A 99,194-nucleotide genomic window follows, 5' to 3' on the forward strand; every position below is an offset into this window, starting at 1 on the left:
TTTCGATCGGCGAGGACGGATCATCCAGAAGCGTCGTGAACATGCCGTCCGGCCGCTGATAGACTTTCAGGGAGCGCACTTGGCTGACGAGGACGTTCGAGAGGTAACGCCGATCCTTCTCACTGAGCGTCGGCACGAGATCGAAGAGCTCGGGAATGGCAACAGTGATCCAGGCGTTGCCGCGCGCCCAGAAGGCACTGGCGAAGTTGTGCCGGCCGTTGAAGGTCCAGCCGTGATACCAGAGCCCGGTCACGGGATCGGAGAGATAGCGGGTGTGGATGACGAACTGATAGACGGCCTCGTCGACCCAGTCGTTGCGCTCGCAGAGCACGCCGGCGCGCGCGAGGAAGAGGCAGGCCATGAACAGCGTGTCGTCCCACAATTCGCCGTCGTTGAGGCGTTCCTTGACGACGTGCTGGAAGCCGCCCTCCTCGGTCTTCGGCAATTCCATGATCAGCCAGTCGGCCCAGTCCTCGACGAGGGCGCGGAAATCGGGGCGGACGACATGCTCGACGAGGATTGCGAGCGGCAGCATCGGCGCCGTGCTGTTGATCTGGCGCGGCGGAAGGCCGCGTTCGATCTGTGCGCTGTACCAGGCGACGAGCTCCTCCAGCGCCTTATGGTCATTGGCGGAAATCGCGCGGCGCAGAAATCCATAAAGGCCAACGCCGACTTCCCAATCCCATTCGTCGAACTGGATGCCGGAGGCGGCATCGTCCGTCACGAGACCTTCCTTGATGCCCCGGAGCCGGCTGAAAGCCGTCGCCACGCGATCGATCGTCGTCAGGAGGGCGGCGTTGTCGACAGATGCTGTGTTCATGCTGAAGAACCTATGTTTTAGCAGTAGAACGGCCCGTCAGCGCCGGCTTGGCAAGCGGCGCTGTCGTGGGTGAGGATCGGGTGCGGCTGATCATGCGTGAACGCCCGGGGCTGACCGGCGATCGAAAAACCCTCCGCATAGGATAGAGCGATCGCCGGACCGCACGGCGGCGTCAGGGAAAGACGCCGAAGGGTCGGATCGAAGGACACCGCCGTCTGGCACAGGCGCTCGATGAAGCCCTTGAAAGCATCGTCATTGCCGGATGCGACGATGGCCGCCCAGCCGCAGAGCGATCCATGCGAGCGCGCCTCGCGGCCGGCGGTCGGCCCGTCGGTGATCAGCTCCAGGCCGTTCGAGGCCCAGAGGGCGGCAAATCCCCTGCCCGACCGGGCGATCAGCCATTTGTCCTCGACGATCAGATCGTCGAGACCGTCGCGGCCGATATAGGCGTGCGTCCAGGCATGCCGCGCATCACCCGTGTCCTCGATCAAAAGGGCGACGTTGCGATGCTGGGCGACACGCGGCAGGATGCCGTTGCCGGCCCAATAGGACGGTCGTTGGTTGCCCCACGGGTCGTCTTCGCCGGGATGGTTGACCCAGAGCCTCGCCATCGGATGGCCCGCTAGCCGGATATCGAGAACGTGCTGCTGATGCCCCTTCCGGCCGGTCTTGTGATCGACGACAGTCGAAAGCTGTGCGGCCTCGTTCTTGAAGAGCACGAGCTTGCCGCTCTCGAGCCCCTGGCTGTAGCGCGCCTCGACGCTTCTTCCGCGCGAAAGCGAAGCAAGCTCGGCGAGATCGGCCGGAGGCTCATAATCGCCGGCGCAGAACATGGTCAGCGCCGCGACGCCGTTGTTGAGCCAGCCCGTGCCGAAGGCGACCTGGGCGAAGGGCGCAAGCTCGGTCAGCGGGCCGGCGCGCAGTTCCTTGTCATAGGCGCGCCCCTGCGACCCCGCCGGAACGCCGGCAAGCGTATGAAGGGCGATCATGCGGAAGATGAGATCGATCTGGCCGCGAGCGCGGCCGGCGATCCCGCTCTCCGCCCAGCGCTCCAGTGCCAGCAGGCCGATGAAATCGATCGGGTAATAGGCGGCCGAGTTCCACTCCGCCAGGCCATGCGCTTCGACGCTGTCGAACCAGCGCCCGAGGCGCTCGGTGGCGAGCGCCGCCTGCTGACGGCCCGTGCGCCCCGAGGCCGAGAACATTTCGTCGGGCAGGAGAAGTCCGGCCAGAAGCTGGCTGGTATGGAAGCAGAGCACATGGTTCTCGCTCCAGAACCACATCGCGTCGTTGCCCGGCTCGTCGACCCAGTAGCGGTAGGAGAGAACGGAATGGCGGATGCGCTCGACCATCGCCTTGGGCATCCGGTCGCCATAGGCGCCAAGCAGCCACAAGAGCGGCACCATGATGAAATCCGAGCAATCCTCACGCTGATCGATGGAGGCGAGCGTCGCATCGACGATGCGGTCGAAGCTTTCCTGGTCGCCGTAGCCGGTTTCCATCATGGCGATCAGGCGGCCGGCGCGGTTGGCGCCGAAGCGGGCGCTGTATTCCAGCGCCTGCCGCTTGCGGGCGGCAAGCGACGCCTCTGCCGGCAATGGCGAGATGCTGCTCATGAAGGCGGCATCGATGACGCGGGTGACCGAGCCCGTCCCGGAGCCGATCGTCATATGGATGCCGTGATAACCGTCGGCAATGGCGCAGACATCGTCGGCCGTCAGCCGGTTCTGGCCGGCGTGCAGGGTCAGCTTCGCATGGGCGAGAACCGGCCGCTCGTGACCATGGCCGACCACCTTGAGCTCCACCGGCAGGTCGCGCTCGGGCGCCGTATCGAAGATGATCTCCAGCGGCTCTTTGACGAAGACGTCGCGGGCCGGGCGCACGCCGCGCGAAAGCGCTTCCAGCTCCCGCACCTCGTCCTGATCCAGCGATACTGGCAGCAGCACGCAGAGCGGCTCCTCGTCCAGCATTTCGAGCTCGAAGAACCAAGTCGTGTCGCGCTCGGCAAGATCTTCGGTATGGACGAGAATCTCGTTGTCGCCCGCCTCGAGCTGCAGCCTTATCTCGGTTGCGCTCTCGATGTTACGCTTGAAAGGTTCGAAGCGCACCGCCTCCTGCCCGTTGACCCATATGCGAACGCCGCCGCAGGTCTTGAGCGCGAGATTGAGCGTGCGGGGCGCCTCCGTCCTGAAGGTGCCCTTCAGCCATTTCCTGACATGCGTCGGCACATGCCAGAAGCTGGTGAATTCGACGCGGCGGTTGGAGCCGGGAAGATTGAGGCTCTCGGTCTGCCAGGATGTGTCGGGCATAAGCTCGCGGCCGACCATGGTGGACCAGAAGGCCTTGCGGCACGGCAGGTCGCCGACATCGACAAAACCGTTGATGAAACGATAGTCGACGCGGTCTTCGGCGGGCGCGGGCTCGCCGGGAAAATAGCGCGCGATGAGGGCGGACACGGCCCACGCTGTTATCGTCTGCCTCTGGCCCACGCCATAGGCTGGCGCCATGTCGTCCGGCTGCTTGATGCTTTCCGTTTTCACAGATCGCCTCCTCCGCAATCCAATGAAAATATTTTCATCAGGTTATTTGGTGCGTGATTTTTGAAAATTGCTCAAGAACGCCGCTATTGCTGCAGGAAATAGCTTGACGAGATGAATGTCAAGTATATGAAATTGACTTATCGATGGCCAAGGCCGCGATTGATGAAAATGTTTTCATGGGAGGATGAAAATGAAAAACTATCTATCAGGGGCTTTCGCACTGGCGTTGACGACTGTTTCCCTCGCTTGGTCCAGCACTGCCATGGCGGAAACCAAGACGATCACCTTCTTATTCACCGACGACGATCAGGCTTACGTCGAGCGGATGGAAGCCCTGAGCAAGGAATTCGAAACGGCGCATCCCGACATCAAGGTCAACTTCGTCTCATCGGGCTATGATGCGGTCGCCAAGCAGTTGCCGGTACAACTTGCCGTCGGCGAGGGTCCCGACATCGCCAAGATCACCGATTGGCAGCTGGCGCCCTATTACCTCGACATGCGCCCGCTGATGAAGGATCCGGATGGCTTCGCCAAGCTGCACGGCGACAGCCTGAACACGCTTCGCTTCCCCGGCGTCAACGATCCGAACTCGATCAACGGCTATGTTGCGTCACAGACCTTCAACCTGCCCTTCGTCAACAAGACGCTCTTCGAGCAGGCCAAGGAACCGCTTCCCCAGCCGACCGCTACACTAAGGGACATTGTCGAAGCCTCCGCGCGCGTCGCCAAGGCCACGGGTGCGCAGATCCCCTTCACGATGGACCGCTCGGGCCATCGCTTCTCGGGCGCTGCCTTCTCCTACGGCTCGAACTACGTCAAGGACGGCAAGTTCTCGTTCCCCGACGATGCTGCCAAGCGCTACATCACCGACCTCTACAACTGGACGAAGGACGGCTCATTCCCCAAGGAAATGTGGGGTGCGGCCGGCGGAACCCAGTACAAGAACATGGGTGACGAGTTCGTCAACGGCAATGTCGTGACCTATCTTGCTGGCAACTGGATGGTCAATCCGTTCCAGAAGAAGATCGCCGACGCTTTCGACTGGACGGCGATCAGCGCGCCGTGCGGCGATGCCGGCTGCTATGCAATGCCGGGCGGCACCGCGATCGTCGGCTTCAAGCGCACCAAATATCCCGAAGCCGTGGCCGCGTTCATCGAGTTCCTCGGCTCTGAAAAGATCCAGCGTGAAATCGCCGAAAATTACGTCATCCTGACCGGCGCCGACATCAAGGATCCGCAATACAAGCTCGAGAGCAAGAACGCCAAGGAAGCCATGGCCGTCTTCCTTGCGGCCCGCGACAGTGCGCCGCAGGCCGCCCGCGACCTGGAACGCCTCAAGGGATCCGGGGCCATTTATCAGCTTATCGTCCAGCGGATGAGCCAGCTGATCGTCGGCGAGCTTTCCCTCGACGACACCTTCAAGGCCATGAGCGCCGACGTCGACAAGATCAACGGAGCGCTTGCCGCCAACAAGTAATCGGCCGCGCCTGTCTCCCACAGATTGCGCGCTGCATCAGCCACGGCCTCGCAGCGGGCCGTGGCTGATCGTTTTTGACCCCTTTCTCACAGATCCGTTTCCGAGGATCGGCGGCAGCGTTATTTCAACTGCCGTCAACCCGGCTCCTCGCCGCCTTCGCTTCCTTCCAGCTTCTGGAGAAGCGCCTTCATGACCCGATGGGTGATTTCGATGTCGGTGATTTCGAGGCCCTCCGCGAGGCCGCTTGCCCATGGGGCCTGGAGGCGCATAGCGGCGTTGAAGGTCTCGCGGCCCTTCTCCGTCAGCACCACGAGTTGGGCGCGCCGGTGATGCGGATTGGCCGCGAAGGCGACAAGGCCCTCCTTCTCCAGATCGTTGACGATGCGCTGCACATTCTGGCGGTTCGCGCCCATGTCACGCGCGAGCCAAGCGACCGGCTGAGGGCGCGCCGACGCGCCGACCGTGCCGAGAACCTGCCAGCGCGCACTCGTCAGCCCAAGGCCGGCAACCAGCCTGTCGCCCGACGTCAGCATACGGTTGTTCAGCCGGAACAGGTCGAGAATGAGAATGGTCAATGCGGATCCAGCAGCTGTTCGCTCAGGTTTACCCATTTGTCACCATGCAATATATTTGACATCATAATGTCAATATCATATGTCTCGTTTATGTCGAATTGACATCACGCAACCATACAGAATGGAGTGTACCATGTCACGCATTCGCCCGATGGACCCTGCCTTCCCGATCGAGCGCCAGATCGACATCGATGCGTTCCCGGTCGTACTCGTCAACCTGTTCACGCTCGACAAGGCCGATGAAAAGGCATTCCTCGAAAACTGGCAGGACGACGCAACCTTCATGAAGAAGCAGCCGGGCTTCATCTCCACCCAGCTGCATCGCGCATTGGGCGAGAACCCGACCTATCTCAATTACGCCGTCTGGGAATCGAACGAACATTTCCGCGAGGCCTTCACCCATCCCGAGTTCCGGGCCAAGATTTCGGCCTATCCCTCCTCGGCGATCGCCTCGCCGCACCTCTTTCAGAAGGTTGCGGTGCCAGGCATCTGCGTGGCTTAGCCGAAAGAGCCAGGAATTCGGGCCCGTGAAGGAAGGTAGACGCGGCTCCCGCCGGCTTGCCGGCGGGAGCGGTTGGATGTTTGCATCAGCAGGACATCAGGACGCCAATGCGTAGTATCGCTGCTCCGACCCCCTGCCGCTGCCGGTCTTGAAGCGGCGCAGCAGTTCGGCGAGGCTTTCGGTTTCCTGGGTCAGGCTCTGGGCGGCGGCCGTGGTCTGTTCGACCATCGCGGCGTTCTGCTGTGTCACCTTGTCCATCTGGTCGCCGGCGGCCGAGACTTCGCGCAGACTCGTCGCCTGCTCGCGGGCGGCAACCGCGATTTCAGCAACGGTCTCATTCATCGAAGAGACCTGCTCGACGATCTGCTCCAAGGAGACGCCGGATTCGCCGACCAGCTCGACACCCGTCTTGACCTGCGCCGAGGAGGTGGAGATCAGTTCCTTGATCTCCCTTGCCGCATTGGCCGAGCGCTGGGCAAGCTCGCGGACTTCCTGGGCGACGACGGCAAAGCCCTTGCCGGCTTCACCGGCTCGAGCCGCTTCGACACCGGCATTCAGTGCAAGCAGGTTGGTCTGGAAGGCGATCTCATCGATGACGCTGATGATGTTGCCGATCTTCGACGACGAATTCTGGATTTCCGTCATTGCGGCGATGGCGCGGGAGACGATCTCGCCGCCCTTTTCCGCATTGGTGCGGGCCGTCGCCACGACAGCCTGGGCGCGGCTTGCACCCTCGGCCGTCCCGTTGACGCCCCGCGTCACGTCGCCAAGCGCCGCGACGGTTTCTTCCAGCGACGCAGCCTGCTGCTCGGTGCGGCGGGCAAGATCGTTCGAGGCGGTGGAGATTTCCGCAAGGCCGGAGCGGATCGTCGTAACCGCGCTGATGACGGAATCGACCGCCTCCTCGAGGCTTGCGACCGAATTGTTGAAGTGATCGCGGATTCTGACGTAGCGGGCGTCCACTTCGCCGACGCGGACGGATAGGTCGCCTTTCGAGAGCGCGTCGAGACCAAGCGAAATCTGTCGGAAGGCATGTTCCATCACCTGCGCGTCGGAAAGCCGCTCGGCCTCCTGGCGCAGCCGCTCTTCTTCGGCCGCCAGGCGGGCGCGCTCGGCATTGGCCTCGGCGATCAGCTTGGCGCGACCCGTTTCCTGGAACACCTTCAGCGAACGCGCCATGGCGCCCAGTTCATGGCGGTGCTCGACGCCTGTGATGACGATAACGTCGTCGCCGCGGGCGAGCTGTTCCATGGATTGCGCCATGCCCCGGACAGCCGAGGAAATCAGCCGGCCGACGAAATAGGAGAGCACGAGGCCGATGACGATCAGCAGGCCGCTGATGACGAGCGTCGTGCTGGTCGCCGAGGCAACCGTTGCTTCGACCGAGCCATCAAGGTTCTTCTGCGCGCCGGTCACCGTCGCCTGCAGATCCTTGAATTCGCCTGCGATCTTCGGCGCCAAAACGTTGAGCTGCGTCTGGCGGATATTGCCGGAGGCCTGCAGCACCTCCTTCATGTCGCCGAGGCGCGCGGTGTAATTCTGCATGAGCTGGCCGGCGCCCATCAGGCGTTTCTTCTGCAGCTCGTTCTTGGCAGCCTTGGCAGCGGCGTCGTTCAACGCCACTGCCTGGGCAAGTGCTGCCTGCGCCGTGTCATAGGCGGCGAAGTCATCGGAGTGAACGAAGCGCTCGGAGAAATAGAGACTGCGGTTCAGGGCCTCCAGCGTTTCCGCTGTCATGTGCAGCAGGGCAACGTCGGTCTGGCGCCAGGCGCTGCGCATGACGTCGTTGAGCGCGATGCTGGTCCAGGGGCCGAATTCGGTGACCTTGGAGATCAGCAGGTCGCGCCGGGCCTGAAGGGTGACAATCTGTTCGAAGGCCTTTTCGTAGGCAGCGATATCCTGGCGGATCATCGCAAGGCCGGACTGCAGCTCCTTGTTGCCGGCAAAACGCGGGTCATCCGCCTCGAAGGCCTTCACGCCGGCGCGGAAACCATCGACGACGGCCTGCGTCGGCGTCGAGCGGAAGGCTTCGGCCGACAACTGGATCTCGTGCAGCTGGTCGCTGTAATCCGAGATGGCGAGGCTCTGGCCTGCCGTGGCGCGATAGGAGGCGAAGATGGCGGCAAGCCCGTTCATGCCGGAGATCGCGCTGACCGTGAGCAGGCTCATCAGCAGGATCAAAGGCACGAAGCCCGCCGTGATCTGCGCGCGAATGCCGAATTTATTCCAGAAATGCAACATTATAGGCCTCTTATGCTCACTGGCTCTTCGGCAGGTATTTGGAAAGGTTCTCAGACGTCACGAGTTCAAAGGGAACGTTGTTTTCGCGCGACACCTTCTCCTTGTTGACGAGCTTCACGGCAGCGTCGACTGCGGCCGCGCCCTGCCCGACGGCGCTCTGGAGAATGGTGACGTCGAGATCGCCGGCCACCATTGCGGCAAGCGCATCGTCGGTCGCGTCGACGCCGGCGACGACGACATCTTTCATCGGCATGCCGGCCTTCTTCATGGCGCGGATCGCGCCGAGCGCCATCTCGTCATTGTTGGCGATAACGGCGTCGAACTTGACGCCGGCCGCAAGCCACTCCTGCATCTGCTGGTCGGCATAATCGCGCGACCAGTAGGCGGCCTGCCGCTCGACGATCTCCAGGCCCTTGCATTCCGGCGTGGCGATGACATCCGATATATCCTGGGTGCGGGCGCGGGCGGCCGCGTGGAAAGGCTCGCCCATCAATACGACGACGCGGCCCTTACCCTTGAGCAGCGCGCAAACCTGCTTCGTCTCCAGCGTCCCCGATTCCTTTTCGTTGGAGGCGACCACGACCTGATTTTCAGGAAGATCGAGCAGGTTGGAAGGAACGTTGTTGATGTAAACAAGCGGAATGCCCGCATCCGCCGCCATCTTGGTCATCTGCGGCCCGAGATCGCCATCCGAAACCGCCAGGATGATGGCGTCGACCTTGTCGGCGATGAGCTTCTGGACCTGCTTCTTCTGCAGCTCGTTGTCGCCCTTGGCGTTCTCGGTAACCAGCTTGAGGCCGGAGACCATCTGCCCGTGCGTGACGACGCCATTGAGAAGCGCTGTCCTGAATTTGTCGAGATCGGACATCGAAACGCCGATCGTCTGAGCATTGGCAACAGAGACCGACATCGCCAAGGCGATGGATACAAGCGTGGCCGTTTTCATAAATTCCCCTGCGCAATTCGGATAGAAGCGCGTTATTTCAAATTTTGGTTAAATTTTACTTTTCGCGCCGGAGCTGGAAGTATCGGCGGGGGACTTGATGCCGTGGCGGCAGCCCCTTCTTCGGCTCCGGTCACGTGGACTTGAGAGGCGCTGCGGCAAATTCGGAACTGATGCCTCAAGTCTTTGTTTCATTGACGTTATCTTCCGCCGAATCCGGAGCCGACGCTGATGCCCTTGTAGATTACTCTCTGCAGCACGATGGCGAGGATTACCCCAGGCACCATGGAGATGGTGGCGCCCGCCATAATGTAGTTCCAGGCGGTGCCCTGCTGCGTCTGGAACAAGGTGAGCCCGAGCGGCAACGTGGCCTTTTCGAGCCCACTGGTGGCGATCAGCGGCCAGAGGAAACTCTTCCACTGCGCGATGAAGGTAAAGAGCGACAGCAGGCCGATCGCCGGCATGGCGAGCGGAACGATGACCCTGACCAGGATGCGCAGGCGCGAAGCCCCGTCCATCATCGCCGCCTCATCGAGGTCCTTGGGAATGCCGAGAATGAACTGCCGCAGCAAGAAGGTGCCGAAAGAGGAGAATGCGACCGGCAGGATCATGCCGTGATAGGTGTTGATCCAGCCGAGCTTGCTGACCAGAAGGAAGAGCGGGATGACCAGCATCACCTGCGGGATCATCAGCGTGCTGAGATAGGTGAGCAGCAGCCCTTCACGGCCGGGGAACCTCAGGCGGGCGAAAGCGTAGGCCGACAGGCAGGAGACCACGATGACGATCACGGTCACGCCGCAGGCAACGACGAAGGAGTTCAGCAGGAAGGTGCCGAAGGGCAACGACACCAGCGCCTCGATGAAATTACCCCACTGATATTCCTCGGGCAGGATACGGACCGGCACGGCCAGCACTTCGGTGTTGGAACGCACTGCATTCGACACCATCCAGAAGAAGGGAAAGAGAAAGAGCAGCGCGATCAGCGACAGTCCTGCGTAGCTGACGAAGCTGCCGATCCGCCGCAGGATGCGATGCCGGTTCCGGGACTGGGAATGCGGATACCGCGAGGCCGGGTCAGTCGTCATAATGCACCCATTTGCGCTGCATGTGGAACTGCAGGATGGTGAGCGCCATGATCATGACGAACATCACCCAGGCGAGCGCCGAGGCGTAACCCATCTGGAAATTGGTGAAGCCCTTCTGGTAGATGGCGAAGCCGAGGGTGGCCGTCGCCGAGCCCGGGCCGCCACGCGTCATCGCAAAGATCTCGTCAAAGACCTGCAGCGAGGTGATGGCCGTCATGACCGTGGCGAAGAAGACCGTCGGCGAGATCAGCGGCAGGCGGATGCGCCAGAAGCGCCGCCAGGGACCGGCGCCGTCGATCATCGCCGCTTCGAGATAATGCTTCGGCACCAGGTCGAGCGCGGCGTTGAACATCACGACGTTGTAGCCGACATTGGCCCATAGCGTGACGAGCACGACCGCCTGCATGGCCCAGCTCGAACTCAGCAGGAAGTTCGGCAGGCCGAGGCCGAGCGAACGGATGACGCTGTCGGCGAGCCCGTCCGGCGTGAAGATCAGCAGCCACACCACAGAGGCTGCGATCGTCGGAGTAAAGGTCGGCAGAAAGAAGATCACCCGAAAGATCGCCTTGCCGCGCTTCAGGCTCGATATCCAGACCGCGAGCGTCAGCGAAACGATGATATTCACAGCCAGATACTCGACGGCGAAGAACAGCGTATTGCGCAATATGGTGTAGAGGGCTGGATCGACGGTGAAGAGCTTGATGTAATTCTGCAAGCCGACGAAGGATGGCGTCGAGATCAGCTGCCAGTTGGTGAAGGAGAGCGCCAGCGACGCGGCGATCGGCAGGGCCATGAAGATCATGAAGCCGAGGAAACTCGGCAGCAGGAACAGCATGGCCGTCTGCGTCTCGAGTTTCAAGAAGTGCCTGGGATGACCGGGCTGCAGGGCAATTTCGGCAACGGCGCTTTCCGACATCTCTTCCTCCATGCGCGGCAGCTCCCGCCGCCGCGCTCTAGCACGGCACGCTCTATTGCTGCGCGAGGCTCTGGATGGACTCCATCGTCTGCTTGGCGTCGGCGCTACCGCCGAAGGCGGGCGGGAAATACTGGTTGAAGAGATTTTCCACGGCCGCCCAGTTGTTCGTGATCGCATAGGGCACCGAATGCGCTAGCGAATAATCGAGCGCCTCGCCGCCATTGGTGATGTCCTTGGCCGCCACCTTGTACCAGGAGGATTGCGAGGCCGTACGCGCCGGCAGCGCCCGGCCCTGTTCGGCGAGGTACTGCAGCGCCTCAGGGCTGGTCAGCACCTGGATCGCCTTCCAGGCCGCGTCCTTGTTCTTGCTCGTCCTGGCAATGCCAAAACCGGAGCCCGCAGTGACGGCCGTAAGCTCTCCGTCTGCGCGCGGCAGGGTGGTGGAACCAACCTTGAACTTGACCTTGTCCTTCATGCCGATGATTGACCACGGACCGTCGATATACATGGCGACATTGCCAGAATAGAAGCGGCCCTGGATGACCGTGCCGGCATCGGCACTCGACGGCACCAGCGGCGCGACCTTGTCCTTGGCGGCAAAGCCGATCACCCTCTCGGCAGCGGCAATGGCGCTCCGATTGGTGAGGTCGAGCTCACCGGCATCGTTGACGTATCTATCGCCCCAGGCCGAGGCCAGGACCGAATAGTTCTGCGGGGTGATGCCGAAGCCGTACTTTCCGTCCTTCGTCAGCTTCTTGGCGGCATCGGTAAACTCGGCAAGCGTCCAGCCCGGCTTCGGTAAATGAATACCGGCGGCTTGGAGCGCGTCCTGGTTATAGTAGATGACCCACGGACCGACGTCATAGGGCAGGCCGTAGAGCTGCTTGTCGACGGACATGCCGCCGATGATCGAGGGGGTGAAGGCCCCGACGTCGAATTTGTCGGCCGCGATTCGGTCGTTCAGCGGCTCGAGCAGCGAATAGAAATTCGGCATGCGCAGCGACTGCATGGACACGATGTCGGCGAGCTGCCCCGACGCCGCCAGCACCGGCAGCCGCGTCCAGTAGTCGACCCAGCCCGTCGTCGTCAGCGTCACCTTGATATCGGGATATTTGGCGTTCACCATGTCGGCCAGGTGCTGCCAGCCTTTGGTATCGGCATCGGAGCCGGTCCACATCTGCCAGGTCAGGTTGATCTGCTCGGCCGAGGCGGCTGTGGCAAAGAGGCTGCCGCTAATTGCGGCAAGCAAAAGCGTTTTTTTCAGAACCTTCATGGGTTTCTCCTCCTCCATGACGCAATGAACACGCAAGTGCGATCGACTACGCCTTGAGGACGATCTCGATCACCGGGACGGTAACGTCGGGTCGCCGCACCGGCAGTTCGAGCGTGATCATGCCTTCCGGCACCATCACGCCGATATTGGAATCCACATCCCTGGTGTGGCTGAGCCAGCGCACCTCGCTGGCGTCGTGCAGGAATTGCGCATATGCGATCCTGTCGGCGAGACCTTCGATATGGATGTGGCGGTAAGGCCAGTTGTAGACATGCAGGTAGAGGCGGTTGCCGCGCTGGGTGTAGCGGCAGCCGGCCGGCACCGGAAATTGGGACGGACCGGCTCCGTAGATCGACCGGGCATTGACCGCCATCCAGTTCTGGTAGACCTCGAGTGCGGCGATGGCGCGGGCATCGAACGTGCCGCGGCCGGTCGGGCCGACATTCATCAGCAGGTTGCCGCCGAGCGCGACGGAATCGATGAGCAGCTGGATGATCTGTTCCGGGCTCTTCCAGCTGTCCTCGTCGCGATGATAGCCCCAGGAACCGCTGAAGGTGTGGCAGGCTTCCCAGAGCACGCCCTGACTCGCAAGAGCCGGCGCCACGCGCGGCGTATATTGCTCCGGCGTCGTGATGTCGGGCAGCTTGCCCGACGGCAGATCGAGGCGGTTGTTGACGATAATTTCGGGTTGCAGCTCGCGCACCAGCTCCAGCAGCCGTTCGCTCTCCCAGTCTGCGCGCCCCTTGCCGGGCAGGCCGCGATATTCACGGCGGGGATAGCTGAAATCAAACCAGATGATGTCGATGCGGCCGAAGCCGGTCAGAAGCTCGCGCACCTGTTCGCGCATATAGGCGGCGTAATTGACGATGTTGCGGCCGGCATTCAGCGCCTCGACTTCCGGATGATTGCGCAAGGGGTGGTGGACGTCGATCGGGAAATCGGGATGGTGCCAGTCGAGCAGCGAGTAATAGAAGCCGATCTTCAGTCCCTCGGCGCGGAAGGCCTCGACCAGCGGCGTCAGCAGGTCCCTGCCGCAAGGCGTGTTCGGCGCCTTGTAGTCGGTCACCTTGCTGTCCCAGAGGCAGAAGCCCTCATGATGCTTGGTCGTAACCACGACATATTTCATGCCGGCAAGACGCGCGCGGCGCGCCCATTCCTTCGGATCGTAAAGATCGGGATCGAAATTATCGAAATAGCGCTGGTAATGGTGGTCAGTCAGCTCTTCTCGGTTCTTCAGCCACTCATGCCGCGCTCCGAGGGCATAGAGACCCCAATGGATGAACATGCCAAGACGATCATGGCTGAACCAGGCGTGCTTACCCGCTCCCGACACCGAATTTTCAGGCTGGCGCTCCGAACTCGTCACAGGTTTTCTCCTCCCTGTTTTCCGGCCCCACCTCATGTCGAACCGGTTCGGTGACTGAACATCGTCCTGGATCCAGCGCATGTCAAGCCGAAATTCACAATTCGCAAACTCCGAAAGAGCCGGCTCAGAAGTAGTCATTTCGCCAGGTTCTGTTGCAACGGCGGATAAAATCTGACAAAAGAAAGCTTTAGAACCGGTTCGATAACCATGACGACCATACGAGATGTCGCGCGCCTGGCGGGGGTTTCGATCTCGACCGTCTCGCTCGCGCTCAACAGCCCGAAGCGGGTCGGCGCCGAGACGCTCGACCGCATCCGGCAGGCGATACAATCGACCGGCTACCGCATCGATCCGGTGGCCCAGACGCTGGCGCGCGGGCGCAGTTCGCTGATCGGCTTCGTGTCGGCCAATCTCGGCAACATGTTCTTCGGCGACATCCGCCGCGAGATCGAGCACCAGGCGCTCGACCACGGCTATTTCGTGCTGATCGCCGACTCCTCCGGCAGGGCCGATCTCGAACGGGCGCTCTTGGAGCGGCTGCAGGCGCAGAAGATCGCCGGCATCGCTTTGGCGGCAAACGGGCGCGGCGAGGAATACGCAAGCTTCCTGCGCGAGTTCAAGACGCCGATCGTCATGTTCGACCAGAAGGTGGAGGGCGCCGAACGCGATTTCGTCGGCTCCGACAATCCGCTGACGACGACGATCCTGACCGAGCACCTGCTGCAGCTCGGCCACCGGCGCATTGCCTTCATCTCCGGCCCGAGCGGCCTGCACACCGCCGACGAACGCCTGAAGGGCTTCATGGATACGATGGCGGGCGCCGGCGTCGACGTCGATCCTTCACTCGTGGTCGAGGGCGGCTATACCAGGAGCGGCGGCCACACGCAGGCGATGCGCCTGCTCACCCGCCGCGATCGCCCGACCGCGATCATCGGCGCCAACAACATGATGGGGCTGGCAACCTTGCAAGTGATGCAGGAGATGGGCTTTCGCTGTCCCGACGACGTATCGCTGGCAATGGTCGACGACGTGCCCTGGAGCAACGTCATCACGCCGCGCATCACCATGGTCGTGCAGGATGCGCAGAAGCTCGGGGAACTGGCTGCACAGCGCCTGTTGGCCAGGATCGCAAGCCCCGAGGCCGCCGCCGAGCCGCCGCAGGATTTCATCCTGACGCCGAGATTCGTGCGTGGGGAGTCGACAAAGCGGCTATAAGGCGCTGGCCTAAACTTCCTTGCGAGGCCAGGGAAGAGGCCGATCATCATCGAGGCTATCAGCCCATGCTTGCATCAACCCGTGATCGACAGTCTTGCCCTCGTCCACATCAACCAGTGCTTCAAGAGTCAAACTGCGGCGCTTTCCTGCACAGGCGGAAGCGAAACCTGTTCAGCCGGGATTCTGGTTCCCATCGCAGCTCTCTTATCGACCATCGCAATCATAGCGAATAACTCAGATCATATGCAACGGGGCACCCTACCGCCAAAATCGGCAAGCACCCACAATTGTGCGTCCATTGAAAGATCACAAGATTTGTCATGCATGTGTGATGAATCGTAATTTCGGGATGTCGCGGCCCTGGCCGGCGGGATCGAAGCCGATGCGGGGATCGAGGCGTGGCTATGCAGGGGAAGGATCGCAGCAGGGGCTCGGGGTCTCTGGTCTCACAGGTTGGCGAAAGCCTGCGGCAAGCGATCCTCAGCGGCCAGTACGCCGCCGGCGACAAGCTTCCGAGCGAGCATGAACTGACCGAGACGCACAGCGTCAGCCGGACCGTGGTGCGCGAAGCCGTGGCAGCCCTTCGCTCCGACGGGCTGGTCGAGGTGCGCCAGGGCGCGGGCATCTTCGTGATCAGCCCCGACGCGGCGCTGTCGGGCCGGAAAGTCGACAAGGCCCGCGTCGCCTCCGATCTGGAAGTGCTGGAGATCCGCACACCTGTCGAAATCGAGGCGGCGGGGCTCGCCGCGCTGCGCCGCTCGCCGGCGCAGGAGGAAGCGATCTTCGAATGCCATCGGAAAATCCTCCACTGCATCGAGACCGATCAGTCCATCCGCGAGGCGGATCTGGAACTCCATGTCGCGATCGCCGAGGCGACGAACAATCCGCTGTTCAAGCACTTCCTGGAGTCTCAAGGCTCGGCGATCATCCCGCAATCGAGGGTCGTTCCGGAAACAAGGGCGGCCGAACAGACCGCCTACCGCAAGCTCATTCACCGGGAACATGAAGCGATCATCGTGGCGATCTCCGACAGGGACGATCAGGCGGCCCGCAACGCCATGCGTGAGCATCTGGTCGGCAGCCAGGCCAGGTATCGCAACCTGCTGAAGGATCTGCGAAGTTTTACGAGCTGAGGCTAACGCAGAGCGCTGCAGCAGACATCACCAGACCAACCGCTATCCCGGCTGCCGCGAGCAAATGGCCGATTGCGCAGCCGCGTTATGGTAAGGGACGTGCGCAGCTCATATCGGCGTGATGGATGGACGGGCTGTTAACCTGTCTGCGGCTGAAAGCTAGTTGAAAGCTTCGACGTCTTAGGAAAGGGCAGCATCGTGGAGGAGACACGGGTCAAGGTGACGAGACGACGATGCGGGTAAACCATCAGGAGGAGATATCAATGCGTTCTTCACGCAGCCTTTTTCACACCGTCGCTTTTTCCGCGCTTCTCGCCGCAGCCTCGTTCACGTCAGGCGCCGCCCACGCGGCCGACAAGATCACCATCATGGTCGGCGGCTATGAAAAGCAGATCTATTTGCCGGCCAAGCTGGCTGAATCCCTGGGCTACTTCAAGGACGAAGGTCTCGACGTCGAGCTGCTGAACGAAGCGGCTGGCGTCGATGCCGAAAACCAGCTTCTGGCAGGCGCCGTGCAGGGTGTCGTCGGCTTCTACGACCACTGTGTGGACCTGCAGGCCAAGGGCAAGTTCGTCGAATCCATCGTTCAGTTCAGCCAGGCGCCTGGCGAGGTCGAGATGGTTTCGAGCAAGCACCCCGACATCAAGTCGCCCGCCGACTTCAAGGGCAAGAGCCTCGGCGTCACCGGTCTCGGCTCCTCCACCAACTTCCTCACCCTCTTCATGGCCTCCAAGGCGGGCCTGAAGCCCGGCGACGTCGTCACCATTCCGGTCGGCGCCGGCGGCACCTTCATCGCCGCCATGCAGCAGGATCAGATCCAGGCCGGCATGACGACGGAGCCGACGATCTCGCGCCTGATCAAAACAGGCGAAGCGAGCGTTCTCGTCGACATGCGCACGGTCGAAGCGACCCGCAAGGCACTCGGCGGAACCTACCCGGCTGCCTCGCTCTACATGGAAACTTCGTGGGTCGAGGAACATAAGGACGAGGCACAGAAACTTGCCAACGCCTTCGTCAAAACGCTGAAGTACATCAATACGCATTCCGCCGCCGAGATCGCCGACAAGATGCCGAAGGATTTCTACGTCGGCGACAAGGACGGCTACGTCAAGGCTCTCGACGAGGGCAAGGGCATGTTCACGCCTGACGGCGTGATGCCGGAAGACGGTCCGCAGACCGTGCTTGCCGTGCTCTCGGAGTTCTCCAAGAACGTCAAGGGCAAGCAGATCGACCTTTCCAAGACCTACACGACCGAGTTCGTCAAGAACGTCAAGTGAGGCCGCCGCGCCGCTTCCAGCTCCCGAGCGGAAGCGGCGTCCGTTCGATCACGGGCATCGCGTGCGCGCCCCTAAGCACGCCTCAGGTATCACCATGCAACAGGACAACAATCAGACCCCGGCGATCGAGTTGATCAATGTCAGCCGGCGCTTCGTCTCTCCGACCGGCAAGTCGCTCACTGCCCTGCGCGATTTCAACATGACGGTCGCCCGCGGCGAGTTCGTCGCCGTCGTCGGCCCCACCGGCTGCGGCAAGTCAACGACACTCAACCTCGTGACGGGCATCGCACGCCCGAGTGCCGGCGAAGTCCGCCTGATGGGCGGGCCGATCACCGGCATCGACCCGCGTGTCGGCTTTGCGTTCCAGACCGACGCGCTCTTCCCGTGGAAGAACGTGATCGACAATGTCATGGCCGGCCCGCTGTTTCGCGGCAAGTCGCGCGCCGAGGCGGAACAGAGCGCCCGCGACTGGCTGGCCCGCGTCGGCCTGTCGAAGTTTCTGCACCATTATCCCCATCAGCTTTCCGGCGGCATGCGCAAGCGTGTCTCGCTGGCGCAGACCTTCATCAACGAACCTGAAATCCTGCTGATGGACGAGCCCTTCTCGGCGCTCGACGTGCAGACCCGCACGGTCATGCACGAAGAGTTGCTGAAGCTCTGGGCCGAGCGCAAGGCGTCTGTGGTGTTCGTCACCCACGATCTCGAAGAGGCCGTGGCGCTTGCCGACAAGGTCTATGTGCTGACCGCCGGCCCGGCCACGGTGAAATCGGTCTATCCGATCGACCTTCCCCGCCCCCGCGTCGTATCGGAAATCCGCTACGAGCAGAGCTTCATCGACTACTGCAAGACGATCTGGGAAGACCTGCGCGAAGAGGTCGAGACCAGCTACCGCCGCGCAAGCGAAGCGGCCTGACGGAGGATATCATGGCACACGTCACATTCGAGGCCGGTTCGGCCACTCTGTTTCGCCCGGGCACGTCCGATGCCGAGATCGAAGCCTCCGCGCTGAAGGCGATACGCCGGCGCAACACGCTGGTGCGCTTCTGGCAGATCGCCATCCTGGTCTTCGTGATCGGCATGTGGGAGCTTTCCTCCAACATGAACTGGATCGACCCATTCTTCTATTCCAGCCCGAGCGGCGTCGTTGAGCGGCTTTACGAATGGGCGACCGAAGGCACCACCGAAGGATCGCTCTGGTATAATCTGTGGGTGACGATGGAAGAGGCACTGATCGGCTTCTTTGCGGGCTCGATCACCGGCGTCTTCGTCGGCATCGGCCTCGGTCGCAACCGCTTCCTGTCGGACATTTTCTCCGTCTACATCAAGGCAATCAACTCGATCCCCCGCGTGGTGCTCGCCCCGATCTTCATCATGATCATGGGTCTCGGCCTGCCGTCCAAGGTGGCGCTCGCCTTCATCATGGTGTTCTTCGTCGTCTTCGCCAACGCCTTCCAGGGCGTGCGCGAAGCCGACCGCAACATGATTGCCAATGCCCGCATCCTCGGCGCTTCCGACTGGCAGGTGACGCGCACGGTGGTCATTCCCTCAGCGATGAGCTGGATCTTCGCCAGCCTGCACGTCTCCTTCGGCTTCGCGATCATCGGCGCGATCGTCGGCGAATTCGTCGGCGCCCGTTTCGGCATCGGTCAGTTGATCTCGATTGCAAAGGGCACGTTCGATGCAGCCGGCATGTTCGCGGCCATCCTCCTCGTCATGGTCGTCACGCTTTTTGCCGAATACATCATGACGCTGATCGAGAACCGCCTGGCAAAATGGCGTCCGCAGCAGCACCTCGACACGCAGTAATAAATCCGCCTCCTCCCAAGGCAGATCGAAGCGAAGGCCGGGCTCCATGCCCGGCCTTTGTCAATTTGGAGCGTCGCCGGTTCAAGCGAGCGGAAGCCGCACGGTCACGACGAGACCGCCGCCCTCCGCATCGCTCAGCGAAACCGAACCTCCGGCGCCTTCGACGACCTCCCGAACGATCGCAAGCCCGAGACCGCTCCCTTCGCTTTCGGTTCCCATGATCCGATAGAACCGTTCAAAAACCTGCTCGCGCTCCCCTTCGGGAATCCCCGGCCCATTATCCCAGACGGTGACGACGGCGTGGCCGTTCTCCTTCCCGACGGCGACGGTCACTCGCCCATCGGCTTTGCTATAGCGGATCGCATTGTCGATGAGATTGACCAGCATTTCGCGCAGCATCGTCCCGTCACCCGCCACGATGGCGGAGCGGTCCGCCTCCAGGCCGAGATCGATGTTGCGCTTGAGTGCCTCTTCGGCATAGGCCTCCAGGATCTCGCGGGCAGCCTTGCTGAGATCGGTCGCGTCGCTGCGGGGGCGCCGGCTGCCGGGCTCGGCTCGCGACAAGGTGAGAAGCTGGCTGGCGAGGCGCGAAATCTGCCGTGTGCTGGTGCGCAGCGCTGCAAGCGCCTCGTCGCGGCGGGCCGCATCATCCTCCCGGGATGCCACGCTCGCCTGCGTCGAAATCAGCGCGAGCGGCGTCCTCAACTGATGCGCCGCATTCGATACGAACCGCCGCTGCGCGGCCATCTGGTTCTGGACGCGCTCCATGTAATCGTTGAGCGCATGGACGAGCGGGCGTAATTCGCTCTGGACCATCTCCGGCGGCAGCGGATCGAGGCGGTTGCGCCCGCGCCGCCGCACGGCGTCCCGCAACCTGAGCGCCGGCGCGAGGCCGCGCTGAAGCCCGAGGATGGTCACCAGGCTTGCGACGAAGACAAGCACGAACTGCTTCGAAAAATCCGAAAGCCACAATTGCTGTCGCATCGCGTACTGGCTGTTGTGGGTCACGGCGACGGTCACCGAGATCGTGCCGTCATCGGGAAGACCGACGACGGGATGGTCGAGCATGATGACACGCACATCGGCGCCGTGGAAGGCGCGATCATCGCCCGCCCGCTGGACGGCTGGCCGCGGCAGGTCGGGAAAGCCGCTCACCAGATTGCCCCAGGCGGTGATGACCTGATAGGATACACGGTCGCCAAAGCCGGTATCGAACATCTCGAGCGCGGCCGGCGGCACATCCACCTGAACATTGCCGCCCTCATCGACGCGTACCGCCTCGGCGATGACGCGGGCGGAGGCGAGAAGCGTTCGATCCGTCACCAGCTTTGCCGTCGCGTCGGCCGACCAGAAACTGTCGTAGAGATTGAAGGCGATCGCGCCGAAGAGCGTCAGCAGCACCCAGCAGAGCAATTGCACCCTCAGGCTCTGGCTGAGCCGCGCGATCGTTCCGCCGGCCTTTGTCACGGCGCTATTGGACATGTCTGAGGAGATAGCCGAGCCCGCGCAGCGTCGCGATCTGAACCGAACTGTTTTCGAGCTTCTTGCGCAGCCTGTGGACGTAAATTTCGATGGCGCTGGGATCGGCCTCATCATGGAAACCGAAGACGCTTTCCGACAGGGCGGCTTTCGAGACCGTGGTGCCGAGCTTCATGACGAGCTGTTCGAGAACGGCATATTCCCGCGGCGTCAGTTGCAGCGGTTCGTCTGCGACGAAAAACTGCCGCGTGCCGCCGGAAAAGCGCAGGTTTCCGACGGTGATCTCCGAGGACGCCCGGTGCTGGCCGCGGCGGACGACCGCGCGGATTCTCGCCTCGAGTTCGGCGATTTCGAAAGGCTTGGCGAGATAATCGTCGGCGCCGCTGTCGAGCCCTGCCACACGGCCGTCCAGGCTCGCATTTGCGGTCAGGATGATGACCGGCAGCTTGTTTCCCGATTGCCTCAGCCGCTTCAAAAGCGTCAGTCCGTCAAGCTTGGGCAGCGCAAGATCGAGGATCATCGCTGAATATTCCGCCACCTTGAGCAGATGCTCGGCGTCCTCGCCGTCATAGGCAATATCGATAGTGTACTGCGCCTGCCGCAGGGCTTTGCCCAGCCAGGCCGCCAGTTCCTTGTTGTCCTCCACCACAAGCAGTCTCATCCGTCCCCCTTAGCACGGGCAGAGGGCCTGGCGGAAGCGTGCCTATGGCGTTGTGTCTCGCCCGCCGCTCCCGGCACGAGGCCGCCTTCGGCCGCCATTGGCGCGAACTGTCCGCTATTTGTCCGGCGCGTGCATTTTCCTCTGTCTTCATGTCGTCGAATATGGCTTCATGATTAACCGCCATGGAGCAGAAAATGTCCGGCCATGAAACCATTCTTCTCGTCATAGACGCGCAGGAGTCCTTCCGGCAGCGCGATTATTGGGATGAAGCCCTCGCACCCGCCTATATCGAACGCCAGCAGTCTCTGATCGACGGCGCCGCAGCCCACGGAATACCCGCCATCCAGATCTTTCATGTCGATGGAAGCGGGCCGTTTTCGGAAAGCTCCGGCTTCGTCAAAACGCTCGCCCCGCTCAGGATCGCTCCCGAAGCAACCTTCAGGAAGAGCCGCCATAGTGCGCTCGTCGGTTCCGGGCTCGACGTGTGGCTCACCAAGAATGGTGTTCGTCGCATCATCGTCTCCGGCATCCGCACCGAACAGTGCTGCGAGACCACGACGCGCCACGCCTCGGATCTCGGCTATCAGGTCGACTATGTCGGCGAAGCGACTCTGACCTTCCCGATGACCGACGCGGCGGGGCGCACCTGGAGCGCCGGAGAAATCCGGGGCCGCACGGAACTGGTGCTGTCGGGCCGCTTCGCCCGGATCGCCACGGTCGAACAGGCGCTGGCGGGGCGCGAAGAGCAACTCGCGGCATGACTGGTACAGCGCAGCCCTTCGATATTCCCGTCTACGTCGTCGTGCCGCCGCGCGTGCTGCTGCTCGATGTCGCTGGCCCGATCGAAGTGCTGCGCAAGGCGAACCTCGAACAGACGGCGGTGCGTTTCAGCGTCACCTATATTGGCCCCTCGGCAACGGTCGGCAGCTCGATCGGCCTTGCCGTGACCGGCGTCGCCGCCTTGCCGGAGCGATTGCCCGACCAGGCGCTTGTCGTCATCGCCGGCAGCGCCGACGCGCCGATGGAGAACAACCGTCCGTGGGACGAAGAGGAGCGCGCCGCCCAGGCCGCGATCGTCGCCTGGCTGAAGCGGGCCATTCGTCCAGGGGTTCGGCTGGCCTCGATCTGCTCGGGCGCCTTGCTCGCCGCCGAGGCCGGAATGCTCGACGGCCGCGAATGCACCACCCATCACGGCTGCATGGAGGACCTGGCGAGGCTTGCGCCCACCGCGCGCATCCGGGACAACCGGCTCTATGTCGAGGATGGAGAGCGCCTGACGAGCGCCGGCATCACCGCCGGTATAGACCTCATGCTGCACATTGTTGCCGAAGCGGCGGGACATGCCTGCGCGCTTGCGGTGGCGCGCTATCTCGTCGTCTATCTCAGGCGCGGCGGCTCGGATCCGCAGCTTTCGCCCTGGCTCGAAGGCCGCAACCATATCCATCCGGCCATCCATCGCGCCCAGGACGCAGTCGCTGCCGATCCCTCCCGCGACTGGTCGGTCGCCTCGCTCGCGCGCCTCAGCGGCGCCAGCCCGCGAAACCTCTCGCGGCTGTTCAACGAATATACCGGCATGAGCGTCACGGATTTCGTCAACCGTATGCGCGTGGCGCTCGCCCGCGAGATGCTCGCCGGTTCACGGCTGGATATGGAGGCCGTGGCGATGCGCGCCGGCTTCGGCTCGGCCCGGCAGCTGCGTCGCGCCTGGAACAGACTGCATGACAGCCCGCCGAGCGCGGCGCGGCCCAAGCCGGCCCTCGGCTCATAGCGTAAGAGGAAGGCGGTGCCCGGCCTCGTCTTCGACAGCGACGACGGCAGCCACCTCCGTCCCCCAGATTTCGATCTGCGTCAGCGCCGGGAAGGGCGAACTGTCCTCAGCCTTTACAAGGCCGTGCAGTTCCATCCATTCGATGATGCACGGCTCTATCGCAAAGCGCTGCGCAGCACCCGATTTCACCAGCGGGAATGAAAAGCTCCTGCCGTTCGAGAAGGTGACGCTTGCCTTTTCCCACCAGGAATCATGCGGGAAATCCGCCCGGAGGTAGAAGACGATCTCATCGATCCGCACCGGCCGAGCGCGCCAATTTCAACGCCGACCGATCCGAACAGGCAGAGGGCCGTGCCGTCTGGTACGGCCAGATCGATATCAGCGCTATCGTCGATCTCTCGACTCGCCGAGAGCCGGCCATGCGATGAGCCCTATACCCAACACCAACCTCATCCACGCCAAGACCCTGCTGCCGCAGTTGCACGGCGAAATCGACCCAGGAACTACCGTGCTGGTCACCGCGGCACTGGCTCTGCCGGTTCAGGAGAATTGGGTGCTGGCGCTGGAGAATTCGCCGGCCTGCCCGGATCTTGATGAAGTGGAGCGGCACTTCCGCGAGAAGAGCGTTCGGGTGCCGGCATTCGCTCTGCCGCAGTAGCTTCAAAGCCTGCCTCCGCCGTCTCGCACTCCGGGCCTGAGGCTGTCGAGGCAGGTTGGTTTGCGGTTGACCAAGTTGCAATTCGAAGCCTATCATCGCTCAAGATATCGGCAGGCCGCTGTGGCCCCGCTCGACAATAAACGCAACAGCAGGGGAGGCCGTCATGGCGGTCACAGTCAAAGTCGCTGAAGCAAAGACCCATCTGTCAGAACTACTCGCCAAGGTCGAGGCCGGCGAAGAGGTTATCATCTCCCGCGGCAACAAGCCGGTTGCTCGGCTTTCGCGCATTCGCCGCGAAAACGATATCGCTGCACTGATCGCCGAGATCAAAGCTCAACGTGCCAGCCGTCAATTCACGACGCAGGAAGAAATCCGCGAGTGGCGTGACGAAGGCCGACGTTACTGATGACCTTTGTCCTTGACGCCTCGATCGCCGCAGCGTGGTTTCTCCCTGATGAGCAGCACGATGCTGCCGACCGGCTTATGTCCGATCTCAACACGACGGTTGGATTAGTACCGACCTTGTTCTGGTTCGAAACCCGTAATCTGTTTCTGATGGCGGAGCGACGTGGACGGCTTCGATCCGGCGAAGCGGTGCTGCTGATGACGCAATTGCGGGGCCTGTCCTTGGAGGACGCCGGATCAGGAGGAGACGGATTGATACTTCATCTGGCAAACCGCTATGCACTCACGGCATATGACGCGAGTTATGTTGCCCTTGCGAAAGCGGATGGCCTGCCTCTGGCCACAGCCGATCGAAAGATGGCGGACGCGGCGCGCAACGAAGGCATCACCATCCTCGGGCCACTCGAACGACGTGAAGTCTAACAACGATTAGTCCCCTCTGCGTGATATGCTTCAGCGATCCGCCGCGCCAGCTCCGCCATTTCATTTTCGGGCATCTGCAGAACGCCATGTTCCGCCATCAACGCATGGTATTGCTGCTTCTCAAGAGGTAGACCTGCAGGCAAAGGAACGACATGAAAATGCAAGTGACTATTGGCCTGCCGGCTGCCGAGCGAAAGCACGTAAATTCGTTCAGCATCGAAGACGCTTATCAGCGCACGAGACAAAAGGTGCACCTTCTCCTGCAGTCGAAGATACTCATCGGTCGACATGTCTTGCGCCAAATCCTCCCGATGTTCTCTCGGGCAGGCAAGGCAATAACCGGGCAGTGTCTGATATTTGCTCAGGAAGATAATCGTCTCATCGTCTTCGAAAATACGATGATGAAAACAAGCCGGATCATTCTCGATCAAGCCGCAGATAAAGCATGGCCGCGTCGCAATGTCGCGCACATAGGTCTTGAGATCGAAGGGTTGGCGATCGATCATTCTGAACCTCCATCTCCCAGCGGCGAGCGCTAAACAATGCGACCAACAGCGAAGGCCGCCGCCGCTCGGAGAAGATGCCGTCTGCCTATCCGGCAGCGACACGCAACTGATCTGGCACCTCCGCGCCGATCGGAATCCGAAGCGTAAACGTCGTGCCGTCCCCGCGGCTGCTTGTCACTTCTATCGATCCGCCGTGAAGCTCGATGATCTGCTTGACGAGATTAAGGCCGATGCCAGTGCCGGCAATGCCCGTGGAACTTCTGGCGCGGAAATAACGCTGGAACATCTTCGGGAGGTCATCGGCGTCGATGCCGATGCCTTCGTCGCGGACAGTGATGCAAACGCTGTCCCCTTCCTGCCATCCGGTGACGTGGACGTTCGGCGAATCCGGTGCGTATTTCACGGCGTTCGAGAAGAGATTGCTGAAGACCTGGTCGAGCGCAGGATGATCCCCATAGATGGTCGGAGGAAGCCGATCGAGGTCAAGCAGAAAACGGTGGGTGCGCCGGATGCTCTCCTGGCGGGCGCGGCAGATTTCGATGATTTCCGCGATCGAGCACGGCTTGTGCACGATGGTGATCCTGCCATGGTCCAGCCGCCCGGCAGCAAGAATACTTTCCATCAGTTCGAGCATGCGCGAAACCGAGCTGCGGATCTGATCGGCTTTTTCGCAAAGAAACTCCGGCGTCGCTGCCTCTTTGCGCCGAATGAGCCGTTGCGCCGCGCCGTCGATCACCGCAAGCGGGGTGCGGAATTCATGCGACGCCATCGAGACGAACTGCCGCTGCAATTCGTTGATCTGCTTTTCCTGTTCGAGCATCCGTTCGAGCTCTTCTGTCTGCCGCGCCAGTTCGACCGTGCGGGAGCGCACCATCTCTTCAAGCGTGTCACGGTGCTGCAGCAATGCCTTTTCGGCGCGCTTGGCCTCGGTGACGTCGACGACAGCCATCAGCGATGCCGCCTGGCCCTTGTAGTTCAAGCAGGTGGAATAGACGGTGACCTCGATGGCCGCGCCATCTCCCTTGAGATGGCGGCAAGAGCGGGACGACGCAGGATCCTCGACATCGAAAACGACGGCCTGCGGCGGATTGGATTCCTGCGCCTCGATGTCGGATAGTCGCATCGTCAGGAATTGCTCCAGACGATAGCCGTAGTGATCGATGGCGGCTTGGTTTACGTGGAGAAATCTCAACGTTTCATGATCGTAAACCCACATCGGCATCGGGTTGCCTTCGAACAGCAGCCTGAACGACGCCTCCTGCATCTTGAGATCGGTAATGTCGACACGTATGCCGACGCTGCCGCCTTCGGAGATCTGGCGTTCTTCGATCCGTATCCAGCGGTTTCCGGGTAGGCGTTGCTCGTGTTTGCTGGTGGGCTTTGCATGATGGGCCAGCCTTTCCGCCAGCCATTCCTCTTCGCGTCCGACCGCTTCCGGATATTGGCCGCGCTCGAGGCCTGCACGCAGGCGGTCTTCGAAGCGCATGCCTTTTACGAGCATATCGCCGCTTTCGGCGTAAAGCTGCTCATATCTCTGGTTCCAGAGGACGAAGCGGTCTTCCTCGTCGAATAGGACGAGACCTTCCGGGACGACTTCGAAAGCCGCCAGAAGACGTGAATGCGCTGCCCGCGCCTCCTGCTCGGCGCGTTCTGCCTGGACATGCGCCTTCGCAAGGGCCTTTTCAGCCTGCCAGGCCTGCGTGATATCCTCGTGGGTCGATACCCATCCGCCGTCCGACGTGCGCTGATGATAGCCGCGGATGATCTGGCCCGACTTGAGTTCCTTGATCCAATCCCGAGGCGTATCGCCCCTATTGGTCGCTTCGGCCCAGGCGAGATATTCCGAGGTCGAGGTGGCGGGAACGGCGCCGACCCCCTGTCTCAGGTTGAGGATGTCCTTGAGTGACTGTCCCGGATGGATGACGGAGGGATCAAGTCCGTAGACTTCGGCATAACGGTTGTTTGAAAGCAGCAGCCGGCCGGCCTCGTCGAACAGGCAGACGCCTTGTCCCATGCTGGCAAGTGCCGTATCGAGTTGCTCGTTGCGCCGCTGCAGGCGCGCGTGGACTGCGCCGAGCTCGATATGTCGCTTAATGCGGGCGACGAGCTCCGCGGCGGAGACAAGGTTGGAAACGCAATCCACCGCACCGGCGGCAAGCCCTCCGATCCGGCTCTCCTCGTCCTCCGGCGAGACCAGAATGATGACTGGAATATCACACGTTATAGGCTTTGATTTGAAACGCCGGCAGTCTTCGAGCCCACCTCCCTCCGGCGACAGGGCGTCCAGCAGAATGAGCGCCGGCAGCGGTCGTTTGGCGGCGCATTCGTGAAACTCAGCTCGGTCGAGGTGAACGCGCAGCACGATACCATGTCGCTCGAGGGTGTCGCCGACACCCTGCAGGCCTGCCAACGTGCCATCCATTGCCAAGATTGTGTGCAGTTCGCCGGACACGACCGTTCCCTCGTTCATCCACATGGACGCGACTATAGGTCGTACCGGTTAACACGACCCTCACCTCAGGTCGGCACCAGGGTGCTCCGCTTTCTATGGTTGAAGAATGGTTGCGAGCGAGGCGGAAAATATCCGGTGATGCAAGAGGACGCACGGCAGACATTCTTCGGGACTTTCGCCGGCACCGCCCGAACAGACCTAGCGTTCGTTCCGGATGTCGTGCAGGAGATCCAGACCGCGCTGGTATTTTTCGGTTTTCTTGCCGGCTTGTTCGGCCTGTCGGAGATTGTCTTCAAGGTCCGCCTGTTTGACTGGCAGGGCCAGCGAATTCGATGCGGCGCGTCTGACGAATTCGTCGTCAGGCTCCTCGGGCCGCCGCGTCAAGGCATCCACCGCAGAGATGATCGCCGGCGGGAAGCCTTCCTCCCTTAACCTGTCGAGCGTCCAGCCACTGCCTTTTTCGGCGACGTCGTGAAGATAGGCAACCGTTCGCGCCTCGTCTCCCGACACGAGAAGCGCGACCCGCTGGCAATGCTCAAAGAATGGCCGCCCGGTCTTGTCCACCTGCCCTTCATGCGCCTCTAAGGCGATTTGCATGGCATGGTCGAGATGCTGCATGGCGGTTACGGTCCTTCGGTCCTTCTGATTTTTCGCCGGGAAGGGTTCTCCCCGGTTGTTATCTCGATATCGGGCGTCGTGGAGCCGGCAACACCAAGGTCGGCTCGCGGCGGATCGAGATCACCGCTTTCCCCGGCTCCTTGCAGCAAGGCCGCATCATCTCTGTCGTCTTGATCAAGCAGGTCTTGCAGCGTCTCATGCTCGTCTTCGCCAGCCAGTTCGTCGCAAGCTTGCATCCAGTGACGCAGGTCCGAACCTTCAGGGCGGCCTTCGGCTTCCCAGATTTCATAGGCGCGCCGGCGTATCTGCTCGTGTTTATCTATGGCCATGATCTTCTCCAGTTTCGACCTGACCTCGCTACTCAATTTGGCGCGCGGCGACGAGCCGGGCGGCCATCTTCAAGGCGTGTTGATGGTCGGAAGAAAATCCTCCACCTGTTTGCGCTGATCCTTTGAAAGCGTCTCCACTCGCTCTTTCCAAAAGCGTTCGGCCGCCGGGGGATCCTCATTCCATTGACGAACAGTGGTGATGTTGTCGTCGATCTTGGACCGGCGCCGCCCGCCGAGACTGAGATACTCCCTCGCCAGTTTCAGGCTTGGGGTCTCGGTGCCGCTCTCGCGATCCAACGTCGAACGCACATTGCAGCGGGCGGCTTCCAATGCCGCCTGGCGATCGGCCTCAGCTTGCTGCGTGTCGAAGGAGCGCGCATCGTCGGTTCCACTCTCGGGTGAGATGTTGGTTGGGGAAGTGGTCATGGATCACCTTTCGATGCTGTGATCCAATAACCTCCGCCAGCCGCGAGAGTTCCGCATGCTGGCGATTGATTCGAGCGGGCGGCCAAGCCAAGCCGTCCTGCCGGCAATCAGTGAACGGCCATGCTTACCATGCGATAGGGGTGCACGGCCTCGAACTGCGAGATCATCGCCGTTGCCTGGAGCAACACGCGCTCGGCATTCTCGGGATCGTCCCTGGCGAGTTCGTCGGCATTGACGCGGATCGCTTCGGCCATGTTGTTGGAGAGCACGGCAAATTGCGTATTGCCTTCGACAAGAGCCTCACGCGCCGTATCCTCCAGCGTGCGAGCGATATCGACGAAGATCTCCTCGCGTTCCTCGATACTGAGGTCTTTGATTATATTGGTCTTCTCTTCCATGTCACTCACTCCTAAGACGTGGGACGGTGATCGAGCTCATCGAGCCTCGATCGCCAGAGAGCTAGGAACGCCGACATCCGGATTCAAGCCTTGTGCAGTTTGAACTCGCCTTCGAGACGAGGGGACGACTATCTTCATTATGTCGAACGCAGGAAGGGGGCTTCTGTTCCCGGGAGAGTTGCTAGCAGTCGACAGCAGAGAGTGCTAATTTTTCTCCTGCTCCTCTTGAAATCGAAAAACGCTCGAACCAGATCATTCGCGCAATGCGCGCGACTTGCACCCGTCCGGATCTCATCAATCCGGTCCGGCCAGCACCGACACCGTCGTCATTGTTTGTCTATGGAGGAAGACATGTCGTTCCGACCGCTTCATGACCGCATTCTCGTCCGCCGCGTCGATTCCGAGGAAAAGACCAAGGGCGGCATCATCATTCCCGACACCGCCAGGGAAAAGCCGCAGGAAGGCGAGGTCATCGCCGTCGGTCCCGGCGCACGCGACGATGCCGGCCAAATCCAGGCACTCGACGTCAAGGTCGGCGATCGCATCCTGTTCGGCAAGTGGTCCGGCACGGAGATCAAGATCGATGGCGAAGACCTGCTGATCATGAAGGAAAGCGACGTGATGGGTATCATCGAAGCTCAGAGCGAGCGGAAAGAGGCCGCCTGAGTCCATCAAGTCGGAAGTCAACGCTAAAGCGCGTTGCGATCTCTGAGGGTCGTCCCTCGCGCTTTGGATCTTAATTTCTTCGCATGTCGTTCTCGCAAAACCGCTGTACACTTGGCGACATGCGCTAGCTGCCGATGAAGGAGTGAGGACATGGCTGCTAAAGAAGTCAAATTCAGCGTCGAAGCCCGCGAAAAAATGCTGCGCGGTGTCGACATCCTGGCCAACGCCGTAAAGGTGACACTGGGTCCGAAAGGCCGTAACGTCGTGATCGACAAGTCGTTCGGCGCGCCGCGCATCACCAAGGACGGCGTTTCGGTTGCCAAGGAAATCGAGCTCGAAGACAAGTTCGAAAACATGGGTGCCCAGATGGTCCGCGAAGTCGCTTCGAAGACCAGCGACATCGCCGGCGACGGCACCACGACTGCGACGGTGCTCGCCCAGGCGATCGTCAAGGAGGGCGCCAAGGCCGTGACATCAGGCATGAACCCGATGGACCTGAAACGCGGCATCGATCTCGCCGTCAGCGCTATCGTCGAAGAACTGAAGGCCAACGCCCGCAAGATATCCAACAATGCCGAAATTGCCCAGGTCGGCACCATCTCCGCCAATGGCGATGCGGAAATCGGCCGCTTCCTGGCGGAGGCCGTGCAAAAGGTCGGCAATGACGGCGTCATCACCGTTGAAGAAGCCAAGACCGCCGAAACCGAACTCGAGGTCGTCGAAGGCATGCAGTTCGACCGCGGCTATTTGAGCCCCTATTTCGTCACCAATGCCGACAAGATGCGGGTCGAATTCGAGGATCCCTATATTCTCATTCATGAGAAGAAGCTCTCGAACCTGCAGGCGATGCTGCCGATCCTCGAAGCCGTGGTTCAGTCCGGCAAGCCGCTCCTCATCATCGCTGAAGACGTCGAAGGAGAAGCCCTTGCGACCTTGGTCGTCAACAAGCTGCGCGGCGGCCTGAAGATCGCTGCCGTCAAGGCGCCTGGCTTCGGCGACCGCCGCAAGGCCATGCTTGAGGACATCGCCATCCTGACCGGCGGCACCGTCATCTCCGAAGATCTCGGCATCAAGCTTGAGAATGTGACGCTCAATATGCTCGGCCGGGCAAAGAAGATCACGGTCGAGAAGGAAAACACGACCATCATCGACGGCGTCGGTTCGAAGGAGGAGATTTCAGGCCGCATCGCCCAGATCAAGGCCCAGATTGAAGAAACCACCTCCGACTACGATCGCGAGAAGCTGCAGGAACGTCTTGCCAAGCTCGCCGGCGGTGTTGCCGTCATCCGCGTCGGCGGCTCGACGGAAGTCGAGGTGAAGGAGAAGAAGGATCGCGTCGACGACGCGCTGCATGCAACACGCGCGGCGGTCGAGGAAGGCATCCTGCCCGGTGGCGGTGTGGCGCTGCTGCGCGCTGTCAAGGCACTCGACAATTTGAAGACTGCCAATGACGATCAGCGGGTCGGCGTCGAAATCGTGCGCCGTGCGCTCGAGGCCCCGGCTCGCCAGATCGCCGAAAACGCCGGCGCCGAAGGTTCGGTAGTTGTCGGCAAGCTGCGCGAGAAGAGCGAATTTTCCTATGGCTGGAACGCTCAGACCGGCGAATTCGGCGATCTCTACGCGCAGGGCGTCATCGATCCGGCCAAGGTCGTCCGCACCGCGCTACAGGACGCATCTTCCATCGCCGGCCTGCTGGTGACGACGGAAGCGATGATCGCCGAGAAGCCGAAGAAGGATGCTCCTCCGGCGATGCCCCCCGGCGCCGGTATGGACTTTTAAGACAAGGCCGCAGGCTCGCCTGGACACGCCTGGCGGGCCTTTTCCGAGGGAATGAAGATGGTTCAAACGATCCTAAACCGATCGCAGGTGCCGCTGGACTCCCGCGATCTCGAAACCTGCCAGCGCGTCTTCGACAAGCTCAGCGCCGATTACGCAGTGGCAAGAGACAGCGACGAAGCCGAACGAATGGCGAGCATCATCATCGAGCTCTACCGACAGGGCGTGCGCGATCCCAATCATCTGCAGGCGATGGTCGAGGCGGCTCGCGGTCTCTTCGAGACAAACGGACGCCCACCGGCTGCTCACTGACTGCACGGAACCGTCACGGCGAAGGCTGATATAATGCAGCCTCCGCCGCGCACACGGACAGGGACAGGGACTGGGACTGGGACTGGGACTGGGACTGGGACTGGGACTGGGACTGGGACTGGCGTTGCGCGTTTTATCAGCCGCTGCAAGGAGCCGTGGCACTTGATCCTCACATCGCCCTCGGAAATCGATTCCGATTCTGGGGCTGATGCGCTAGTGACAGAGTTCGAGTGCATTCTGAAGGTTCGCAATGATTCCACGCCTCCAGCCGAAGGTTACCCTCGCCCTCCCCGCCATAGGGTTTTTCCAGCGGCTCGTCGAAGCGGGATTCGAGGGCGACATCGAGACCGGCCCGGCCAGCCGAACCGTATTTTCGACCGACAATTCCATTTACCAGCTTGAGCCGACGGGCATCCTTTTTCCGCGAGGCGTAGAAGACCTGCAGCACCTAGCGTCCGTGCTGGCAGAACCCACGTTCCGCGGAATAAGTATTGCACCGCGCGGCGGCGGCACCGGCACGAACGGGCAATCCCTGACATCTGGCGTGGTGGTGGATTGTTCGCGGCACATGAGGTCCATTCTCGAAATCGATCCCGTCCGCAGGGTCGCGCGCGTGCAGGCGGGCGTCGTCAAGGATCAGTTGAACCAGGCGCTGAAACCTTACGGTCTCTTTTTCGCGCCCGAACTCTCCACCTCCAACCGCGCCACGATCGGCGGCATGATCTCCACCGACGCCTGTGGCCAGGGTTCCTGCCTCTACGGCAAGACCAGCAACCATATTCTCGGATTGCGCATCGTGCTGGTGGACGGCTCCGATTTTTGGTCGCGCCCGCTCGATGCGGAAGCGCTCGATGAGATCGTCGCAGGTAAGGACCGCGTCGGCGAGATCCACAGAACGGTGGAGCGGATCACACGCGAAAAGCGGGACCGGATCACTGAGGTTTTCCCGAAACTCAATCGCTACATGACCGGCTACGACCTCGCCCATGTCAGGCGCGACGACGGATGCTTCGACCTCAACGCCGTTCTCTGCGGATCGGAGGGAACGCTGGCTTTGATCGCCGAAGCCGAACTCAACCTTCTGCCGATCCCCGCTCATGCGGCGCTGATCAATATCCGCTATGGCGATTTCAATACCGCCCTGGAAGACGCCCGCGATCTCGCGGCGCTGAAGGTCGCCTCGGTGGAGACCATCGATGAGAAAGTACTTGGTCTTGCGAGACGCGACATCGTCTGGACCGGCATCGCCCGTTTTTTTCCGGATGAACCGGACGCGGTGACCGATGGCATCAATATCGTCGAAGTCCTCGCCGACGACGAGGAGGAGCTCGAACGCAAGCTCTCGGAAGTGACCGCAGCTCTCGACGCCGGCATAAGCACCCGCCATGCCGGTTACACGATTGCCCGAGGCCATGCTGAGGTCGAGGCGATCTGGTCGATGCGCAAGCGCGCCGTTGGCCTGCTCGGAAATGTGGAGGGGCCGGTCAGGCCTGTCGCCTTCGTCGAGGATACGGCCGTGCCGCCGGAAAATCTGGCGGCCTATATTCGCGAATTCCGCGCCCTTCTCGATGGCGCTGGCCTTTCCTACGGCATGTTCGGCCATGTCGATGCCGGCGTGCTGCACGTGCGGCCAGCCCTTGACCTCACCCGCGACGCTCATGTCCGGCTGGTTCGGGAGATCAGCGACGCCGCGGTGACGCTCACCCGCAAATATGGCGGCGTGCTCTGGGGAGAGCACGGCAAAGGGGTGCGTTCGGAATATGTGCCTGAATTCTTCGGCGATCTTTATCCCTGCCTGCAGGAAATCAAGCGGGCTTTCGATCCGGATAACCGGCTCAATCCGGGCAAGATTGCCACGCCTTCGTCAGAGGCGCTGACAAAGATCGACGATGTCCCGCTGCGGGGAGATACCGACCGTATCATCGGCAACCAGATCCGCTCCGCCTTCGACAATGCCGCCTATTGCAACGGCAATGGCGCCTGTTTCGATTTCGACGAAACGAGCCCGATGTGCCCCTCCTACAAGGCGACGCGCGACCGGCGCTTTTCGCCCAAGGGCCGTGCCGCGCTGATGCGGGAATGGTTGAGGCTGCTTGCCGAAAATGGCATCGATCCCCGCGATGAGGCAACGCGCCTGCGGCGAAGCGCTCCGCTCGCGAGCCTCGCGCGACGCGCCTTCAACTCGCTGAGCCCGGCAAATCGGGACGATTTTTCCCATGAGGTGCGCGCGGCGATGGAGACCTGTCTCGCCTGCAAGGCCTGCGCCGGGCAATGCCCGGTGAAGGTCAGCGTGCCGGCCTTCCGCTCGAAATTCCTGGAACTCTACTACGGACGTTATCTCCGTCCGCTGAAGGACCCGCTGGTCGCGGCGATCGAGACGACCCTGCCGCTCGTCCAGCGCATCCGCCCCGCCTACAACATGGTCGTCGGCACGCGGGTCGGCAGAAGGTTGATGCGTGTGGTGGGGCTGACCTCGCTGCCGCGTCTGCCGCAAATCTCACTGGCAAAGGAAGCCGCCCGCCTCGGCGTGCCGCTTGCGACCGCTCAGACGATCGAAGCGCTGTCGCCGGGTGAAAGGCAGCGGAGCGTGGTCTTCGTCGCCGACAGCTTTACCGCCTATTTCGATCCTGACGTTGCACTCGCCGCAATCGTTCTCGCCAGGAAATCAGGCTTCTCACCCCTTCTCGCGGCCTCCCATGTCAATGGCAAAGCCCTGCATGTGCATGGCTATCTCGGACGCTTCGCCGATGCAGCCCAACGGACAGCAGGCTATCTTCAGCAGCTCGATGATGCCGGAATGACGCTTGTCGGCCTCGATCCGTCGATGACGCTCGCCTTCCGCAGCGAGTATAAAGGAATGCTGAAGGCGGCAGTCCTTCTTCCCCAGGAATGGCTCGCCGCCAATCTCGACCGGCTCGCCGCTTCCCCTTCGGTCGTCAAGGGCAACAGCTTCCGCTTGATGCCTCATTGCACCGAACGCACCAATGCGCCGGCCTCCGTCGCACAATGGCAAAAGATCTTCGAAAGCCTTGGCATTGACCTTCAGGTTGCGCAAACCGGCTGTTGCGGCATGGCCGGCACCTTCGGGCACGAGGCCCGCAACCGCCCGATCTCCGAACGCCTCTACGCGATGAGCTGGAAACCGGAAGTCGATGCGGCCGGCGATACCGATATCCTTATGGCGACAGGATATTCCTGCCGGTCGCAGGTGAAGGAAATTGACGCGAAGCGCATTCCACATCCGTTTCAGGTCATCGCCGGGATCATTTCGGAAACGTCCGAAGTCCCGCAGTTGTAGACGGCAACTTCGCGGAAATGACGACGCAGCATGCAGCCTGTGACAGCGAGATCTCCGGCGGCAATCCGAGCCGCTCGACAAGCTCACGCCACGGCCGCGATCGTGTCGCCGTCATTCGGCAGCAGCCGCGCCACGGCGCTCAAAAGGTCGGTCTGCGATATCAGGCCGAGGATCCGGTGGTCGTCGTCGACAATGATGACGGCATGGGTGCGCCCGTCCGTCAGAACCGGCAGGAGCGACAGAGCCGCATCTGAAGCTCTCGCCGTCGCCGGTTTGGAGATCGCATGGGCAATCGTATCGCCGTCCGCAAACAATTCACGCAAGCCGACAGTGCCGATCAGACGGCCTTCCGGATCCTTCACCGGCAAGGTACGGATATTATGCTTCAAAAGAAGATGCCGCGCGGCGTCCGGCCCAGACGCCTCACCGATGGCGATCACGTCACGCGACATGATATCGGCGCAGCTGATCTTGTCGTTTGATCGGATGGCTGCCTGCAGCTCGACCTGCTGCAGCAGTCGCCCGAGGTCGGCCCGGTCGATATCGAAGGTTTCGTCGAGCGCTTCAAGGGCGGCGTCGACATCCTCCTCGCGAAAGCCCACCCGCACAGCAGATGGCGGATCGATCGTCTGGTGGGTGTTTTCCGCCGGCTTAGGAACGACGTGCGGATAGTTCCGCCTGGAAAGCTTGTGGAACAGCAGCCCGAGCCCGACGAGTATGCAGGAGTTCAAAGCGACCGGCACGAAGGGAAAGACGAATCCCCAGCCGGCAACGACGGGGCCGCCGAGCACGGCGGTCAGTGCCGCAGCCCCTCCCGGCGGATGCAGGCATCGCGTGAACGACATCGCCCCGATGGCCAGCGAAACGCCGACGCCCGTCGCAATGATCGGATCACGAATGAAATACGCGGCAATGATGCCCATCGTGGCGGAAATCGTATTGCCGCCGATGATCGACCAAGGCTGCGCCAACGGGCTTGCCGGCACGGCGAAAAGCAGCACCGCCGACGCCCCCATCGGTGCGACGATCAGCGGAAGATGCGGCCCCTGACCGAACAGATAACCGCTGATGACGCCGGTGAGACCGATGCCCAGCAAGGCGCCGAAACAGGCAATTAATCGTTCTCTTAGCGTTGCGCCGGCCAGAATGGGCGAAAACAAGCGAAAGCGGCGAAAACGGCTCGGCCCCACCTTCGGTGAAACGGGTAACTGCATGCGAAGACCAATGATGAATGAGGATTATCTGGAGGGCGAAGGAAGAGACCCAGGCGCTAGTTCGTTGCCAGCCTGACATCTCTGCCTTTGGTTGCACCAAGCACCTCATGGAAGGCGCTGAAGGCACTGGGGCAATGATCCTTGCGGTAGACCAGCAGGGTCTCGACCGGCCCGAGCTGATGGGTCTGAACGGCGGTCGGCCAGTGCATGAGATCGAGAACGGACCTTGGCATCACACCCGCCGTATTCCCGGTCGCAACGCTCGCCAGGATCGCATGATAGGAACCGTGCTGGCTCGTCGGCAGGTCGCTCGATTTGCGCGCCCAGTCTTCGGCAATCCGGCGATAGGTGCAGCCGGGTTCCAAAGCCGCGAGCGACCCGATACGCATGTCGGCCGCGGATTTGATGGCGGGATGCCCGGACGGCAGCACGATCAACAGATCTTCGACGAAGACCGTCTCCATCTCCAGCGCCTTGAGTTCGGCATCGAACTCCAAATCCTCCTCCCGCATCGCCTTCGGTGGCCGGGCAATCAGCGCGCAATCCAGCACATCGGCCAGAACATCGCGGGCGAGATCGCGAGACGCGCCCATCGTCAGATGCAGCGACACGTCGGGCCACATCTGATTGAATTGCGTCAACGCCGCCGGCAGCCTGCTTGCCGCCGTACTTTCCATCGTGCCGACCCGCAATGTTCCCGATGGAGCAAGAGGCCGCACGGCTTGACGCGCTTCAAGCGCCAGCGCCATCAGCCGGTTGGCATAGGCGAGAAAGGTTTCGCCCTCCCGTGTCAGCGTCATCTTCTTGCCGTCACGGCTGAACAGGCATGCACCAAGGTCCTCCTCCAGTTGCTGGATGCGCGTCGTCACATTCGACGGCACCCGCCCGACCGCCTTGGCGGCCTTGGTAACGCTGCGATCGCTGGCAACGGCGAGGAATATCTCGATTGACGACAGGTCCAATGAAAAATCTCTTTTCCGGAATTAAAGCGAGTCATTGTTCTCTATATAAAAATCATCACCCGAGCTCAAGCGGGTTTAGGCCCAGGCGAAACAACGGAATCGGGGCAGCGCGTGAAGGCTCCCGGCTCGACCTTCTCATTAAAAATGTCCGCGCCATCCGCAGGCCAGACAGCCAAGTGATTGCCGAAAAAAAGATCGAGACGCCGCCGAAATAGCCACGCCAATCGCTGCATCGGCTCGGCTACCGGGCGTTTTACGGCTGGCATGGAGATTGCGTCTCAATGCTGATCTGTAGAACGACCGGCGCCGACCATATGCTGCACCTAGTCCTGACCTGCCTTCTTCTGAGCGTCGCTTCAGGCCTCAGCATGCGGCGTTTTCTTCTGCCGTATTTTTCCGGCGGCGATCTCGCTGAGAAATCCGCTCCCGTGACGGTCGTCGCAAGCGCGGTCTTTCTGGCGGCAGTCGCCTTCACCGTCTCCGACCAAAATCTCTGGGCAAAATCCGTCGTGCTGATGCTCTGCCTTATGCTGGCGGCAATGTTCGACGACGCCCGCCCCAGGCTGACCATCGCCCTTGCTGCCGTTAGCCTGGCCGCCTATCTCGGGCTACGCTCCATTGGCTGAGGCCGTCATGCGCGCCAGCCGCAGTGAGACGATGGCCGAGCAGCTTCGCGCGGCGCCAACAACGATCTTCGTGACAGAATAGTTTCGCAATATAATTCTCTCCTTCTGAATATTTTTCGAAGCGGATCGCTTCAAGAATGGGAGAGGGCGATGAATATCGAGCAGCGAGAGAGGATCTGGTCGGAGTGGTATGCCTGGCATCCTGTCCCGCCAATCGATGACACGGTGTTCTGGCTCGAGACCGTATACCGGCGGGAAACGGCGGAAGGACTGTGGCAATATCGTTCCTTCCGACCCGAAGTCGAACGTATCAAGGCTGCGGACGCCACGCCCATTTATCCCGGCGCTTAATTCCCCGTCAGCCGAGCGCCTGGCTGACCAGCGCATAGGTTTTCGGCCGATGCCCGACATGACCGCCCGGAATTGGAAGCCAAGGGGCGCCCAGCGACATGGTTGTCACGAAGTCAAAGACAGCAAGGCCGCAGCGGGAGAGAAAATCGGCAAATATCCCGACTTTCTCGCGCGTATCGAGGCGCAGGAATAACCCCGCATGCTCGAGCGCATGCGGATGGACGACAGCAATCGCGTCTGCGTCACTGGCGGCCACCACCGGGCCGACGACATGGCCGCGCCCGAACCTTCGGCAAAGCGAGAAGGCCTCGATCCGGCCGGCGCGAACCAACACGATGCCCTTGGAATGTCCCATGAGCCGAGCCAGAAGCGGCGTGCGGTCCGTGCCGAAGGCCACGCGATCCAGTTCTGCGATCGCCTCCAGATCTTCAGCTTCCACAGGCCGTATCGCGGCACCGGGCGGCAACTCCACATCCGGTGGCGCTATCGCTTCACCCTGGCATTGAAAGACGGGCGCTTCACGGACAAAATCCAACGACAAATAAAGGCGTCGCGCCGCCCGCGTCGCGTTCAGCCCAAGATTACGCCCGGCAACCTGGTCGAGCGCGTGGCGCATCAGCCATTGCCCGGCGCCATTGGCCTGCAGGCGCGGCGAAGTGATGACCATACCGATCGTGGCGAACCGTTCATCATAGGGAAACCACATCGCAGAGCCGAGGATGCGGCCGATTTCATCTATGGCCGCGATGCCCTGGCCGGATTCCCGCAGGAACTGCCAGTCTTCACGGCGATGCGGCCAGGCAACGGACATCGACAGCGCATGCAGCTTGTCGAGGTCGACACTGTCGATCCCGGCAATGCGCGTCTCGAAACTGTCGACCAATCTGGATTCGGATGTCAGTGCACTCACTCCCGCCCTCCTCGCGCATGTCCGGCCAATCCATAGGGAAAGCGCCCTCCTGAAACTTCGTTATCCAGATTAGGACGGTTCGTGCGATACAATTCACTGGCGAAGCCCGCGCGAACACAACAATCGTCCAAATCCGAGGCACTTTCGGCAAATAAAGCCGGGGCAGGCCTCTACAGTCATTGACCAGATCCCGAGCGCCGACGGCGCCGTGATGGCCAAAGCCCGGCGGCAATTCGATCCATCCGTGCAGTGAGGAGGCTCATGCAGGCAATTGAAATCCTCGAAAGGCTTGTCGGCTTTTCCTCCATCGTCGGCACACCCAACGGCGAAATCGTCACCTGGATCCGGCAGTACCTGCAAAGTCACGGCATTGCCGCCACCGAGCTTCCCGGCCCTGAGGGGGACCGGTCGAACCTCTTCGTGACGATCGGCCCAAGGGGGAGCCCCGGCTACATCCTCTCCGGCCATATGGATGTCGTTCCCGCCGCCGAGGGCGGGTGGAGCAGCGATCCGTTCCGCCTGCGCGCCGAAAAGGACCGCCTTTACGGTCGCGGAACCACCGACATGAAGGGCTTTCTCGCCGTCATGCTTGCCGCCGCCCCCGCGCTCGCGGCGGCAGGGCTCCGCCGGCCCATCCACCTCGCTTTTTCCTACGATGAGGAGGCAGGCTGCCGCGGTGTCCCGCACATGATCGCGCGCCTGCCTAAGCTCTGCGCACGTCCGCTCGGCGCGATCATCGGCGAGCCGAGCGGCATGCGGGCGATCCGGGCCCACAAGGGCAAGGCAGCCGCTCGGCTGACTGTCATGGGCCGCTCCGGCCATTCCTCGCGCCCGGAACAGGGACTGAATGCCATCCACGCCATGACCGAGGTTTTGGCTTGCGCTAGCGCCGAAGCCGAACGGCTGACGCATGGTCCGTTCGAGCATGTGTTCGAACCGCCCTATTCCTCGCTCCAGGTCGGCACATTGAAGGGCGGCCAGGCGGTCAACATCATTCCCGATAGCTGCGAGGCCGAGTTCGAGGCCAGGGCTATTTCCGGAATCGACCCGGCCACGCTGCTTGCGCCGCTGCGGGCCGTGGCCGAGGCGCTACCGCAACGCGGCTTCCAAGTGGAATGGCGCGAACTCAGCGCCTATCCGGCGCTGTCGCTTGCCGCCGATGCGCCACTTGCGCGCTTGCTTGGCGAACTTACCGGTAGCGAGCCGCTCGCCGCCGTCAGCTACGGCACCGAGGCCGGCCTTTTTCAGCGCGCCGGGATGGATGCGATCATCTGCGGGCCGGGCGATATCGCCCGTGCTCACCGGCCGGACGAATTCATCCTCAAGGGCGAACTCCTGGCCTGCCAGGCGATGATCGAGGCACTCGCCCGACATTGCATCGCCTGACCGTCAGATCAAGGAGCCGATGCAATGACCTTTCTCTTCAATTCCGATGCGAAGCGGGGCGCCGTATTCGCTGAGGCCTTCGCGCGCGACCTTCCCGACATAGACTTCGCCACGGATCCGGCGTCGGTCGAACCGGAGGCGGTGCGCTACCTCATCACCTGGACCGTGCCGGATGATCTCGCGCGCTACCGCAATCTCGAAATCCTGTTTTCGATCGGCGCCGGCATCGATCAGTTCCGCATCGACGCCGTGCCGGCGCAGGTCAAGGTGGTGCGCATGGTCGAGGACGGCATCGTCAGGATGATGCAGGAATATGTGACGCTGGCCGTCCTCGCACTCCATCGCGATCTGCCGGCCTATCTCGACCAGCAGCGGCGCGGGATCTGGCAGCCGATCCCACCCGTTCAGGCCGCGAAACGCCGCGTCGGGGTGCTGGGGCTTGGCATGCTGGGAAGCGCAGTGCTTGAGAGTTTGCGCCCCTTCGGCTTCCCGCTGTCCGGCTGGAGCCGCACCCCGCGCGCGATCGAGGGCGTTCGGTGCCTCAGCGGCGGCAAGTGGCTGGAGACCCTGCTTGCCACCACCGATATTCTGGTCTGCATGCTGCCGCTGACCGAGGAGACGCGCGGCTTCCTGAATGCCGAGCTCTTCGCCAGGCTTCCCGCCGGGGCCGCACTCGTTCATGCCGGCCGCGGCGCCCAGCTCGATCATCAGGCGCTCGTCGGCGCGCTCGACACCGGGCATCTCTCCGGCGCCGTCGTCGACGTTACCGATCCGGAGCCGCTGCCACCGGGCCACGCCTTCTGGAATCATCCGAAAATTCTGCTGACGCCGCATATCGCCAGCGTCACTCAAGCCGAAACCGCGGCGGCCGCCGTGATCGGCAACATCAAACGGCATCAATCCGGCCTCGATCCGATCGGGCTGGTCGATCGCAGCCGCGGCTACTGATCTATCTCGCCACACAAATCTGCACCCCGGAAAGGAAAACAATGTCTTTGCTCAAGACCATCGACGCCAACCCATCCCATCCGCCGCGCGAGTCCGGCCCCCTTCCCGAGCGCCTGATCGCGGGCAATCCCACCTTCAAGACCTGGGCACAGGATGTCGCTCGCGCGGAGACGGTTCATACCGGCATATGGGAGGCGACGCCCGGTGAGACGCGTTCGATCAAGGGCGAGACGTTCGAGTTCTGCCATATTCTGTCCGGTCTGGTCGAACTCACGCCGGAAGGCGGAGAACCGGTGGTCTACAGGGCCGGCGACAGCTTCGTCATGAAGCCGGGCTTTATCGGCGTCTGGAAGACGATCGAGACGGTGCGCAAGATCTACGTGACAGTGACGTGAGCTGGCGGGCGGCTGTCCTCTCTGCGCGGGCAGCGCGGCGCCGGGCGCGGACACCAGCCGTAGATTTGACTGGTGGCGGCGGGGAAAACGCAATTTTTATCCGCCGCAACAATATCGGTCGATGCATGCTGCTCGGTTTCGCAAGCTAGGCTTAAGCAAGCTCATGCCGAGGACACGCAATGACACTCAGCTTCGATCCGAACTCGATCTCACTGCCCGTAGGGCATTTCATCGGCGGCCGGCTGGTTCCGGCCGAAGCCGTCATCGACATGCATCGGCCGTCCGACGGCAGGGCCTATGCCGGCTGTCCGCTTGCCGACGCGGCCCTTGTCGATCAGGCCGTGGAAACGGCAAAGGGTGCATTGAATGAAAGCAATTGGGGCGGTGTGCGCCCGCGCGAGCGCACCAAGGCGCTGCAGCGCTGGGCGGACCTGATCGAAGCCGAGGCAGAGACCCTCGCCAGGCTTGAGGCGCTCTCCTCAACCCGCCCCGTCGGCCAGCTCGTTGCCGGCGACATCGCCGTCACCGCCGAACAGATCCGCTTCTTTGCCGAATTCGCCGACAAGGAAGGCGGCGATCTCGTCCCGACCGACGACGCGAATTTCGGCATGATCATGACGGAACCCTATGGCGTCGTTGGCGCCATCACGCCCTGGAATTTCCCCCTGTCGATGGCCGGGTGGAAGCTCGCTCCGGCGCTGGCCGCGGGCAATGCGGTGGTGTTGAAGCCATCGGAGATGACGCCGTTTTCAACGCTCTACATGGCCGAACTTTCAGTGCGGGCCGGCCTGCCCGCCGGCCTCGTGAATGTCGTGCTCGGCGACGGCCCCACCACCGGAACGGCCGTCACCGGGCATCCGGGGATTTCCAAGGTCAGCTTCACCGGCTCGACTGCGGCCGGTGCGGCGATCATGGCCAATATCGCCCGTACCGGCGTGAAGCCGATGACGCTGGAGCTCGGCGGGAAGAGCCCTCAACTGGTCTTCGCGGATGCCGATCTCGATCTTGCGGCAGGCGCTATCGCCGCCAGCATTTTGTCCAACGCCGGCCAGGCCTGCATATGCGGATCCCGCCTCATCGTCGAGGCGAAGGTGGCGGACGCGCTCGTAGCGGCCCTCATCGCCAGACTGGCGGCAATCCGCCCGGGGGCGACCTGGGAGGAAACGACCGATTATTCGCCCGTTATCTCCGAACGCCAGATCGCCCGCATGGATGGCATCATCCGCGCCGCCATCGACGGCGGCGCGGAGTGCCTTACGGGCGGCGGCCGGCTCGATCGTGAGGGCTATTTCTACGCGCCGACGCTGATTTCGGGCGTGACGGCAACATCGCCCGCGGTTCTCGAGGAAATCTTCGGACCGGTCCTGACCATCCAGACCTTCGAGGATGAGGAGGAGGCGCTGAGGCTGGCCGACCACCCATCCTATGGGCTGGCCGCCGGCCTCTTCACCCGCGATCTCGCGCGCGCCATCCGCCTCACCGGCCGCCTGCAGGCCGGCACCGTCTGGGTCAACCGTTACGGCCGCTCGCGCGACCATATCCTGCCGACCGGCGGCTACAAGCAGTCCGGCATCGGCAAGGATCTCGGCCGCGAAGCCTATCATGCCAACCGCAAGAGCAAGAGCGTGCTCATCAGCCTTTAAGGAGCTGCGATGAAGACCTACAGGATTGCCCTTCTGCCAGGAGACGGCATCGGCCGCGACGTGACCGACGCTGCCTGGGCCGTGCTCGAAAAGACCGCCGGATCGGGCGGATTTTCTCTTGAAGCGACCCGCTACCCCTGGTCCTGCGACTATTATCTCGAAAACGGCAGCATGATGCCCGCCGACGGGATCGAGACGCTGAGCTCTTTCGACGCCATCCTGCTCGGCGCCGTCGGATGGCCACGCAAGGTGCCCGATTCCGTGTCGCTGCATGGGCTCCTGCTGCCCATCCGCAAGGCTTTCGTTCAGTACGCCAATATCCGCCCGCACAGGCTGCTGCCGGGCGTGCAGGGGCCGCTGCGGCACGAGGGCTTCGACATCCTCTGCATCCGCGAAAATACCGAGGGCGAATATTCCGGCGCCGGCGGCCGCGTCCATCAGGGCACGGACAGCGAAGTAGCTGTGGAAACCTCGATCTTCACCCGCAAGGGGATAGAACGCATCCTGCGTTTCGGCTTCGAGCAGGCACGCGCGCGGCGTGGCAAACTCGCTTCGGTGACCAAGTCCAATGCGCAGAAATATTCGATGGTCTTCTGGGACGAGATCACCCACAGGCTCTCTGCGGAATATCCGGATGTCGAGGTGACCAGCTACCACATCGACGCCATGGCCGCCCGCATGGTCATGGCGCCTGAGAGCCTCGATGTCGTGGTCGCATCCAATCTCTTCGGCGACATTCTGACCGACCTTGGGGCCGCCATCCAGGGCGGGCTCGGCTTTGCGGCATCCGCCAACATCAACCCCGATCGCTCGGCGCCGTCCATGTTCGAACCCGTCCATGGCTCCGCGCCGGATATCGCTCATCTGGGAATTGCCAATCCGATAGCCGCCATCTGGTCGGGCGCAATGATGCTGGAACACCTTGGAGAGGCGGCTGCTGCCGCAAGGATAATGGCCGCGATCGAGGCGACGACGGCGCGCGGCATCGGCGCTGTTCCCGGCAAGGACAAGACGGAGACGATCACGACATCGGTGCTTTCGTCGCTCGACTAGAGCATGTCGCACAGGTTGCGCCGCGGTTTGCGCCCGGAATTGTGGAGAGGACGCTTTGATGAAAGAGGACAAGATGAACGGATTGAGGGATGGCAGCCTGCTGCGCCAGCAGGGGCTCATCGACGGAGAATGGTGCGGGGGCGCGGCGGGGCGCACGATCGAGGTCATCGATCCGGCGACCCAGCATGTGCTGGGCAGCGTGCCCGACATGGACGCAGCTGACACGCGGGCCGCGATCATGGCGGCAGAAAAGGCTTTTGGTCCATGGCGGGCAAAGACCCATGCCGAGCGCGCCGCCCTGCTCGAGGCCTGGCACGATCTGATGCTCGACAATATCGAGGATCTGGCGCTGATCCTGACCACGGAACAGGGAAAGCCGCTGACGGAGGCGCGAGGCGAAATCCGCTACGGCGCCTCATTCATCAAATGGTTTTCCGAGGAAGCGCGTCGTATCGGCGGAACAACCATCCCCTCGCCCACCGCGGAGCGACGGATCATCGTTCTGAAGGAGCCGGTCGGCGTATCGGCGATCATCACGCCTTGGAATTTTCCCAATGCGATGATCACCCGCAAGGTGGGGCCGGCACTTGCGGCAGGTTGCACGGTGGTCATCAAGCCATCGGACCTGACCCCGTTTTCGGCGCTGGCGCTCGCCGTACTGGCGGAACGCGCCGGCATCCCCAAGGGCGTGATCAACATCGTCACCGGCATGCCGGCCGCGATCGGCGACGAATTGATGACGAACCAGACCGTCCGCAAGATCTCTTTCACCGGCTCGACCCGCGTCGGCTCGCTGCTGATGCGCGGGGCGGCCGACAGCGTCAAGCGGCTCAGCCTCGAACTCGGCGGCAACGCACCCTTCATCGTCTTCGACGATGCCGATCTCGACCTTGCCGTGGAAGGCGCCATCGCGTCGAAATTCCGCAATGGCGGACAGACCTGCGTCTGCGCCAACCGCCTTCTCGTCCAGTCCGGCGTCTATGACGCCTTTGCCGCCAAACTTGGCGCGCGGGTCGCAGCCATGAAGGTCGGGGCAGGCACCGAGGCCGGCACGGATATCGGGCCTATGATCAACAAGGCGGCGATCGAGAAGATCAACCGTCACGTGGAGGATGCCGTAAAAAGGGGAGCCAAGATCCTCGCCACTGTGGATTCCATGCCTGCAGGCGATCAATATGCCGCTCCGATGGTGCTTGGCGGCGCGACCACCGACATGCAGCTCGCCAGCGAAGAGACATTCGGACCGGTTGCACCGCTGTTCCGGTTCGACACCGAGGAGGAGGCGATCCGCATCGCCAATTCCACTCCCTTCGGCCTTGCAGCCTATTTCTACACCGAGAGCCTGAAACGGTCCTGGCGCGTCGGCGAGGCGCTCGAATTCGGCATGATCGGCCTGAACACCGGCGCCATCTCGACCGAGGTCGCTCCGTTCGGCGGCGTCAAGCAATCCGGCCTCGGGCGTGAGGGCGCACGATGCGGCATTGAGGAATATCTTGAAATGAAGAGCTTCCACATCGGCGGGCTCTCCTGACCGTCATAAAAAAAGGGCGCCGGAAGCTCAGCCGGCGCCTTCCCATATGGTTTTTCTGACTGTCTTCCAAACGGCGGCAAGTTTACGGGAGATGCCTGAGAAAGGCTGAACCGCTCTCGTCACGCCGCGCTTACATGAAGCGATCGAGTGTCTTGTAATAGAGCCCGACGACCGGCAGAAACCACGGCTTGCCGAAATGGCCGGGGACGGCAGGCCATTCGAGGCCTTTGACCGGGTTGCGGTCCGCCTTGCCCATGATGGCATCGGCGATGATGATGCCGAGATGGGTGGAGAGCTGGGCGCCGTGGCCGGAATAGCCCATGGCGTACCAAACGCCGTCGCCATAGCCCGCGCGGGGATAACGGTCTTTCGTCATATCGACGAGCCCGCCCCAGCAGTAATCGATCTCGATGCCGGCAAGTTGCGGGAAGATTTCAGCCAGACCGGCGCGCAGAATATCGCCGCTCCTTGCATCCGACCGCTGGTCCGACGTGGCGGAAAAGCGTGCACGACCGCCGAAGATCAGCCGCTTGTCCGGCGACAGCCGGAAATAGTTTCCGATATTCAGCGAGGTGACACAGGTCCGGTTTCCCGGCATCGTCGCTGCGATTTCGGCGTCGCTCAGCGGCCGCGTGGCGAGCAGGAAGCTGCCGACGGAAATGATCCGGCGGCGGAAATAGCCGAAGAGCGACGGGGTGTAGGCGCCTGTCGCGACCAGTACGTGGTCGGCGGTGACGGTGCCGCGCCCCGTCTTGAGGCTGTGGCGTCCATTGCCTTGCCGATGGCCGGTCACGGCGGCCTTTTCGAAAATGACGGCGCCGTGGCGGACGGCCGCGGCGGCGAGCCCGGCGACATAGCGCCCCATATGCATCATCGCGCTCTTCCTCGAGAGCATGGCGCCATGGAAAGGCGAGCCGACCTCACTTTTCAAGTCATCCGCCGAAAGAAGCGCCGTCTCCGGATCGACCTCTCTATGCACAGCCTCGAAATTGCGGGCAATGGCATCGAAATGCTGCGGCTTGGAGGCAAGCTTCAGCTTCCCGGCGCGACGGAAATTGCAGTCGATGCCCTCCTCGCCGACGATCGCCTCGATGGTGTCGATCGACTCGTCGAACGCCCGATAAAGCGCGACGGCACGCTCGGTGCCGAGTGCTGACTTGGCAGACAGGAAGCTATGGGCTAGCCCGTTGTTGAGATGGCCGCCATTGCGTCCCGACGCCCCCCAGCCCACGCGTTCGGCCTCCAGCACGACGACCTTGACGCCGGCTTTCGCAAGCTGGCGCGCGGCCGCAAGCCCGGTAAAACCGGCGCCGATGACGGCCACATCATAATGTCCTTCGACAGGACCGTGAGCCGCATCGGCAAAAGCGCGGGCTGTGTCATGCCAGTAGGATTGAAACTGCATCCGTCTGTCTCCGTCAGAGGCCAACGACACCGGGCAGACCTGAGATATCAGGGATTTCGACATAGCCGTAATAGGGATTGGCCGGCTCGTGGCCCCGGTTGACCCAGACCTTGTTCTTGATGCCGAGATCGTGGGCAGACATCAGGTCATAGCGGAAGGAGGACGAGCAATGGAGCACGTCCTGCGGTCCGCAGCCGAGCATGTCGAACATATATTCGAAGGCTTGGAAACGCGGCTTATAGGCATTTGCCTGTTGCGCGGTATAGACCGCATGGAAGGGCGCGCCGAGCTTTTCGACATTCGACATGATCTGCGCATCCATGGCATTGGACAGGATCACCAGCGGAATTTCGCGGGCAACCCTGGCAAGACCTTCGGGTACGTCGCGATGCGGCCCCCAGGTGGGAACACGCTCGTAAACCATTTGCGCTGCTTCGTGGCGAAATTCCACGCCATTGCGCTTGCAAGTCCGTTCGAGCGAATTGTGCACCACCTCGGCATAGGGCTTCCAGGCGCCCATGATCTCATCAAGGCGATAAGCGGCGAAATTCTTGATGAACTCCACCATGCGCGGCTCGTCAAGCTGATTGCCGTAGAGGTCGCGCGCCGCTTCCGCCATCTGAAAATTGGTCAGCGTGCCGTAGCAATCGAAGGTGATGTATTTCGGACGGAACGTCGTCATCTGCGTATCCTTTAGCGATCGGAACTGGGACCTGTTCACAATCATAGGCTCCGCTTCGCCCATGGCTGCCTGAATTGGCCGCATCGGAAGCAGAATCTATCGTATCGAAAGCGGCGTTTGGCAGAAGGTTGCGCCTCCCCGGGGCGCCGGGGATCTGTTCAATCGTGATCGTGGCCATGCTGCGACGGAAGGTCGAGGCCGAATGTATCGACGAGATCGGCCACCTGAGCCGGGCTGAGGAAACGGGGGTTGAGGTTGCGCAGCAGCAGATAGAGCTTTGCCGTTTCCTCCAGTTCCTCAGTCGCAAACACCGCCGCCTCCAGGCTGTCACCGGCGACAACAGGTCCATGATTGGCCAGAAGCACCGACGAATATCTGCCGGCCAGTCCCCGGATCGCGTCGGCCACTGCCGGATCCCCTGGGCGATAATACGGCACCAACGCGGTCTCGCCGGCGCGCATGAGATAATATGGCGTCATCGGCGGCAGGGCGGCACGCGGATCGATCTCCGGCAGCATGGTCAGCGCCACCGCATGTGTCGAGTGAAGGTGGACGATAGCGCGGGCACTGCCGCGTGTGTCGTAGAGGGCGGTGTGAAGCGGGATTTCCTTGGTCGGCTTGTCGCCCGACAGCAACCGGCCTTCCGCATCGAGCCTGGAGATCCGGGCCGGGTCGAGGAAGCCGAGCGAGGCGTTGGTCGGCGTCACCAGCCAGCCGCCGTCCTCCAGCCGCAACGATATATTGCCGGACGAACCCGGCGTCAGCCCGCGCTCGAACAGCGAGCGACCGTATCGGCAGATTTCCTCACGCAGGCGGGCGTCGGACATGGCAGTTCCTCCGATCTTACGCAGTTGCGCCTTCGATCAGTTCAAAACCGAGATCGATGGCTTGCGGCGGCGCGTTGGCGACGACCAACTCAGCGGCTGTCTGTCCCGTCGCCACGCGCGGCGTCCGGATCGTCGACAGGGGTTGCGGTATTGCCCGGCCGATATCTAGGCCGTTATAGCCGAATATGGCGAGCTGCGAGGGGATAACGATCCCTTGAGAGAGACAGTGAAAATAACCGCCGAGCGCCATGTCGTCGTTGGAAAAATAGACGGCATCGAGATCGGTCGCTCGTGCCAACAGTCGCTCCAGCCCCTTCTTGCCGTTTTCCACTGACGAGGCGCCCGCCAGGATTTCGCGAGCAATGAGCGGAGTTCCGTTGGCGTCGAGAGTTTCGCAAAAGCTCGAAAAACGCTTGCCGGCGCGGGTGTCGCGGTCCAGGTCGTGACCGACATAGCCGATCCTTCGGTAGCCCCGTCTGAGCAGGAAGGCAGCGCTCTCCCGCCCGGCCGCACGATTCGAGAAGCCGACGGCGATATCGAGGGCATCGCCATCCAGATCGAGCAGTTCCACGACCCGGCACCCGCTGGCGCGCAACATCTTCACCGTGCCGTCGGTGTGCTCGTACCCCGCCAGCATCACCGCTGCCGGCCGCCAGGCAAGCATCGCAGTAGCGAGCGCCTCCTCCTTGCCCGGATCATAGTCCGTCACCGAAAAGACCGCCTGATAGCGGTTTTCTTCCAGAACGGCGCTCGCTCCACGCAGCACGTCGGAAAATACGATGTTGGACAGCGAGGGAATGACGAAGGCGACAAGACGCGAACCGGTGGAGGCAAGCGTTCCGGCGATCCGGTTCGGGACATAGCCCAGCCGCTCGACGGCGGCCATCACCCGCTCCCGCGTTCTGCCGGAAAACGAACCGTGGTTGCGCAGCACGCGCGACACCGTACTCTCGCCGACTCCGGCCGCTTCCGCGACCTCTGCAAGGGTCACGGTCGCCTGATGTTTGAATTCCATGGTCGCTTTTGAACCCGGCATCTGGAATCTTTAAGTGCGAAGCGATCCTTGGGACGCCTCGCTGCGACATCCATCTTTCATCACTTCCGGCCAGAAGCAAGATATTTTTGGCAGCGCTGCCAATCTGCAGTTGGCAGCGCTGCCAAAAGGGAGTAGGAAATGGCAGCGCTGCCAAAACTTGGCTGCAGATGCCAGGGCACGGCTCTTTCAGGACTGGAGAAACTCCCATGACACCGCTTGCCGAAAACTCAGGCTCCACTTTCATCGCGGCCGTCATCGGCCTTGGTTCAATGGGGCTCGGAATGGCCCGGTCGATGAAGCGCGCAGGGCTCGATGTCGTTGGATATGACATCAGGTCGGCGGCGGTGGACCGCTTCATCGCCGACGGCGGACGGGGTGCACAGACCCCGGCCGGCGCGGCAAAGGATGCCGACATCGTCGTCTCCGTCGTCCTCAACGGCGCGCAGACCGAGGCCGTGCTGTTCGGCCCGGAAGGCGTTGCGAGCACAATGAAGCCAGGCGCCGTGTTCATCTCGTCGGCAACCATGGATCCCGCCGTCGCACGCAATCTGGCGCAAAGAGTAGAGGCTCTCGGTCTGCATTATCTCGATGCGCCGATTTCCGGCGGCGCAGCCAAGGCGGCGCTTGGCGAATTGACGATCATGGCATCCGGCTCCAGCCAGGCCTTTGACAGGGCGCGCCCAGGTCTCAACGCCATGGCCGGCAAGGTCTACGAACTCGGCGACGCGGCCGGAACGGGCGCTGCCTTCAAGATGATCAACCAGCTTCTTGCCGGTGTGCACATCGCCGCCGCCTGCGAGGCCATCACCTTTGCCGCCAAGCAGGGCCTCGACCTCGACAAGGTCTATGAGGTTATCACCGCCTCGGCCGGCAATTCGTGGATGTTCGAAAACCGCGTGCCGCATGTGCTGGCCGGAGACTATACGCCGCTCAGCAGCATCGAGATTTTCGTCAAGGATCTCGGTATCGTCCAGGATATGGCGCGCTCCGAACGATATCCGTCACCGCTCGCGGCCGCGGCCCTGCAGATGTATCTGGCCGCCGCAGGCGCCGGCATGGGCCGGGACGACGACTCCTCGCTCGCGCGGCTCTATGCCAGACTTTCCGGCGCTGAGTTGCCCGGTTCCAACGAGAAGCCGCAGAGGCTGTAAAAGGAACGCTAGACATGCCGGTTTTCGCCGCCAACCTGACGATGATGTTCAACGAATGGGCATTCCTCGATCGTTTCGACGCCGCAGCCGATGCCGGCTTTGCCGCCGTCGAATACCTCTTTCCATATGAAGCCACGCCGGAGGCAATTGCCGAGCGGCTTGCCCGCAACAATCTGCAGCAGGCCTTGTTCAACCTGCCGCCGGGCGACTGGGCAGCAGGCGAACGTGGCATTGCCGCCCTTCCCGAACGGTTCGATGCGCTGAAAGCCGATGTCGACAAGGCACTGGACTTTGCGGCAGCGACGGGAGTCGGACGGTTGCACCTGATGGCGGGCATCGCCGACCGTCACGACGGCGACGCCTCCTCCCGTTATCGGCGCTCCGTCACCTATACGGCCGAGCGGCTTGCGGAAAAGGGCATCGATCTCCTGCTCGAGCCGATCAACGGGCGAAACATGCCGGGATATTTCCTCAACGACTTCAACGCAGCCGAACTGCTGATTGCCGAATGCGGCTTGCCGAACCTGAAGCTCCAGTTCGATATCTATCACCGTCAGATCATCCATGGCGACGTCGTCATGGCGTTGCGGCGCCTGCTGCCGATCACCGGCCATATCCAGATTGCCAGCGTGCCGTCACGCAACGAGCCGGATGGGGAGGAACTGAACTATCCCTATCTGTTCGGCGAAATCGACCGCCTGGGCTATGACGGCTTCATCGGCTGCGAATACATCCCGCGCAGCCACACACTGGACGGTCTAGGCTGGTTCAAACCCTTTGCACGGAGCTAGACGATGGCTATTTCACTCGGATCGATCGCTGACGACTATACGGGCGCGTCGGATCTTGCCAACACGCTGACAAAGAATGGCCTGCGCACGGTGCAGACGGTCGGCATCCCTGATCCATCGCTGGCACTGCCCGACGTGGATGCCGTTGTCGTCTCCCTGAAAATTCGCTCGGTCCCGGCCCCAGAGGCCGTCACAGCTGCCACCGAAGCCGAGCGATGGCTGCGCCATCGGGGCGCGGGCCATGTGCTTTACAAAATCTGCTCGACCTTCGATTCCACCGATGCCGGCAATATCGGTCCCGTCACCGAGGCCTTGCGCAATGCTGCGGGCGGCGGCAGCGTGCTGGTTACACCAGCCTTTCCGGAAACCGGCCGCACCGTCTATCTCGGCCATCTCTTCGTCGGCGGCCAACCCTTGAACGAAAGTCCGCTCAAGGATCACCCCCTCAACCCCATGCACGACGCCAACCTCGTGCGGGTTCTCACCCGCCAATCGCGCGGCGCCGTCGGCTTGATCGACCTGGCAGCCGTCGCGGCCGGCCCTGACGCCGCCAGGGCGAGGCTCGATACGTTGCGCGCGACAGGGGTGACCATGGCTATTGCCGACGCGATTTGCGAGAGGGATCTGGAAACACTCGGCGAAATCGCACTCGAAACGCCGGTCTCCACCGGTGCGTCCGGCCTTGGCCTCGGCCTTGCCCGGGCGCTCGTCCGTTCCGGCCGCATATCAGGCGGCGCAGCAGCTGAAGACATCATTCGCCCTGTCGGCGGGTTTTCGGCGATTATTGCCGGCAGCTGTTCGAAAGCAACGCTACGCCAGCTCGAGGTCGCTGAACGGTCGATGCCTGTGCTGCGGCTTGATCCGGAGCGGCTGATATCAGGCCCGGATGAGATCGCCGCGGCGATTTCCTGGGCCGGAGACCGCATCTCCGCCGGTCCCGTGATCGTCGCCGCGAGCGCGGCGCCGGAAACCGTATCCCGGCTGCAATTGCAATATGGGCGGGAGGCTTCCGGCCACGCGATCGAGACGGCGACCTCGATCATCGCGGCTGAACTGGTTGAAAGAGGCGTGCGGCGCCTGGTGGTCGCTGGTGGCGAAACCTCGGGGGCCGCCGTCGACAGGCTCGCCATCCCGGCATTTCTGATCGGCCCCGAAATTGCCCCCGGCGTGCCGGTGCTGCGGACGGTCGGCAATCGGCAGGGCGACATGCTTCTGGCATTGAAATCAGGAAACTTCGGTGGCGACGACTTCTTTGAGGCAGCGCTGGCGATGATGAGGTAATCCCACCAGCCATGGAGCATCCCGATGGAATATATCGATCGGCTCCAGCATAAGATGCGGCGGTCCGCCGAGGTAAAGCCATAAGATACCGCCTGAACCGCGGCCTTCAGACGATCTGCCCGCCGGGGTTCCGGCAGACTTGCGGGCACGACATGAAGGACGGCCCGATGCAAACTCGTCAGATCGAAATCGCTGCATTCAGTCCAGACCATCTGGAAGGCGCTGTTGCGCTCTCCAGACAGGCGGGCTGGCCGCATCGGCGGGAAGACTGGCAGATGGCGCTCGCGTTGAGCGAGGGCGTGGTCGCGATCGAGGACCACAGGGTCGTCGGCACCATCCTCGTCACACCCTACAGGCAAGATTGCGCGACCATCAACATGGTCATCGTCGACGAAACCATGCGCGGCCGTGGCCTCGGCCGCAGGCTGATGGAAGCCGCCTTGCGGATCGCAGGCGACCGGCCGCTGCGGCTGGTCGCGACAACAGTGGGCCTACCGCTCTACGAGAAGCTTGGCTTTCATGAAACCGGGACCGTGCTGCAGCACCAAGGCCTTGTCGGAGAAATCGGCGCGCCGGCCGGCACGAGCGCTGCCACCGCCGACGATCTCCCGGCCATCATTGGGGTGGACCGCCTTGCCTTCGGCGCCGACCGAGAAAAGCTCATCTCCTATCTCGCAAGGATCGGCGAATTCGCCGTCATTCGCCGCGACGGCGGTGTCTCTGGTTTCGCCTGCCTGCGTCCCTTCGGTCGCGGTGAGGTGATCGGACCCGTGGTCGCCGCGGATATCGAAGACGCGCGCAAGCTCATCGAACATCACATCGCCGCACGGGCAGGACGGTTCCTCCGGGTGGATACGACTGCCGAAACCGGACTCTCTCCATGGCTGGTCACGCTGGGGCTCGCCCATGTCGGCGGTGGCATCGTTATGAGAAAGCCATCGGCCGGCGACGTCGCCGCCCGGACCGCTACCACCTTTGCCCTTGCCAGTCAGGCCCTCGGCTGATCCGGAGATCCCATGTACAGCAATTCGCTCATCGAACTCGATCGCGCCCATCTCATTCATCCGGTGGCATCCTACCGCAGCCATGAAAAGCATGGCGTACGGGTGCTGGCCTCGGCCAAGGGAGCAACGGTCACGGACGCCTCGGGCAAACAACTGATCGACGGTTTCGCCGGCCTCTGGTGCGTCAATGCCGGTTACGGCCACGAGAGCATTGTCGAGGCGGCGGCCCGGCAGATGCGGGAGCTTCCCTATGCGACCGCCTATTTCGGCCTCGGCTCCGAGCCTGCGATCCGACTCGCCGGAGAGCTTGCCGACCGGGCGCCGGGCGATCTGAACCATGTCTATTTCACGCTCGGCGGCTCAGATGCGGTGGATAGCACGATCCGCTTCATCCGCTACTACTGGAATGCTCGAGGGCGGCCCGAACGCGATCAGTTCATTTCGGTCGAACAGGGCTATCACGGCTCCTCGACGGTGGGCGCGGGCCTCACCGCCTTGCCAGCCTTCCATGCCGGCTTCGGCCTTCCTTTCGACTGGCAGCATAAAATTCCGTCGCATTACGCCTACCGCAATCCAGTCGGCGACAGCCCGCAGGCGATCATTGAGGCCTCGCTCGTGGCACTGAAAAGCAAGGTCGAGGCGATCGGGCCCGAACGCGTCGCCGCCTTCTACGTCGAACCGATCCAGGGTTCGGGGGGCGTGCTTGTGCCGCCGAAAGGCTGGCTCAAGGCGATGCGGGAATTCTGCCGCGAGCACGACATCCTTTTTGTCGCCGATGAGGTGATCACCGGCTTTGGCCGGACCGGGCCGCTTTTTGCCTGCAGTGAGGAAGGGGTCGTGCCTGACCTCATGACAGCCGCCAAGGGCCTCACCTCAGGCTACGTGCCGATGGGCGCCGTTTTCATGGCCGATCACGTCTATGAGACGATTGCCGACGGGGCGGGTGCCAGCGCGATTGGCCATGGCTACACCTATTCGGCCCACCCTGTCAGCGCCGCCGTCGGCCTCGAAGTGTTGAAACTCTACGAAAACGGCCTTCTCGACAATGGAGTCAAGGCCGGGAGGCGGCTGATGCAGGGCCTGGACTCGCTGAGGGATCACCCGCTCGTCGGCGATGTCCGCGGGCGCGGTATGCTTGCTGCCATCGAGCTTGTGGTAGACAAGGTGAACAAGACACCGCTGCCGGCATCGGCCGAACCGGCGCGCCGCATCTTCGATCGCGCCTGGGAAAACGGCCTCGTCATCCGCGCGTTCGGCAATGGTGTGCTTGGTTATGCCCCGCCGCTGTGCTGCACTGAAACGGAGATCGACGCAATCGTCGAGCGCACCCGTATGACGCTCGACGAGACGTTGGAGGACCCGGATGTGCGTCGGGCGCTGCGGGCCTGAGAATATCGCGAAACAGCGAGATTCGGTATTTTGTGCCGCCTCATGGCGCCTTTTCGGAGAATCCGGCGCAGCGCAGGTGACAAACTGAAATCAAGAAAAGACCTGGAACCGGCGGATGCGAGCGTTCCAGACAAGAGCGGGACAACGAGACCGCCGGCGGAACAGAAAATTCTTCTTCGAGAAGCCGCGCTCCGATTGGGGCCGAACACTGGGGAATTCACGTGAGCAAGAGCCTTTCGGAATTCAAATACCTGACCTTCGACGTCGTCGGCACGCTCATCGATTTCGAGGGCGGTCTCAAGACTTGTCTTGCCGAGATCGCGGCCGAAACGGGAAATGAAATCGATGGCGAGCGGGCGCTCAGCCTCTACCGCGAGGTCCGCTACTCCGACGACGCCGACCTCTTTCCCGACGATCTCGTGCGCGTCTATCTCGCGATCGCGCCGAAGCTCGACCTGCCGGCCGATCGCCAATACGGCGAACGACTGCGGGACTCGGCAAAGAGCTGGAAGGGTTTCACCGACAGCGCCACAGCACTGGCAGAGCTCGCAAAAGATTACCGCCTCGTAGCGATGACCAACGCCCGCCGCTGGGCATTCGAATTCTTCCAGAAGGAGCTCGGCAATCCCTTCCACGCGGCCTTCACTGCCGACGATACGGGGACCGAGAAACCCGACCCGGCCTTCTTCGAGCAAGTCTTCGCCTACATCGCTTCGGAAGGGCATTCGAAAGATGAAATCCTGCATGTCGCCCAGAGCCAGTACCACGATATCGGGGTGTCCAGGAAACTCGGCCTGGTCAATTGCTGGATCGAGCGGCGGCATGCCCAGAAGGGCTACGGCGGCACGATCGAGCCGGCCGAGTTCACCGCACCCGACTATCATTTCACGTCGATGGCCGACCTTGCAGAGGCCGTCGCCGCCGCGCGCGCCTGACTTTTAAAGCCGGATCGGGCCCGCCACTAAGGCGGCCCGTCACAGAGGAAAAGGGGAATGAGATGAACAACAAGATCACCAATTGGACCAGATCCGACGACGCCATGATCGAAACCGCCATCCGTCGTGGCGCAACCCGTCGCGAATTGCTGCATATGATGCTTGCGGGCGGCGTTGCCATGTCGGCCGGCGGGCTTGTGCTCGGCCGCGCCGGCAAGGCGCTCGCTGCGACGCCCGTTGCCGGCGGAGCACTCAAGGCGGCCGGCTGGTCGTCGTCGACGGCTGATACACTCGACCCAGCAAAGGCGTCGCTCTCTACCGACTATGTCCGCTGCTGCTCCTTCTATAACCGCCTCACCTTCCTCGACAAGAGCGGTACGCCGCAGATGGAGCTTGCCGAGGCGATCGAATCCAAGGACGCCAAGACCTGGACCGTCAAGCTGAAGAAGGGCGTCACTTTCCATGACGGCAAACCGCTGACGGCTGAAGACGTCGTCTTCTCGCTGAAGCGCCATCTCGACCCGTCCGTCGGTTCGAAGGTTGCCAAGATCGCCGCCCAGATGACCAGCTTCAAGGCTATCGACAAGCAGACCGTCGAGATCACGCTTGCCGATCCGAATGCCGACCTGCCGACCATCCTGTCGATGCACCACTTCATGATCGTCGCCGACGGGACGACCGATTTCACCAAGGCCAACGGCACCGGCGCTTTCGTCAGGGAAGTCTTCGAGCCGGGCGTTCGTTCCGTCGGGATCAAGAACAAGAACTACTGGAAATCCGGCCCCAACGTCGATTCCTTCGAATATTTCGCCATCAGCGACGACAATGCCCGCGTCAACGCCCTGCTATCAGGCGATATCCACCTCGCAGCCTCGATCAATCCACGCTCGATGCGCCTTGTCGAAGCCCAGGGTGACGGCTTCACCTTGTCGAAGACGACGTCCGGCAACTACACCAACCTCAACATGCGGCTGGACATGAATCCCGGCAACAAGCGGGACTTCATCGAGGGCATGAAGTATCTCGTCAACCGCGAACAGATCGTCAAATCGGCGCTTCGTGGCCTCGGTGAGATCGGCAACGACCAGCCGGTTTCCCCCGTCAACTATTACCGCAACGCCGATCTGAAGCCGCGCGCCTTCGATCCGGACAAGGCGAAATTCCACTTCGACAAGGCTGGCGTGCTCGGTCAATCCATTCCCGTGATCGCCTCCGAGGCGGCAAACTCGTCGATCGACATGGCGATGATCATTCAGGCGTCAGGCGCCGAGATCGGCCTCAAGCTCGATGTCCAGCGGGTTCCCTCCGACGGTTACTGGGACAATTATTGGCTCAAGGCGCCGATCCATTTCGGCAATATCAATCCACGTCCTACCCCCGACATCCTGTTCTCGCTGCTTTATTCCTCGCAGGCTCCCTGGAATGAGAGCCAGTACAAGTCGGAAAAGTTCGACAAGATGCTGATCGAAGCACGCGGGTCGCTCGACCAGGAAAAGCGCAAGGCAATCTATGACGAGATGCAGGCGATGATTGCCAATGAAGCCGGCACGATCATTCCGGCTTATCTCTCGAATGTCGACGCCACCACTGCGAAACTCAAGGGTCTGGAGCCCAACCCGCTCGGCGGCCAGATGGGATATGCCTTTGCCGAATACGTCTGGCTTGAAGCCTGATAGATTAAAGAACCGGGGCTGCGGCCCAGCCCCGGTTCTTTCGAAACCGACCGAGACGAAAGGGGAGCCACCCGTGAACAACCAGGTCTTATCCCTTGTGCTGAGCAGATTGTTCGTCGCCGTGATCACACTGCTGATCGTCTCTTTCGCGGTCTTCTTCGCAACAACGCTCCTGCCGGGGGATACGGCGACGATCCTGCTCGGTCAGGCCGCCACGCCGGAAGCCGTCGAAGGGCTGCGCAAGGCCATGCATCTCGACGAGCCGGCCCTCTTTCGTTTCCTGCGCTGGATCATCGGTCTTTTGCAGGGCGACCTCGGCACGTCCTATGCCAACGAAATGCCGGTCGCTGCCCTGATTGCCGGCCGCTTCATTAATACGCTGAAACTTGCCGGCGTCACCGCGCTGTTCTCCGTGCCGATCGCGCTGACACTCGGGATCACCGCGGCAATGCTGCGCGGCACTCTTTACGACCGGATCGTCACCGTAATCACCATCGGTGTCATCTCGGTGCCGGAATTCATGGTCGCGACCTCCGCCGCGCTCATCTTCGCCGTCTACCTGAAATGGCTGCCGGCGCTCTCCCTGGCCAACGAGGTCCACAGTCTGAGCGACCTGTTGCGCGTCTATGCCATGCCGGTGATCACGCTCACCTTCGTCGTCTCGGCCCAGATGATCCGTATGACGCGTGCAGCGGTGATCGAGACGCTCAACACGCCCTATGTCGAGATGGCGTTGCTCAAGGGCGCCTCCCGGCCGCGTATCGTCTTTCGCCATGCGCTGCCGAATGCTCTCGGCCCGATCGTCAATGCTGTCGCGCTGTCGCTCTCCTATCTGCTCGGGGGTGTCATCATCGTCGAGACCATCTTCAACTACCCCGGTATCGCCAAGCTGATGCTGGACGCCGTAGCCACCCGCGACCTGCCGCTGATCCAGAGCTGCGCGATGATCTTCTGTCTTGGCTATCTGCTGCTGATCACCATCGCCGATATCATCGCCATTCTTTCCAATCCGAGGCTCCGATGACCATGACCAGCTCCGAGACCACTTCCGCCCGGCTGCCCGGAACCCGGCTTGGTTATCGCTTCAACCTCGTCGGAGCGATCGGCCTGATCGTCATCCTCGCTTGGGCGCTCGTCGCGATCTTCGCGCCATTGATTATCCCTTATCCCATCGGCGAAATTGTCGATCTCGATTATTTCGGCCCGATGAGCCGGGAGCTCTGGCTGGGCTCTGATTATCTCGGCCGCGATATGCTGTCGCGGATTCTGATGGGCGCGCGTTATACGGTCGGCATCTCGCTCGCGGCGGTAACGATCGCCTGCTTCAGCGGTGTGGTGCTCGGCATGATCGCGGCGGTCGCCGGCGGTTGGCTCGACACGATCCTCAGTCGCTTCCTCGACGCCATGAATTCCATTCCGAGCAAGCTTTTCGGTCTGGTGGTGGTCGCCGCGGTCGGCTCTTCGATCCCGGTTCTGATCCTGACGCTGTCGGTGATCTACATCCCTGGCTCCTACCGCTTCGCCCGGGCGCTCGCCGTCAACATCAATACCATGGATTTCATCACCGTCGCGCGCATCCGCGGTGAAAGCACCCTCTATCTCATTCGCTCGGAAATCCTGCCCAATATCGTCGGGCCGGTGCTTGCCGATCTCGGCATTCGTTTCGTCTTCATTGTTCTGCTGCTGTCGGGACTGTCCTTCCTGGGCCTCGGCGTCCAGCCGCCCTATGCCGACTGGGGTGCGCTCGTGCGCGAGAATATCGGTGGCCTGCCATTCGGCGCGCCGGCGGTGATGTTCCCCTCACTTGCCATCGCCAGCCTCACGATCAGCGTCAATCTGCTGATCGACAACCTGCCGCAGAAGATTCGCGACCGGAGCCCGTCATGAGCAATTTCATCGAAATTCGTGACCTGAAGGTCGAGGCCACCACCGATTCCGGCCGACGCGTCGAGATCATCAAGGGTGTCAGTCTTGATATTGCCGAGGGCGAGATCGTCGCGCTGATCGGTGAGAGCGGCTCGGGGAAGACGACCATCGCCCTGACGCTCATGGGCCATACCCGCGCGGGCTGCCGCATCTCCGGCGGCAGCGTTTCGGTCGGTGGCAAGGACATGGTCACCCTCAGCGAGAAGCAGCGCGCCAAGGTGCGCGGCACGCAAGTCGCCTATGTGCCGCAATCGGCCGCCGCTGCCTTCAACCCGGCCACATCGATCATGGACCAGGTGATCGAGGTTACCCGCATTCATCAGCTGATGTCGCCGGAAGATGCGCGTGCCCGGGCTATCGAGCTCTTTCGGGCGCTTTCCCTACCGGAACCGGAGACGATCGGCAGCCGATACCCGCACCAGGTTTCCGGCGGCCAGTTGCAGCGCCTTGCAGCCGCCATGGCGCTGATCGGCGATCCCACTCTGGTCATCTTCGACGAGCCGACAACGGCGCTCGACGTGACGACCCAGATCGAAGTTCTGCGCGCTTTCAAATCGGTGATGAAAAAAGGCGGCATATCGGGCGTCTATGTCTCGCACGACCTTGCCGTCGTCGCCCAGATCGCCGACCGCATCGTCGTTCTCAAAGGCGGAGAAACCCAGGAAACCGGCACCACCGAAGAGATTCTGAACGATCCAAAGCATCCCTATACCAGAGAACTGCTTGCAGCCTTCGAGCCGAAATCGCGCGGCACGGCGGGCGCAATAGAGGCCGCGACGGCGCCGCTTCTGACGATCGAAAATCTCGTCGCTGGGTACGGACAGCGCCAAGCCGACGGCCTTCCCCTGGTTCGCGCAGTCGAGCATGTGAGCCTGACGGTGGAAAAAGGGCGCAACCTCGGCATCATCGGAGAATCCGGTTGTGGTAAGTCGACGCTCGCCCGCACCATTGCCGGCATCCTGCCGGCAGCCGTCGGCAAGATCATCTTCGACGGCACGGAACTGCGCCGCAGCGCTCGCGAGCGCTCACGTGATCAGTTGCGCGAGATGCAGATCGTCTTCCAATATGCCGATACGGCGCTCAATCCGGCAAAATCCGTCGAGGACATCCTCGCCAGGCCGCTGGTTTTTTACCATCGCATGGATCGACAGGCGCGAAATGCCCGGATCGACGAACTCCTCGACATGGTGCGCCTTCCCCGCAACCTGCGCCACCGCAGGCCGGGGGAACTCTCGGGCGGGCAAAAGCAGCGCGTCAACTTCGCCCGGGCGCTCGCCGCCGATCCGAAGCTGATCCTCTGCGACGAGATCACCTCGGCGCTCGACACCGTGGTCGCTGCCGCCGTGATCGATCTCCTCAAGGAACTGCAGCGGGAACTCGGCCTCTCCTACATCTTCATCAGCCACGATCTGTCGGTGGTGGAAGCGATCTGCGACGAGATCGTCGTCATGTATGGCGGCCGAAAGATCGAAGAAATCAGCCCCGCGAAGGTGAAGGCGCCGCAGCATCCCTATTCGCAACTGCTCTTCTCGTCGGTGCCGACGCTTGATCCGGCCTGGCTCGACGAGCTCCAGCAGGATCCGGAACTAGTGCGGGCCTATTGCCGGCACTGAGGGCCGGTCCCACGCGCATTTCCTGGCTCAGTTTTTGCCCCAGGAATTATGCCGTCGTTCTATGCGCGACTGATCCACCCTTTTAAATCAAAGCAAGGCGCTAGCCAAATCGAGCGCACGCCGGGTCGGGTCGTGCTGGAAAGCCTCGACTCGACTGCAGAATCCCAGCAAGTGGCAGCCAACATGGCTTTGGAAGGCAGGGATGAGATTTTGTCGCAAGTCCTTCCAACCATTGAAAGGCTTCTATTTATGGGGGGGAACGACCTGCGACACAGGGAACCGATATGCACGCAGGATGAGAGACGCAAAACCGCTGTGCCGTTTTGCTTGAATAGCCCTAATGCGGGAACAAGGTCGTCAGTGGCATGTGCGCCTTGACGATCGGTGATTTCAGGACGACGAAGCTGAAATATTTGTCGATGCCGACGTCCATGTCAGTGAGCCGCTCCATGATCGTCTGGTATTCGTCTATTCCGGCGGTGACGAATTTCAGCAGATAGTCGTAGCCGCCCGAAACCAGATGGCATTCGATCACCTGGTCGACCTTCTCGATCGCTGCGAGGAACCGGGCGAAGTCGATCTGCCGATGGTTTTTCAGGGTGATTTCGGTGAACACGGTCAGTGTCCGCCCGAGTTTGCTGACGTTGATCTGAGCCGAATAACCTTCGATGTAACCTTCGGACTGCAGCTTCTTCACCCGCATCAGGCAGGGGCTCGGCGACAGATTGACCAGCTCGGCGAGCTCCACATTGGTGACGCGGCCATTCTTCTGCAGTTCGTAGAGAATTTTTATGTCGATCCGGTCGAGTTTCATCATCACACGCGCCTTCGCTTGCTCGAGATCGCCAACGGCGCAGCAGATTATGCTGCGGCCTCTCCAACGTCGAGCTTAACACATCACAAAGGGGTGTCGACCGGATTGCGGGACATGCCGAAGCACAAATGGCTGCCGGCCGGCCCGCAAGACGGAATCTTCTGCTGCCGTGGGATGAACTCCGGCAAAGGCGTGGCGGTGAATCCGTTAGACTGGCCTGAAACGGAGACCATGCCATGCCCGCACCATTGACGCGCGCCGACACTACACCGCAGCTACCCGCTGCCGCCGATGCGGTCGTGATCGGCGGCGGCATCGTCGGCGTCTTCGCCGCCTATTATCTGGCCAAACGTGGATTGAAGGTCGCCCTCGTCGAGAAAGGCCTTGTCGGGGCAGAACAATCGAGCCGCAACTGGGGCTGGTGCCGGCAGCAGAACCGCGATGCTCGTGAATTGCCGATCTCGACCAAGAGCCTCGATCTGTGGGAGCGCTTCGCCATCGAAACAGGCGAGGACACCGGCTTCCGCCGCTGCGGCCTCTTCTATCTCAGCAATAGCGAGGAAGAACTTTCAGGCTGGGCCCGCTGGCGCGATTTCGCCCGATCGGTCGGTGTCACAACCCATATGTTGAGTGGCGCGGAGGCAACCGAACGCGGGCGGGCCACCGGCGCCGTATGGAAAGGCGGGGTCTTTTCGCCGACCGACGGCACCGCCGATCCTGGAAGAGCCGCGCCTGCCGTCGCGCGTGCGATCCTGAAGCTCGGCGGCACGGTGCATCAATCCTGTGCGGCCCGCGGCGTCGACATTGAAGGCGGCAGGGTTTCAGGCGTCGTCACCGAGCACGGCACCATAGGGACAAAGATCGCGATCCTGGCCGGCGGCGCCTGGGCCTCGTCCTTCTGCCGCCAGCTCGGCATTCGATTTCCGCAAGCTTCGATCCGCTCGTCGATCCTGTCGGTTTCGCCGGGTGCACTCGGCCTGCCGGATGCGCTGCATACATCAGCGGTATCAGTGACACGCCGCGGCGACGGCGGCTACACGCTGGCGATCAGCGGCCGCGGCCGCGTCGACCCAACCGCGCAGCAGCTCCGTTTCGCGCCGCAGTTCCTGCCGATGTTCGCCCGGCGCTGGCGCAGCCTCGCACCCGGCGGACTGGAAGGAATTCGCTCAGGGCACGAATCTCTGGCGCGATGGCGGCTCGACAGGCCGACGCCGATGGAGCGGATGCGCATCCTCGACCCGGCCATCGACAAGACCACCATCGCTCTCACGCATTCACGGGCGCTCCAGCTGCTGCCCGCCTTGAAGAACGCCGAAATCAACGCGGCCTGGGCGGGCTATATCGACAGCACGCCAGATGGCGTGCCGGGGATCGGCGAGATCGCTACCCTTCCGGGCTTCATCCTCGCTGCGGGCTTCAGCGGCCACGGCTTCGGCATCGGACCCGGCGCCGGTCATCTGATTGCCGATATCGTCACCGGCAATGAGCCGATCGTCGATCCCAGGCCCTATCATCCCAACCGCTTCGCGGAATCCGCCTGGGGCAAGGTCGCCGACTTCTAGACAATGTCGCACGAAGCCGCGAAGGACACTCAGGAGGCGGCCGCCATTCGCGGGCTCACGGCGGTGGAAGGCTTGCGGCCGTCGGCGGTCTGAAATCGGGAAATCCTTTCGTTCAGCAGTTCCACCTGCTGCCGAAGCCTGTGAATTTCGGCGGTGTTTTCCTCCACCATGGCGGCATTGTGCTGAGTGATATGCTCGATGTCGCGAACCGCGCTGTTGACCTCGTCGATCCCTTTGTACTGCGTGCTGGTGGCGGTCGAGATGACCTGCACCAGCCCGTTGATCGAGGTGAAATGCTCTATGATCACGGAAAGCGCCTCCCCAGTCTCCTCGACGAGCCTGACGCCCGCGCCAACCTGCGACACGCTGTTGGAAATGAGATCCTTGATTTCGCGGGCGGCCTTGGCGCAACGCTGTGCAAGCTCGCGCACCTCCTGTGCGACGACGGCAAAACCCCTGCCCGCCTCTCCTGCCCGCGCCGCCTCGACGCCGGCATTGAGTGCGAGAAGATTGGTCTGGAAGGCAATCTCGTCGATCACGCCGATAATGCTGGAGACCTTGTCCGACGAACGATTGATCGCGTCCATCGCGTCAACGGCCTTGGCGACGACAGCCGCGGAATGCTCCGCCTGCCGATGCGCCTCCGCGACGGAAACCGATGTCTGGTGCGCGTTTTCCGCTGTCGTGCGAACGCTGGCTGTGAGTTCGCCAAGCACGCGTGAACTGTCTTCGAGAGCGGCCGCCTGTTGTTCCGTGCGCCGCGCCAAATCGTCGGCCGCACCCGAAAGATTGGTGCTGCCCTCGGCGATTTCGTAGGTGGTGTTGCGGACCTCGGCGAGCGTGCGGCGAAGCGCATCGATCGCCTGGTTGTAGGTCCTGGCCATCGCGACATAATCGGCGGCCAGTTCCTCGCTCATCACGGCTGCGAGATTGCCGTCGGCGAGTTTGCCGAGCATGTCGGACAAGGCGTCCAGAGCCTCGCTCTGCTCGGCCTCGATGCGCGCCTGCTCGGCTTCGCGGCGGGCCTGCTCGTGTTCGTCCCGCGCCCTGTTAGCCTCAGCCACCAATTCGAGCCTGGTCTTTTCAAGCGCCTGGTCGCGGAAGACGGTCACGGACCGGATCATATCACCGATTTCGTCGCCGCGCTTGCCGTCGCCGATCGGAACGTCGAGATCGCCGGCGGCAAGTCTCGTCATCGTCTGGGTGATCCGCTTCAGCGGTCCGCGCAGCGTTTCGATCAGCATCAGGCCGCCGATGATCGCAAGCACCGTGCCCGCGATCATTGCCGAGAGCGACATGGTGGCCGAGCGCTGGCTGATGTCCTTGCCGCTTTCCTGCGCCGTGCTGACGAATTGCTCCAGAGTATGGCTTGCCGATGCCACGAGTTCGGTCGCCGTCCCCCTCTCTGCCCGCCACCGATCTGCGACCGATATCAGCAGCGACGTGTCCTTCTCGATCGTGGCGAGGGATGGCTCTATCTTCTTCGCAAGTTCCTGCAAGGCGGCGTTTTTGCCGCTCAAGGGCACGAGCTGTCCAGCGCTTTCGCGCAGCCCCTTGAGATCGGCGAGAACGGCGTCCCGCGCTTCGGCATCGACCCGTCTGTTCAATTCACTCAGGTGCAGGCGCAGATCGTCGATCGATTTGAACGCGGCACTGACGATCGCCACCATGGAGCGCAGCGTGCCGATATTCGCATCCATGCCGACAAAACGCTCGATAGCGGTATCCGCATTTCCTGAGGCGAGCTTTACGAACTTCTCTTCAAAGCCCTGCAGATCCTGGTCGACGGGAGCATAGCCCACAAGCGTCAGGTTGGCGCTGTCCTTGGCCATCGCGGCGAGTTTGTCCAATACCGGCTTCAGCGCGGCAATCTGGCTTTGAGCCTTGTCGGAAGCGACTGCGGCGCTCCCGCCGACCTCCTTGACGAGCGGCGGCAGAAGGCTGCCGAGAGCGCCGGCAATATCCGCGGGCGCAGTCGCCTGCGCGGTCGCCTTGCGCAATTTCGCAATGCGCTGGGCGATGTTCTTGTAGGCGGAGGCATCGAGGAGAAGCGCCCGGACGAAGGCTTCCTTTCCGTTCGCCTGATCCTGAAGGACGTCGAGCTGCTTGCGGGCGGTCTGGCTCTCCTTGAAAAGCTGCGCCACGGCCGCATCGATCGCCTGTTCGGTATTCGTGCGCTCCTGAGCCACGGCCCAAAGCGCGTCCGCACTACCCTGCATCCTGCCGCCGAGGTCGCGCACCGCCGAGATCTGCTGCTTCTGGGAAGGATCGATCAACATCGCATCGAGCGTCGCCGCACCCTTCTCCTGATCGGAGATGCTGGCGATCAGCCGGTCGCGCGTGGCCGCCGTCGGAAGATCGGTAAAGGCCGTCAGCGAGGATCGCAGCTGCTGGAAACTGGAAAGCGCGTCGATCGTCTGCCGCGTCAGGGTCATCTGGCCCTTGAGCGTGCCGGCGGTGAAATAGCCGAAAAGCCCGATGCCCGCTATGAGGACGATCAGAGGGACGACGAAGAAGAGAACCTTCGTCACGATCCGCATGCGCTGCAACAGTCGATCAATCAACGACATGAAATGTTCGCCCCTGCCCAGGAAATTCGGCTCTTTCTCCGGCGGCGGCCGCGTCCGAGGCCATCACGATAGGCATAACTCTTAAAAAAATGGTCAATGGTGTCGAGTTATCCGGCGCGTAGGAGATGGTGAAGAAAAACCCCTACGATCTTCAAGTCCTGACAAGCCCCTGTTTGCCGCCGGCGCAGCGGGCACGGCATTTTGTCTTCAACGCGCCGGTCGCTACAAATTGGTCCGATCATGACAATGCACACTCTTCGACTGCCACCATCGCGACAAACGGCGATAGGGGAACGTTGGTCGCTTCAGTTCCTCACCGGCATATTGGCAATTGCGGCGCGCAACGCTGCCGCCACAGGTGTGCCAGCGACGGCGAGGTCGCGTACCGTGCTCATGTGGTTCCCGTCTGCGGCGAGCGATGCCCACACATCAAGCCCTTGGGCGGCAAGAATCTTTCTGAACGCATTTGCCTGAATTTTAAACGGATCAGTTTCCTGTTCGCCGGCCATGATAGCGACGCGCGTTGCAGGATCGTGCTCGTGACGCATGGGCGTAAACCGTCTCACCTCCTCGTCGCTCAAGGCGATCTCGTCACGCAGGAAGGAGGTCTGCAGGGGCTCGAGGTCGTAGAGCCCGCCGAGCAGGAAAGCGGCAACGACGCGCGAAGGCGAAGGAGACCGGTGGAAGAGAAAGGTTGCCAGATGTGCACCGGCGGAGTGACCGCTGACGGAGAATCGGTGCGGTGTGGCGCCAAAACGATCGGCATGGGCCAGCAGGAAAGCCTTGGCTTTCAGGACCTGACCAACCAGAACGTCCATTCTCGCGCCGGGCATCAACGAATAATCGACGATGGCTGCGACCGCGCCGGCGCCTGTGATCGTCTCAGCGACGCAGGAATAATCCTCCTTGGAAAACATTCGCCAATAGCCACCATGGATGAACATGTGTATCGGCATGTCAGGGTCGGCATCATTCGGCACGAAGATATCGAGCGTCTCGCCTGGCCCAGCCCCGTAAGCGATGTTGGCCTCCATGGTCACGGTGCGCCGCGTTGCAAGGCTGCGGGCACGGAGATCGGCGACGATCTCGTCGAAATCTGAGACATGATCACGAATGCGGAACGGATCGGCGGTCACGCGCTCCTCCTCAGAAACTGGTGGCAATGTACTTGGCTTCCATGAACTCTGCGATACCGTGATGCTGCCCTCCTTCACGTCCGAGGCCGCTCTGCTTCACACCGCCAAAGGGGGCAGCGGGATCGGAGACCAGTCCACGATTGAGAGCGATCATGCCCGCCTCGACCTTCGAAGCGACGCGCATGCCACGGCTGATGTCGCGGGTATAGATGTAGGCGGCGAGGCCGTACTCGGTATCATTGGCCGCAGCTATAACCTCTGCCTCGCTGTCGAAACGATAGAGCGGCGCGACGGGACCGAAAATCTCTTCACACCCCATGTCTGAGGCCGGCGAGACGTCGACGAGCACCGTCGGCGGATAGAAGAAGCCCGGCCCTGCCAATGTTCGTCCGCCGCAGAGCGCGCGCGCCCCCTTTGAAATGGCGTCCGTAACCAGACGGTCGATCTTCTCCACTGCCTTGCGTGTGATCATCGGACCGCATTCGGTATCCGGATCTACACCTGGGCCGATCTCGAGGGCGGCCATGCGCCGGGTAAATTTTTCCGCGAAGGCATCGTGGATAGCGGACTGGACATAGATCCGGTTCGCAGCGGTGCACGCCTCACCGGCATTGCGCATTTTCGCAACCATCAGACCCTCGATCGCAGCATCAACGTCGGCGTCGTCGAAAACGATGAATGGCGCGTTGCCGCCGAGCTCCATGGAGCAGGAGATGACATTTTTTGCTGCTTCCGCCAGCAGCGTGCGCCCGACACCCGTCGAGCCTGTAAAGGAAAGCTTTCGCACACGGGGGTCAGCCAGCATAGCGGCGATGACGGGGCTCGGCGTCGATGTTGTCATCACGTTCACCACGCCCGGCGGCACGCCAGCCTCCTCGTAGAGAGCAGCAAGCGCATAGGCCGTCAACGGCGTCTCGCTCGCCGGCTTGAGGATGACGGTGCAGCCTGCGGCAAGGGCCGGCGCAATCTTGCGGGTCGCCATCGCGGCCGGGAAATTCCAGGGTGTAATGAGTACGCAGATGCCGATAGCCTGGTAATCGACGACGATCCGGTTTCCGCCGGCCGGGGCGATGCCGAATTCACCTGAGATCCGCACCGCCTCCTCAGCGTTCCATCGGAAGAATTCCGCCGCATAGGCCACCTCGCCGCGCGCATCGCGCAAAGCCTTTCCGTTCTCGAGCGAAATGAGTCTCGCGAGCGTTTCGGAGCGCTCCACCATAAGTTCGAAGCAGCGGCGCAGGATCTCGGAACGCTTTCTCGGCGGAGTCTCGCGCCAGCTTTCCGCGGCGCTCGCCGCAGCCTCCACGGCCGCTGCCGCATCCGCAAGCGTCGCATCCGGCACGGCGGCAATGACCACCTCGGTCGACGGATCGATCACCTGGATCCGACCTTCGCCTGCCGCAGGCCGCCAGGCGCCGCCTATATAGAGACCACGGGAAAACGAGCTGAGCCCGAAGGTATCATCGTCGGGGTGGAGAGAAAGCTGGTTGACGTTCATGATGATTTCCGAGGTCAGAGGGCGGAAGCGGCCAGGTCGCCGTCATAGGCGGCCCGAACCAGGCCGCGCATGGCGGCCGAATCGAGGGGGCGTGGGTTATTCTTGATCAGCCGGCCGATTCCGAGGGCCTCCCCGGCCGCCCAGTCGATCCGGTCTTCGGGAAGGCCGAGTCCGGCGAGCGTCGGCGCAATGCCGATCGCCGCAAAGAGGCGGCTCACCTCGGCGATTGCGGCATCGGCAACTGTCTCGTCCTTCTCTATTCCATTGGGATCGAGGCCGAGCGCTTTACCGACCGCGGCAATTTCCGCGACGGCGACGCGGCGATTAAATGCCATCACATAGGGAAGCATGGTCGCTACCCCGAGTCCATGCGGCGTATGCGTCAGGGCGCCGACCGGATATTGCACCGCGTGGGCTGCGGCAGTGCCCGCGGTTCCGAAGGCGCAGCCGGCTGCAAGCGCGCCCATCATCACATCGGCGCGCGCATCGACGTCCGAACCGTCGGCAAAGGCCTTTTCCAGGCTCCGGCTGAGGAGCCGGATGGCATGCAGAGCGAACTGGTCGGTGAGATCGCTTTTGCCGACGAAGACATGCTGCTGCGCAAGCTCCGCATCGCCGGGGCGGCGCATCGCCGTGAACGCCTCGATGGCATGCGTCAGCGCATCGGCACCGGCAATCGCCGTCAGCCCAGGCGGGCAGGACAAGGTGAGTTCGGGATCACAGATCGCCGCTGCGGCGATGAGATATGGGCTGGAAATTCCAACCTTCAGGATACGGTCGGAATCGGAAACAACCGCAACCGGCGTTACCTCGGAGCCGGTGCCGGCCGTGGTCGGCACAGCAATGACCGGCAGGACCGGTGCAGGCACCTTGAACTCACCATAATAATCGGTGAGCGCGCCGCCATGAGCGAGCAGGAGCGAGGCGCATTTCGCCATATCGAGGCAACTGCCACCGCCAATCCCGATCACCATATCTGGTTCGAAGCCGCGCGCGGCTTCAACGCAGATAGCTACGGTATCGCGCGGCACGTCCGGCAGCGTCTGGTCATGCACTACGACGCCAATGCCGGCCGCTTTGACGGCAGCGATCATTTCCGCGAAGACGGGCGTTGCGGCAAAACGCGCGTCCGTGCAGACGAGAGCGCGCCGTCCGGTCTTGCTGGCGACGCTCGGTAGTGCATGACGCTGGCCGACACCAAACAGGATTTCCCGCGGCAGCCTCAAGGCGGCAAACAGGCTCATGATCTTTGTCCCTCGAAGGCCAGGATGCGGGAGGGGGAAAGCGCGTTTAGGTCGTCCCAAAGGCGCTGGTCGATCTCAAAACCATTGCGGCTGGCGGCAGCACGCCGCTGACGCGCACGATCCCCGGGGACGCGAACCGGTTCGCCGGCCATCTCGGATGGTGAGGCGCGCACCGCAGCGAGATAGGCTGACAGCCGCGTCGGAAGACCCGGCGCCAGACTCGGCTCGATCAGAATGAAGACGTCGCCCTTGTTGCATGGCGACTGGCTGTCGAGCGTGCCGTGCACCTCGGGTGCGAGCGCGGAGCCTGCAAGAGCCGCCACCAGCAGCTCGAGGGCAATGCCGAGGCCATAGCCTTTTGCATCGCCGAAGGGTGCAATCGCGCCGGCCTTGGCACGCTTCGGATCTGTCGTCGGCCTGCCGGCCGCATCGCGCGCCCATCCCTCGGGAATGGGTCTGCCGGTCGCCGCGTGATGATGGATCCTGCCCATCGGCACGATGCTGGTGGCAAGGTCAAGCACAAGTGGGTCTTCGGCGGTCGGAACGCCAATGGCGATGGGGTTGGTGCCAAGCATTGCCCGTGTACCGCCGAATGGATGGACCAGCGCCTCACTGGACGATAGCGCGATGCAGACCAAACCCATCGCAGCAACGGCCTCAACATAATGCGCGAGCATGCCGAGATGGTTCGCATTGCGCACGGCGACCAGGCCGATGCCAAGATCAGGAATATGAGGCGCCAACCGCTCGATCGCGGCCATGGCGACGATGGGGCCAAGTCCCGCCGATCCCTCGACCTCCAGCACCGCATCCGCCCGCCAGCGCTGCGTTCCCTTCGTCTGTGGGTCGATGACACCGCGCTTGATCCTTTCGACGAGGCGCGAGAGCCGGCACAGGCCATGCGAGGGGTGCCCCTTCATCTCGGCCGTCACCAGGACGCGAGCCTGCAGCGCCGCATGGTCACGCGGTGCGCCATGCTCTTCGAGCAGGCGGGTGGCAAGCGCAAGGGCTGCCGCTTCGGAAACGCGCATGATTTGTCCCCTATATTAAATCGTATAGGATATAGGATTGTCTTACACGCAGCATCGTGCTAGCGATTGAACCTGTCAAGAGGCAAGGCATCAGATGATTTCGACGAGACTTAGAGAACCCTCAACGGGAACGGCCCAGATCCAGCGCGCCAACGGCTTAGCTGTCGACGTCTACGAGGCAATCTTCAACCAGCTCATGTCGCTGAAGATCGCCCCCGGAGAGCGCATTACGGTCGACAACCTGGTCAGGGAGTTCAACGTCTCCCACACTCCGATCCGCGAAGCTCTCGGTCGGCTTGAGGGCGAAGGCCTCGTCGTCAAGCAGCATCTCGTCGGCTACCGCGCTGCGCCCCAGATTACGCGCCACCGCTTCGATGAACTCTATGAACTTCGTCTGCTGCTGGAACCTGCCGGCGCTGCGAAGGCGGCTCAGGCGATGAACGACGAAAAACTGGCCATCCTCACGGACGCCGCAGGCGTGATGACACGTCGCGACGATAGGGACGAGCGGGCGAACTATTCGGCCTTCGCCCGCAAGGACGCTATTTTCCACGACCGCATCATGGAGTTTGCCGGTAACGAGTTGATCCGAGAAATGCTGGCATTCCAGCACACGCATTTCCACATTTTCCGCCTGATGTTTCATCGCCGCGTCACGGAGGAGGCACTCGGCGAGCATCAGACGCTACTCGACGCCTTCGCGGCGCGCGACTCCCGCGCTGCTGAGAACGCAATGCGCATCCACATTGAACGTTCGCGAGACCGGCTGTTGCCGGCGTTCGACGACATCTGATTCAACCCGCAGGCAAGAGCGTGCCTGTGACAACGAGGAGGAGAACCCATGGCAGGCAAGAAAATCCTGATGCTCACTGGCGATTTCACCGAGGAGTACGAAATCTTCGTCTTCCAGCAGGCGATGGAGGCGGTCGGGCACACGGTGCACGTGGTGTGCCCGGACAAGAGGGCGGGCGACATTCTCAGGACGTCGCTGCACGATTTCGAGGGAGATCAGACCTACACCGAGAAACTCGGGCACAATGTCACCATCAACAAGACGTTTTCCGAAGCGGAAGACCAGCTCGATCAGTATCATGCCGTTTACTGCGCCGGCGGGCGCGGGCCCGAATATATCCGCACCGACAAACGGGTGCAGGCAATGGTGCGTCACTTCCACGAGCAGCGGAAGCCGATTTTCACCATCTGCCACGGGGTCCAGATCCTGATCGCAGTCGACGGTGTCGTTCGCGGCAAGAAGGTGGGTGCGCTCGGGGCCTGCGAACCTGAGGTCACGCTGGCGGGCGGAACCTACATCGACCTCTCGCCCACTGAAGCCTATGTCGACGGGACGATGGTCTCGGCCAAGGGTTGGACGGCGCTCGCCGCCTTCATGCGCGAATGCCTGAAGGTGCTGGGAACGGAGATCCGCCACACCTGAGACCACGGCGCCCGGACAAAATGCCCGGTAGTGAAGTCTGCCGGGCATCTGATTGTGCCGGCCTTCAGTCACACTCCGCCGCGGTTCCAGCCACGGCCACGTTCGCCGAACATTTCATAGCCCCCGTCGGTGATCGCCAGCGTATCCTCCAGCTTGATGAAACCGCGCTTCGGGTGAAGCATCGTCGTCTCGACCGAGATCACACTGCCGGCTTCCAGCGGCTTGTCGGCATCGATGCCCTCATAGGCGACGGGGTGGTTCGTCATGAGGAACGGCGCTTCGTGCGTGATGAGGCCCATGCCATGGCAGAAGAAGTCGGTGAAGCCCGCCGATGGCGAGGCCTTGAGCTCGGCTTCCGCCGCCGCGATCATTTCACTGCCCACAACCCCTGCCCTGACCTTGGCGAAGGCCGCCTGCTGTATGCTTTCGACTTCAGCCAGAAGATCCTCCAGCTCCGCATCCGGCTCGCCGAGCACACCCATGCGGCAGAGGTCGCCGATGTATCCGTGATAGTTGCCGCCGGAATCAATCGACAGGACCTCGCCCTCAGCCCAGGCCTGCGGCGAGCCCGCGCGATTGTGGCTGGCGCCGAGCGTGAGCAGGCAATATTCGAAGTGCAGTCCCCGGTTGGTTTCCTCCCTGCGCAGCTGCTCGATGATCTCCAGTTTCGTCGAGCCGGCGCGGGCGGCGGCGATTGTCGCCAGCATCGAGTCGGTAATCAGTTCGGAGGCGCGTTTGAGCTTTGCCAGTTCATCTGGCGTCTTAACCGCCCTCAGCCGCTCCAACACATGTGTGGCATCGACAAACCGCGCACTATCCAGCCGAGAGGCAAGAAGATCACGGGCGTCGGAAGGCAGAAAGGCAGGCTCGACACCGATGCGTCCGCCGGCCTTGCCGATTTTCTTCAGGTGCTCGACAGCGAGCCCGGCCGCATCCTGGGTGCCCCAGCTCGCCGTATGCACTGCGGACGTCCAGAATGGATTGTTCTGATGCTCTGCGCCCTCCATGCGGTTCCCCACATAGGCGGAGTGATCGGGCGCACCTTTCTCATAGATCACCATCGGCAGGTACCGGCTATGCCCGATCGCATCCATGGCGGCGAAGAAGATGAACTTGTATCCGCCCAGCAGATATTGCGTGTTGTGTTTGGAAGTGGCGATCAGGACGTCGATACCGGCCTCCTCCATGAGGCGGTCGAGCTTGGCCGTATCGAACGGCGCCACGGCGGCCTGCCTTGTCTGCCCTGCATTGTCGTTCATTGTCTTTCCTCCCACAAAATGGATGCCCGCCTCAGATGTCCTGCGGCAGCAGGCGGAAGTCCGGCAGATCGCGAAGCGCAAGCTCCGGCCCCGCCGGTGAGTAGACGACGAACAGGAGCATCGGCCCGCCACCGGTGTTCTTCGTCGAATGAAAGCGACTTTCGGGAATATAGATCGTGCAGCCGCTGGCGACCTTGCGCGTCACCGGATTTGCGTTCTCGTCCTCGACCATCTGCTCGCCCTCGCCGGATATTACGAAGATGATTTCCTCTGCACCCGGATGATTGTGACGTGAGTGGCCCTCGCCGCTTGGCAGTTCGACTACCCCGCCGGAAAAACGACTGGCGCCATTGACTTCGGGCGCCACGGTCAGCGACAGCTTGCCCCAGTCGAAACCGAAGGCGCTTACATCCTGCGGATAGACAAAGTAGTTGTCCTTTACCATGAAACGGCCTCCTCCATGACCTTCCTCAGACGACCGCGCCGACAGCGAGCGCCTTGAAATCTTCCGTCTGCTTGCGGATTGCCGCCTCGGCCGGCAGTCGCTCCATCGAGCTTGCGCCGTAAAAACCATGGCAGCCAGCACAACGCTCGAGAACGTAACGCGCATCCTCCGGCATGGAGATGGGACCACCGTGACAGAGCACGATGACGTCGTCGCGCACCGACCGCGCCGCCTTGGCGATCGCGGTGATCTCGTCGATGCAGTCATCGAGCGACTTGCCGGATGTGGCGCCGATCGTGCCGCCGGTCGTCACCCCCATATGCGCCACGACAATATCGGCGCCGGCGCCGGTCATGGCGATAGCCTCGCTCTCGTTGAAAACATAGGGCGTGGTCAGCAGATCGAGCCCATGGGCGGTGGCTATCATCTCGACCTCCAGATTGTAGCTCATACCCGTCTCCTCGAAACTCTGCCGCATCCTGCCGTCGAAGAGGCCAACCGTGGGGAAGTTCTGCACACCTGAAAAGCCCATCGCCTTCAGCTCGGCAAGGAAGCGCGGCATCAGCACGAAGGGGTCCGTGCCATTGACGCCGGCGAGCACCGGCGTCTTTTTCACGACCGGCAACACTTCGAGCGCCATCTCCTTCACGATCTCGTTGGCGTTGCCGTAGGCCAGCAGTCCTGCCGCCGAGCCGCGCCCCGCCATGCGGTAGCGCCCGGAATTGTAGATAATGATGAGGTCGATGCCGCCTGCCTCCTCGGCCTTGGCGGAGATGCCGGTGCCGGCACCACCGCCGACGATCGGCACGCCGGCTGCGATCATGCCGTGAAATTTTTCGAGGATGGTCTTGCGGGGTATGGCTGGCATCGATTTTGTCTCTCACGGTTTGGCAATGTCACGAAAGGCGGCGACGGCGGCTTCTGCGAAATCCGGATCGTTGATATGGAGCGGCAATCGAACAATACGTCGCGACGCCGTCGGCTTCACCGTCGCCTCGAGCGCGGCAAAAAGCGCGGCGTCGGCTTCTGGGTCGAAGAACGCACCGCCTTCAATGTCGAGGGCCGAGACACCCTTCTCGGGAATGAGGAAGCGCACGGGGCCGTGGCAAAGATTGAGCTTGTCGCCGATCCAGCGGCCGATCTCAGCGCATTCTGCCGAGGTCGTGCGCATCAAGGTGACGTTTGGATTGTGGCGGTAAAACAGCCGGCCGGCATAGCGTTCGGGGACGGTATCCGGCGCCCAGAAGTTCACCATATCAAGCGCGCCGACCGAGCCGACATAGGGCAGACCCGTGTGGGCAATCGCGTCGAAACGGTCGGAGGTGGCCGGCAAAACACCCCCGACAAGCAGGTCGCAGACCTCGGTGGTCGTGATGTCGAGCACGCCTGAGATCAGGCCGCTGTCGGCAAGCTTCTCCATCGCGCGCCCGCCCGTTCCGGTCGCGTGGAATACCAGGCAGTCATAGTCCGGCCGGAGGCGCTCGACCATGGCGGATACGGCAGGTGTGGTCACGCCGAACATGGTGAGCCCGAGCGCCGGCTTCGATGCCGTCACCTCAGCCGGCCGGCTGGACATCGCCGTAATCGCCTGGGCAGCGTTGTGAAGGATGACCCGGCTAAGCCGGTTCAGGCCAGCCATGTCCGTGACCGAAGGCATCATCACGATGTCGGAAACATCGACATAGGGAGCAACATTGCCGGAGACGAGCGTCGATACCATGATCTTTGGCAGGCCGAGCCGCAATTGGCGCATGCCCGCAGTAATAATCGAGGTGCCCCCGCCTCCGCCGATACCGATGATGCCGGCGATGTCCTGGCGCGCCACCAGGAAGCGCGCGAAGGCAATGCCCATCGCTTCGACCGCCCTTCCGCGGTCTTCGCAGGAAAGGACGGCTCCAGCACCCTCGGGATGGCAAGCGGCAACCGTGTCAGCCGCCACGTCGACGGTGGTCCGAGGCTCACGGATGCCGACGTCGACGCGGGTAACCGCCCCGCCCGACGCCTCGATGCAAGCGGCGAGATAATCAAGCTCCTCGCCCTTCGTGTCAGCCGTGCCAACCACGTAGATCTGCTTCATTTCCCCTCCGCAACCGGGCGGGTTTCCTCCCAGCATATCCCACGTTCGGAGCAAAGGATGGCCCTTGCAAATTTGTGAGACGCGCGTATCATAAAGATATGGATGTCTCACGTCAACAGAACGAAACAGCCAGGACCGAGCGAGGCCCGCGTGCCCGCACGCGAAAACTGATGCTCGAAACAGCAACGCGGCTCATGCAGTCCGGCATTACGCCCTCGGTCAGCGAAGTGGCCGAGGCTGCTGAGGTCTCGCGGGCGACCGCCTACCGTTACTTTCCGAGCCAGGCCGCGCTCGTGCATGCCGTGGTGGATGAGGCTCTGGGACCAATACTCGGCTGGTCGTCCGACAGTCCGGATGCACGCACCCGCGTTGCCGACCTTTTGGCGACCGCGATGCCGCGGATCGACGAGTTCGAGGCCACCTTCAAGGCGGCGCTGAAACTTTCGCTGGACCAGTGGGCGCAGCGCCAGGCGGGCACGCTCGGCAACGAACCGCTGTTCAAGCGCGGCCACCGTGTCGACCTGCTGAAGTGCGTGACGGCGCCCCTGCAGGGCAGCGTGCCAGCGGAGTCCCGGGAGCGCCTTACGCAGGCGCTTTCGCTTGTCTTCGGCGTCGAGGTGCTGATCGTGTTGAAGGATATCTGGGGCCTGACCTCCGAAGGCGCGCAATCTGTTGCCGAGTGGGCCGCCAAGGCGCTCGTCGACAGCGCACTACGGCAGGCGGAGGGTAGTGCATGACATCGCAGCCCGCCAACTGGTTCGACCAGATGAAGTAACATGTCCTACATCATGGCCGGGATTTGCGACAAGGAATTTGAGGCCGCCCGACAAAACTGCTTAGGTAAGCCGCGGCTACGGGAATATATCCAGAAGTCTGGAAGAAGAACCGAAGATGAAAGCTCTCCGTGGGTCGCTCTTGACGGTAATGGAGTTTGGTACTACCAGATCAGGGAATAATATTCAGGCTTGAGATCTGAAACGCGCTGGGGTCGGGGAGGACTCAAGCACGAAATCAACCCAGAAGGATCAAGAAGCCGGATCGGGAGGCCCGCGACGACGCGGGAAGGTGCATAAATGGGAGGAAACGTTATGCGCAAAACTATGACCGGTCTCGTTGCCGGTGTCGGATTGATGTGGGCCTGCGGAACGTCCGCACAGGCCCAGGAACTGACGATTTTCTGGGCCGAGTGGGACCCGGCAAATTACCTTCAGGAACTTGCAAACGAATACGAGGCTGAAACGGGCGTCAAGGTCACTGTCGAGACCACCCCATGGGCCGACTTTCAGACCAAGGCCTTCACCGAATTCAATGCAAAGGGCTCAGCCTATGACCTGGTCGTCGGCGACAGCCAGTGGATCGGGGCGGCGTCGGAAGCAGGACATTACGTCGATCTGACCGATTTTTTCACCAAGCACAATCTGACTCAGGTGATGGCTCCGGCAACGGTGAAATACTACTCCGAGTATCCGGCAAACTCGAAGAAGTACTGGTCAATTCCTGCAGAGGGTGACGCCGTCGGCTGGTCCTACCGCAAGGACTGGTTCGAAGACCCCAAGGAGATGGAGGCATTCAAGGCGAAATACGGCTACGATCTCGCCCCGCCAAAGACCTGGGCCCAGATGCGCGACATCGCCGAGTTCTTCCACCGTCCAGACCAGAAGCGCTACGGCATCGCCATCTACACCGACAATTCTTACGACGGGCTCGTCATGGGGGTCGAAAACGCGATCTTCTCGTTTGGAGGCGAACTCGGCGATTACCAGAACTACAAGGTCGACGGCATCATCAACTCGGAGAAGAACGTCAAAGCGCTCGAACTTTATCGCGAGCTCTACGGCTTTACGCCTCCAGGCTGGGCCAAGTCCTTCTTCGTCGAGAACAACCAGGCGATCACCGAAAACTTGGCCGCGATGAGCATGAATTATTTCGCCTTCTTCCCGGCTCTAGTGAATGAGGCCTCGAACCCGAATGCCAAGGTTACCGGATTCTTTGCCAATCCGGCAGGCCCGAATGGCGAGCAGTTCGCAGCACTCGGCGGACAAGGCATATCGGTCATCTCCTACTCAAAGAACCAGGAAGAGGCGATGAAATTCCTCGAATGGTTCATCAAGGACGAGACCCAGAAGCGCTGGGCTGAACTCGGTGGCTACACGGCAAGCGCCAAGGTGCTCGAATCCCCGGAATTTCAGAACGCGACGCCCTATAACAAGGCCTTCTACGAGACCATGTTCAAGGTCAAGGACTTCTGGGCAACGCCTGAATACGCCGAGCTGCTGATCCAGGCGAACCAACGCATTTACCCCTTCGTCACGGCCGGCCAAGGCACGGCGAAGGAAGCGCTCGACGCTCTGGCAGCGGACTGGAATGCGACGTTCAAGAAATACGGACGCAACAAATAGCAGACGCGATCAGCGGAGGGGCCTGGCCGCCCCTCCAGTTTCATTCTGCATCTCGCGCCCAGGGGCGCGGTTCGAGAGGGCGCGGCGCCCGGCATTCACTTCGCGCATCGTGATGCCTTCCGGCATCAGGCGCCGAACTCTCGGAGGAGGAGAGGATTGGCCACCGCAGTCATGATATCGCTGGACACGAAATCGCGTGCCGCATCCCGCGGCATGAGCGACATTCACATTCGCAATCTGTTCATCATCCCGACGATCCTGTTTCTGATCGTCTTCAACATCTTTCCGCTGATCTATTCGCTCGGCTATTCCTTCACCGACTTTCGCGCCTCGTCGAACGCACCAGCCAACTTCGTCGGCCTGCAGAACTACCGCGAACTGCTGAACGACCCGTTCATCTGGTCGAATTTCGCCATCACCGCAAAATATGTGATCGTCTCTGTTACGGGACAGGTGATCGTCGGCTTCGGCACGGCCATGTTGCTCAACCGCGATATTCCGCTGAAGGGTCTCCTGACGACACTGCTGCTACTGCCGATGATGCTATCGATGGCAGTGGTCGGTCTGTTCTGGAAGCTGCTCTACGATCCCTCGTTTGGCATCATAAACTACACGCTCGGTCTCGGCTCCTTCGAGTGGCTGTCGAATCCGGATGTGGCGCTTTATGCGGTTGCCATCACTGACATCTGGATGTGGTCGCCCTTCGTGATGCTGCTGTCGCTCGCCGGCCTTTCGGCCGTGCCAAAGCATCTCTACGAGGCAGCGGCGATCGACCGGGCAGGACCGTTCTATACCTTCTTCCGCATCACGCTGCCGCTTGTGGCGCCGATCCTGATGATCGCAATCATCTTCCGTACGATGGAAGCCTTCAAGACCTTCGACCTCGCCTACATCCTGACCAGCCAGCCGACGACTGAGGTGATCTCCATCCGGCTCTATAAAATGGCCTTCCAGGAGTGGCAGACCGGGCGCTCCTGCGCACTCGCCTACATCGTTCTCATCATGATTCTCGCCATCACCAATATCTACGTCAAGTACCTCAACAAAGTGAAGGAACGCTGAGATGGCCGCCGTTCAAACCCGCTCCGAACGCGCGCTGAACCGGGTGGCAATCGCCGCCGTACTTGTCATTACGCTGATCTTCCTGGCGCCGATCTACTGGATCACCTCGACGGCCTTCAAGCCCCGCAACCTCGCCACCACCATACCACCGACAGTGCTCTTCGAGCCGGAGCTCTCGCCTTTCGTGAAGCTCTTCACCAAGCGCTCGCAGCTGCGTGGCGTGCCGACCCCCGAAGAATATGCCGCCGCCCCCTGGTGGGAGCGGATGGTGTTCGACGGTGGTGAGAAAATCGTCCGTTCCGGCCGCGGCGAGGTGCAGCCATCCGGCTATCCGAACCGCTTCATGAACTCGCTGATCGTCGCGATCACGTCCACGGTGCTGGCAGTCGGCATGGGAACCTTCACCGCCTATGGCTTCTCGCGCTTCAGAGTGAAAGGGGAGGCCGACCTTCTCTTCTTCATCCTGTCGACGCGCATGCTGCCGCCCGTCGTCGTGGCGATCCCGATGTTCCTGATGTACCGCGCCGTCGGCCTCAACGACACGCATTGGGGGCTGATCATCCTCTACACCGCCTTCAATCTTTCCTTCTCCGTCTGGCTGATGAAGGGTTTCATCGACGAGATCCCAAAGGAATACGAGGAGGCCGCGCTCGTCGATGGCTACACGCGGATGGAGGCGTTTTTCAAGATCGTCATCCCCGAAGCGGCCACCGGCATCGCTGCGACCGCCGTCTTCTGCTTCATAACGGCCTGGAACGAATATGCGTTTGCGCTGATCATGACGAACCGGCGCGCGCAAACCGCTCCACCCTTCATTCCGAGCCAGGTCGGCTCCGGCCTGCCGGATTGGACGGTCATTGCGGCCGGTACGTTCCTGTTCCTGCTACCGGTCGCGATCTTCACGTTCCTGCTCAGGAACCATCTCCTGCGCGGCATGAGCTTCGGAGCGATCCGCAAATGACCTTGCGCGCCTTCAACCAGAAATATCTCGAACCCGGTTCGCAGTATCTGATGATCTTGGGCATTATCGCGCTCTGCCAGCCTTGGAACCTGTTCCTGCACCGCTACGGCATGACGATGACGCTGGTCGGACTGATCGCCTTCATGGTGGCGACCAAAATCCCCCGGGACGCGCAATCAGACGAAGGCAGCCAGTCATGACGCAGATCGAGCTTCGCGCCATTCAGAAATATTTCGGTGCCGTCCAGGTCATCAAAGACCTTAATCTCGCCATTGCCGATAACGAGTTCATCGTGCTGCTCGGACAATCGGGCTGCGGGAAGACGACGACATTGCGCGCCGTCGCCGGCCTGGAGACGATCGACGAAGGCGACATCCTAATCGACGGCAAGCCGGTGCAACATATCAAGGCATCCGGCCGGGACATCGCGATGGTGTTTCAATCCTTTTCGCTCTATCCGCACATGACGGTCTACGAAAACATCGCCTTCCCGCTCCGCGCCACCCGGATGAGCCGCGCCGATGTCGATAAGGCGGTCCGGGAAATCGCCGCGGTTCTGCGCATCACCGAGTTGCTGGCCCGCAAGCCTTCGGCACTGTCAGGAGGAGACATGCAACGTGTCGCAATCGGCCGCGCTCTGGTGCGACGGCCGAAGGCCATGCTGATGGACGAGCCGATCGGTGCGCTGGACGCGAAGCTGAGAGAGGAGATGCGGGCGGAAATCAAGCGTCTGCACATCAAGCAAGGTTCAACCACGATCTACGTGACGCATGACCAGGTGGAGGCCATGTCGCTCGCCGACCGCATCGTCATCATGCACGAGGGCATCCTCCAGCAGATCGGCACGCCGGAAGAGGTTTACGGTCAACCCGCCAACATGTTTGTCGCGCAGTTTGTCGGAAGCCCGGTGATGAACATGGCGCCGGCAACCGTCAGCGAAACGGGCGACCATACGCGCGTGCAGGTTGGCGACGGCGTAACGGGCTTTGAGTTCCCCGCCGCACTGGCCAACCGTCTCTCTGACGCGAAGGCCGCGAACGGCCAGCTAACACTCGGGGTTCGGCCCGAGGGCGTGATCGTTTCACGGGAAGCACGTGAGGGCTTCGTGCCGGTCGAGGCGCATATTATCGAGCCGCTCGGCTCACACGATATCGTTGACCTGAAGGTCGGCCAGCAAATGATCAGGGCGCGAACCAAAAGCGGTTTCGTACCCGGTCCAGGCGAAGCCGTCTGGGCACGCATCGACCCCGCCCAGGCTCATTTCTTCAATACGGCAACCGGTTCATCGCTCGGGATCAGACTCTGATGGCGCATATCGAACTTAAGGGCATTACCAAGACTTTCGGCAGCCACACGGCACTGAAAAACCTGAACATCGACATCGCTGACGGCGAGTTCTTCGTGCTGCTCGGGCAGACCGGCGCCGGCAAGACAACGACGCTTCGCCTGATCGCCGGGCTCGAAAAGCCCACCGCAGGCCAGATCTACATCGACGGGCACGACGTCGCCGACTGGGGCGCCGCCGAGCGGGACGTGGCCCTGGTGCTCCAGCAGTACTCGCTTTACCCGCGCTACACGGTCCGAGAGAACCTGGAATTTCCATTAAAATCCCGCATCCGCCGCATTGAGCCAGAGGAAATCAAGGAACGCGTCGCTCGGGTTGCGAAGACCCTGCGCATCGAGCATCTGCTCGACCGCAAGACGGACCGGCTGTCGGGAGGCGAGATGCAGCGCGTATCTATCGGCCGTGCCATCGTGCGCAAGCCGCGCGTGTTCCTGATGGACGAGCCGCTTTCGGCGCTCGACGCGAAGCTTCGCGAAGCACTCCGCACGGAGTTGAAGAACCTGCAGATGAACCTCGGCGCGACCTTCCTCTTCGTCACTCATGACCAGATCGAGGCCATGTCGATGGGCGACAAGATCGGCGTCCTGAACAACGGTCAACTGGTGCAGACCGGGACACCGCAGGAGATCTACCGGAATCCGGTCAACACCTTCGTCGCGTGCGCCGTTGGTTCACCGCCGATGAACCTGATCAACGGCACGCTCGCCGGCAGCGAGGCGGTGGCCAGCGAGGGCTATCGGCTGCCGTTGGGCAGCGACCACGCAATTGCGACGGACGGCCGCCCGCTCACCTTCGGCATTCGCCCGGAGGACATCTTCCTCGACAGTGGCGCGCCGGGGGAAGCACGGGTGCACGACGTGGAAAACCATGGCGTCGAAAAGATCGTGACACTGCGCACCGGCGAGAAGTTTATCCACGCGACCGTGCCGACGCAAACGGCGCTGCGGATCGAGGATACGGTTCGCTTTTCGTGGAATCCGGAGAAGGTCGTCCTGTTTGACGCCGGAAGCGGGGTCAGCCTGCGGCACGCAGGCTGACCTGATCCACCCAATACAAATGGTCTCGGTGGCGCGGCAGGCAACCAACGTTCCCGGTCGGACGGCCTATGCCGGAAAGCGCCGGCGGTAGTGTTCTACCACTTCGGGATTGCGCAAATTGACGGGCAAGTCGCCTCTGATGACGCGCAGCGCTTCGCTGGCCGCACCTGTCCCCATGCGCATCATGCTCTCTTCCGTCAGACCAGCCAGATGCGGAGTGACGATGACGTTGGCGAAGCCGAAATAGGGATGGTCGAGCGGCAATGGCTGCGTTGCAAAGACATCAAGCGCTGCTCCGCGAATTCGGCCATCGCCTAGCGCCTGGATCAGCGCCGCATCATCGATGACGGGACCGCGTGACACGTTGATCAGGATTGCTCCTGGCTTCAGCCGACCGATGCGCCCGGCATTGAGCAAGCCAGTCGTCTCCGGCGTCAACGGGCAGCAGAGCACGACGATGTCGGCCCGCTCAACAAGCTCATCGATCGCCAGGAAGCGCGCGCCCGCAGGCACGCTTTCCGGCGACCGGCTCGTTGCGACCACCTCCAGGCCAAAGCCGAACTTCGCGATCTTGAAGATCGCCTTGCCGACATTGCCCATACCGACGATGCCCATAGTGCGGCCGCCGAGGTCGACGGCCGCATCCGACTCGGCGCGGCCCGCCGCCCAGCCGTCCTGACGCAGTTCCCGGTCCATTTGGCGGAAGCGTCTCAGCAGGGCCAATGTCACCAAGAATACGTGCTCGGCGACAGTCGACGCATTGACAGCGGGGACGTTTGCGACAAGCACGCCGGCGCGGGTCGCCGCCTCCATTGGAACCATGTCGAGGCCCGCACCATGGCGGATCGCCGCGCGAAGCGCTGGCGCATCCTCGAAGAAGGCCGGCGGGATCGGCGCGCGCACGACGACAATACCCGCGCCGCGTCCTTCTCGCAGCAAGGTTTCCGGATCGGGCGCGGAAGCTACGCGCAGATCACCCGCCCCCTCAAGCACGGCCTTGGCCGCGGGGTGCAGGGGATGTGTGGAAAAGATGAAGCTCATCGGCCTCCCCGCCGGTTACGCCTATCCGGCCGCCGTCGCTGGACCGCCGATAAGACCCTTCCAATAGCTTTCCGCACCTTGAAGATGCGCGCTCATCAGCGCCTGGGCGAGATTGCCGTCTCGGGCAAGCAGCGCTTCGTAAATGCGGATATGCTCCTCATGCGAGCGCCGGCTTCGGGCGGCATCGGCAAAATAGATAGGCAGCCGGTGTTCGCCCATGACGTAGTAGACGCTGCACACCCGATAGAAGACGCTGTTCTTGGTGGCTCGAACGATCTCCAGATGGAAATCCCGGTCTTCGCGCGCCAGCCCCTCGCCCGCGGCAAGCTTCGCCTCGGACGCAGCGAGTATATCGCGCAAGCGCTTGTAATTCTCCTCCGTCGCCCGGCCGCAGGCGAGTTCCGCAGCCTTGATCTCATGGATCTTGCGAAGCTCCACGGTCTCGTAGATCAGAATGGGGTCAAGGGGAACGCCGGCGCGGGCAAAAAGCGCCATTGCCTCCACGCTCGCCTCCGTGGTCGTCAAATAGATGCCCGACTTGGCTCGACGCTCTACGATGCGCATTGCCTCCAGGATCGCCAATGCCTCGCGAATTTGGCCCCGGCTGACGGTGAAATGTTCTGCAAGCTCGCGCTCCGATGGCGTGCGGCCGGTGTCGCTCGAGTTTGAGAAAAGATAAGCTGCGAGATCGGAGAGGAGGGAGTTTTCTTTCATCGTCACTGTCTTTGCGCGTGAGTCTCCAGGACCCTCTGATTGATCGTGAAGCCCAGGCCAGGTCGGTCCGGGATCTCTATCATACCGTCCTTTACAGACACAGCGTCCTCGACAAGATCGTGGATCATCGGATTTGCGCCGAGGGAATATTCGATGACGAAGCTTGCCGGAGAGGCCGCGCACACGTGCAGACCGGAAAAGAAGCAGGGCGCCCCAGCCCAAAGATGCGGTGCGAAACGGAGGTTGAAGGCGCTGGCGAGCGAACTGATGCGCATCGCTTCCGTAATGCCACCGCAGAAAGCCGGATCGGGCTGGAATATGTCTGCGGCCCGGAGCATCGCAAGATCTCGGAAGGCGAAACGCGTCGCCTCGCTCTCGCCGGCAGCGATCGGCACGTTCCCGGCCGCGCGCACCTCCGCCATGCCCGGCTTGTCATCGGCTATGACAGGCTCCTCGAACCAGGCGAGGTCGCAGTCCGCAACCATCTGGATAAAGCGCTTCGCTTCGCCAACAGTATATGTGCCATGCGCATCGACCATTAGATCGACGTCGGGGCCGACAGCTTTGCGAGCGGCACGCACGCGCGCTGCCGAGACATGCGGCGCACCGTCCATCGCGCCGACGCGCATCTTGACTGACTTGAAACCGCCTGCCGCGATATAGGACCGGAGCTGCTCGCCGATCCGGTCCGTGCTCTCCCAACCGCCCGAGGCATAGGCAGGCAAGCGGTCCGCCTTGCGGCCACCCAGCAGCTTCCAGACTGGGACGCCGAGCGACTTGCCGAGGATGTCCCAGAGCGCTATGTCGACCGCACTGATCGCAGCGACCGAAAGGCCGCGCCGCGCGATCTCGGGCATGGCGTGACCCGAACTCGCCGCCGTCTCGTGGCGTACACCGTTGTAGAGCATTTCCCATATGGTGAAGATGTCGCCAGGATCGCGGCCGATGAGCTTGGGCCCTACCTCGTGATTGATCATGTGCACCAGCGTGCCATAGCTGCCGGCACTGCCCGCGGCATTCTTACCTTCCCCCCAGCCCACAATGCCGTCGTTCGTCTCGATACGCAGGATCGCACTGTCGAAGGTCATCAGGCGGCCGAAGTCGCTGCGGTGCTGACGGCTCGCCTCGATGGGAATCTTGACCCACCAGGCCTCGACGCTTTTGATACGCATGTCTCTGCCCCCGCTCCTCAAGGCCCGCGGTGGGCCGCGGGAGATATCTTCCATTCGTTACTTGATCAGCGGCAGGATCGTCTCGGCGGTGATCCGCATCTGATCGTCGTAGAATTTCTCGGTGAGCAGGCTCGAGCCGTGGTCCTGGATAAATTTCAGCTGTTCCGGGGGGATGTCGACGGGGTTGCGCTCGACCATGTCCGGATATTTGGTGGCCGGCGTTCGATCAACCGGAGCGACGAATTCGTTGGTGACGGCGCCGTCGTAACCGATCTCCTTGAGCGTGCCGATGATCTTCGGCCAGTCGAGGTGGCCGAGGCCGGCGGCGAAACGATTATTATCGGCGACGTGGAAGTCGAACAGGCGTTTCCCGGCGAGCCGGATCGCCTCATAGATGTCTTCCTCTTCGATGTTCAGGTGGAAGGCATCCAGGCAGACTCCGCATTCAGGGCTGACGGCATCGGCGAGCGCCAGCGCTTGGGCGGCACGGTTGAAGAAATAGGTCTCGAAACGGTTGAGCGGCTCGACGGCAATCCGCACCCCCCTCTTTTGAGCGTGAGCAAAACACTCCCTGGTGGCGTCCACCACCCATGTCCACTCTTCCTCCTCGGTCCCATCCGGCACCACCTTGCCGACTGTTGCCGGTACGAGCGTGAGGATCTCGCCCTCGAGTTCGCTGACCATGGTGATGACGCTCTTGACATAGTCCACGGACCGGGCGCGCTGGCCCTCATCCCTGGCGGCAAGATTTCGCTCGCCGAGCGTCAGGGTAACAGCGCCCCAGCAGCGGATGCCATGCTCTTTCAGCAGCGCACGCGTCTCCTTCACGTCGTACTGTGCCGGCTCGCCGGATATCTCGATACTCTCGTAGCCATATTTTTTGATGCGTTTCAGCGTGACGGCGAGCGGTTCAGCCCGCATCCAGTTGTGCGTAGAAAGATGCATGAGGTTCCTCCTAGACTGTTGCGGCCAAGCTCGACAGCAGCTTGGCATCGAAACGTCACCTTATGATGGCCAATCTCATTACCGGCGGCCATCTGGTTTGGCCAATTTTTGTTATCTGAAAGCTCTAACCCAATTCCCGAGCGTCCGCAAGACGGCCTCAAAATGTCGAGAAAGTCGGCGTATTCGGTTGTTTGTCGCTGTATTTCCCGCTCATGCGCGGAATCCCCGCTCCCAGTGGTGAGCGCAGCGGCTTGACCAGAGCCGCCATTTTGGTATGACCAGATTTGGGAAGTGATAAGCGCGGACGCCGCAACGCAGTGGCGAAGTGCCAAGGGGGAGAGATGAAGATCGGCATGTGCATGTTCCTCTGGACGACAGCTGTCGGCCCAAAACACGAGGCACTGTTACGCGATATCAAGGAGACGGGTTTTGATGGCGTCGAGATCCCGATCTTTTCGGGCAAACCCGACGACTACCGACGGCTGGCGGCGTTGCTCGACCGGATCGGTCTGGAACGGACCGCCGTTTCCGCCATGGGCGACCTCCGGATGAACCTGATCGCTTCCGACGCGGCAACCCGCAGACGCGGCATTGACTACGTGAAATGGGCAATCGACTGCAGCAATGCGCTTGGCGCGACTATGCTGAGCGGGCCGCTGCATTCGACGCTCGGCAAATTTTCCGGAAGCGGGCCAAGCGCGGCGGAACTCAAGCGCTCGGTTTCCTCGCAATTGGCGATTGGCGATCATGCAGCAAAGCACGGCGTTACGATAGGACTTGAGGCGCTGAACCGTTTCGAATGTTACCTGTTCAACACGATGGACGACCTTGCGGCCCATATCGACGCGGTCGGACATCCGAATATCCGTGCCATGTACGACACGTTTCACAGCAATATCGAAGAAACCGATCCTGTCGGCGCTTTTACGCGCAACAGTGACCGCATCGTGCATGTCCACATTTCGGAGAACGACCGCGGCGTTCCAGGGCGTGGCAACATTCCCTGGGCGGAGACGTTCAGGGCACTGCGCGCGAGTGGCTACGACGGATGGCTGACAATCGAAGCCTTTGGTCGGGCGCTCGAGGAGCTCGCCGCCGCAACGAAGGTCTGGCGCGACTTTTTCGAGACACCGGAATCGGTTTATCGTGAAGGGTACCGTCATATCCGCGACGGATGGGAGGCGGCGGCATAACCGCCAACCGACCAAAGGTTTCGGTGCCGGCAGGGCTGCACAGCACGGCAGACGGCGGACACGGCCGAGCTGCCAGAAGGAATGCGGGGGGCGCGCTGCTCACGCAGACCGCCGGTTTCTCTCGCTTGCCGGCAAGAGGTGCGTTTTCAGCGCGTCCGTCTCGTGCCTCAGCCGATGGCCATCAGGCTCGCATTGCCGCCGGCCGCCGCTGTGTTGATCGAAGTCGACACTTCTTCCAGCAGCCAGTTGAGGCAGTAGGCTTCGGGATCGCTCGCCAGTTCCTCGCTTGTCGCGGCCTGGACCAGCAGAAGCGGGCCGGGCAGCGCGGCGATCTTCCGGTTGACGGCAAGAACCCTGTCGCGGTCCCCTTCGACGAGCGCACCGGAGAAAGGCCCGTCCTTTTCCCAATCCGATGTCCAGGAAAGACGCCCGGCCACAGCTGCCGGAAGGTCCGCCAGGACAGGCTTCGATATCGAACCCGCGTCGATGACGACGTGGTTACCGGTGGAAAGGGCCGCGGCGATCTGGCGGTGCAGTCCGGTTTCGGTCTGCGGCACGAGCAGGATACGGCCGCGCGGATGGAGCGCATAGAGATTGCGCTCGCCGACAGGGCCGGTGAGCTCACGTTCGAGCCCGAGCGCCGATCGGCTCGCATAGCCGCGCGCCGCTTCCCCTTCGACCGTCAGGCCCTTCTTGTCGAGCCAGACGATGTAATCGCGAAGGGCGAGGTCGGTATGAACGGAATCCTGCTGCGGCGGCACCGGGGCGCGCTGCACCAGCCGGCCGATATAGAGCGGGCCGCCGGCCTTCGGACCGGTTCCCGACAGGCCACGGCCGCCGAAAGGCTGCACGCCGACGACAGCGCCGATGATGTTGCGGTTGACGTAGAGGTTGCCGGCCTTGATGCGGCTCGTCACATGGGCGATCGTTTCGTCAAGCCGGGTGTGAAGGCCGAATGTCAGGCCGTAACCCGAGGCGTTGATGTCGTCGATCAGCCGATCGAGGCCGTTTCGCTTGAAGCGGACGACATGCAGGACCGGACCGAAGATCTCCCTCGTCAGGTCAGACAGCGACTTGATCTCGATGATCGTCGGTGGAACGAAGGTGCCTTTTGCTGCGCTTTGCGGCAGCGGCAGCTGCTCCACCTTGCGGCCGGCGGCCCGCATCGCTTCGATATGCTGGTCGATCTCCGCCTTCGCGCCGTCGTTGATGACAGGCCCGACATCGATACTCAGGCGATCGGTGCGGCCGATGGTCAATTCACGAAAAGCCCCCTTCAGCATAGCGAGCGTCCGGTCGGCGACGTCGTCCTGCAGGCAGAGGACGCGCAACGCCGAGCAGCGCTGGCCGGCGCTGTCGAAAGCCGATGTCACGACGTCGGCCACGACCTGTTCGGCCAGGGCGGACGAATCGACGATCATGCCGTTCTGGCCGCCGGTTTCGGCAATCAGCGGGATCGGCTTGCCGGTCGCTGACAGGCGCTCGGCGAGCTGCGCCTGGATCATGCGGGCAACTTCGGTCGAGCCGGTAAACATGACACCTGCCGTTTCCCGAGCCCCGACCATGCCGGCGCCAAGGCGGCCGCTGCCGGGCACGAATTGCAGGGCGCCGACGGGCACACCGGCCTCGTGGAGAATCTTGACGCTCTCCGAAGCGATGATCGGCGTCACACCGGCAGGTTTCGCCAACACGGGATTGCCGGCGACGAGGGCTGCGGCAACCTGGCCGGTGAAAATCGCCAGCGGGAAGTTCCACGGGCTGATGCAGACGATCGGGCCGAGCGGCAGATGCGACGGCCCGAGGGTCTTGCGCGCCTGATCAGCATAATAGCGCAGGAAATCGACCGCCTCGCGCACTTCGCCGACGGCGTTGGCGGCGGATTTGCCGGCTTCGCGCATGACGATGCCCATCAGCACCTTGATACGGGCCTGCATAATGTCGGCGGCCCGATCAAGACATGCGGCACGCTCTGCCGGCGGCACGGCCGCCCATTGCGGCGCATACTCGGCTGCCATCGCAACAACGCGGGCGGCTTCCTCGACCTTCAGCTCGGTCACTGTGCCGACGACATCGCTGTGATCGGCAGGATTGGGGACATCGCGCGTCACGCCATCCGTGGAGCCATCGGCGAGAATCGGAACCGCATGCCAGGGCATCGCAGCCGTGGAAGCCAGCGTCTCCGCCAGATCGGAAAGCGTGGCTTCGCTCGAGAGATCGAGGCCGCTCGAATTGGTCCGGGCGCTGCCGTAAAGCGCCTGGGGCGCGGCAATCTGCACATGCGGGGCGCCGACGACGGGCATGGCCGCGACGGTCTCGGCCGGATCGGCGATCAGCGCCTCGACCGAAACATTGGGATCGGAAATGCGATGCACGAAAGAGGAGTTGGCGCCGTTTTCGAGCAGGCGGCGGACGAGATAGGCTAGCAGCGTCTCATGCGTCCCGACGGGGGCATAGATGCGGCAGGGCCGGTCGAGCTTATCCTTGCCGACCACCTCGTCATAGAGCGGTTCGCCCATGCCGTGCAGGCACTGGAACTCGTATTTGCCGACTGCGAAGTCGGGCCCTGCCAGATGATAGATCGTGGCGAGCGTCTGCGCATTGTGGGTGGCGAATTGCGGGAAGACGGCATCGGCGGCGGCAAGCAGCTTGCGCGCGCAGGCGATGTAGGCGACGTCCGTATAGATCTTGCGGGTATAGACCGGAAAATCGTCGAGACCATCCAGCTGAGCGCGCTTGATCTCCGCATCCCAATAGGCGCCCTTGACGAGCCGGACCATCATCCGGCGCCCGGAGCGGCGGGCGAGATCGATGATGTAATCGAGCACGAAGGGGCAGCGCTTGCCATAGGCCTGCACGACGAAGCCGAGCCCGTTCCATCCGGCAAGCTCCGGAGCAAAGCAGAGTTCTTCGACAAGATCGAGCGAAAGCTCCAGCCGGTCGGCTTCCTCGGCATCGATATTGAGGCCGATATCATAGGACTTGGCGAGAGCGGCGAGCGCCTTGACCTTCGGCAGCAACTCGCCCATCACCCGGCCGGCTTGCGCTCTCACATAGCGAGGATGCAGGGCCGAAAGCTTGATCGAAATCCCGGGGCCGTCATAAATGCCGCGCCCATCCGCTGCCTTGCCAATGGCATGAATCGCCTTCTCGTAATCCTTGAAATAGCGCTCGGCGTCTGCTGCGGTTGTCGCCGCCTCGCCCAGCATGTCGTAGGAATAGCGGAAGCCGCGCGCTTCGAGCGGCCGGGCGCGCTTCAGCGCCTCCTCGATCGTTTCGCCGGTGACGAACTGCTCGCCCATCATGCGCATCGCCATATCGACGCCGCGGCGGATGACCGGCTCGCCGGCACGCGCGATCAGCCGCGTCAGCGCCGCCGACAGGCTGCGGTCGTTGACCGTCGAGGTGAGCTTGCCGGTGACGACGAGACCCCAGGTGGCGGCGTTGACGAACATGGATTTGCCGCCGCCGATATGCGAGGTCCAGTTGCCCTCGGCGATCTTGTCGCGGATCAGCGCATCGCGGGTGTCCGTATCGGGAATGCGCAGCAGTGCTTCGGCAAGGCACATGAGCGCCACGCCTTCCTGGCTGGAAAGCGAATATTCCTGAACCAGCCCTTCGACGCCGGTGCCCTTGTGCTTGGCACGCAGCGCCTCGATCAGAGTGCGGGCCGTGTTGCGGATATCATAACGCTTCGCCTCGGAAACGCGTGCGGCGGCAACGAGCGGCGGCAGGCATTCGGTTTCCGGGCGGCGATAGGCGGCCGTGATTGCCTGGCGAAGCTCGGATTGCGGCCGGATCGGCGGCGCGAAGGCGGCGAATGGAGCGCCCTCAGCGGGATCAATGGAGGAGGCGGGGTCGATCGCTGCGTTCAACATGGGAGTCCCTGTTCAATCAAAATCTGTTTAGCGGATAAATGGAACACCTGGCTCGTCATCCCAGAGTGCATCATCCAGAAAAGCCGGACCGGAATATTCCGTCTCGCGAAGCGGGCGCGCCTCCGGCTTGTCGCGCTTGAGGGTGAATGCGGCCGCAACCGCTCTTATCGCCACCGGCCTGTAGTGGACGAGCAAGTCCGGCTTCTGATCGTCATCGATTTGTTTCCCGTGCATCCATGATCCCCCTGTGGTGCGGTGCCGCTGCCGATCCCGGCAATGCGCCAGACGCTCACGCCGTCCTCCCATTTGCCGACGCATAATCTATCACAGCCGCAAATCGCGATCTCACTTGATTTTAGCCATTTTCAAGCTGTATGAACTTATAAACCGATCGCCAAGAGTTCATATGGCCACAGAAACCGACACATATAGTGATTTGGACCAGTTCGACAGAAAGATCCTCGCGGCGCTGGCCGAGGATGGCAGGTTGTCGATCACCGATCTCGCGGCGCGCGTCGGGCTTTCGAAGACGCCTTGCCAGATCCGCTTCAAGCGGCTGATCAACGACGGCTATATCGAAGGCTTCAAAGCCGTCCTCAACCCCGCGAAAATGCAGCTCGACCATATTGCCTTCGTCGAGGTGAAACTTTCCGACACCCGCGAGGCTGCGCTCAAAAGCTTCAACGAGGCCATCAAGAAGATCAGGGAGGTCGAAGAGTGCCACATGATCGCCGGCCGGTTCGACTATCTCCTGAAGATCCGCACCCGCGATATCGGCCGCTACCGCCGCGTCCTGGGCGAACGCATCTCGACCCTGCCGCATGTTGCCAACACTTCGACAAATGTCGCGATGGAAACGATCAAGGAAGGCTGGGACAAATTCGGTTCGAGTCTTTCGTGATCATGAACGTCTAAGCCGTTGGGGCAGTTGCCTCGCGGGCCGCGCAGCCGTGTCTCGGTTTCCTGCCGCGTGCGCTTGGTTTCATCGGCAACGATCGGCCTGGCGCTGCTGACCACCTCATTCGTGCTGCAGAACGACGCCCGTGATACACCCTCCCCTTATGCCTGGGCGACGCGCTGACCTCCCCAGAACGCGCCTTCGACGGTCTTGCTTTCACACAAAGCACGCCATCTGATGTAGTCAGGCAAGACCGCCAAGGCAGACGAACAGCCGACGGCGGAATCTGAGAATGAGGAGCACGATGGATCACAGCCCGCAAGTATCGGCGAGCGAAGAGAACGAACCACGCCGGCTGCGATATCTCCCCTGGGAACGCATCGCGTCGGACCTCGACCATCCCACTCACCTCGCCCGCAAAGCCGCGCTCAGGCGGTCCTGCGGCGCGGAACTGGCAGAGACCTCCTATGTCGCGGAGAACGCCGCGATCTTCACCGAAAGCCTGACGATGGGCGAGCGGTCGTGGATTGCGGGGCACGCTCTCGTGCGCGGCGATGTCATCCTCGGCGACGATTGTTCCGTCAATCCCTATGCCTGCGTTTCCGGAAAGGTGACGTGCGGCAATGGGGTCCGCATTGCCTCGCATGCATCGATCGTCGGCTTCAATCATGGCTTCGACGATCCTGATCGCCCCATACACCGCCAGGGCGTCATCAGCCTCGGCATCGCCATCGGTGACGACGTCTGGATCGGCGCCAATTGCGTGATCCTCGACGGCGTCACAATCGGCAAAGGCGCCGTCATTGCCGCCGGGGCAGTCGTTACGGGGGATATTTCCCCCATGGCGATCGCCGGCGGCGTCCCTGCGCGGGTGCTGCGGCGTCGGGGCAGCGCGCCCCCGAAATCCACAGCGAGAAACATTGAAGACCAGTTGGTCAGGCTCGGACAGAAGGCGAAGGAGCAATGGCCGGAGATTCTTGCGCGCTGGAAAACCGAGGTTTCCTATGAATCGCTCGAGGCGGATGGCGTCAAAAGGCCGGCGATCCGGCATCTCTGTGATGCGATCGAGATCGCAGCCGGTTTTGGCCAGCTGCCGCCCGGCCTCGATCCGTCCGAGACAATCGAGCGGCTACAAGGCCTCCAGGATCGCGACACAGGCCTTTTTCCTGAAGACCGTACGGGCGTGCACGGAACGTCGCTGAGGGATGATCCGAAAGCGCTCTACAATGTTCTTTCGGTCGGCTACGCGCTTGAACTGCTCGGCTCGAATCCGCGGCATCCTGTCGGGGCGGTCGATCTCGATGCCGGAGAGCTGGACGAATGGCTGAGTGCGCTGCCCTGGCAAAGCAGGGCATGGCACGCCGGCAGCGCGGTCGACGCCATCGGCACGGCCATGTATTTCAACGCCCGGTATTTCGGCCTCCGGCAATCGCGCCAACCGCTGTTCGAGTGGCTGAACCGCAATGCCAACAGCGTCTCCGGCCTATGGGGCGAGCCGACGGCGCTGGAGGGATGGCTCCAGCCGGTGAACGGTTTTTATCGCCTGACACGCGGCACTTACGCCCAGTTCGGCGTTCCGCTTCCGCACCCCCACGCCGCCCTCGAAACGGTTCACCTCAACTACCGCAACCACAAGGGCTTCGTCGGCGCGAAGCATAATGCCTGCAACCTGCTCGACACGATCCATCCCCTGCTGCTGATTGCCCGACAGACCGATTATCGGCGGGCAGATGGTGAGGCGATTGCCCGTGATCTCATTGCAAGGGCGCTGGACAGATGGCGGGACGGCGAGGGATTCCCGTTCGCCGATGGTACCGAGCCGAGCCTGCAGGGAACGGAGATGTGGCTTTCGGTCATCCACCTGTCGGCTGATTTCCTCGGCCTTGCGGATCGTTTCGCCTTCATTCCCAAGGGCGTACACCGGACGGCAACGCCCGGGCTCGGCCTGTAATCAACCAGGCGGCGGCGAGTTTGCGGGCATTGCTGCACCTGGCCTCGACCGCACGATCACTTTGTAGCGATCTTCGGCGGCAAGCTCGTTTGTCTCGAAGCGCACCAGGGCTCCGTCCTCGGGAAAGTGCCGATCAGGCAGCCGTCGGCTCGATCGCCCGGTGATACGCAGGACCAGCGGCTGGCCGAGCTCCTCCTCGAGGGCAGCGACCTGCCGGCTGACGCTTGCCTGGGTGACGCATGCTCAATGTCGAAAGCCTGATCGACGAGCCGGCTCCGGGAGCATCAATCTGGAAATCCAGGGTCACGACGAAGGGCGCGGAGCGGCTGGACAGCTTCCCTGGGAGGATATCTGAAACGGTCTCGTGTTCAGTGCGCTCTCAAAGCCGCCGCGCGATGCTGCGAGGGTGTCTGCCCGAATGTGCGCTTGAACGTCCTCGTGAATTGCGATGCGTTTTCGAAGCCGACATCGAGCGCGATCTCGATCAGCGGCGCCTTCGACTGGGCAAGGATCGATTTTGCCCGTTCCATGCGGACTCGATTATAGGCCTTGGCGGGAGACATTCCGGTCTTCTCGATGAAGATCCTCTCCAGCTGCCGCCTGGATAGCCCGACCATGGCGGCAAGCTTCTCGATCGGCATGCTGCCATCGACGAACTGCTCCATGGTAATCATCGCCGCCTTGACGCGGGCGTCGTCATAATCGTCGTAGAGCGGACGCCTGGGCTGAATGTCGGCCGGAGCGCGGGCCTTCTCGATCTGCAGCACTTCAAGCGCATTCCGTTCGGCATCGCGGCTGATGTATTTCCTGACCAGCAGCGCCGCCATATCGGCACTGCTGCTGCCGCCGGCGCAGGACCCACGCTGGCGATCGAGATTGAAGAGCCGGTCGGAGCGAACGCTGAGGTCGGGGAACCGCTCGCGGAACTCCTTATAATGCAGCCAGCTGACGCAGGATTCATGCCGCTTCATCAGGCCCGCCGCGGCAAGGATGAAGGTACCGGTGCACACGCCGATCAGCGGCACCTTCTTGGCATCCGCCTGCTTGAGGAAGGTGATGGTCTGCTGATCGACGGGGTTCTCCACGCTCAGAAGGCCGCCGACGACGGCGATATAGTCGAAGCGCGTAGGATCGACGAAGTCCGACGTCGGAGCGACCTGGACGCCGCAGCTCGAGGTGATCAGGTGCCGCGTGCTGCCGATCACCTGCCAGTCGGCAAGCACCCGTCCGGAACGGTCCTGCTCGTCGCTGGCAAGCCGCAGCGTATCCACGAACAGCGCAAAGGCGGACAACGTGAACGACCGCGACAAGACAAACCCAACCTTGAGACGGGCGGCGGGTTTCGCAGCGCCGTCTGCCTGCCGATGCTGCCCAGGTCGGATATTCATCTCATCACCGTTTCTGAATGCGCTCATCTAATCTGAAAACCGTGCGCCAGCGGGTGCCGATCGTCAACACAAATGGTGTTGTGGCCGATGACGCGCGCCCAGCCTCCGCAAGTGAACCAAGAGTTCATCACGATAATCAATACCACGAAGCGATCGACGCATTGATCGAAGCCGCGATATCGATCATCCTGATCGCGCCGTAGATCATTTCTCCCCAGATATTCAGACATTTTGCCGATGTCATTCCGAATGCCTCGAACTGGGCCGAGGGACATCAATGGTCCCGCCGCGGCGATTGATACTATCGCGGGGTCACTGCTTGTGGCCGACGTCGAGGCGAATTGCCGGAGCCGTAAGCCGCGAATTGAGAGCCGCCCTCGATCAATAGATGCCGAACTCGATCGGGGAGCGCCGGCACGCCAGCGCTCCCCGGAAGGTTCAGGCAGCCAGGACGCCGCTCTTCTTGGCGGTCCAAGTTGCGATATAGTCCATCAGGCCGGGCGAGAGACAATCATAGGGCTCGAGGCCCAACGCTTTCAGCTGCGCCCTGACGGCGTCCATCTTCGAAGGATCGAAGCCGCTTTCGATGATCGACGATACGAACGCCGCAAAAGTCGGCCTTGCCCAGCCGCCCTCCTGGAAGCGCTCCGGGTGGACGAAGGACAGTCCCTGGAAAGGATGTTCGCGCTCGACCGGCCCGTACATATGCACGCCACATTCCTTGCAGGCATGCCGCTGGATCAAGGCTGCGGAATCGACGACTGCGAGCTTGTCGCCGTTTTCCAGCACCTCGACGCTTTCGGTCGGCGCTACAGCCACAACCGAGAAGACGGCGCCTTTCGGCTTCCAGCACTTGGTGCAGCCGCAGACGTGGTTGTGGGCGATGTCACCCTTGATCCTCACCTTGACCGGGTTGCTCGCGCAGTTGCACACGAGCGTTCCGCCTGCGAAAGCAGCGTCAGTCGCTCGAAAGCCTGAATCCACTGCGGGATGTATGGCTATGCTGGTCATTGCTTTTCTCCTTCCCTCCCTGGCCGTTTGCATTATGCCCGGCCGAGCTCTGCAACTACTTTGCCAGCCTCTGCGCGTGCCAGCGCAGATGGTCCTCCATGAATGTGGAAATGAAGAAGTAGGAATGGCCGTAGCCTTCCTGCATGCGAAGCCTGAGGTCGATATCAGCCGCCTCGCAGGCTTGCCTGAGTTCGTCGGGGCGCAAACCGTCCTCCAGGAAGCTATCCGCCGTTCCCTGGTCGACGAGCAGTTCGGGGATCCGATGCCCGTCCTCGATCAGCGAGCAGGCGTCATAGGCCCGCCAGGTCTTTTCATCGGCGCCGAGATATTTTCGGAAGGCCGGTCTCGACCAGCCGGAAACCGAAGGATGGCTGATCGGCGCGAAGGCCGAGCAGCTGCGGAAACGGTCGGGGTTCTTGAGCGCGATCGTGATCGCGCCATGTCCGCCCATCGAGTGACCGAAGATCCCCTGGCGCTCCATGTCGACCGGAAATTCCGCAGCAAGGAGCCGCGGCAGCTCGTCGACGATATAGCTGTACATGCGATAATTCGCCGAATAGGACGGCTGGGTGGCGTCGACATAAAAGCCCGCACCCTTGCCGAACTGCCAGTTGTCGGCCTCATCGGGAACGTGGTCACCGCGGGGGCTGGTATCCGGGCAGACAATGACGAGACCGAGTTCGGCGGCAAGCCGCCGATACTCGCCCTTGTCCATGACGTTGGCATGCGTGCATGTCAGGCCGGACAGATACCATAGGACCGGCAGCTTGCCCTCGGCCGCCTGCGGCGGCAGGAACACCGCGAAGGTCATGTCGCAATCGCAGGCCTCGGAACGTTCGACATAGACGCCCTGTGTGCCGCCGTGAGACTTATCAGCCGATATCGTCTTCATTCTCAGTACACCACCACGCCGCGGATGCTTTCGCCTTTGTGCATCAAGTCGAAGCCCTTGTTGATGTCTTCGAGCGGCATCGTGTGGGTGATCATCGGATCGATCTGGATCTTGCCCTGCATGTACCAGTCGACGATCTTCGGCACGTCGGTGCGGCCGCGCG

89 protein-coding genes and 5 pseudogenes (1 of these 94 cut by a window edge) are annotated in these 99,194 nt (G+C 62.1%); 47 read left to right on the top strand and 47 right to left on the bottom strand.

What is annotated here, in order from left to right:
* Together HJB91_RS22450 and HJB91_RS22455 are read right to left on the bottom strand one after the other, a co-directional pair.
* Positions 1-820, bottom strand: partial view of a glycoside hydrolase family 105 protein gene (locus HJB91_RS22450; protein WP_221155921.1) — the 5' portion only. The gene continues 275 nt to the left of window position 1, outside the view; 820 of the gene's 1,095 nt are visible here — the first part of the coding sequence; the start codon lies at positions 818-820; its stop codon lies beyond the left edge, outside the window.
* Between the two features lie 17 nt (positions 821-837).
* A complete protein-coding gene (locus tag HJB91_RS22455) occupies positions 838-3,360 on the bottom strand; it encodes a hypothetical protein (protein ID WP_221155922.1) in 2,523 nt (840 codons plus the stop codon).
* Between the two features lie 190 nt (positions 3,361-3,550).
* On the opposite strand from HJB91_RS22455, the gene HJB91_RS22460 reads away from it, so the two are divergent.
* Positions 3,551-4,837, top strand: a complete 1,287-nt coding sequence (locus tag HJB91_RS22460; RefSeq protein ID WP_210631811.1) for an ABC transporter substrate-binding protein — start codon at positions 3,551-3,553, stop codon at positions 4,835-4,837.
* Between the two features lie 134 nt (positions 4,838-4,971).
* Here HJB91_RS22460 and HJB91_RS22465 read toward each other — a convergent pair whose 3' ends face one another.
* Positions 4,972-5,448: a MarR family winged helix-turn-helix transcriptional regulator gene (locus HJB91_RS22465; protein WP_221155923.1), complete on the bottom strand. Its 477-nt coding sequence runs from the start codon at positions 5,446-5,448 to the stop codon at positions 4,972-4,974.
* Between the two features lie 97 nt (positions 5,449-5,545).
* Here HJB91_RS22465 and HJB91_RS22470 point away from each other — a divergent pair, with 97 nt between their 5' ends.
* A complete protein-coding gene (locus HJB91_RS22470) occupies positions 5,546-5,914 on the top strand; it encodes an antibiotic biosynthesis monooxygenase (RefSeq protein ID WP_221155924.1) in 369 nt (122 codons plus the stop codon).
* Positions 5,915-6,010: 96 nt separating this feature from the next.
* Here HJB91_RS22470 and HJB91_RS22475 read toward each other — a convergent pair whose 3' ends face one another.
* From HJB91_RS22475 to HJB91_RS22500, 6 genes are all read right to left on the bottom strand, one after another.
* The gene (locus tag HJB91_RS22475; protein ID WP_221123431.1) at positions 6,011-8,155 is read right to left on the bottom strand and encodes a methyl-accepting chemotaxis protein; all 2,145 of its coding nucleotides are present in this window, start codon (positions 8,153-8,155) and stop codon (positions 6,011-6,013) included.
* Positions 8,156-8,171: 16 nt separating this feature from the next.
* The gene (locus HJB91_RS22480) at positions 8,172-9,101 is read right to left on the bottom strand and encodes a substrate-binding domain-containing protein (RefSeq protein ID WP_210631807.1); all 930 of its coding nucleotides are present in this window, start codon (positions 9,099-9,101) and stop codon (positions 8,172-8,174) included.
* Positions 9,102-9,298: 197 nt separating this feature from the next.
* Positions 9,299-10,183 carry a carbohydrate ABC transporter permease gene (locus tag HJB91_RS22485; RefSeq protein WP_210631806.1) on the bottom strand — a complete coding sequence of 295 codons (885 nt, stop codon included), beginning with the start codon at positions 10,181-10,183 and terminating at the stop codon, positions 9,299-9,301.
* On the bottom strand, positions 10,173-11,099 hold the full coding sequence (locus HJB91_RS22490) for a carbohydrate ABC transporter permease (RefSeq protein ID WP_210631805.1): 927 nt from the start codon (positions 11,097-11,099) through the stop codon (positions 10,173-10,175). The genes HJB91_RS22485 and HJB91_RS22490 overlap by 11 nt, the downstream gene beginning before the upstream one ends.
* Before the next feature lie 52 nt (positions 11,100-11,151).
* Positions 11,152-12,372, bottom strand: a complete 1,221-nt coding sequence (locus tag HJB91_RS22495) for a sugar ABC transporter substrate-binding protein (RefSeq protein WP_210631804.1) — start codon at positions 12,370-12,372, stop codon at positions 11,152-11,154.
* 46 nt (positions 12,373-12,418) lie between these two features.
* Positions 12,419-13,738: an alpha-L-fucosidase gene (locus tag HJB91_RS22500; RefSeq protein WP_210631803.1), complete on the bottom strand. Its 1,320-nt coding sequence runs from the start codon at positions 13,736-13,738 to the stop codon at positions 12,419-12,421.
* Between the two features lie 207 nt (positions 13,739-13,945).
* On the opposite strand from HJB91_RS22500, the gene HJB91_RS22505 reads away from it, so the two are divergent.
* The 5 genes from HJB91_RS22505 to HJB91_RS22525 all read left to right on the top strand — a co-directional run bounded on the left by HJB91_RS22505 (position 13,946) and on the right by HJB91_RS22525 (position 19,169).
* A complete protein-coding gene (locus HJB91_RS22505) occupies positions 13,946-14,953 on the top strand; it encodes a LacI family DNA-binding transcriptional regulator (RefSeq protein ID WP_210631802.1) in 1,008 nt (335 codons plus the stop codon).
* A gap of 404 nt (positions 14,954-15,357) precedes the next feature.
* Positions 15,358-16,086, top strand: coding sequence for a FadR/GntR family transcriptional regulator (locus HJB91_RS22510; RefSeq protein ID WP_210632199.1), 729 nt, complete (start codon positions 15,358-15,360; stop codon positions 16,084-16,086).
* Positions 16,087-16,349: 263 nt separating this feature from the next.
* Positions 16,350-17,363, top strand: a complete 1,014-nt coding sequence (locus tag HJB91_RS22515; protein WP_221147366.1) for an ABC transporter substrate-binding protein — start codon at positions 16,350-16,352, stop codon at positions 17,361-17,363.
* A 94-nt stretch (positions 17,364-17,457) separates the two neighbouring features.
* Positions 17,458-18,276 carry an ABC transporter ATP-binding protein gene (locus HJB91_RS22520; RefSeq protein WP_221155925.1) on the top strand — a complete coding sequence of 273 codons (819 nt, stop codon included), beginning with the start codon at positions 17,458-17,460 and terminating at the stop codon, positions 18,274-18,276.
* An 11-nt stretch (positions 18,277-18,287) separates the two neighbouring features.
* Complete coding sequence (locus HJB91_RS22525; RefSeq protein ID WP_210631799.1) at positions 18,288-19,169, top strand: ABC transporter permease; 882 nt, start codon at positions 18,288-18,290, stop codon at positions 19,167-19,169.
* Positions 19,170-19,250: 81 nt separating this feature from the next.
* Here HJB91_RS22525 and HJB91_RS22530 read toward each other — a convergent pair whose 3' ends face one another.
* Both HJB91_RS22530 and HJB91_RS22535 read right to left on the bottom strand, forming a co-directional pair.
* The gene (locus HJB91_RS22530; RefSeq protein WP_210631798.1) at positions 19,251-20,651 is read right to left on the bottom strand and encodes a sensor histidine kinase; all 1,401 of its coding nucleotides are present in this window, start codon (positions 20,649-20,651) and stop codon (positions 19,251-19,253) included.
* Positions 20,641-21,309 (bottom strand): response regulator, encoded by a 669-nt coding sequence (locus HJB91_RS22535; protein ID WP_210631797.1) that lies wholly within the window; start codon positions 21,307-21,309, stop codon positions 20,641-20,643. Before HJB91_RS22535 ends, HJB91_RS22530 begins: the two co-directional genes overlap by 11 nt.
* A 182-nt stretch (positions 21,310-21,491) precedes the next feature.
* Here HJB91_RS22535 and HJB91_RS22540 point away from each other — a divergent pair, with 182 nt between their 5' ends.
* Both HJB91_RS22540 and HJB91_RS22545 read left to right on the top strand, forming a co-directional pair.
* Positions 21,492-22,070, top strand: a complete 579-nt coding sequence (locus tag HJB91_RS22540) for an isochorismatase family protein (protein ID WP_221147363.1) — start codon at positions 21,492-21,494, stop codon at positions 22,068-22,070.
* Positions 22,067-23,077, top strand: coding sequence for a GlxA family transcriptional regulator (locus tag HJB91_RS22545; RefSeq protein WP_210631795.1), 1,011 nt, complete (start codon positions 22,067-22,069; stop codon positions 23,075-23,077). Before HJB91_RS22540 ends, HJB91_RS22545 begins: the two co-directional genes overlap by 4 nt.
* On the opposite strand, the pseudogene HJB91_RS22550 reads toward HJB91_RS22545, so the two are convergent.
* Positions 23,072-23,383, bottom strand: a pseudogene (locus tag HJB91_RS22550) (carbohydrate-binding protein); the annotation flags it as partial. The gene HJB91_RS22545 and the pseudogene HJB91_RS22550 overlap by 6 nt on opposite strands.
* Between HJB91_RS22550 and HJB91_RS22555 the strand changes: the two are divergent.
* From HJB91_RS22555 to HJB91_RS22565, 3 genes and pseudogenes are all read left to right on the top strand, one after another.
* Positions 23,383-23,735: pseudogene (locus HJB91_RS22555) on the top strand (hypothetical protein); the annotation flags it as partial. The pseudogenes HJB91_RS22550 and HJB91_RS22555 overlap by 1 nt on opposite strands.
* Before the next feature lie 163 nt (positions 23,736-23,898).
* Entirely contained in the window at positions 23,899-24,141 is a 243-nt protein-coding gene (locus tag HJB91_RS22560) for a type II toxin-antitoxin system Phd/YefM family antitoxin (protein WP_210631794.1), read from the top strand.
* A complete protein-coding gene (locus HJB91_RS22565) occupies positions 24,141-24,563 on the top strand; it encodes a type II toxin-antitoxin system VapC family toxin (protein ID WP_210631793.1) in 423 nt (140 codons plus the stop codon). The genes HJB91_RS22560 and HJB91_RS22565 overlap by 1 nt, the downstream gene beginning before the upstream one ends.
* Here the strand turns inward: HJB91_RS22565 and HJB91_RS22570 are convergent.
* The 6 genes from HJB91_RS22570 to HJB91_RS22595 form a co-directional block, all read right to left on the bottom strand.
* Positions 24,560-25,069 (bottom strand): HIT family protein, encoded by a 510-nt coding sequence (locus HJB91_RS22570; protein ID WP_221123432.1) that lies wholly within the window; start codon positions 25,067-25,069, stop codon positions 24,560-24,562. The two genes, HJB91_RS22565 and HJB91_RS22570, sit on opposite strands and share 4 nt — an antisense overlap.
* An 85-nt stretch (positions 25,070-25,154) precedes the next feature.
* A complete protein-coding gene (locus HJB91_RS22575; RefSeq protein ID WP_405048800.1) occupies positions 25,155-27,521 on the bottom strand; it encodes a PAS-domain containing protein in 2,367 nt (788 codons plus the stop codon).
* Positions 27,522-27,719: 198 nt separating this feature from the next.
* Positions 27,720-28,139 carry an HD domain-containing protein gene (locus HJB91_RS22580; protein WP_210631791.1) on the bottom strand — a complete coding sequence of 140 codons (420 nt, stop codon included), beginning with the start codon at positions 28,137-28,139 and terminating at the stop codon, positions 27,720-27,722.
* A 5-nt stretch (positions 28,140-28,144) separates the two neighbouring features.
* Entirely contained in the window at positions 28,145-28,468 is a 324-nt protein-coding gene (locus HJB91_RS22585; protein WP_210631790.1) for a DUF2934 domain-containing protein, read from the bottom strand.
* A 69-nt stretch (positions 28,469-28,537) separates the two neighbouring features.
* Positions 28,538-28,894, bottom strand: coding sequence for a hypothetical protein (locus HJB91_RS22590; RefSeq protein ID WP_210631789.1), 357 nt, complete (start codon positions 28,892-28,894; stop codon positions 28,538-28,540).
* Positions 28,895-29,001: 107 nt separating this feature from the next.
* Positions 29,002-29,292, bottom strand: coding sequence for a hypothetical protein (locus HJB91_RS22595; RefSeq protein WP_210631788.1), 291 nt, complete (start codon positions 29,290-29,292; stop codon positions 29,002-29,004).
* 351 nt (positions 29,293-29,643) lie between these two features.
* On the opposite strand from HJB91_RS22595, the gene HJB91_RS22600 reads away from it, so the two are divergent.
* From HJB91_RS22600 to HJB91_RS22615, 4 genes are all read left to right on the top strand, one after another.
* Positions 29,644-29,958 (top strand): co-chaperone GroES, encoded by a 315-nt coding sequence (locus tag HJB91_RS22600; protein WP_210631787.1) that lies wholly within the window; start codon positions 29,644-29,646, stop codon positions 29,956-29,958.
* A 150-nt stretch (positions 29,959-30,108) separates the two neighbouring features.
* The gene (gene groL, locus HJB91_RS22605; RefSeq protein ID WP_210631786.1) at positions 30,109-31,737 is read left to right on the top strand and encodes a chaperonin GroEL; all 1,629 of its coding nucleotides are present in this window, start codon (positions 30,109-30,111) and stop codon (positions 31,735-31,737) included.
* A gap of 57 nt (positions 31,738-31,794) precedes the next feature.
* Positions 31,795-32,046, top strand: a complete 252-nt coding sequence (locus tag HJB91_RS22610) for a hypothetical protein (protein WP_210631785.1) — start codon at positions 31,795-31,797, stop codon at positions 32,044-32,046.
* A gap of 250 nt (positions 32,047-32,296) precedes the next feature.
* Positions 32,297-35,344: an FAD-binding and (Fe-S)-binding domain-containing protein gene (locus tag HJB91_RS22615; protein ID WP_221155926.1), complete on the top strand. Its 3,048-nt coding sequence runs from the start codon at positions 32,297-32,299 to the stop codon at positions 35,342-35,344.
* Positions 35,345-35,427: 83 nt separating this feature from the next.
* On the opposite strand, the gene HJB91_RS22620 is transcribed toward HJB91_RS22615, so the two are convergent.
* Entirely contained in the window at positions 35,428-36,558 is a 1,131-nt protein-coding gene (locus HJB91_RS22620) for an HPP family protein (protein ID WP_210631783.1), read from the bottom strand.
* Between the two features lie 56 nt (positions 36,559-36,614).
* On the bottom strand, positions 36,615-37,520 hold the full coding sequence (locus tag HJB91_RS22625) for a LysR substrate-binding domain-containing protein (protein ID WP_210631782.1): 906 nt from the start codon (positions 37,518-37,520) through the stop codon (positions 36,615-36,617).
* Between the two features lie 314 nt (positions 37,521-37,834).
* On the opposite strand from HJB91_RS22625, the gene HJB91_RS22630 reads away from it, so the two are divergent.
* The gene (locus HJB91_RS22630) at positions 37,835-38,146 is read left to right on the top strand and encodes a hypothetical protein (protein ID WP_210632198.1); all 312 of its coding nucleotides are present in this window, start codon (positions 37,835-37,837) and stop codon (positions 38,144-38,146) included.
* 150 nt (positions 38,147-38,296) lie between these two features.
* Positions 38,297-38,497, top strand: coding sequence for a hypothetical protein (locus HJB91_RS22635; RefSeq protein WP_221123435.1), 201 nt, complete (start codon positions 38,297-38,299; stop codon positions 38,495-38,497).
* A gap of 7 nt (positions 38,498-38,504) precedes the next feature.
* On the opposite strand, the gene HJB91_RS22640 is transcribed toward HJB91_RS22635, so the two are convergent.
* Entirely contained in the window at positions 38,505-39,407 is a 903-nt protein-coding gene (locus HJB91_RS22640; protein WP_221155927.1) for a GNAT family N-acetyltransferase, read from the bottom strand.
* Positions 39,408-39,668: 261 nt separating this feature from the next.
* On the opposite strand from HJB91_RS22640, the gene argE reads away from it, so the two are divergent.
* The 6 genes from argE (at position 39,669) to HJB91_RS22670 (ending at position 46,363) form a co-directional block, all read left to right on the top strand.
* Positions 39,669-40,793 carry an acetylornithine deacetylase gene (gene argE, locus HJB91_RS22645; RefSeq protein WP_221123437.1) on the top strand — a complete coding sequence of 375 codons (1,125 nt, stop codon included), beginning with the start codon at positions 39,669-39,671 and terminating at the stop codon, positions 40,791-40,793.
* 24 nt (positions 40,794-40,817) lie between these two features.
* Positions 40,818-41,741, top strand: coding sequence for a glyoxylate/hydroxypyruvate reductase A (locus tag HJB91_RS22650; protein WP_210631778.1), 924 nt, complete (start codon positions 40,818-40,820; stop codon positions 41,739-41,741).
* 41 nt (positions 41,742-41,782) lie between these two features.
* Positions 41,783-42,136, top strand: coding sequence for a cupin domain-containing protein (locus tag HJB91_RS22655; RefSeq protein WP_210631777.1), 354 nt, complete (start codon positions 41,783-41,785; stop codon positions 42,134-42,136).
* Between the two features lie 179 nt (positions 42,137-42,315).
* Positions 42,316-43,779, top strand: coding sequence for an aldehyde dehydrogenase (locus tag HJB91_RS22660; protein WP_221147356.1), 1,464 nt, complete (start codon positions 42,316-42,318; stop codon positions 43,777-43,779).
* Positions 43,780-43,788: 9 nt separating this feature from the next.
* Entirely contained in the window at positions 43,789-44,832 is a 1,044-nt protein-coding gene (locus HJB91_RS22665) for a tartrate dehydrogenase (protein WP_221155928.1), read from the top strand.
* A 73-nt stretch (positions 44,833-44,905) separates the two neighbouring features.
* Positions 44,906-46,363: an NAD-dependent succinate-semialdehyde dehydrogenase gene (locus HJB91_RS22670; protein WP_210632197.1), complete on the top strand. Its 1,458-nt coding sequence runs from the start codon at positions 44,906-44,908 to the stop codon at positions 46,361-46,363.
* A 130-nt stretch (positions 46,364-46,493) separates the two neighbouring features.
* On the opposite strand, the gene HJB91_RS22675 is transcribed toward HJB91_RS22670, so the two are convergent.
* The 4 genes from HJB91_RS22675 to HJB91_RS22690 form a co-directional block, all read right to left on the bottom strand.
* Complete coding sequence (locus tag HJB91_RS22675; RefSeq protein ID WP_221155929.1) at positions 46,494-47,768, bottom strand: FAD-binding oxidoreductase; 1,275 nt, start codon at positions 47,766-47,768, stop codon at positions 46,494-46,496.
* A 13-nt stretch (positions 47,769-47,781) separates the two neighbouring features.
* Complete coding sequence (locus tag HJB91_RS22680) at positions 47,782-48,450, bottom strand: haloacid dehalogenase type II (protein ID WP_210631773.1); 669 nt, start codon at positions 48,448-48,450, stop codon at positions 47,782-47,784.
* 158 nt (positions 48,451-48,608) lie between these two features.
* The gene (locus tag HJB91_RS22685; protein WP_210631772.1) at positions 48,609-49,277 is read right to left on the bottom strand and encodes an aldolase; all 669 of its coding nucleotides are present in this window, start codon (positions 49,275-49,277) and stop codon (positions 48,609-48,611) included.
* A gap of 16 nt (positions 49,278-49,293) precedes the next feature.
* On the bottom strand, positions 49,294-50,292 hold the full coding sequence (locus HJB91_RS22690; protein WP_221155947.1) for a LacI family DNA-binding transcriptional regulator: 999 nt from the start codon (positions 50,290-50,292) through the stop codon (positions 49,294-49,296).
* 227 nt (positions 50,293-50,519) lie between these two features.
* Here HJB91_RS22690 and ltnD point away from each other — a divergent pair, with 227 nt between their 5' ends.
* The 10 genes from ltnD (at position 50,520) to HJB91_RS22740 (ending at position 62,076) form a co-directional block, all read left to right on the top strand.
* Entirely contained in the window at positions 50,520-51,464 is a 945-nt protein-coding gene (gene ltnD, locus HJB91_RS22695) for an L-threonate dehydrogenase (RefSeq protein ID WP_221155930.1), read from the top strand.
* Between the two features lie 14 nt (positions 51,465-51,478).
* Positions 51,479-52,255 (top strand): 2-oxo-tetronate isomerase, encoded by a 777-nt coding sequence (gene otnI, locus HJB91_RS22700; RefSeq protein ID WP_210631770.1) that lies wholly within the window; start codon positions 51,479-51,481, stop codon positions 52,253-52,255.
* Between the two features lie 3 nt (positions 52,256-52,258).
* The gene (otnK, locus tag HJB91_RS22705; protein WP_221155931.1) at positions 52,259-53,536 is read left to right on the top strand and encodes a 3-oxo-tetronate kinase; all 1,278 of its coding nucleotides are present in this window, start codon (positions 52,259-52,261) and stop codon (positions 53,534-53,536) included.
* A gap of 167 nt (positions 53,537-53,703) precedes the next feature.
* On the top strand, positions 53,704-54,540 hold the full coding sequence (locus tag HJB91_RS22710; protein WP_221123442.1) for a GNAT family N-acetyltransferase: 837 nt from the start codon (positions 53,704-53,706) through the stop codon (positions 54,538-54,540).
* 12 nt (positions 54,541-54,552) lie between these two features.
* Positions 54,553-55,929, top strand: coding sequence for an aspartate aminotransferase family protein (locus HJB91_RS22715; RefSeq protein WP_210631767.1), 1,377 nt, complete (start codon positions 54,553-54,555; stop codon positions 55,927-55,929).
* Positions 55,930-56,150: 221 nt separating this feature from the next.
* Positions 56,151-56,864: an HAD-IA family hydrolase gene (locus tag HJB91_RS22720; protein WP_210631766.1), complete on the top strand. Its 714-nt coding sequence runs from the start codon at positions 56,151-56,153 to the stop codon at positions 56,862-56,864.
* 62 nt (positions 56,865-56,926) lie between these two features.
* Complete coding sequence (locus HJB91_RS22725; protein WP_221155932.1) at positions 56,927-58,537, top strand: ABC transporter substrate-binding protein; 1,611 nt, start codon at positions 56,927-56,929, stop codon at positions 58,535-58,537.
* 73 nt (positions 58,538-58,610) lie between these two features.
* Positions 58,611-59,561, top strand: coding sequence for an ABC transporter permease (locus HJB91_RS22730; RefSeq protein ID WP_210631764.1), 951 nt, complete (start codon positions 58,611-58,613; stop codon positions 59,559-59,561).
* Complete coding sequence (locus tag HJB91_RS22735) at positions 59,558-60,424, top strand: ABC transporter permease (protein WP_210631763.1); 867 nt, start codon at positions 59,558-59,560, stop codon at positions 60,422-60,424. The genes HJB91_RS22730 and HJB91_RS22735 overlap by 4 nt, the downstream gene beginning before the upstream one ends.
* Positions 60,421-62,076, top strand: a complete 1,656-nt coding sequence (locus tag HJB91_RS22740) for an ABC transporter ATP-binding protein (protein WP_210631762.1) — start codon at positions 60,421-60,423, stop codon at positions 62,074-62,076. Before HJB91_RS22735 ends, HJB91_RS22740 begins: the two co-directional genes overlap by 4 nt.
* A gap of 337 nt (positions 62,077-62,413) precedes the next feature.
* Here HJB91_RS22740 and HJB91_RS22745 read toward each other — a convergent pair whose 3' ends face one another.
* The gene (locus HJB91_RS22745; RefSeq protein ID WP_210632195.1) at positions 62,414-62,890 is read right to left on the bottom strand and encodes an Lrp/AsnC family transcriptional regulator; all 477 of its coding nucleotides are present in this window, start codon (positions 62,888-62,890) and stop codon (positions 62,414-62,416) included.
* A gap of 236 nt (positions 62,891-63,126) precedes the next feature.
* Between HJB91_RS22745 and HJB91_RS22750 the strand changes: the two genes are divergently transcribed.
* Entirely contained in the window at positions 63,127-64,452 is a 1,326-nt protein-coding gene (locus HJB91_RS22750) for an FAD-binding oxidoreductase (RefSeq protein WP_221155933.1), read from the top strand.
* Between the two features lie 29 nt (positions 64,453-64,481).
* Here HJB91_RS22750 and HJB91_RS22755 read toward each other — a convergent pair whose 3' ends face one another.
* From HJB91_RS22755 to HJB91_RS22775, 5 genes and pseudogenes are all read right to left on the bottom strand, one after another.
* Entirely contained in the window at positions 64,482-67,022 is a 2,541-nt protein-coding gene (locus HJB91_RS22755; protein WP_221155934.1) for a methyl-accepting chemotaxis protein, read from the bottom strand.
* Between the two features lie 222 nt (positions 67,023-67,244).
* Positions 67,245-68,158: pseudogene (locus HJB91_RS22760) on the bottom strand (alpha/beta hydrolase).
* A gap of 10 nt (positions 68,159-68,168) precedes the next feature.
* On the bottom strand, positions 68,169-69,656 hold the full coding sequence (locus HJB91_RS22765) for an NAD-dependent succinate-semialdehyde dehydrogenase (RefSeq protein WP_210631757.1): 1,488 nt from the start codon (positions 69,654-69,656) through the stop codon (positions 68,169-68,171).
* Positions 69,657-69,670: 14 nt separating this feature from the next.
* Positions 69,671-70,900: an iron-containing alcohol dehydrogenase gene (locus HJB91_RS22770; RefSeq protein ID WP_210631756.1), complete on the bottom strand. Its 1,230-nt coding sequence runs from the start codon at positions 70,898-70,900 to the stop codon at positions 69,671-69,673.
* Positions 70,897-71,931, bottom strand: coding sequence for an Ldh family oxidoreductase (locus HJB91_RS22775; protein ID WP_210631755.1), 1,035 nt, complete (start codon positions 71,929-71,931; stop codon positions 70,897-70,899). The genes HJB91_RS22770 and HJB91_RS22775 overlap by 4 nt, the downstream gene beginning before the upstream one ends.
* Positions 71,932-72,025: 94 nt before the next feature.
* On the opposite strand from HJB91_RS22775, the gene HJB91_RS22780 reads away from it, so the two are divergent.
* Together HJB91_RS22780 and HJB91_RS22785 are read left to right on the top strand one after the other, a co-directional pair.
* On the top strand, positions 72,026-72,724 hold the full coding sequence (locus HJB91_RS22780; RefSeq protein ID WP_210631754.1) for a GntR family transcriptional regulator: 699 nt from the start codon (positions 72,026-72,028) through the stop codon (positions 72,722-72,724).
* Positions 72,725-72,772: 48 nt separating this feature from the next.
* On the top strand, positions 72,773-73,366 hold the full coding sequence (locus HJB91_RS22785) for a DJ-1/PfpI family protein (protein ID WP_221147348.1): 594 nt from the start codon (positions 72,773-72,775) through the stop codon (positions 73,364-73,366).
* 68 nt (positions 73,367-73,434) lie between these two features.
* Here HJB91_RS22785 and HJB91_RS22790 read toward each other — a convergent pair whose 3' ends face one another.
* From HJB91_RS22790 to HJB91_RS22805, 4 genes are read right to left on the bottom strand one after another with little or no spacing between them, the layout of a single operon-like run.
* A complete protein-coding gene (locus HJB91_RS22790; RefSeq protein WP_210631752.1) occupies positions 73,435-74,625 on the bottom strand; it encodes a Xaa-Pro peptidase family protein in 1,191 nt (396 codons plus the stop codon).
* Positions 74,626-74,656: 31 nt separating this feature from the next.
* A complete protein-coding gene (locus HJB91_RS22795; RefSeq protein WP_210631751.1) occupies positions 74,657-75,070 on the bottom strand; it encodes a cupin domain-containing protein in 414 nt (137 codons plus the stop codon).
* A gap of 25 nt (positions 75,071-75,095) precedes the next feature.
* Positions 75,096-75,938 carry a phosphoenolpyruvate hydrolase family protein gene (locus HJB91_RS22800; RefSeq protein ID WP_221155935.1) on the bottom strand — a complete coding sequence of 281 codons (843 nt, stop codon included), beginning with the start codon at positions 75,936-75,938 and terminating at the stop codon, positions 75,096-75,098.
* 12 nt (positions 75,939-75,950) lie between these two features.
* Entirely contained in the window at positions 75,951-77,147 is a 1,197-nt protein-coding gene (locus HJB91_RS22805; protein WP_221155936.1) for a Tm-1-like ATP-binding domain-containing protein, read from the bottom strand.
* Positions 77,148-77,245: 98 nt separating this feature from the next.
* On the opposite strand from HJB91_RS22805, the gene HJB91_RS22810 reads away from it, so the two are divergent.
* From HJB91_RS22810 to HJB91_RS22840, 7 genes are all read left to right on the top strand, one after another.
* The gene (locus tag HJB91_RS22810; protein WP_221155937.1) at positions 77,246-77,884 is read left to right on the top strand and encodes a TetR/AcrR family transcriptional regulator; all 639 of its coding nucleotides are present in this window, start codon (positions 77,246-77,248) and stop codon (positions 77,882-77,884) included.
* Positions 77,885-78,235: 351 nt separating this feature from the next.
* A complete protein-coding gene (locus tag HJB91_RS22815) occupies positions 78,236-79,546 on the top strand; it encodes an ABC transporter substrate-binding protein (protein WP_210631747.1) in 1,311 nt (436 codons plus the stop codon).
* Between the two features lie 171 nt (positions 79,547-79,717).
* Positions 79,718-80,608, top strand: coding sequence for a carbohydrate ABC transporter permease (locus tag HJB91_RS22820; protein ID WP_405047677.1), 891 nt, complete (start codon positions 79,718-79,720; stop codon positions 80,606-80,608).
* A gap of 1 nt (position 80,609) precedes the next feature.
* The gene (locus HJB91_RS22825; protein ID WP_003572879.1) at positions 80,610-81,569 is read left to right on the top strand and encodes a carbohydrate ABC transporter permease; all 960 of its coding nucleotides are present in this window, start codon (positions 80,610-80,612) and stop codon (positions 81,567-81,569) included.
* Positions 81,566-81,769, top strand: coding sequence for a hypothetical protein (locus HJB91_RS22830; RefSeq protein WP_210631745.1), 204 nt, complete (start codon positions 81,566-81,568; stop codon positions 81,767-81,769). The genes HJB91_RS22825 and HJB91_RS22830 overlap by 4 nt, the downstream gene beginning before the upstream one ends.
* Positions 81,766-82,875 carry an ABC transporter ATP-binding protein gene (locus HJB91_RS22835; protein WP_210631744.1) on the top strand — a complete coding sequence of 370 codons (1,110 nt, stop codon included), beginning with the start codon at positions 81,766-81,768 and terminating at the stop codon, positions 82,873-82,875. The genes HJB91_RS22830 and HJB91_RS22835 overlap by 4 nt, the downstream gene beginning before the upstream one ends.
* Positions 82,875-83,951 carry an ABC transporter ATP-binding protein gene (locus HJB91_RS22840; protein WP_221155938.1) on the top strand — a complete coding sequence of 359 codons (1,077 nt, stop codon included), beginning with the start codon at positions 82,875-82,877 and terminating at the stop codon, positions 83,949-83,951. The genes HJB91_RS22835 and HJB91_RS22840 overlap by 1 nt, the downstream gene beginning before the upstream one ends.
* A 66-nt stretch (positions 83,952-84,017) precedes the next feature.
* Here HJB91_RS22840 and HJB91_RS22845 read toward each other — a convergent pair whose 3' ends face one another.
* The 5 genes from HJB91_RS22845 to HJB91_RS22865 all read right to left on the bottom strand — a co-directional run bounded on the left by HJB91_RS22845 (position 84,018) and on the right by HJB91_RS22865 (position 88,178).
* Positions 84,018-84,992: an NAD(P)-dependent oxidoreductase gene (locus HJB91_RS22845; RefSeq protein ID WP_221155939.1), complete on the bottom strand. Its 975-nt coding sequence runs from the start codon at positions 84,990-84,992 to the stop codon at positions 84,018-84,020.
* A 21-nt stretch (positions 84,993-85,013) separates the two neighbouring features.
* Positions 85,014-85,706 carry a FadR/GntR family transcriptional regulator gene (locus tag HJB91_RS22850; RefSeq protein WP_210631741.1) on the bottom strand — a complete coding sequence of 231 codons (693 nt, stop codon included), beginning with the start codon at positions 85,704-85,706 and terminating at the stop codon, positions 85,014-85,016.
* A 2-nt stretch (positions 85,707-85,708) separates the two neighbouring features.
* Positions 85,709-86,878: a mandelate racemase/muconate lactonizing enzyme family protein gene (locus tag HJB91_RS22855; RefSeq protein WP_210631740.1), complete on the bottom strand. Its 1,170-nt coding sequence runs from the start codon at positions 86,876-86,878 to the stop codon at positions 85,709-85,711.
* A gap of 57 nt (positions 86,879-86,935) precedes the next feature.
* Positions 86,936-87,823 (bottom strand): sugar phosphate isomerase/epimerase, encoded by an 888-nt coding sequence (locus HJB91_RS22860; RefSeq protein ID WP_210631739.1) that lies wholly within the window; start codon positions 87,821-87,823, stop codon positions 86,936-86,938.
* 157 nt (positions 87,824-87,980) lie between these two features.
* Complete coding sequence (locus tag HJB91_RS22865; RefSeq protein WP_127248936.1) at positions 87,981-88,178, bottom strand: hypothetical protein; 198 nt, start codon at positions 88,176-88,178, stop codon at positions 87,981-87,983.
* On the opposite strand from HJB91_RS22865, the gene HJB91_RS22870 reads away from it, so the two are divergent.
* Positions 88,165-89,016 (top strand): sugar phosphate isomerase/epimerase, encoded by an 852-nt coding sequence (locus HJB91_RS22870; RefSeq protein WP_221155940.1) that lies wholly within the window; start codon positions 88,165-88,167, stop codon positions 89,014-89,016. The genes HJB91_RS22865 and HJB91_RS22870 overlap by 14 nt on opposite strands.
* Before the next feature lie 167 nt (positions 89,017-89,183).
* Here the strand turns inward: HJB91_RS22870 and putA are convergent, their stop codons facing one another.
* A complete protein-coding gene (gene putA, locus HJB91_RS22875; RefSeq protein ID WP_221155941.1) occupies positions 89,184-92,891 on the bottom strand; it encodes a trifunctional transcriptional regulator/proline dehydrogenase/L-glutamate gamma-semialdehyde dehydrogenase in 3,708 nt (1,235 codons plus the stop codon).
* Between the two features lie 27 nt (positions 92,892-92,918).
* Entirely contained in the window at positions 92,919-93,125 is a 207-nt protein-coding gene (locus HJB91_RS22880; protein WP_221147342.1) for a hypothetical protein, read from the bottom strand.
* A 172-nt stretch (positions 93,126-93,297) separates the two neighbouring features.
* Here HJB91_RS22880 and HJB91_RS22885 point away from each other — a divergent pair, with 172 nt between their 5' ends.
* Positions 93,298-93,792, top strand: a complete 495-nt coding sequence (locus tag HJB91_RS22885) for an Lrp/AsnC family transcriptional regulator (RefSeq protein WP_210631735.1) — start codon at positions 93,298-93,300, stop codon at positions 93,790-93,792.
* A gap of 301 nt (positions 93,793-94,093) precedes the next feature.
* Complete coding sequence (locus HJB91_RS22890; protein ID WP_221155948.1) at positions 94,094-95,740, top strand: acyltransferase; 1,647 nt, start codon at positions 94,094-94,096, stop codon at positions 95,738-95,740.
* Positions 95,741-95,876: 136 nt separating this feature from the next.
* Here HJB91_RS22890 and HJB91_RS31170 read toward each other — a convergent pair.
* The 5 genes and pseudogenes from HJB91_RS31170 to HJB91_RS22920 form a co-directional block, all read right to left on the bottom strand.
* A pseudogene (locus HJB91_RS31170) lies at positions 95,877-95,977 on the bottom strand (LysR family transcriptional regulator); the annotation flags it as partial.
* 131 nt (positions 95,978-96,108) lie between these two features.
* Positions 96,109-97,122 carry a GlxA family transcriptional regulator gene (locus HJB91_RS22900; RefSeq protein ID WP_221147421.1) on the bottom strand — a complete coding sequence of 338 codons (1,014 nt, stop codon included), beginning with the start codon at positions 97,120-97,122 and terminating at the stop codon, positions 96,109-96,111.
* A gap of 444 nt (positions 97,123-97,566) precedes the next feature.
* Positions 97,567-98,139 (bottom strand): S-(hydroxymethyl)glutathione synthase, encoded by a 573-nt coding sequence (gfa, locus tag HJB91_RS22910; RefSeq protein WP_221123450.1) that lies wholly within the window; start codon positions 98,137-98,139, stop codon positions 97,567-97,569.
* Between the two features lie 55 nt (positions 98,140-98,194).
* Complete coding sequence (gene fghA / locus HJB91_RS22915) at positions 98,195-99,031, bottom strand: S-formylglutathione hydrolase (protein WP_221155942.1); 837 nt, start codon at positions 99,029-99,031, stop codon at positions 98,195-98,197.
* A 2-nt stretch (positions 99,032-99,033) separates the two neighbouring features.
* Positions 99,034-99,194: pseudogene (locus HJB91_RS22920) on the bottom strand (S-(hydroxymethyl)glutathione dehydrogenase); the annotation flags it as partial.

This window comes from Rhizobium sp. NLR10b, assembly GCF_019685435.1.
Lineage (GTDB): Bacteria > Pseudomonadota > Alphaproteobacteria > Rhizobiales > Rhizobiaceae > Rhizobium.

What these genes read in the sequence shown, in the direction of transcription:
- HJB91_RS22460 (WP_210631811.1), top strand. Translation starts at nt 3,551, where the DNA reads ATGAAAAACTATCTATCAGGGGCTTTCGCACTGGCGTTGACGACTGTT.
- HJB91_RS22465 (WP_221155923.1), bottom strand. Translation starts at nt 5,448, where the DNA reads ATGGGTAAACCTGAGCGAACAGCTGCTGGATCCGCATTGACCATTCTC.
- HJB91_RS22470 (WP_221155924.1), top strand. Translation starts at nt 5,546, where the DNA reads ATGTCACGCATTCGCCCGATGGACCCTGCCTTCCCGATCGAGCGCCAG.
- HJB91_RS22475 (WP_221123431.1), bottom strand. Translation starts at nt 8,155, where the DNA reads ATGTTGCATTTCTGGAATAAATTCGGCATTCGCGCGCAGATCACGGCG.
- HJB91_RS22480 (WP_210631807.1), bottom strand. Translation starts at nt 9,101, where the DNA reads ATGAAAACGGCCACGCTTGTATCCATCGCCTTGGCGATGTCGGTCTCT.
- HJB91_RS22485 (WP_210631806.1), bottom strand. Translation starts at nt 10,183, where the DNA reads ATGACGACTGACCCGGCCTCGCGGTATCCGCATTCCCAGTCCCGGAAC.
- HJB91_RS22490 (WP_210631805.1), bottom strand. Translation starts at nt 11,099, where the DNA reads ATGTCGGAAAGCGCCGTTGCCGAAATTGCCCTGCAGCCCGGTCATCCC.
- HJB91_RS22495 (WP_210631804.1), bottom strand. Translation starts at nt 12,372, where the DNA reads ATGAAGGTTCTGAAAAAAACGCTTTTGCTTGCCGCAATTAGCGGCAGC.
- HJB91_RS22505 (WP_210631802.1), top strand. Translation starts at nt 13,946, where the DNA reads ATGACGACCATACGAGATGTCGCGCGCCTGGCGGGGGTTTCGATCTCG.
- HJB91_RS22510 (WP_210632199.1), top strand. Translation starts at nt 15,358, where the DNA reads ATGCAGGGGAAGGATCGCAGCAGGGGCTCGGGGTCTCTGGTCTCACAG.
- HJB91_RS22515 (WP_221147366.1), top strand. Translation starts at nt 16,350, where the DNA reads ATGCGTTCTTCACGCAGCCTTTTTCACACCGTCGCTTTTTCCGCGCTT.
- HJB91_RS22520 (WP_221155925.1), top strand. Translation starts at nt 17,458, where the DNA reads ATGCAACAGGACAACAATCAGACCCCGGCGATCGAGTTGATCAATGTC.
- HJB91_RS22525 (WP_210631799.1), top strand. Translation starts at nt 18,288, where the DNA reads ATGGCACACGTCACATTCGAGGCCGGTTCGGCCACTCTGTTTCGCCCG.
- HJB91_RS22530 (WP_210631798.1), bottom strand. Translation starts at nt 20,651, where the DNA reads ATGTCCAATAGCGCCGTGACAAAGGCCGGCGGAACGATCGCGCGGCTC.
- HJB91_RS22535 (WP_210631797.1), bottom strand. Translation starts at nt 21,309, where the DNA reads ATGAGACTGCTTGTGGTGGAGGACAACAAGGAACTGGCGGCCTGGCTG.
- HJB91_RS22540 (WP_221147363.1), top strand. Translation starts at nt 21,492, where the DNA reads ATGGAGCAGAAAATGTCCGGCCATGAAACCATTCTTCTCGTCATAGAC.
- HJB91_RS22545 (WP_210631795.1), top strand. Translation starts at nt 22,067, where the DNA reads ATGACTGGTACAGCGCAGCCCTTCGATATTCCCGTCTACGTCGTCGTG.
- HJB91_RS22560 (WP_210631794.1), top strand. Translation starts at nt 23,899, where the DNA reads ATGGCGGTCACAGTCAAAGTCGCTGAAGCAAAGACCCATCTGTCAGAA.
- HJB91_RS22565 (WP_210631793.1), top strand. Translation starts at nt 24,141, where the DNA reads ATGACCTTTGTCCTTGACGCCTCGATCGCCGCAGCGTGGTTTCTCCCT.
- HJB91_RS22570 (WP_221123432.1), bottom strand. Translation starts at nt 25,069, where the DNA reads ATGATCGATCGCCAACCCTTCGATCTCAAGACCTATGTGCGCGACATT.
- HJB91_RS22580 (WP_210631791.1), bottom strand. Translation starts at nt 28,139, where the DNA reads ATGCAGCATCTCGACCATGCCATGCAAATCGCCTTAGAGGCGCATGAA.
- HJB91_RS22585 (WP_210631790.1), bottom strand. Translation starts at nt 28,468, where the DNA reads ATGGCCATAGATAAACACGAGCAGATACGCCGGCGCGCCTATGAAATC.
- HJB91_RS22590 (WP_210631789.1), bottom strand. Translation starts at nt 28,894, where the DNA reads ATGACCACTTCCCCAACCAACATCTCACCCGAGAGTGGAACCGACGAT.
- HJB91_RS22595 (WP_210631788.1), bottom strand. Translation starts at nt 29,292, where the DNA reads ATGGAAGAGAAGACCAATATAATCAAAGACCTCAGTATCGAGGAACGC.
- HJB91_RS22600 (WP_210631787.1), top strand. Translation starts at nt 29,644, where the DNA reads ATGTCGTTCCGACCGCTTCATGACCGCATTCTCGTCCGCCGCGTCGAT.
- groL (WP_210631786.1), top strand. Translation starts at nt 30,109, where the DNA reads ATGGCTGCTAAAGAAGTCAAATTCAGCGTCGAAGCCCGCGAAAAAATG.
- HJB91_RS22610 (WP_210631785.1), top strand. Translation starts at nt 31,795, where the DNA reads ATGGTTCAAACGATCCTAAACCGATCGCAGGTGCCGCTGGACTCCCGC.
- HJB91_RS22615 (WP_221155926.1), top strand. Translation starts at nt 32,297, where the DNA reads ATGATTCCACGCCTCCAGCCGAAGGTTACCCTCGCCCTCCCCGCCATA.
- HJB91_RS22620 (WP_210631783.1), bottom strand. Translation starts at nt 36,558, where the DNA reads ATGCAGTTACCCGTTTCACCGAAGGTGGGGCCGAGCCGTTTTCGCCGC.
- HJB91_RS22630 (WP_210632198.1), top strand. Translation starts at nt 37,835, where the DNA reads ATGCTGCACCTAGTCCTGACCTGCCTTCTTCTGAGCGTCGCTTCAGGC.
- HJB91_RS22635 (WP_221123435.1), top strand. Translation starts at nt 38,297, where the DNA reads ATGAATATCGAGCAGCGAGAGAGGATCTGGTCGGAGTGGTATGCCTGG.
- argE (WP_221123437.1), top strand. Translation starts at nt 39,669, where the DNA reads ATGCAGGCAATTGAAATCCTCGAAAGGCTTGTCGGCTTTTCCTCCATC.
- HJB91_RS22650 (WP_210631778.1), top strand. Translation starts at nt 40,818, where the DNA reads ATGACCTTTCTCTTCAATTCCGATGCGAAGCGGGGCGCCGTATTCGCT.
- HJB91_RS22655 (WP_210631777.1), top strand. Translation starts at nt 41,783, where the DNA reads ATGTCTTTGCTCAAGACCATCGACGCCAACCCATCCCATCCGCCGCGC.
- HJB91_RS22660 (WP_221147356.1), top strand. Translation starts at nt 42,316, where the DNA reads ATGACACTCAGCTTCGATCCGAACTCGATCTCACTGCCCGTAGGGCAT.
- HJB91_RS22665 (WP_221155928.1), top strand. Translation starts at nt 43,789, where the DNA reads ATGAAGACCTACAGGATTGCCCTTCTGCCAGGAGACGGCATCGGCCGC.
- HJB91_RS22670 (WP_210632197.1), top strand. Translation starts at nt 44,906, where the DNA reads ATGAACGGATTGAGGGATGGCAGCCTGCTGCGCCAGCAGGGGCTCATC.
- HJB91_RS22675 (WP_221155929.1), bottom strand. Translation starts at nt 47,768, where the DNA reads ATGCAGTTTCAATCCTACTGGCATGACACAGCCCGCGCTTTTGCCGAT.
- HJB91_RS22680 (WP_210631773.1), bottom strand. Translation starts at nt 48,450, where the DNA reads ATGACGACGTTCCGTCCGAAATACATCACCTTCGATTGCTACGGCACG.
- HJB91_RS22685 (WP_210631772.1), bottom strand. Translation starts at nt 49,277, where the DNA reads ATGTCCGACGCCCGCCTGCGTGAGGAAATCTGCCGATACGGTCGCTCG.
- HJB91_RS22690 (WP_221155947.1), bottom strand. Translation starts at nt 50,292, where the DNA reads ATGGAATTCAAACATCAGGCGACCGTGACCCTTGCAGAGGTCGCGGAA.
- ltnD (WP_221155930.1), top strand. Translation starts at nt 50,520, where the DNA reads ATGACACCGCTTGCCGAAAACTCAGGCTCCACTTTCATCGCGGCCGTC.
- otnI (WP_210631770.1), top strand. Translation starts at nt 51,479, where the DNA reads ATGCCGGTTTTCGCCGCCAACCTGACGATGATGTTCAACGAATGGGCA.
- otnK (WP_221155931.1), top strand. Translation starts at nt 52,259, where the DNA reads ATGGCTATTTCACTCGGATCGATCGCTGACGACTATACGGGCGCGTCG.
- HJB91_RS22710 (WP_221123442.1), top strand. Translation starts at nt 53,704, where the DNA reads ATGCAAACTCGTCAGATCGAAATCGCTGCATTCAGTCCAGACCATCTG.
- HJB91_RS22715 (WP_210631767.1), top strand. Translation starts at nt 54,553, where the DNA reads ATGTACAGCAATTCGCTCATCGAACTCGATCGCGCCCATCTCATTCAT.
- HJB91_RS22725 (WP_221155932.1), top strand. Translation starts at nt 56,927, where the DNA reads ATGAACAACAAGATCACCAATTGGACCAGATCCGACGACGCCATGATC.
- HJB91_RS22735 (WP_210631763.1), top strand. Translation starts at nt 59,558, where the DNA reads ATGACCATGACCAGCTCCGAGACCACTTCCGCCCGGCTGCCCGGAACC.
- HJB91_RS22740 (WP_210631762.1), top strand. Translation starts at nt 60,421, where the DNA reads ATGAGCAATTTCATCGAAATTCGTGACCTGAAGGTCGAGGCCACCACC.
- HJB91_RS22745 (WP_210632195.1), bottom strand. Translation starts at nt 62,890, where the DNA reads ATGAAACTCGACCGGATCGACATAAAAATTCTCTACGAACTGCAGAAG.
- HJB91_RS22750 (WP_221155933.1), top strand. Translation starts at nt 63,127, where the DNA reads ATGCCCGCACCATTGACGCGCGCCGACACTACACCGCAGCTACCCGCT.
- HJB91_RS22755 (WP_221155934.1), bottom strand. Translation starts at nt 67,022, where the DNA reads ATGTCGTTGATTGATCGACTGTTGCAGCGCATGCGGATCGTGACGAAG.
- HJB91_RS22765 (WP_210631757.1), bottom strand. Translation starts at nt 69,656, where the DNA reads ATGAACGTCAACCAGCTTTCTCTCCACCCCGACGATGATACCTTCGGG.
- HJB91_RS22770 (WP_210631756.1), bottom strand. Translation starts at nt 70,900, where the DNA reads ATGAGCCTGTTTGCCGCCTTGAGGCTGCCGCGGGAAATCCTGTTTGGT.
- HJB91_RS22775 (WP_210631755.1), bottom strand. Translation starts at nt 71,931, where the DNA reads ATGCGCGTTTCCGAAGCGGCAGCCCTTGCGCTTGCCACCCGCCTGCTC.
- HJB91_RS22780 (WP_210631754.1), top strand. Translation starts at nt 72,026, where the DNA reads ATGATTTCGACGAGACTTAGAGAACCCTCAACGGGAACGGCCCAGATC.
- HJB91_RS22785 (WP_221147348.1), top strand. Translation starts at nt 72,773, where the DNA reads ATGGCAGGCAAGAAAATCCTGATGCTCACTGGCGATTTCACCGAGGAG.
- HJB91_RS22790 (WP_210631752.1), bottom strand. Translation starts at nt 74,625, where the DNA reads ATGAACGACAATGCAGGGCAGACAAGGCAGGCCGCCGTGGCGCCGTTC.
- HJB91_RS22795 (WP_210631751.1), bottom strand. Translation starts at nt 75,070, where the DNA reads ATGGTAAAGGACAACTACTTTGTCTATCCGCAGGATGTAAGCGCCTTC.
- HJB91_RS22800 (WP_221155935.1), bottom strand. Translation starts at nt 75,938, where the DNA reads ATGCCAGCCATACCCCGCAAGACCATCCTCGAAAAATTTCACGGCATG.
- HJB91_RS22805 (WP_221155936.1), bottom strand. Translation starts at nt 77,147, where the DNA reads ATGAAGCAGATCTACGTGGTTGGCACGGCTGACACGAAGGGCGAGGAG.
- HJB91_RS22810 (WP_221155937.1), top strand. Translation starts at nt 77,246, where the DNA reads ATGGATGTCTCACGTCAACAGAACGAAACAGCCAGGACCGAGCGAGGC.
- HJB91_RS22815 (WP_210631747.1), top strand. Translation starts at nt 78,236, where the DNA reads ATGCGCAAAACTATGACCGGTCTCGTTGCCGGTGTCGGATTGATGTGG.
- HJB91_RS22820 (WP_405047677.1), top strand. Translation starts at nt 79,718, where the DNA reads ATGATATCGCTGGACACGAAATCGCGTGCCGCATCCCGCGGCATGAGC.
- HJB91_RS22825 (WP_003572879.1), top strand. Translation starts at nt 80,610, where the DNA reads ATGGCCGCCGTTCAAACCCGCTCCGAACGCGCGCTGAACCGGGTGGCA.
- HJB91_RS22830 (WP_210631745.1), top strand. Translation starts at nt 81,566, where the DNA reads ATGACCTTGCGCGCCTTCAACCAGAAATATCTCGAACCCGGTTCGCAG.
- HJB91_RS22835 (WP_210631744.1), top strand. Translation starts at nt 81,766, where the DNA reads ATGACGCAGATCGAGCTTCGCGCCATTCAGAAATATTTCGGTGCCGTC.
- HJB91_RS22840 (WP_221155938.1), top strand. Translation starts at nt 82,875, where the DNA reads ATGGCGCATATCGAACTTAAGGGCATTACCAAGACTTTCGGCAGCCAC.
- HJB91_RS22845 (WP_221155939.1), bottom strand. Translation starts at nt 84,992, where the DNA reads ATGAGCTTCATCTTTTCCACACATCCCCTGCACCCCGCGGCCAAGGCC.
- HJB91_RS22850 (WP_210631741.1), bottom strand. Translation starts at nt 85,706, where the DNA reads ATGAAAGAAAACTCCCTCCTCTCCGATCTCGCAGCTTATCTTTTCTCA.
- HJB91_RS22855 (WP_210631740.1), bottom strand. Translation starts at nt 86,878, where the DNA reads ATGCGTATCAAAAGCGTCGAGGCCTGGTGGGTCAAGATTCCCATCGAG.
- HJB91_RS22860 (WP_210631739.1), bottom strand. Translation starts at nt 87,823, where the DNA reads ATGCATCTTTCTACGCACAACTGGATGCGGGCTGAACCGCTCGCCGTC.
- HJB91_RS22870 (WP_221155940.1), top strand. Translation starts at nt 88,165, where the DNA reads ATGAAGATCGGCATGTGCATGTTCCTCTGGACGACAGCTGTCGGCCCA.
- HJB91_RS22865 (WP_127248936.1), bottom strand. Translation starts at nt 88,178, where the DNA reads ATGCCGATCTTCATCTCTCCCCCTTGGCACTTCGCCACTGCGTTGCGG.
- putA (WP_221155941.1), bottom strand. Translation starts at nt 92,891, where the DNA reads ATGTTGAACGCAGCGATCGACCCCGCCTCCTCCATTGATCCCGCTGAG.
- HJB91_RS22880 (WP_221147342.1), bottom strand. Translation starts at nt 93,125, where the DNA reads ATGCACGGGAAACAAATCGATGACGATCAGAAGCCGGACTTGCTCGTC.
- HJB91_RS22885 (WP_210631735.1), top strand. Translation starts at nt 93,298, where the DNA reads ATGGCCACAGAAACCGACACATATAGTGATTTGGACCAGTTCGACAGA.
- HJB91_RS22890 (WP_221155948.1), top strand. Translation starts at nt 94,094, where the DNA reads ATGGATCACAGCCCGCAAGTATCGGCGAGCGAAGAGAACGAACCACGC.
- gfa (WP_221123450.1), bottom strand. Translation starts at nt 98,139, where the DNA reads ATGACCAGCATAGCCATACATCCCGCAGTGGATTCAGGCTTTCGAGCG.
- fghA (WP_221155942.1), bottom strand. Translation starts at nt 99,031, where the DNA reads ATGAAGACGATATCGGCTGATAAGTCTCACGGCGGCACACAGGGCGTC.